Here is a 112175-nt window from a genome sequence, read left to right as displayed (position 1 = left end):
CTCCCGGGCACCGCCGAGGTGCCGGCCCGGCTGGTGCCGGCTGCCGAGGAAGTGGTCGAAACGGCGAGCGCCAAGCCTGAAGTGGCTGCGCCCGTGGAAGAAGCTGCTCCGGCTGCCGAAGAAGCAGCCCCGGAACCGGTCGAAGTCGCGTCGGCACCGGTCGAAGCGGAAAAGCCCGCGCCAGAGCCGGCCGCACCCGCCGCCAGTGAGCCGGTCGCCGAGGCCGCCGCACCGCCGCCTGCCGAAAGCACGACCGAAGCCGCCACGCCGCCTGTACGCAAGGTGGAGACGACCACGATCACGCGCGCGGACGTGCAGAAAGTGCCTGAACGCGGTCCGGTCGCGCCGACCCGTCCTTCCGACCAGCCGGTGGAGATCGTCGGCAACACGCGCGCCGCCGCCCAGGGCGAGACCCGCGTGGCGGCCCTTGATGAGACCGCTCCCAAGCCGGGCGAATGGTCGATGCAAATCGCGTCGCAGCCGTCGCCGGAGGCGGCCCGCGAGAGCTACGTCAATCTGGCCCGCCGCCACGGCGCCATCCTGAGCGGCCGCGGCGTCAACATCGTCAAGGCGGATATCGCCGGCAAGGGCACGTTCTGGCGGGTGCGGATCCCGGTCGGCACCCGCGGCGAGGCAACGAGCCTGTGCGAGCGCTACAAGTCGGCCGGCGGCAGTTGCTTCGTCGCCAGGTAGCAGCCGGCCGGAAGACGATTGCGGACCGGGTCGCGATGCGGCCCGGTTTCGCGTTTGAAAGGCCGGCCGGCCGCCGGCAGCTTGGTCAGTGCGCGGCAAGTCCTGCGAGGCTATGATCGCGCGATGAACGAATCAAAAGCGATGATCCTCGGCTGCGCCGGAACCTCCCTCTCGCCGGAGGAGGAGGCTTTCTATCGCCGCCACCGGCCCTGGGGTTTCATCCTTTTCGCGCGCAATATCGACAATGCCGAGCAGGTGCGGACCCTGGTGACGGCGTTGCGCGCCAGCGTCGACCGCGCCGGCGCGCCGGTCTTCATCGACCAGGAGGGGGGGCGTGTGCAGCGGCTGCGTCCGCCTCTGGCGCCCAACTACCCGGCCGCCGCGCTGATCGGCGCCATCTACGCCAGGGATCCCGAAGCGGGGTTGCGCGCGGCGTGGCTGATGTCGCGCCTGCATGCCTTCGATCTTGCCGGCTTCGGCATCAATGCAGACTGCCTGCCGGTCCTCGACGTGCCGGTCGAGGGCGCCCACGATGTCATCGGCCAGCGCGCCTACGCCAGGGAGCCAGGCGCGGTCGAGGCAATGGGCCGTGCGGCCGCGGCCGGGCTGATGGCCGGCGGCGTGCTGCCGGTGATGAAGCACATTCCCGGCCACGGCCGCGCCCGCGCCGACAGCCACATGGAACTGCCGATTGTCGATGCCTCGCTCGATGAGCTGCGAGCCCATGATTTTGCACCGTTCAAGGCGCTGAGCGACCTGCCGATGGCGATGACGGCGCATGTCGTCTACCGCGCCATCGATCCCGGCCACCCGTCCACCACCTCGGCGCGCGTGATCGCCGACATCATCCGCGGCGAGATCGGCTTCGACGGGCTCTTGATGAGCGACGACATTTCGATGAAAGCGCTTTCTGGGGATTTCGCCCAAAAAACCCGCGCCATTCTTGCGGCGGGCTGCGATGTGGTTCTTCACTGCAACGGCGTTTTGGACGAGATGCAGGACGTGGCCGAGGAGGCGCCGGTGCTTGCGGGCCGGGCGCTCGAGCGGGCCGACAGGGTGCTGTCGCTGCTTGCCCGTCCCGACGACAGCGATGAGGCGGGCTTGCGGGCGGAGTTCGCCGGCATGACCGACAGGGTGGCATAGGAAGAGCGGAACACGCGATTGGCAGGCGCGGAAAAAAAGGCAACGAACGGCGCGACCCCCATGGAGAAGCTGTGGGCGGAGAACGACGATGCGCGCGATCCATCCGCGCCGGCGCTGGTCGTCGACGTCGCCGGCTTCGAGGGCCCGCTCGACCTGTTGCTGCATCTGGCACGCAACCAGAAGGTCGACCTGGCGCGTATCTCGATCCTGGCGCTTGCCGAGCAATATCTGAAATTCATCGATGCGGCCCGCAAGTTGCGGCTCGAGGTTGCCGCCGACTACCTCGTCATGGCCGCCTGGCTGGCCTATCTGAAGTCACGTCTGCTCATCCCGAAGCAGGAAAGCGACGATGGCGAGAGCGGTGAGGAGCTGGCCGCGATCCTGCAGTTTCGCCTGAAGCGGCTGGAGGCTATGCGCGACGCCGCCACCCGGCTCATCAACCGCAACCGGCTCGGGCGTGACGTGATGGCGCGCGGCATGCCGGAGGCGGTGGTGCTGGAACGGCGTACCGAATTCTCGGCCTCGCTCTACGATCTCCTGGCGGCCTATGCGAGCCAGCGGCAGCGGCAGGCCGTCACCAATGTGCGCATCGCCAAGCGGGCGGTCTGGTCGCTTCAGGAGGCACGCGAGGTGCTTGCCCGTCTCGTTGGCGCGGTCCGCGACTGGACGGCACTCGACCGTTTCCTGATCGAATATCTGACCGCGCCGGAGGAGCGTGCCACCGCGCTCGCGAGTTCCTTTGCCGCGTCGCTCGAACTGGTGCGGGAAGGTGCGATCGAAATCCGGCAGGACGAACCCTTCGCCCCGCTCTACATGCGGTCGCGGCCGCGCAACCCGGCGCTCAACGAGGTGACGAATGTCTGACGCAAGTCACGCCAGCGCTTTTTCGCTGGCCCCGGATGAAGACGACCTCGCCGAGGCGGTTTCGAACGACAATCCCGCCGAACGGCTGCAACTGGTCGAGGCGATGCGCATGGCAGAGGCGATCGTGTTCGCCTCGGCCGAGCCGGTGACGGAGAAGGCGCTCGCCATGCGCATGCCGGAGGATGTGGACATTCCGGCGGTCATGGCAGAACTGCAGGCGCAGTACGAAAAGCGCGGCGTGAATCTCGTCCAGGTCGGAGAGGCATGGGCCTTCCGCACGGCCGGCGATCTTTCCTTTCTGATGAGCCGCGACGCGGTCCAGCAGAAGAAGCTGTCGCGCGCTGCGCTCGAGGTGCTCGCCATCATCGCCTATCACCAGCCGGTCACCCGCGCCGAGATCGAGGAAATCCGCGGCGTGGAGACCTCCAAGGGCACGCTCGACACGCTTATGGAGACGGGCTGGGTCCGGATGCGCGGCCGCCGCCGTACGCCCGGTCGCCCGGTCACCTACGGCACTACGATCGATTTCCTCGACCATTTCGGGCTCGCCGAACTGCGCGACCTGCCGGGCATGGACGAGTTGAAGGGCGCCGGGCTGTTGTCGGCACGCATGCCGGCCAGTTTCTCGGTGCCGGTGCCCCCGACCGATCCCGACGAACTCACCGAGGACGAGGACCCGCTGACCGACATCGACCTCGAGGAACTCGGCCTGTTGACACCCCGCGGCGGGGATGATTGACGGAAGCGTCGCTGCGTTTGGCGCCGGCGGCGCAAGCTGGTGGCGGCGGTCATATGGAACAGGCGGACAGCAAGCGGCCGGAGCCGGCTGAACGGGCAGGGCGCCTGCCCGCCGGCGTGTCCTTCGCCGCCCGACTCGCCTTCGACAATATCTGGCATTCCTTCAGCCGTACGGCCGAAACCCTGCGCGGGGTTTCGCTGACCGCTGAGCCGGGCGAGGTGCTTTGCCTGCTGGGTCCATCGGGTTCGGGCAAGACGACGCTGCTCAGGATCGCCGCCGGCATCGAGACCCAGACGCGCGGGCGGATCCTGCTCAACGACCGCGAGATCTCCGGCCCGAATGTCTTCGTTCCGCCGGAAAAGCGCTCGATCGGGCTGGTTTTCCAGGATTTCGCGCTGTTTCCGCACCTTTCCATCCTCGACAATGTGCGTTTCGGGCTGACCGCGCTGTCGCCCGCGGACGCCAGGCGCGAGGCGCTGGCCGCGATCGCCCGCGTCGGCCTCACCCACCACGCGCATTCCTTTCCGCACATCCTTTCGGGCGGCGAGCAGCAGCGCGTGGCGCTTGCCCGCGCGCTGGCGCCGCGGCCGGCGGTTCTTCTGCTCGACGAGCCGTTCTCCGGGCTCGACTCGCGGCTGAAGGACACCGTGCGCGCCGAGACGCTCGCCATCCTGCGCCAGAGCAGGGCAACCGCGATCGTGGTGACACATGATGCCGAGGAAGCGATGCGCATGGGCGACCGCATCGCGCTTCTGAAAGACGGGCGGCTGGTCCAGGTCGGGCCGGCCGAGACGCTGTTCCAGAACCCGGCCGACCTTTTCGTTGCCGGCTTCTTCTCCGAACTCAACCTGTTCGACGCGACCGCCCGCGACGGCTGGGTCGAGACGCCGCTCGGCAAGTTCCCCGCGCCGAGCTTCGCCGGTATCGCGCCGGTGACCGTCGCCATCCGCCTTGAAGGCATCGAGGCGCAGGAAAAGAATGGCGAGACCGAAGCAAGGGTGATATCCCGGCGCTTCCTGGGCGAGGCCGAGGCGCTGGAGCTTGCAGTTCCGGGCGCCGACGAGCCAGTCCGGGCACGAATAAGGCGCGGCGTGTTGCCGCCCGGCCTGCGCGACATCTGGCTTACGGTGCGAAAGTCTGATGTGCTTGTGTTTGAAAGGCAGGCGGAAAACGCCTAAATCAGAGAACGAAACGCGTTCAAAAAAGGGTTTGAAATGGGAACCTTCTCGATCTGGCACTGGCTTATCGTGCTCGTGGTCGTGCTGCTGCTGTTCGGGCGCGGCAAGATTCCGGAGCTGATGGGCGACATGGCCAAGGGCATCAAGAGCTTCAAGAAGGGCATGTCCGACGAGGACGAGGCGGCCAACGCCAAGACCGTCGAGCATCGCGACGACGAAGCGCCGAAGGAAAAGGCATCGAAGTCCTGACGAGGCGCCCGACCGGCTGGTGGTGCGCGACATTCGATCCCCGCTCGATTACGGGCTCGTAACCGAACCACTGAACGCCGTCGGCCGGAACAGATAAGCCATGTTCGACATCGGTTGGCCGGAAATGCTCGTGATCGCGATCGTGCTGATCGTGGTCGTGGGGCCGAAAGACCTGCCGCGAATGCTGCGTACATTCGGGCGGACGACGACCAAGCTGCGTTCGATGGCGGGCGACTTCCGCAAGCAGTTCGACGAGGCGCTGAAGGAGGCCGAACTCGACGACGTCAAGTCGACCATCGACAGCGCCCGCAAGCTGAACCCGACTTCGGAGATCAAGAAGGCGCTCAATCCGATGGAAAAGGCGGCCGCCGACGTGCGCGCCGGGCTTGACGACCTGATGAAGCCGCAGCCGGCGAAGACGCAGGCGCCCGACGCGCCGGCGCAGGCCACCGCACCGGCCAAGGCCGGCGCCACCGCGATGCCGGGCGAGGGGACCGCGTCCGCCGCGAAGGCGGCCGACGGAGCCGCCGCTGCTGCGTCAGGCGGCGCTTCCGCCAAGACCGCGGCCACCGGGGCGGCGTCTTCCAAGACGACCTCCGCTGCAAAGGCCGGCGGCAACGGCGCTGCCAAGGCCCCGGCCAAGGGCACGTCGAAAACGGCTGCCAAGAAGACGGCCGCGGCGAAGCCCGCCGCGTCGAAACCTGCTCCGGCGAAAAAGCCTGCCGAGAAGAAACCGGCGGCGACGAAGAAAACCGGGGCGACATCGTGAACGTTCACGACGACGATATCGACAAGTCATCGGCCCCGCTGATGGATCACCTGATCGAGTTGCGCCAGCGGCTGATGTGGTCGATCGGCGGCTTCTTCGTCGCCTTCCTGATCTGCTTCTTCTTCGCCCGCGACATCTTCAACCTTCTGGTGATCCCGTTCCAGTGGGCGACGAACTGGGCCGGGCTCGATTCCGACAAGGTCGACCTGATCTACACGGCCCCGCAGGAGTTCTTCTTCACCCAGATCAAGCTCGCCATGTTCGGCGGGCTGGTGATCGCCTTCCCGGTGATCGCCGCGCAGATCTACAAATTCGTCGCGCCGGGGCTCTACCGCAACGAGCGCCGCGCTTTCATGCCGTTCCTGATCGCCTCGCCGATCCTGTTCCTGATCGGCGGCGCGCTGGTCTATTTCTTCTTCACCCCGATGGTGATGTGGTTCTTCCTGTCGATGCAGCAGGTTGGCCCCGACACCGAGATCCAGATCTCGCTGTTGCCGCGGGTGTCGGAATATCTGGGTCTGATCATGACCCTGATCTTTTCCTTCGGGCTGGTCTTCCAGCTGCCGGTGGTGACCACGCTGATGGCCCGCGTCGAGCTCCTGACCTCGACCGGCCTTGCCGACAAGCGCAAATACGCCATCGTCTTCGCCTTCATCGTCGCCGCCATCCTCACCCCGCCCGACCCGGTGAGCCAGCTCGGCCTCGCCCTGCCGACGATCCTGCTCTACGAGGTCTCGATCTGGCTCGCCCGCATGGTCGAGAAGAAGCGCGAGGAAGAGCGCGCCGAACGCGAGAAGGCCGAGGCGGAGGAGGAAAGCGCGGCAGCGGGCGAGAAACAGGAGGACGGCGCGCCGAGCGCCTGACGGCCTGCGCCATTGTCCGGCACGCTGAATGGCCGGGCGCACTTGCTTCATTTCGGTTTGCGGTTTACCCCCTCATCCGGCCGCTCCGCGGCCACCCTCTCCCCGAGGGGAGAAGAGGCAGGCGGAGACGCTGCCGACCTCCTCTCCCCGGCGGGGAGAGGGTGGCCGAGCGAAGCGGAGGCCGGGTGAGGGGGCAATCTCCTCGCCATCGCCTATCAGGGACGTCCTCGACATGCTCGACATCAGATGGATTCGCGAAAACCCGCAGGCCCTTGCCGAGGCGCTTCAAAAGCGCGGCTGGTCGGCAGACGAGTCGCGCTCCGCGGTCGACGATCTGGTGGCGAAGGACGAGGCGCGCCGCGCGCATCTGACCGAACTGCAGCAGAAGCAGGAGCGCCGCAACGCCGCCTCCAAGGAGATCGGCAAGGCGATGGCGCAAAAGGACCTCGAGCTGGCCGAACGGCTCAAGCAGGAGGTCGCCGCGATCAAGAGTTTCGTCCAGGAGGGAGAGGCCAGGGAGCGCGAGTTCGACAAGGCGCTGAGCGATGCGCTGGCGGTGCTGCCCAATGTGCCGCTCGATGACGTGCCGGTGGGCAAGGACGAAAACGACAACGTCCAAGTCCGCCGCGTCGGCGAACCGGCGCGCGCCAGTTCGGCCAGAGAGCATTTCGAGATCGGCGAGGCGCTCGGCCTGATGGATTTCGAGCGCGCGGCCAAGCTTTCCGGCAGCCGCTTCACGGTGCTCAAGGGGCAACTGGCACGGCTCGAGCGCGCGCTCGGCCAGTTCATGCTCGACCTGCACACGACCGAGCACGGCTATCTGGAGGTGCAGCCGCCGTTGCTGGTGCGCGACGACGCATTGTTTGGCACGGGGCAGTTGCCGAAGTTCGGCGAGGACCTCTTCTTTGCTCCACACTCAGGTGCCCGTCTTGGCCTCATCCCCACCGCCGAAGTCCCGCTCACCAACCTCGTGCGCGAGGAAATCCTCGAAGCGAAGGACCTGCCGCTGCGCTTCACGGCGCTGACGCCGTGCTTCCGTTCCGAGGCCGGCTCGGCCGGCAAGGACACGCGCGGCATGCTGCGCCAGCATCAGTTCTACAAGGTCGAACTGGTGTCGATCACCGACGAGAAGAGCTCGCTGGACGAACACGAGCGCATGACGGCCTGCGCCGAGGAGGTGCTGAAGCGCCTCGGCCTGCCCTACCGCACCGTGGTCTTGTGCACCGGCGACATGGGTTTCGGCGCGCGCAAGACCTACGACATCGAGGTCTGGCTGCCCGGCCAGAACGCCTATCGCGAGATCTCGTCCTGCTCGGTCTGCGGCGACTTCCAGGCCCGCCGCATGGACGCGCGTTACCGCCCAGAGGGTGAAAAGCAGACCCGCTTCGTGCACACGCTCAACGGCTCGGGCACGGCGGTCGGCCGGGCGCTGATCGCGGTCATGGAAAACTACCAGAACGCCGACGGCTCGGTCACCATTCCTGAAGCATTGCGCCCTTACATGGGTGGCCTCGAGAGGATTGGCTGAACCGATGCGCATTCTCTTAACCAATGACGACGGCATCCATGCCGAGGGGCTCCAGGTGCTGGAGCGTATCGCGGCGACCCTGTCCGACGACATATGGGTGGTGGCGCCCGAGACCGACCAGTCCGGGTTCGCGCACTCGCTGTCGCTCTCCGAGCCGCTCCGGATGCGCAAGCTCGACGATCGCCATTACGCGCTGCGCGGCACGCCGACCGACTGCGTCATCATGGGCGTTCGGAAGATCATGCCGGAGCCGCCGGACCTCGTGCTTTCCGGCGTCAATTCGGGCGGCAACCTTGCCGACGACGTCACCTATTCCGGGACGGTCGCCGGCGCCATGGAGGGCGCCCTGGTCGGCGTCCGTTCGATCGCGCTGTCGCAGGCCTACAATTTCCGCGACGACGAGCGCATCGTGCCCTGGCATGTCGCCGAAGGGCTGGCGCCGAAGCTTCTGAAGAAGCTGGTCGCCATGGATCTGCCCGAAGGCGTCTTCCTCAACGTGAACTTCCCCAATTGCGAGCCGGAGGCGGTTCTGGGCACCCGTGTCACCGCGCAGGGCAAGCTCTTGCACGGGCTTTGGATCGACGAGCGCCGCGACGGCCGCAACTTTCCCTATTACTGGCTGCGCTTCGGCCGCCAGCCTTCCGAGGTGCGCGAGGGAAGCGATCTTGCCGCCGTGCGCGACAATTACGTCTCCGTCACGCCGCTCAAGCTCGACCTCACGGCACACGAGGTCAAGGACAGGCTGGAGAAGGCGATCGCATGAACCGGCCCGTCGACGACCGCGAAGGCTTTGCCGCCTTCCTGTTGCGCATCCGCGCCCGCGGCGTCGACGACAAGCGATTGATTTCGGCGATCGAATCGGTACCGCGACGGGGCTTCGTCTCGGGCCAGTGGCAACCGGTCGTGTGGTCCGACCGCATGATCCCGATCGAATGCGGCGAGACGCTGGAAGGCATCGACCTGCAGGCGCAGATCATCCACGCGCTCGAACTCGAGGAACATCACCGCGTGCTCGAGATCGGCACCGGGTCGGGCTATTCCGCCGCGGTGATGTCACGTCTCGCCGGCCGGGTGGTGACGGTCGACCACTACAAGACGCTGACCGCGCAGGCGCGCCACCGCTTCGAGGCACTGGGCATCGGCAATATCATTGCCCGTCAGGCCGACGCCGCGAACGGGCTTGCCGGCGAGGGGCCGTTCGACCGCATCGTGTCGTGGGCAGCCTTTGCCGCGCTTCCGCGCCAGTTTGTCGACCAGCTCTCCTCAGGCGGTATCATGATCACGCCGATCGGCGGTCCGGAGGAAGAGCAGGCGCTTGCCCGCCTGCAAAAGGTCGGCAGCCGGTTCGACCGCGCCGACATCGGCGTCGTGCGTTTCCAGCCAGTGCTTTCGGGCGTTGCCGCCGTCATCTGAACGGCCCACGCAAGTTTTTTCCACGAATCCGCCCGCAAACCGCCTGCTCTTAACGACGCAGTAAGATTAACACGCTTTAATTTTAGGCAAGTGAGGTTCCGTAACGGGTACACGCGGGTAGTGTGATGCGTATCAGTGTAATGGGTATGGCGGGGCGCGATTGCGCTCGCTGGGCGGCGATCCTGGCCGCCGGCACGTTCCTGGCGGGTTGCAGCTCCGGCGTTTCCCGCTTCGACGAAGAAATCTTCACCGGTTCCACCGACAACCAGCGCGCCATCATCGGCGATGCGCTCGACCAGCCGTTCCCCGGCGATGTCCGTCCCAAGCCGGTACCGGTCGACGGCACCTATACCGGTTCGGTCAACCGCGCCGCGGTCGAGCCGGTTCAGGTGGCCCGCGCCGATGTCCGCCGCGAGGAACTGCAGCCGGTCGCGCGCCAACCGCTGCCGGCCAAGCCGCAAGAGACGAGCCGCGCGGCGCCGCAGGCGACGCCCATGCCGGCCGACCGTGGATTGGACCGGACCGTCACCGGGACTGCTGCGCCGCGTCCGGCGCCCGCGGCCGTCGAGACCGCTGTGGCGGGTGAGGGTGGGCAGGCGGGCTGGTCGCGCGCCGGCGGCACGCAGGTGACGATCCGCGAGGGCGAGACGCTCTACAATCTGTCGCGCCGCTTCGGAGTGCCGGTCAAGGCGATCATGACCGTCAACGGCCTGACGTCGGCGAACGACCTGACCGCCGGGCAGAAGGTGGTCATTCCGACCTATGTCTATTCGCGCAAGGCGCCGGTCTCGGCGCCCGATGCCAATCCCAACGTGATGGAGGCGAAGTCGTCGCGCGGCTCGCGCTATGACGTGCCGGCCGACGAGGTGCCGCTGCCGTCGCCGACGCCGGCGCGCGATGTCGCGATCCTGCCGCAGACGCCGAAGCCCAAGGAACGCACGGCGGTCGCCGACGCGACCAATGTCGACACGGCGAAGAAGGCTGCGCCGGCGGGTGATGGCGGTCTCTACACCGTGGTTTCCGGCGACACGCTTTACGCCATCGCCAAGCGCCACGGCGTGACCACAGCAAGCCTGAAGACGGCGAACGGGCTTTCCGACGGTGTGCTGCAGATCGGCCAGAAACTGCGCATTCCGGCTGCGGGCGAGACCGTGGTCGCGACTGCCGACAACGTTGATCCGGTCAAGACTGCCTCGACGCCGCAGAAGGCCGATAGCCCGGTGAGCGCCTACACGCCACCGAGCGGCGAGACCGCCGAGGCAGGCGAATCCGCCAAGGCGATCGAGGAGACGGTGACAAAGAGCGCGGCGATCGCGCCCGAGGCGACCGGCGTGGAGCGCATGCGCTGGCCGGTGCGCGGCCGGGTAATCGCCGGCTACGGCCGCACCGCCGGCGCCAAGCCGAATGACGGCATCGATATCGCGGTTCCCGAAGGCACCTCGGTGAAGGCTGCCGAAAATGGCGTCGTCATCTATGCCGGCGACGGCCTCAAGGAGTTCGGCAACACGGTACTGGTGCGCCACGAGGACGGGCTGGTGACCGTTTACGGCCATGCCAGCGAGCTCAAGGTGGCGCGCGGCGACAAGGTGCGGCGCGGCCAGGAGATCGCGCGTTCCGGCATGAGCGGTGCTGCCGACCTGCCGAAGCTGCACTTCGAGGTCCGCAAGGACTCGGTGCCGGTCGATCCGAGCGGTTACCTCGAATAGCGCAACAAGAAAAAGAACGAAGTCAGCGGGTCACCCGCCTCCAGTCGGACCCGCCAGCTTCGCCCGTCCCCGCAAAGGGACGGGCGATTTCGTGGCGGCGGTTGCTGCTAACCGAGTTTCTGGCCGAGGCGCCCGGCGAGGTCCTGCACGAACTGCCAGGCGACGCGACCGGAGCGCGCGCCGCGCGTCGTTGCCCATTCCAGCGCCTCGGCGCGCAAGGCGTCGGCGTCGATCGTCAGCCCGTAATGGCCGACATAGCCCGAAACCATCTCCAGATAGTCGTCCTGCGAGCATTTGTGGAAGCCGAGCCAAAGGCCGAAGCGGTCCGACAGCGACACTTTCTCCTCGACCGCCTCTGACGGGTTGATCGCCGTCGAGCGCTCGTTCTCGATCATGTCGCGCGGCAACAGGTGGCGACGGTTGGAGGTGGCGTAGAAGATGACGTTCTCCGGGCGGCCCTCGACGCCGCCTTCGAGCGCGGCCTTCAGCGACTTATACGAGGTGTCGTCGTGATCGAAGGAAAGGTCGTCGCAAAAGAGGATGAAGCGGTGCGGTGCGGCCTTCACCAGGGCGAGAAGCGCCGGCAAGGTGTCGATGTCCTCGCGGTGGATCTCGATCAGCCGCAGCGCGTCGTCGCGCCCTTCGTTCACTTCGGCATGGGCGGCCTTGACCAGTGACGACTTGCCCATGCCGCGCGCGCCCCACAAAAGCACGTTGTTGGCCGGAAAGCCGTCGGCGAAGCGGTGCGTGTTGTCGACGAGGATGTCGCGCACCCGGTCGACGCCGCGGATCAGCGACAGATCGACACGGTTGACCCGCTCGACCGGTGCCAGCGTTCCCGTCTCGGCCTGCCACACGAAGCAGTCGGCGCTCGTGAAGTCGGGCGTTGGCGCCGGTGTTGGCGCCAGCCGCGACACCGCCTCGATCAGCCGGTCGAGCTTGGCGCTGAGGGTTTCGGTCGTGTCGCGAGCCATGCGGTGAATTCCATTCCCGTTTTTGGCGCTCTAGCACGCGGTTGCGGCCGGCAAAAGCGTCGCCGCGGCCCGTTGATCCGGTTGCATTGGAGGCGCTAGAGACTATATTCCGCCCACCTTGGGCCGGGGCGCTTCGCGCACGGTCCGCGTTCTCAGGAGAATTTGATGCTCGTGACACCGGCTTATGCGCAGACAGGAGGAGCGGGCGGCCCCGACATGCTGATCAGCATCCTGCCCTTCGTGCTGATCTTCGTGATCATGTATTTCCTCATCATTCGCCCGCAGCGGCAGCAGATGAAGAAGCGCCAGGAGATGCTGACGGCCATCCGCCGCGGCGATTCGGTGGTGACGGGTGGCGGCCTTCTCGGCAAGGTGACGAAGGTCATCAACGACAACGAGCTCGAGGTCGACCTCGGCGGCGGCGTCAAGGTCACCGCAGTGCGCGGCACCATCGCCGAAGTGCGCGTGAAGGGCGAGCCGGTCGCCAACCAGAACGCCAAAAAATAAACCCAAAGCGGGCGGCAAGCTGTCCTTGTCGCCCCGACGGACAGGCATATGCTCTATTTCACGCGCTGGAAGACCACTCTCATCTTGCTGGCCGTGCTCGCCGGCGTCGTGTTCGCGTTGCCGAACCTGTTCTCACCGGCGACCGTGGCCGGGCTGCCGGAGTGGATGCCTAAGCGGCAGATGACGCTGGGCCTCGACCTGCAGGGTGGCTCGCACATCCTGCTGCAGATCGAACGGCGCGACCTGATCGAGGAGCGGCTGGAGACGACGCGCGACGACGTGCGCCGCCTGCTGCGCGACGCGCGCATCGGCTATACCGGCCTTTCCGGTTCGAACCGGACGGTGCAGGTGCGCATCCGCGACACCGGCGACGTCGAGCGCGCCCGAGAGGCCCTGGCGCAACTCATCGAGCCGGTTTCGGCCGGCCTGTTCGCCGGCGGCACCATTACCGAACTGACTCTGGAGGAGCCGGAGCCCGGTCTGCTGCGCTTCACGCTGACCGAGGAAGGCATCCGCTACCGGCTTGCCTCGGCGCTGTCGCAGTCGATCGAGGTGGTCGGCCGCCGCGTCAACGAACTCGGCACTACCGAGCCGATCATCCAGCGCCAGGGCGACGACCGCATCCTGGTACAGGTGCCCGGTCTGCAGGATCCGGAGCGCCTGAAGGACATCCTCGGCCAGACTGCCAAGCTGACCTTCCAGATGGTCGACAATTCCATGCCGGTCGAGGAGGCGATCGAGGGCCGGCCGCCACCCGGAACCACGGTCCTTTATTCGACCGACGATCCGCCGGTCCCCTATCTGATCGAGAACCGGGTGATCGTGTCGGGCGAAAACCTCGTCGACGCGCAGGCTACGTTCGACCAGCGCACCAACGAGCCGGTGGTATCGTTCCGGTTCGACACCAAGGGCGCGACGCGCTTCGGCCAGACGACGCAGGAGAATGTCGGGCGGCTGTTTGCCATCATCCTCGACAACCAGGTCATTTCGGCACCGCAGATCCGCGAACCGATCCTCGGCGGCACCGGCCAGATATCCGGCAGTTTCGACGTCCAGAGCGCCAATGATCTGGCGGTGCTGCTGCGCGCCGGCGCGTTGCCGGCGACACTGACGATCATCGAGGAGCGCACCGTGGGTCCGGGCCTCGGCCAGGATTCCATCGATGCCGGCAAGATCGCCGGCGTCATCGGCGCGATCCTCGTCGTGGCCTTCATGATGGCGGCCTACGGCATGCTCGGCCTCGTCGCCAATCTGGCGCTGGTCGCCAACGTCTCCATGATCGTGGCTCTGCTCTCCGTGCTTGGCGCCACGCTGACCTTGCCGGGCATCGCCGGCATCGTGCTCACCATGGGCATGGCGGTCGATTCCAACGTGCTTATCTACGAGCGCATCCGCGAGGAGCGACGCAACGGCCGCTCGCTGATCCAGGCGATCGATACCGGCTTTGCGCGCGCCTTCGCGACCATCGTCGACGCCAACGTCACCACCCTGATCGCCGCCGTCGTGCTGTTTTATCTCGGCAGCGGGCCGGTGCGTGGTTTTGCCGTCACACTGGCCATCGGCATCGTGACGACCGTCTTTACGGCGTTCACCTTCACCCGCTGGATGCTGGCCGAATGGGTGCGCCGCCGCAAGCCGAAGGAGCTTCCGCGCTCCTTTTTGTCATTGGTCCGCCCAGGCACCAGAATCCCCTTCATGCGGATCCGGCGCATCACCTTCGCGCTGTCGGCGTTCCTGTCGGTCGCCTCGGTCGTGCTCTTCATCGCCGTCGGCATGAATTACGGCATCGACTTCAAGGGCGGCTCGCTGATCGAGGTCCAGACCAGGGACGGCTCGCCCGCAGACATCGGTGACATTCGCGGTCGGCTTTCCGGACTGAACATAGGTGACGTTCAGGTTCAGCAGTTCGGCGTCGAAAGCGATGTCCTGATCCGGGTTGCCTCGCAGGAGGCCGGCGACAACGCCGAGCAAAGCGTTGTCGTGAAGGTGCGTGGCGAACTGGAGGAGGATTTCGACATTCGCCGCATCGAGACGGTCGGCCCGACCGTCTCCGGTGAACTGGCCTCGCAAGGTACGATCGGCGTACTCGTCGCGTTCTGCCTGATCATGGTCTATGTCTGGCTGCGCTTCGAGTGGCAGTTCGCGATCGGCGCCATTATCGCGACGGTGCACGATATCGTCATTACCGTCGGCTTCTTCGTCGTCTCCGGGATAGAGTTCAACCAGTCCTCGATCGCGGCCATCCTGACCATTGTCGGCTATTCTCTCAACGATACGGTGGTGGTCTATGACCGCGTGCGCGAGGAATTGCGCCGCTACAAGAAGCTGGCGCTGCCGGAGTTGCTCAACAACGCCATCAACCTGACGCTGTCGCGCACCATGATGACATCGGTGACAACGCTGCTGGCGTTGCTGGCGCTGTTCCTGTTCGGTGGCGAGGTCATCCGCTCGTTCACCGCCGCGATGCTCTTCGGCGTCCTGTTCGGCACCTATTCGTCGATCTTCATCGCAGCGCCGATCCTGATCCTGTTCAAGCTCAGGCCTGGCGCGCTTTCGTCGGACAAGGAAGAGGAAGGCGGACAGACCCCGGCTGAACCGTCCAAGGCCTGATCGCCATGGCACTCGGCATCAACATGCGCGAGGCCCACTTCCCGGGCCGCGCGCCGATCGACGCGTACGGCAATGGCGGCTTTCGCTTCGCCGACATGTCGCATCGCGGCTCGATCCTGTGTCTGCCGTCCGGCATCCACGGCTGGCAACCCGCCGATCCTGCGAGCCTTGCCAGCGGCGACCTCCAGCGGGTTCTCGACGAGGCGGACGACATCGAGATCCTGCTGGTCGGCATGGGCCCCGAGTTGCGCCCCTTGCCGAAGGAACTGCGCGAGGCCTTCCGTGGCGCCAGTATAGCCTGCGATCCGATGTCGACGGGCGCGGCGGTGCGCACCTACAATGTGCTGCTTGCCGAGGATCGCGCCGTTGCGGCCGCGCTGATTGCCGTCGACTGAGATGGCGGACGTGTCAAGCCATGCCGCCGGGATCGTGCGCGAAGCCGATCCGGACCGTTATCTGTCCGTACTCTATGCGCCTACCGCCCACCGAGAGGCCTTGTGGGCCCTTTATGCGTTCGATGCCGAGACGGCGCGTATTCGCGACCTGATCCACGAACCGATGCCGGGCGAAATCCGCCTGCAATGGTGGCGTGATGCGATTGCTGCCGGTCAAGCAACCGGCCATCCCGTCGCCGACGCGCTAATCACGGCGGTCGCGGAGTATCGGCTGCCGGTGGCCGCCTTCGACAATATGCTCGAAGCGCGCATTTTCGACCTCTACGACGATCCGATGCCGGACAGGACGACGCTCGAAGGCTATTGCGGCGAGACCGGCTCGGCGCTGATCCAACTTGCCGCGATGGTGCTCGATGCCGACGCGGCCCGCTCGACCGCCGACCTGGCCGGGCATGCCGGTTGTGCGCAGGTAATCGCCCATCTGCTGCGCTTGCTGCCACTGCATGCGTCACGCGGGCAGTGCTATGTGCCTGCAGATATACTCGCCGCCGTTGGCAGCGACCGCGAGCAATTGCTTGCCGGCGGCGAAGGCCGGCGACGAGCCGTATCGGCGATGGTCTCGCTGGCGCGCGAACATTTGACCGCCTTCGAGAGCGGGGCGAAGAGCCTGCCGCCGCCGCTGCGTCCGGCTTTCCTGCCGATGGCGCTTGTACCAGCCCTCATCGAGGGCATCGAGGAGGCGCCGGAGGCGGGAGGGCGTACCGTTTCAACACTGCGGCGGCACTGGCTTCTTCTGCGCGGCGCCCTGCGTGGCTGGTGACGCACCTTTTACGTTTACGTCAAGAAATGCTAGACGTCAGAGCGCTCGCGGGCATCAGGCGTACTCGATGCGGGGAGGTTGCGACAAAGCCATGAGCCTCGGCGTTCTGGTCGCCATCGTCGTTGTCGGCATCGCCGCGGTGGTGCTCGCGGTCCACTGGACCGGCGGCACGCGCGATGCCGTGCTCTCCGGCGAGGCGCATGCGCGGTCGCGCTTCGCCGATGATTTTCCAGGCGAGAAGGTGCGATCGGTGCTGCTCACCAACCCCGCGACCGCCGCCTTTCTCGAGCTTGAAGGCGTTCGAACCGGCATCGTACAGGCTTTCGGCGCACATTTCCTGACCCGCATCGTCACGCCGGCCGACATCGCCAGTGTCGGCCGCGACGGCGCCGCTACCCTTGTCATAGGAACGCGCGATTTCACCTGGCGCGGCGGCCGTTTCACCTTTGCCGATGCCGAAGACGCGGACCGGGTGGCGGCGCGGCTGTCGCCCGCCAACCAGAACGAGCAACGAAAGATCGCCTGATGGACGGCTACGCCTTTCCCAAGGTCACCGAACTTGCCATTCCCTTCTTCGTCGGCGCCATCCTGCTGGAACTCTGGCTCGTGCGCACGGGCAGGGCGAAGGGCGAGTTCGAAACCCGCGATACGCTGACCAGCCTGATGATGGGCACCGGCAACGTGGTCGCCGGCATCCTGCTCGGTTTCGTCGCCTATGCCGCGCTTTCCTGGGTGTGGCAGTTCCGTGTGTTTGATTTCGGCCTGCACTGGTGGGTCTTCGTCGTTGCCTTCCTGCTCGAGGATATGCGCTATTACTGGTATCACCGCATCGCGCATCGCTGCCGCTGGGTGTGGGCCGAGCACGTCAACCATCATTCGAGCCAGCACTACAATCTGTCGACGGCGCTCAGGCAGTCATGGACCGGCACATTCACGGGCATGTTCGTGCTGCAGGCGCCGATCGTGCTTCTGGGCTTTCACCCGGCGGTAATCGCCTTCGTCTTCGGCTTCAACCTCGTCTGGCAGTTCTGGATCCACACCGAGGCGATCGGCAAGATGTGGGGCTGGTTCGAGGCGATCTTCAACACGCCCTCGCATCACCGCGTCCACCACGCCACCAATCCGCGCTATCTCGACGCCAACTATGCCGGCACGCTGATCATCTGGGACCGCATGTTCGGCACCTTCGTGGAGGAACTGGAGGCGGACCGGCCGCGCTACGGCATCGTCAAGAACCTCGGCACGTTCAATCCGCTCAAGGTTGCCTTCCACGAGTGGGCCGGCATGTTCCGCGACGCCTTCTCGCCCGGGCTGACGCTGTCTGAGCGGCTGAAATACCTGTTCATGCCGCCTGGCTGGAGCCATGACGGCTCGCGCGAGACCTCCGAAAGCCTGAAGGCCGACTATGTCCGCCGCAATCCGGCCGAGGGGGGCAAGCCGGGTCTGCCTGCCGCGCCGTCAGGCGGGGGCGCGGTGCAGCCCGCGGAGTAGAATATTGTCTCGTCTTACATTTTCGCCCGAAGAGTTCGCTCTTCTAGCCGTCGTTGTTCAGCGACTTCAGAACTTTCTGCACGCGCCCCGCAGTGAAGCCGAAGTCCAAGCTTTTCAGGCTGAGATCTATCCCTTTCTTCGGGATCTCAATTATCGCGTAGTTTCGAAGCGGTTGAGCGATGGCGATCGTGCCAGAATCAGCGAAGGGGATACGCATGACCGACCGATACCCGAAGAGATCAGTCAGTTCGCGCTGCTAGCGAACGAATGGCAGGATGGCCCTACGTCGACTTGAGCAGATCCGCGAACTCCGCTTCCTGCTTCGCCATCTTGGCCTTCACGGCCGCCATCAGGTCGGCGGCGCGCAGCATGCCGGCGTTCCAGGTCGCGACATAGTCGAGTCCGTCGGCGACCGAGTGATCGCGCGCATAGGCGAGGTTGCGCTTGATGCCGGCGATCGCCAGCGGCGACTTTTTGGCGATCTCCTGCGCCAGTTCCAGCGCGGCGTGGATGACGGCCTCGCGATAGCCGTGCACGGCCGAAACCAGCCCGTATTCGCGCGCCTCCTCGGCCGAGAAGCGTCGGCCGGTGAAGGCGAGTTCGGCTGCGACCGCCGGCGCGATCAGCTTCGGCAGGCGCTGCAGCGTGCCGACATCGGCCGCCATGCCGATGTGGATTTCCTCGATCGCGAAATAGGCATCGGTGGAGGCAAGCCGCATGTCGCAGGCCGTGATCAGGTCGACGCCGGCGCCGACGCAGGCACCGTGGACGGCGGCAATGACCGGAAAACGCGCCCGTTCGACAGCGTTGAAGGCCTCCTGCAGTTTAAGGATCGTGTCGCGCAGCGCGTGGGCAGCGCGGCCCGGCTCCTCGTCGAACAGCTTCGCGATGTCGGAAAAGGCGGAGAGATCCATGCCGCCGGTGAAGTTGCGCCCTTCGCCGGAAATCACCGCGCAGCGCACGCCTTCGTCGCGGTCGAGCGCGCTCATCAGGCGCGGCAGTTCTTCCCAGAAATCCGGCGACATGGCGTTGGCCCGCTCGGGCCGGTTCATGGCGAGATGCGCGACGGCGCCGTCGCGCTCGACGGAAAAGAAGCTGCTTTGAATTTCGCTCATGCTCGCCTGCCGCCTTGTCAGTTGTTGGGGTCCGGGAGGGCCATGTCAGGCGCAGGTTCGGCGTCGACGGTGACAAACATCTCCGGATCGCCTTTCGAATGCATGATGTCGCGCCAGACGAACCCTGTTTCGGGGTCGACCCAGTATTCGCTGCGGGTGGGCGTTCCGGTGTTATGGACCTTGTAGTCGGCTTCGTAGTGATTGACCGTTTTTCCGTTCAGGTCGACGCCGTATTCGCATGTGATGTTGGTGGCCTTTTCGGCCTGGCTGACGATGCCGGCGATAACCGTCTCCATCACTTCCGCGGATGTCGAGTTGGCAAGCGTCCAGGTCTTGCCCTTGTCGGTCGTCGTATAGACATCGCCGTTTATGAAGGAGAGGCTGACGGGAGACTTCTCGGCATCGTAGTAGAGCGAGCCCTCGGCCGTCTGCAGCGAATAGCCGCGCATTTCGTGCTCGCCGAACCTGGTCACGGACGTTCCAAACCGGTTGATCTGCTTGGTCGGTGCGTTCTTTCCGTAGGGTGCCATCAACGCGCGCACCGCCGTTTCGCACTCGGCCTGATCGGCATGGGCGGGAAAGGCGGTGGGTGCGAGGCAGCCCAAAAAAAGCGCGCACGCGCGCAAAACACGACTGTTCATCGGGGAAAACCTCCTGAGTGACTTTTTCCAGTCTTCAGGCGCGAACCGTCGCGGTCAACCCGCCTTGCCGTACTATTCCGCTGCCTGGGCGGAAGCTTCATGCCCCAGCCATTTGCGGCAGTCCGCCAATGCACGTCGCGTCGTGGCGCGTTTCCTGGCCAACGCCTTGTCCTTGCCGCGAAAACGGCCCTCGAACCCTTCCGGCTTCAGCTTCGTGCCCGGATCGAGTGGCGGGAACAGGCCGAAATTGACGTTCATGGGCTGGAAGGAGCGCTTGCCGGGCTCGTCGTCGGAGACGAGGTGTCCGCCGGTAATATGGTTCAGCAGCGCGCCGAAAGCGGTGGTTGCCGGCGGCAACGAGGGGGCATTGCCGAGCCGCTCTGCCGCCGCGAAGCGTCCGGCCAGCAGCCCGATCGCGGCCGATTCGACATAACCCTCGCAGCCGGTGATCTGGCCGGCAAAACGCAAGCCTGGCCGCGACTTCAGTTGCAGCGAGCCGTCGAGCAGCACCGGCGAGTTGATATAGGTGTTGCGGTGGAGGCCGCCGAGACGCGCGAACTCGGCGTTTTCGAGCCCGGGAATCATGCGGAAGATGCGCCCCTGCTCGCCATATTTCAGCTTCGTCTGGAAGCCGACCATGTTGTAGAGCGTGCCGAGCGCATTGTCCTGGCGCAGCTGCACCACCGCGTATGGCTTGGTTTCGGGATCGTGCTCGTTGGTCAGCCCGACCGGCTTCATCGGCCCGTGCCGCAAGGTTTCCGGCCCGCGCTCGGCCATGATCTCGATCGGCAGGCAGCCGTCGAAATAGGGCGTGCCTTCCCATTGCTTGAACTCGGTCTTGTCGCCGGCGATCAGCGCCGCGATGAAGGCCTCGTATTCGGCCTTCGACATCGGGCAGTTGATGTAGTCCTTGCCGGTGCCGCCCGGACCGACCTTGTCGTAGCGCGACTGGAACCACGCCTTTTGCATGTCGATCGTGTCGAAATGCACGATCGGGGCGATGGCATCGAAGAAGGCAAGGGCGTCGGCGCCGGTTTCGGCGCGGATGGCCTCCGCCAAGCTCGGCGCCGTCAGCGGTCCCGTGGCGATGATCGCCAAGTCCCAGCTCTCCGGTGGCAGGCCGGAGATTTCCTCGCGCACTACGCTGATCAGCGGATGCGCTTCGACTTCCCGCGTCACCGCGTCCGAAAAGCCGTCGCGGTCGACGGCGAGCGCGCCGCCAGCCGGCACCTGGTGCGCGTCGCCCGATGCCATGATCAGCGAACCGGCGAGCCGCATTTCGGCATGCAGGAGGCCGACCGCGTTGGTCTCGGCATCGTCGGAGCGGAACGAGTTGGAGCAGACCAGTTCGGCGAGACCGTCGGTCTTGTGTGCGTCGGTGCCGCGCACGCCGCGCATCTCGTGCAGGATGACGGGAACGCCGGCGGACGCGATCTGCCATGCCGCTTCCGATCCTGCGAGGCCGCCGCCGACAACATGGATGGGTTTGATGCTCATGGGAGCAGCAATTAGGCTTCCGGGCGGGCGAATGCAATCGTCCGGGTCTCGTCGGCACGGGGGCGTTAGATGGCGTTTTCGGCATTGCCCTCGCCTGGCCGTGCACCTATCCTGCGCCCCGCGAGCGGCGGAGGGACCATGCGCAGGGCTTCTATCCTTCTGTTCGGCTTTCTGGCGGGCTGCACGTCGGTGTCGAGCAACTATACGGGCGACATCACGCGGACGGAAACGACGCGTCTCTACGTCTGCCACGGCTACAATTGCAACTACAAGACGCGCCTCGACATCAACCAGCAGGATGCCGATCAGTTCGCCGAGATTTTCGCCTACGCGCCGACCTCGCCGGAAGAGGAGCGCAAGGCGGTTTCGGTGGCCGTCCAGTATTTCGAACGGCGCTCCGAGCAGGTCATCGGGATAACCGACCAGCCGAAGTCGACACTGGCCGGAACGCGCGAGCGCGGGCAGATGGACTGCATCGACGAATCCACGAACACGCGTTCACTACTGCTCTATCTCGAAAAACGCGGCCTGCTGACGCATCACAACGTCCAGGCAAACGTGTCGCGCGGTTTCTTCCTCGACGGGCGTTATCCCCATTCGACAGCAGTGCTGCGCGAACGCGGCGGCGAGAAATGGGCGGTCGATTCCTGGTATGCGCCGATGGGCGGAGCCCCCGACATCCTGCCATTGCGCGAATGGCTGCCGCGCGGCTTCCTGTCGGCCGGCGATCTGCCGGTCTAACGATCACGAAGCGGCGACGCTCGCAGCCCGGATTCTGAAAAGGCTTTCTGAAAAAGAAAACACCCGCCGGGGGAGGAGGTCCGGCGGGTGTCTTTAGGGTGGTCGGCATCCGGGAGGAGGTGGATGCCGACCTTATCCGTCAGGGCCTGGGAGGAGGTAGGCCCTGGCGAAATCCTTGAATTCGTCAGATCGAGCGGCGGGCGACGAAGGGGATGTCGCCGCGGCTGATGCCAAGGTCGTTGAGTTCGCGGTTGGACAGGCGGCTCAGCTCACTCACGGTCTCGCGGTAGCGGCGCCAGTTGCGGTAGTTGCGGATCAGGTTCATGGTCACTCTCTTTCGTATATCTTCGTTTCGGCTGTTCTCTGTGTACGAACGGAAGATAGGCGCGCCCGGTCCGATTTTGAAGCGCAGATATTGCATAGCAGCAATGCGTTTTGTGCAGCGCAGCAAAGCCTTGAAATAACGCAACGTTTGCGGACAGGAGCGACTCGAGTGCCGCCGCGTCTGGCGAAATCGTCATATCTTCCCTTTGCGGCCGCGACGGCATAGTTTGACGCCCGTGGATCGCCGAGCAGGACAGCTCCTAAAATGGCCTCTCATGCCGCCAAGGTGAACAGGGACATCGAGCGCTGGCTCGGAGCCGGCATGATCGATGCCGGGACGGCCGAGAAGCTGCGCGCCGATGTCGAGGCGCACGCGCGGCGTGGTTTTTCCTTTGGCGCGATCCTGGCGATGCTGTCTGCGCTCCTGTTCGGTGCTGCGATCCTGATTTTCGTCGCCGCCAACTGGGAGGACTTTCCGCGCCTTGCCAGGGTCGTGATGCTGTTCGCCGTGATCCTTGGCACCTATGTCGTCGGGGCGTGGCTGGTCGTCCGCGACCAGCGCGCGGCAGGCGAGGCGGCCTGGATCGTCGGCGGTGCCGCCTTCGGCGCGTCGATTGCGCTCATCGGACAGATGTACCACCTGTCGGGCGACGAGGCGGCGGCCATTCTCACCTGGTGTTTCGGCGTTGCGGCTGCGTCGCTGCTTTTGCGCTCGTCGGCGCTCAATGTCGGCGCGGTAGCGCTGGCCTGCACATGGCTCTGGATCGACAGCTGGGATTTCTGGCGTGACGAACCGCTGCCGCTGACATGGCTGGCCTTGGCGGCGGCGCTGTGGGCGTTGTCGCTATGGACGCAAAGCCGCGCGGCGCGGCATCTCATCATCCTGGCATTGGTGTTCTACGCCGTGATGGCGCATCTGCGGACCGGCCATATCGCGGTCCCGATCGGGCTTGCCATCGTCTCGACCGCTTTCCTGCTCGCGGCCGTGCACGCGGAAGCTGCGGTCGAACGCCTGTTGCGGCTGGGCGGTGGCGCTGCCGTGCATGCCCTGATCGGCTTTTCGACGGCCATGATGCTGATCCAGATCGAGTTCATGGAAGGCTGGGGTTTCATCCTTGCCGCGCTCGTCACCTTTGCCGGCAGCATTGCCGCGCTTGTTCTGGCCGGGCGTGACAGCCGTGCGCTGCGCTGGCTCGCCTATCTTCTGTTCGGGGTCGAGCTCTGCGTCGTCTACGTCAACACCGTCGGTACAATGCTTGGCACGGCGGGCTTCTTCCTGGCGGCAGGCCTGGTTCTGGCCGTGATGGCATTCGTCATCATCAGGCTCGAACGCCGGCTCGCGACGCGGCCGGCCAATGCAGGGGCGGCGACATGAAACGTCCAGTCTGGCTTTTCGCCGCCGCCGTTCTCGCCGCGCTGCTCCAGATCGGCTTCCTTGCCTGGATGATCAATGCGCGGGCCGCCATCCTGCGTGACGGGCGCGAGGTATTGCTGAAAGTCCAGCCGGTCGATCCGCGCGACCTGTTGCGCGGCGATTATGTCCGCCTCGGCTACAACATCTCGGCCTTGCCCAAGACCTTGCTCGAAACCGGGCCGGATGAGGCCGAACTGGCACGTGACGCCACGGTCTGGCTCCGGGTCCGGCGTGGCGAGGACGGGATCTTCGCGCCGGTGTCGTTGCGGCTGCGGGCCGAAGCGCCGGCGCTGGCCGAGGAAGAGGCCGACATACGAGGGCGCGTGCGCAGCGGCTGGCAGGAGATTACCGGGACGATCCTCGTCGACTACGGAATCGAACGCTTTTACCTGCCGGAAGGCGAGGGGCGTGCGATCGAGGCCGACATGCGCGAGCGCTCCTTCTTCATGATCGTCGCTGTCGGCGATGATGGCCAGGCGCAGATCAAGGCGTTCCTCGATGGCGACCAGCGGCTCTACGAGGAGCCGCTTTACTAGCCGGCGCCGAGAACGCCTCTATATGGCCCTGCAAGCTGCTGGCCACGGGCAAAAAAAGCCGCATTTTTGCGGTGTTTTTCCTTTGAAGCCATGATGGCTGATGATATAGAACGCCGCGCTTTCGGGGGCCGAGCGTCCCCGGAGCGGGTGTGGTGGAACTGGTAGACACGCAGGATTTAGGTTCCTGTGGCGCAAGCCGTGGGGGTTCAAGTCCCTCCACCCGCACCAGAAAGCCACTCCCGGCAGAAGAATCCGGCAATGCGCGCGGCGGGGGCCGACCCGCCGGTATTCGCGAAGACAAAGGTTAGACGATGCAGGTTACCGAAACGCTGAATGCAGGGCTGAAACGCGAGATCCAGGTGATCGTGCCCGCCAAGGACATGGAAGCCCGGCTTGTCGAGCGGCTCGAGGACGCCAAGTCCAAGGTGCGCATCAACGGCTTCCGTCCCGGCAAGGTGCCGCTGCAGCATCTGCGCAAGATGTACGGCAAGGCGATGATGGCCGAGGTCGTCAACGATATCCTGTCCAAGTCGACCGGTTCGATCATCTCCGACCGTGGCGAAAAGGCCGCCATGCAGCCCGAGGTCACCATGACCGAGGACGAGAAGGAAGCCGAGAAGGTGCTTTCCGGCGAGGCCGATTTCTCCTTCCAGATCGCCTACGAGGTCATCCCGCCGATCGAGGTGAAGGATGTCGCCGACATCAAGGTGACGCGCGAGATCTACGACGTTCCAGAGGCCGAGATCGAGGAACAGGCGCTGCGCGTGGCTGAATCGGCCCGCAGCTTCACCACCAAGAAGGGCAAGGCCGAGGACGGCGACCGCGTCACCATCGACTATGTCGGCAAGATCGACGGCGAGCCCTTCGAGGGCGGCGCCGACACCGGCGCCAATCTGGTGCTCGGTTCCGGCCAGTTCATCCCGGGCTTCGAAGAGCAGCTTGTCGGCGTCAAGGCCGGCGACGAGAAGGTCATCTCGGTGACCTTCCCGGCCGAGTACCAGGCGGCGCATCTGGCCGGCAAGGACGCCACCTTCGACGTCAAGGTGACCGAAGTCGCCAAGCCCGAGCCGCTCGAACTCAATGACGAAGTCGCCAAGAACCTCGGTCTGGAATCGGCCGACAAGCTGCGCGAGATCGTGAAGGGTCAGCTCGAGAACCAGTTCGGCGCGCTGACGCGCCAGAAGGTGAAGCGCCAGCTGCTCGACCAGCTCGACGCCGTCTATTCCTTCGAAGCGCCGTCCAAGCTGGTCGAGGCCGAGTTCGAGAACATCTGGAACCAGGTGACCGGTGACCTCGAGAAGGCCGGACGCAACTTCGAGGACGAAGAGACGACCGAGGAGAAGGCGCGCGCCGAGTATCAGCGCCTTGCCGAGCGCCGGGTGCGCCTTGGCCTGGTGCTTGCCGAGATCGGCGAGAAGGCCGGTGTTCAGATCACCGACGAGGAAATGCAGCGCGCGCTCTACGAGACCGTGCGGCACTATCCCGGACAGGAAAAGGAAATCTTCGAGTTCTACCGCAGCAACCCGCAGGCGCAGGCCAATCTGCGCGCGCCGCTGTTCGAGGAGAAGGTCATCGACCACTTGCTCGGCCAGGTCGACGTGACCGACAAGAAGGTCTCCAAGGACGAGCTCCTCGCCGATGACGAAGAGACCGCCGAGGCGGCGCCCAAGAAGAAGGCACCGGCCAAGAAGAAGGCTGCACCGAAGAAGGCCGCCGCCAAGGACGAGGGCAGCGACGGCGAGTAGCCGTCTTTTTCGGACACACCGATGTGAAACGGCCGCCTTTCCGGGCGGCCGTTTTCATTTGGCGGCAGATCTCAGCCGCGGATGGCGATGATCGACTTGTTCAGGCCGGCGATCTTCTCGTGCACGATCCTCCCGTCCGGAAACAGCCCCGCCATTTCCCGCGTCGACAGCAGCCGGTGGTGGTGGATGATGTCCATTGCTTCCTCCAGCGAGCCGATGCGCTGGAAGAAGCCGAGCGCGAAACGCATGATCAGCGCGGCGCGGACCCGCTTCGGCAGGTACTGAAAGCCGGCAAAGCGGAAATGCGGCTCATAGGCGAACCAGTAGTTCGGCGTCTGCACGTAATAGCGTGGCGCCAGGCGCCGCGCGTTGACCGCGAAAGTCTCCATGTTGGCCCAATCGCCGACATGTTCGATGACCGAATTGGAATGGACGAGGTCGAACTGGCGGCCGGGGAACAGCCCCGGATCGGCGGCGCTGTCCTCGACGAATTCGAACAGCCCCGCATCCGCGACCTCCTGCGGCTCCGTGTTGACCACGGTGAAGCGCAGCCGGTCGCGGTTCCCGCGGATGAAGTCGGCGCCGATCTTCCAGTAGGTCTCGGTGCCGCCGAGGTCGAGAATCTCGGCATAGCCGCGTTCGGCCAGGATGTCCTCGATCAGCCGGCGGATATGCGCGAAGCGCCGCGCCCGGAAACCGAATTCGAGGCTTTTCGCGTTGGTGTAGGGGTCGGCCCTGCGCGGACCGAGCACCTCTGCGCCGGCGACGCCGACGGTCCCCTGTATCGTCATGATGAACTCCCACTGTCACCCGGGAGCAAGGTTAATGGAAAGTTAATCCTGATGCTTAACAAATAGTATGTGTGGTTAATGAAGAAAATTTGAGACAATATTTGTGAATATTAAAACGAGCGCGGCCCAGCCTCAGCGCGCCATTAGCTGAGCCACCAGGTCGGCTACAGGACGGCTGCCGTCGACCCGCACCACCGGCACGTGCTGCGCCGCCAGCCAGGCCTCGTGCCGTGCCCGGTTGCGCCCCTCGAATGTCGGATCATCATAGCGTGATGCCCATGTCCGAAACGCCAGATGCGCCTCGTGCATGTCGCCGCCCGGCAGGATTCTCCCGCCGTGGCGGTCGAGTTCGCGCGCCTTGAGTCGTTCGATGCGGACCGGGGTAGGCGTGTCGACGAAGACGATCAGGACCGCGTGGCGGGTCAGCGCGTCACCCCAGCCGTCGAACGACCCGGTCAGGACCCACCCGTCGGTCCCTTGCCTTGCCTCGATGAGGCGGACGCGGTCGGCCGGCGGCCGTTTGGTGGTGTAAGGCGGGTCGGTCGGCATCCAGTAGAAATCGTCCACATCGAGATGCTGGACAGCGAACCGTTCAGCCAGTGCCGCCCCCAGGGTCGAGACCCCGGCGCAGGAGGCGCCGGTCAGATAGACGCGTGGGCTGGTTTTCATCTCGAAGCGACCTCGCTGGCGGGAGCGCGGTGCTAGCGACGATGCGCGTGAGGGTCAAGCGCGAGGGCTCGTGGCTGTGCGAGCGATTGGTCAAAACACATTCCGTGCTACCTCACGAGCAGGTAGGAGGATTTCACATCTTCGTACTCATAGAATCCGAGCCGACCGGGAATACATGAGATAAACGCGCTTTCACCCATGCCCACAACGGCGCCGAGCGCAGCATTCACGGGCATTGTTCGACCATCCAGGGCAGGGTCGGCGGCCAGCACATAGCAGTCGGGTGGCGCTCCCAGCTGTCGTAGCGTCGCCTCGACAGAGGCCGGGAAGGTTGCCGTGCCGACGAGATGCCGCGCGAAGGAAGGGTCCAAGCGCACAGAATGGGGCAGCAAGGCGCGGACGTCGTTCCGGCGTTTCTCGCCGCGCTCCAGCAACACTTGCATTCGGCGTCTTGTCGAACCGGACAAGAAGGTCAGAAAACCGCGTTCGTGTTCATTCATGATCCGCTTGGACCCCCGGTGGCTCGGCAAGGCCGCGTTCACTACCTCAGATCAGTTGCATGCCTTTGAGGCTGGCATGGCCGTCCTTGCCGACGATGATGTGGTCGTGCACCGAAATGCCGAGCGGCTTGGCCGATTCGATGATGAGCCGTGTCATCTCGATGTCGGCGCGCGACGGCGTCGGGTCGCCAGATGGATGGTTGTGGACCAGGATCAGCGCCGTTGCCGACAGTTCCAGCGCCCGGCGCACCACCTCGCGCGGATAGACCGGCGTGTGGTCGACAGTGCCGGTCTGCTGCACCTCGTCGGCGATCAGGGCGTTCTTCTTGTCCAGGAACAGGATGCGGAACTGCTCGCGCGGCTCGAACGCCATCGAGGTGCGGCAATAGTCGAGTACGTCGCTCCACGAGGTGAGCACCTGGCGGCCGCGGATACGGCCGCGCAGCATGCGCTCGGCGGCCGCAGCCACCAGCTTCAGATCAAAAGCGACGGTGGGGCCGACGCCGTTGACCTCCTGCAGGAGATGCAGCGGCGCACCGAGCACCTCGGCGAAGGAGCCGAAGCGCGCGATCAGGGCCTTGGCGAGAGGCTTGGTGTCGGCGCGGGGGATGGTGCGGAAGAGCAGCATTTCCAGAAGCTCGTACTCGGCCAGCGAGGCTGAGCCGCCCTCGCGCAGCCTGTCGCGCAGGCGCTGGCGATGACCCGAATAATGCGGCTTGGCCGGCCGGGCGGGTCGCTCGGCAAAAAAGCCGCGTTCGTCGTCGTCCCTGTCCGCCGTCATCCGCGCACCCGTAACCCCCGGCTCGCGCCGGCCGTCAAACGCCCCCTGGCGAATCTAGTGCAAGTTTCAAGCGGATTGAACAGGTCGCGTCAGGCGCGTGGTTGTTTTCAGCCTGAGGCGTCGGCGTGCCTCAATCGGGCAGGCCGGGCCTGTCGAGGCCGGCGGGCGAAAGCGTGAAGACCTCGCAGCCCGTCTCGGTCACGCCGATCGTGTGTTCGTACTGCGCCGACAGCGAGCGGTCGCGGGTAACCGCCGTCCAGCCGTCGGACAAGACTTTGACGTGCGGGCGGCCGAGATTGATCATCGGCTCGACCGTGAAGATCATTCCGGGCTTCATCTCCACGCCCTCGCTCGGGCTGCCATAGTGCAGGATGTTGGGCGCGTCGTGGAACAGAAGCCCGACGCCGTGGCCGCAGAAGTCACGCACGACCGAGCAGCGCTCGGCTTCCGCATAGGACTGGATCGCCGCGCCGATGGCCCCGGTGCGCGCACCGGGGCGGATCGCGGCAATCCCGCGCATCAGACTTTCGTGGGTCACCTCGAGCAGCCGCTCGGCGGCGCGCTTGATGCGGCCGACCGGGTACATGCGCGAGGAATCGCCGTGCCAGCCATCGACGATATAGGTCACGTCGACATTGACGATGTCGCCTTCGCGCAACGGCTTGGCGTCCGGGATGCCATGGCACACCACGTGATTGATCGAGGTGCAGGAGGATTTGGTGTAGCCGCGATAGTTGAGCGTTGCCGGGATCGCGTCGTGGTCCATGCCGAACTCGAAGACGAAGCGGTCGATCGCCTCCGTCGTCACACCTGGCTCGACCATGGCAGCCAGCTGGTCGAGGCAGCGCGCCGTCAGATCGCAGGCCTTGCGCATGCCGCCGAACGCCGCCTCGTCATAAAGGCGGATCTGGCCGGTGTTTTTCAGCGGCGCGGTCGCTGCTTCCTGGTAGGTGACCATGGCTCGGGCTTTCTGCGGCTTGGCGGTCGGCGCGGCCAGCAGAGATGCGCAGCCACCGCTCTGCTTTGGCATTGATAGCGGCGCGCATCAAGTGCGAAGGGCAAGCAGCACGCGTTCGCGACGGGCTGTAGAGCAGACCCGACGTTGCTGTCAGTGCGGCAGAGCGATTTTGATGTAGGAACAACTGGCACGCCCAACGGGACTCGAACCCGTGTTTCCGCCGTGAAAGGGCGGCGTCCTAGACCGCTAGACGATGGGCGCGCGGAGGAACGTGCGGCCTTATAGTCAGCTTGCCCGATACCGGCAACCCGCAATGTCGCGGCTTTCCAAGATTTTTTGCCGCCGCGGGGCAGGGGCCCTCGACCGTAACGATGGCGATGCGTCAGGCAGTTGAGAGGCCGCCCGGTCGGGCGCTCAGCGGCGACGGCGGCAGCGCCAGTTCCAGTCGCGTTCGGGGCCGACGTCGATATGCACCGACTTGGTGTGGCAATAGGTGCCCACCCCGCCGCGTCCCGGCATGGTGCGGACATAGGCGGCGAGATCCCACTTGCTGACGCCGGGGACCTGAACGTCGGCCGCCGCGCAATACATGTGCAGCGAATTGCGCGCGCCGCGCGCGCGACGGTTGCGTTCCGGACTGCGATAGCCCGAGGTCACGATCACCTTCTTGCCGAAGCGACGCTCGACCTGCTTCAGGACCCGCACCAGCGACGGTTTCAGGCAGCCGATATCGACATGATCGGTCTGCTTGATGAGGCCGTTCGGCGCCAACCGCGCCAGGCCGGCGGCCGAGGCGACCTGAACGTGTTCTTCATGGACATCGATATCGTCATCGTCGTCGAGACCGGATTTACGCGTGATCTCGAACAGCGCGTCCTGGCGCACGCCGGGCAGCGCGTCGCCGCCGACCGCCGAGCGATCGACGACCGGCCGCGACGGACCGGTCGAGGCAAGCCTCAGCACCGGTTGGGGCTTGGGCTCGCGCTTGATCACCGGGCGCCGCTCCGCCGGCTCCGAAGGGCCGTCATTTGAAAAGAGGTTGGCGAAAAAGCCGCGCTTTTGCGGAGCGGGCGCAGGCGCCGGGCCTGGGCCGTTTTCCAGGAAGGCGGTGGGCTCGGTCTCCGCCGCCCGATCGTTGGTGGCGGCACTTTCCACCGCTGCGCCGGCATCGCCTTCGCCGCTCGCTTCCGCCACTTCGGGCACCTCCGGACGTGGCTGCGGCGTGGCCAGCGCCACGGTCGTCACGCGCCCGCCGTCGGGCTGGCCACGGCCCGTCGCTTGCGTGCGCGCCGGCCGCCGGTCGCCGCGCCCGCTGTCATCGCTTCCGACCGGCTGGCGATTGGCAAAGAAGCTGGCGAAAAAGCCCGGCTTTTCGGGCGCCGGAGCGATCGCCGCCACGGGTGGCGGCGCGGTCTCGGCTGCTGTTTCGGTGTCGCCGGTCGTGGTCGTTTCCTCGTCATCCGTGCCGCCGGCTGCGACCGGCGCCTCAGCCGTCTCGTCACTGTCGGCCAGCAATATCGGCGTTCCGGGCTTGTCGGCTGGGAGATAGGCGACCTCCGCCGGCAGCAGCGGGTCCTCGTCGCCGATGACGTCCGGCGTCGGTGCGGCTGCGGCATCGACTTCGCTTTCGTCGATCGTCTCAAGGACGACGGAACTGCCGTTCGGAGAGGTGCCGGTGAAGGAGGGCGCCGTGACGTCAAGCAGCGGATTGCCGGTCGACGTGCAGGAGGCCAGCAAAAGCGCAAGAAGGATCGTGCCGGTTGCACGTCCCCTTCCGCTTGCAAGAAGCGATCCCGCTGGTTTCAACCGGTAACCCCTCGTCTCGTCCCGAACGGGACGCTGCCCTTATCGATCATCCCGGCAAAAGGGCCGTTCAAACTGTCGCCATTCCTACGAGCCCTAACGAATTCAGCCCGATGGCGCAATCTCGGCTAGGCACGAATTGGGGCGACAAGGTGTTTTTGGTCCGCAAATCACACCCCGTCGCGACCTCATCGATCACGTAAATTAACGTCCCGTTACGTGGGCCCTTGTTTCGTGATCGCCGGTCAGCCGGTCAGCCGGTCAGACCCGCACCGTCACATATTCTCCCGGCGCGTCGGCCAGAATCGGAACCTTCTCCTTCTCCGGATGCCTCGCGGCCGTTCGACGCTTGTCGAGACTTTCGATCCATTTGTGCCAGTGAGGCCACCACGAGCCGGGGTTCTCGGTCGCTGCCGCCACCCAGGCGTCGAAATCGCCGACCGGGGCGCCGCCCGTCCAGTACTGATATTTCTTCAGCGAGGGCGGGTTGACCACGCCGGCGATATGGCCGGACCCGGCCATCACATACTGCACCTCGCCACCGAAATGGCGGCAGCCGGCGAAGACCGAGCGCGCCGGCGCGATGTGGTCCTCGCGCGCGGCGAGGTTATAGACCGGAATGGCGATGTCGTTCAGCGCCACCTTCTTGCCGCGCAGCTTCAACTCGCCGCGCGATAGATTGTTCTCCATGTAGCAATTGCGCAGGTAGAATGAATGGTTGGCCGCCGCCATTCGCGTGGAATCTGAATTCCAATACAGGAGGTCGAACGGCATCGGCTCCTTGCCGCGCATGTAGTTGTTGACGACATAGGGCCAGATGAGGTCGCCGGCGCGCAGCATGTTGAAGGCCGTGGCCATCTTGGTGCCGTCGAGATAGCCCTTCTCGTTCATCGCGCGCTCGAGCGCTGCGACCTGGTCCTCGTCGACGAAGACCTTGAGATCGCCGGCATGGGTGAAGTCGACCTGCGTGGTGAAGAAGGTCACCGACTTGATACGATCGTCGCCCTCATTGGCCATCAGAGCCAGCGCGGCCGCCAGCAGCGTTCCGCCAACGCAATAGCCGATGGCATTGACGGCCTTTTCGCCGGTCGCGGCCTCGATCGTGTCGAGCGCGAACTCGACACCTTCGGCGATGTAGGCCTCCCAGTCCTTCCTGCCATGGCGCTCGTCGGGATTGACCCATGAAATCACGAACACGGTGTGGCCCTGTTCGACGGCCCAGCGAATGAACGATTTCTCCGGGTTCAAGTCGAGGATGTAGAACTTGTTGATCCAGGGCGGGCAGATCAGCAACGGCCGTTTCAGCACCTTGTCGGTGGTCGGCTGGTACTGGATGATCTCGGCCAGTTCGCTGCGGCCGACGACCTTGCCGGGCGTGGTGGCGATGTTCTTGCCGACCGCGAATTTCGAGTAGTCGGCCTGCCGCAACTTCAACTCGCCCTTGCCGGCGGCGATGTCCTCGGCCAGCATCTTCATGCCCTTGACCAGGTTCTCGCCATTGGTCGCCATCGTCTCGCGGAAGAGCTCGGGATTGGTCAGCACGAAATTCGACGGCGAGATGGCCTGGGTGATCTGGCGCACGTAGAACTGCGCCTTGTGACGTGTATGCTCGTCGAGTCCGTCGGCGTGCTCGACCAGGTCGCTCGCCCAGCGCGAGGTCACCAGATAGGCCTGCTTGAGGAAGTCGAAGAAGGCGTTCTGGCCCCATTCCGGATCCTGGAAGCGTTTGTCGCCGCGCTCCGGTTCAAAGCCGGGATCACGCCGCTCGCCGGACATCTTGCCGATCGCGTTGGACCAAACGCTCATGTAGCCGGCGAAGAGCTTGGTTTGTGCCTCCAGTGCGCGCGCAGGATCGGAGAGCCAGTACTCGGAGAGTTTCGAGAAGGTCTTGACCATGTCGGCCATGGGCTCGGCGACGCTGTCACGAACCTCGCCGCGCTCGCGCGGCGTCACCCACGCGGAGGCTGCTTTGCCAGCATTCTCGATCATGTGCGCCAGGTTGCGGGCAAACTGCTCCGGATCCTTGACCATGTATTGTTCGGCCGACGAAGCGCCGCTGGCGTTTTTTTCTTCGTCCTTCTGCCTGGACATGATTGCCGCTGCTCCTCCCTGGGGCGTTTTGTTGACACAATATCATGTGACGGCCATAGGGGTCCAACAAACCGGTGGCCGCAAAGCCAGCTATAGCGGGCGCCGCGGAAAGCAATATGTCGCAGATCGATTTTTTCGGGCCAGTCGTCGACAGTCATTTCAGTCCGGTGCTTGGCCTGATCCTTGCCGCCGGTCTGCTAGGCGGTTGCGCGAGCGTGGCGATCGAGGATGCCGTGCCTCAGAGCGCGCTTGCCACGGCATCTACGGAGACTTCCCCCGAAACCGAAACCGCCGATGAGGCGACCGCGGACGAGGCACCCGGCCAGGTTGGCGTCACGGCGCCGGTGCTGCGTGACACCGGACAGTTCCCCAATCTGAACGTTCCGCGCAAGGGCGCGGCCGAACAGCTTTCGGCCGGCGAAACGAGGGCTCGCAAGGGCGAATTGCGTCGTTCGGCAAGCAGCCAGTCACAGGCCGCGAAGGGACAGACGATCCAGGCCGCCGATGCGGAGCGGCTGCGCCGCCTCGGCGCGACACACGCCGAGGATGTGCTTAAGGAAATCGAGGGCGAGTGACGCTATCGACCGCCTGCGGGAATGGGTGTATATCGCCGCGCAAACCGCTCCTGACCTCGCCGGAACCGCCATGGAAGAGTTTCACAAGACCCGCAGGCTGCCGCCCTACGTCTTCGAACAGGTGAACCGGCTCAAGGCCAGCGCGCGCTCGCACGGCGCCGACATCATCGACCTCGGCATGGGCAATCCGGACCTGCCGACGCCCAAGGCGATCGTCGACAAGCTCTGCGACGTGGTGCGCGACCCGCGCACCCATCGCTATTCGGCATCGCGCGGCATCCCGGGCCTGCGTCGCGCTCAGGCGCGCTACTACGAGCGCCGCTTCGGTGTGAAACTCGACCCCGAGCGCCAGGTCGTGGCCACCCTCGGTTCGAAGGAGGGCTTCGCCAACATGGCGCAGGCGATCACCGCGCCCGGCGATGTGGTGCTGTGCCCGAACCCGACCTATCCGATCCACGCCTTCGGCTTCATCATGTCGGGCGGCGTCATCCGCTCGATCCCGGCTGCCCCCGACGAGACCTTCATCCCGGCGCTCGAACGCGCGGTGCGGCACTCGATCCCGCGGCCGCTGGCGTTGATCCTCAACTACCCGTCGAATCCGACCGCCTTCGTCGCCACGCTCGACTTCTACAAGGACGTCGTCGCCTTCGCGAAAAAGAACGACATCATCATCCTGTCGGATCTCGCCTATGCGGAGATCTATTTCGACGACACGCCGCCGCCCTCAGTCCTCGAAGTTCCCGGCGCCCTCGACGTGACTGTCGAATTCACCTCCATGTCGAAGACGTTTTCCATGCCCGGCTGGCGCATGGGGTTCGCGGTCGGCAATGAGCGCCTGATCGCCGCACTCGCGCGGGTGAAATCCTATCTCGACTACGGTGCCTTTACGCCGATCCAGGTCGCCGCTTCCGCGGCGCTCAACGGTGATGGCGCCGACATAGAGGAGGTTCGCTCGATCTACCATCGTCGCCGCGATGTCCTGGTCGAATCCTTCGGGCGCGCTGGCTGGGAGATACCTGCGCCCGCGGCGACCATGTTCGCGTGGGCACCGATTCCCGAGCCGTTCCGCGCCATCGGCTCGCTGGAATTCTCCAAGTTGCTGGTCGAGAAGGCCGAGGTGGCCGTCGCACCCGGCATCGGTTTCGGCGAGCATGGCGACGACTTCGTGCGCATCGCGCTGGTCGAGAACGAGCACCGCATCCGCCAAGCGGCGCGCAGCATCAAGCGCTTCCTCGCGTCAGCGACACGGTCCGGGGACCAGGATAACGTCATTCCGCTCAGTGCGCGCCGCTGAGCCGGACCACATTCTTCAGCGAAGGAAAGGCTTCCAGCCATGGGCGAAGCATTGCGTGTCGGAATTGCCGGCCTGGGTACCGTCGGCGCTTCCGTGGTCCGCGTGCTTTCCGAGAAGGCCGGGGAACTGACGCGGCAATGCGGGCGCGACATCACCGTGGCCGCCGTCTCGGCCCGGGACAAGACACGCGACCGCGGCATCACCCTTGGTGGCATCGACTGGTACGATGATCCCGTCGCGCTGGCGAAGAAGGCCGAAATTGATGTTTTCGTTGAACTGATCGGCGGCGAGGACGGTATCGCCAGGGCCTGCGTGAAGGCTGCCCTCGAGGCCGGCCGCCACGTCGTCACCGCCAACAAGGCGCTGCTTGCTGCGCACGGCGTATCGCTAGCCGAGGCGGCCGAGAAGCGGGGCGTGCTCCTGAACTACGAGGCGGCAGTCGCCGGTGGCATTCCGGTCATCAAGACCATGCGCGAGGCGATGGCCGGCAACACCATCAGCCGCGTTTTCGGCATCCTCAACGGAACCTGCAACTATATCCTGACCCGGATGGAGGAGGAGGGCATCTCGTTCGCCGACTGCCTCGCCGACGCGCAGCGGCTCGGTTATGCCGAGGCCGATCCGACTTTCGACATCGAGGGGCACGACACCGCGCACAAGCTTGCCATCCTGACCAGCCTCGCTTTCGGCACCAGGATCGCCGCCGGCGACATCTACATGGAAGGCATCTCCAACATCACCCAGGCCGATATCCGCGCCGCCGGCGAACTCGGCTATCGCATCAAGCTGCTCGGCGTGGCGCAGCGCACCGAAAGCGGCATCGAGCAGCGTGTCCATCCGACCATGGTGCCGACCGCCTCTGTCATCGCGCAGGTGCACGGCGTCACCAATGCGGTTGCGATCGAGACCGATATCCTCGGCGAACTTCTGATGTCCGGTCCCGGCGCCGGCGGCAACGCAACCGCCTCGGCCGTCATCGGCGACATCGCCGATATCGCCAAGTCGCGGCCCGGCTTCCAGCACGGGCCGGTGTTCGGCCGTCCGGCGCGCGAGCTTGCGTCCTACAAGCGCGCCCGCATGCGCGCACACGCCGGCGGCTATTTCATCCGGCTGACCGTCGTCGATCGCGCCGGTGTGTTCGCGGCGATCGCGCGCCGGATGGCCGACAACGACATCTCGCTGGAGTCGATCGTGCAGCACGCCAATGGCGACAACGGTGCCGACCGCAAGACCGTGATCCTGGTCACGCACGAAACGACCGAGGCAGCGGTGCGCAAGGCCGTCGACGGCATTACCAGGGACGGCCATTTGACCGACAAGCCACAGGTGATCCGCATCGAGCGGGCCGAATAGCCCGCCGAAATTTTTCAATCGATTGTTACAGGGCGCGGGTAGGGGAAAGCTGGGGCCGCCGCCTTGCCGGGGCCGGGCCTCTTTGACAAAAGGGGCAACCGATTTATTCGCCGCCCGTCCGGGCCCGACATCCTTCAGGACTTCTGACATGGCCAAATTCGCCTCCAATGGTCTCGATCGTATTCTCACCCTGGAACTCGTGCGCGTTACCGAGCGCGCCGCGGTGGCCGCCGCTAGGCTGCGCGGGCGCGGCGACGAAAAGGCTGCCGACCAGGTCGCCGTCGACGCCATGCGCTCCGAACTCAACCGCCTGCCAATCAACGGCACCGTGGTGATCGGCGAGGGCGAGCGCGACGAGGCGCCGATGCTTTATATCGGCGAGGAGGTCGGCACTGGCGAGGGCCCGGCCGTCGACATCGCGCTCGACCCACTCGAAGGCACGACGATCTGCGCCAAGAATCTGCCCAACTCGCTGGCCGTCATCGCGATCGCCGAAAAGGGCAGCCTGCTCTACGCGCCGGATGTCTACATGGACAAGATCGCCATCGGTCCGGGTTATCCGGCCGGCACCATCGACATCGATGCGCCGGCCGCGCAAAATCTCGAAAAGCTTGCCAAGGCCAAGGGTGTGCCGGTCGGCGAGATCACCGCTTGTATCCTCGATCGGCCGCGTCATGCCCGCCTCATCGAGGAAGTTCGGGCCACCGGCGCGGCCATTCGGCTGATCGGCGACGGTGACGTGGCCGGCGTCATCCACACCACCGACCCCGACGAGACCGGCATCGACATCTATATGGGCATCGGCGGCGCGCCCGAGGGCGTGCTGGCCGCCGCGGCGCTGCGTTGCATCGGCGGACAGATGCAGGGCCGCCTTCAACTCAACACCGACGAGAAGGTCGCCCGTGCCAAGAAGATGGGCATTGACGACCCGGAAAAGGTCTACCAGATGGACGAGATGGCGCGCGGCGACGTGCTTTTCGCCGCCACCGGCGTCACCGACGGCAATCTGCTGGCTGGCGTGAAGTTCGCGCGCGATTTCATCCAGACGCACACCATCGTCATGCGTTCCTCCTCGCGCACGGTGCGCGAGATCAAGGCACGGCACCAGGACCTGGACAAGTTCTGATCCCGTCCGCACATGCTCTTTGCGGTGGCCCATGGCCCACGCATAGGCTTGGCGCCATGATTCGCCATGATGGCCATGTCTGAGGCGCGGTTTTTTCTCGACGTGAAGCGCTCGGCGACCGGGCTCGCCTGGGTTCACCGCCTCAGCGAGCGTGCGGAAAACGATGCGCTGACGATCGCGCAAACTCACGGCGTGCCCGACATCGTGGCCCGTGTACTCGCGGGCCGCGGCATCGGTGCCGAGGCGACGCGACAGTTTCTCGACCCGACCATTCGCGATCTCTTGCCCGACCCGGCCTCGCTCACCGACATGGCGAAGGCCGCTGCACGATTGGCGGAAGCCATTCGCCGGCGCGAGCGGGTGGCGATCTTCGGCGATTACGATGTCGACGGTGCCGCCGCTTCGGCGCTCTTGAAACGCTTCCTGCGCCATTTCGGGGTAGAGACCGAAATCTACATTCCCGATCGCGTCTTCGAGGGTTACGGCCCGAACCCCGATGCTATGCGCGAACTGATCGGGCGTGGGGCTTCGCTGATCGTCACCGTCGACTGCGGCACAAACAGCTCTCCCTCGATCGACGCCGCCAACGAGGCCGGTGCCGATGTCGTCGTGCTCGATCACCACCAGGTCGGCGGCCCGCTTCCCGCCGCTATAGCCGTCGTCAATCCCAATCGCGATGATGATCTTTCTGGGCAGGGGCATCTTTGCGCGGCTGGCGTCACCTTTGTCGCGCTCGTTGCTACGGCCAAGGTCGTGCGCGACGGCGGCTGGACCGGCCCGCTGCCCGATCTTCTTTCCTTCCTCGACCTCGTCGCGCTGGCGACGGTGTGCGACGTGGTGCCGCTGGCCGGTGTCAACCGGGCCTTCGTCGTGAAGGGCCTGATCGCGGCGCGTCATCAGCAGAACCCCGGCCTTGCGGCCTTGCAGCGCGTGGCGCGCATCGGCGAGCCGACCAACACCTTCCATCTCGGTTATCTGATCGGACCGCGCATAAATGCCGGCGGCCGAATTGGTGACGCTGCCCTTGGGTCGCGGCTGCTGGCCGAGGACGATCCCGCCCGCGCCCGTGAGATCGCCGAACAACTCGACCGCCTCAACCAGGAGCGCCAGCAGATGGAACGCGCGATGCTGGACGAGGCGCGTGCGGAGGCGGAGGCCGAGCTTGCCGCGGGCAGGGGGCCTGCCGTGCTCGTCACCGCCAGCGAGAGTTGGCATCCGGGCATCGTCGGGTTGATCGCGGCACGGCTGAAGGAACAGTTCCGTCGCCCGGTCTTTGCCGTCGCGTTCAACCCAAACGGTGAGGGAACAGGCTCGGGGCGCTCGATTGCCGGTTTCGATCTCGGCCGTCTGGTGCGCGAGGCGGCGGCACGCGAACTGATCGTCAAGGGCGGCGGCCATGCGATGGCGGCAGGCATCACGGTGAAACGCGAGAGGCTCGGTGCGCTCCGGGCTTTTTTCGAGGAGCGTGCCGGCGAGGACGTCTTCCGGCTGCGCGACGAGCAGTCGGTGAAGATCGATGCAGCCCTTGCCGCCGAGGGCGCAACGCTCGAACTGCTCGACATGATCGACAAGGCAGGCCCGTATGGCGCCGGCCACGCGCAGCCGGTCTTCGCGTTGCCGCGGCACCAGCTCGCCAATGTCCGCCCGGTGGGACAGAATCACCTGCGCCTTGACCTGCGCTCGGGGGCAGGAGGGCGCCTGCAGGCGGTGGCGTTTCGCGCCGCCGAGACCGAGCTTGGGCGCTTCCTGTTCGAAAATCGCGGCCGTGCCATCCACGCAGCCGGTACGTTGTCGGCCAACTACTGGAATGGCGTGAAATCGGCGCAGTTTCGCCTGACCGACGCGGCGGCCGCCGAATAGTCTGAGAACTCACGAAGCTTGGGGCTAGCCAAGCACGGTCTGCAGGCGCTTCAACTCGTTGAGATTGGCCATGGTGGCCTCGTAGCCGAGCCGGATCGCCTCGTCGGCGCGGTGGAACTCGGTAAGCCCGATATGGCCGAGTTTCGGCTGCACGGACATATCCGGCGGGTCACCGGCAAGGCGCGCCCGCGAGATGCGGTCCTGAATGATGTTGAACGCCTCCACCATCACCCCGGTGATGCCGAGACGGGCCTCGGCGTCGCGATGATGGGTGCCGGTCACGTCGGCCTGGCGGGCCGGCTTTTCAACGACCAGTTCGCCGGCGCTGTGCTTGATCACGGCGGCGCGGCCGAAGAGGTCGTAGTGCAGGTTGACCGCCACGACCAGCGGCTGCTCATAGGCGCGGCAGACCGACACCGGCACCGGGTTAACCAGAGCGCCGTCGACCAGCACTCGCTTGTTGGCCGTCACCGGCTCGAACACGCCGGGCAGCGCGTAGGAGGCGCGCATGGCAGTGATCAGGCTCCCGCTCGACAGCCAGATTTCGTGGCCGGTGCGGATTTCCGAGGCAACGCAGACGAACGGCTTCTCGAGGTCCTCGAAGGTGACGCCGTTCATGTGTTCCTGCATGCGCGCGGTGAGCCGCATGCCGCCGAACAGGCCGGCACCGCCCAGATGCAGGTCGAGCAGGCCGAAAATGCGCCGCCGGGTCAGGCTGCGCGCGAATTCCTCGAGTTCGTCGAGCTTGCCGGCCAGGTAGCAGCCGCCGACCAGCGCGCCGATCGAGGTTCCGGCGATCATGTTGATGCGGATGCCGGCTTCGTCCAGCGCGCGCAGCACGCCGATATGGGCCCAGCCGCGCGCCGCGCCGCCGCCGAGCGCCAGCGCGATACCCGTCTTGCGTTCCGGCTGAGGTTCGGGCGCGTCAACGTCCGGGGGAACCGACTGGTTGTCCCGCTGATCCTGCCTGGTCCGAAGCGATGCCCACTCGAGCATCTTCATCTCCCAATGCGTCCCTGTGCTTCACCATAGACCATATGGGTATCGAAACCATGAATCCGTGGTTCAGCCCACATTCAGGCCGAGTTCTTCGGCCCGTAGACGGTTTCCGGATCGAAACGTGGCACGCTGCCGTCGGTCGTGAGGCTCGCGACGCCGTCCAGCATTTCCACGACCCGGTAGAAGCATGAACGCCGTCCGGTGTGACAGGTTGCGTCGCGGCCTGCGACATTCACACTCAGCCATACCGCGTCCTGGTCGCAGTCGGTCCTCATCTCGACGACATGCTGCAGGTTGCCGGAGGTTTCACCCTTCTTCCAGATGGCGCCGCGCGAGCGCGACCAGTAGTGCGCCACGCCGCTCTCGAGCGTCAGCGCCAGCGCTTCGGCATTCATATGCGCTACCATCAACAGGGTGCTGTCGGCCGCATCCGTGACCACTGCGGTCACCAGTCCGTTGGCGTCGAAGCGCGGCGAAAATACCGCCCCTTCTTCTAGGTCGTCCTTGGAAGCGGAGGGGGCGGGGAAGTCGGTCGGAGACATGCCGGTCTTTCGTCTGGTGGGAACCGGCGGGAACTCAACCCCTGGTGCCGGCCCGAAGCAGGGTCATGAAGCGCATCTGCTCCTCCACATGGTCCTTGAAGGCGCCGGTGAAGGTCGAGGTCAGCGTGGTTGCTCCATGCTTGCGGATACCGCGCATGGCCATGCACATGTGCTCGGCTTCGATCATGACCGCGACGCCGCGCGGATTGAGCGTATCCTGGATCGACCCGGCGATCTGCGCCGTCATCGCCTCCTGCGTCTGCAGGCGCTGGGCGAAGATGTCGACCACACGCGCGAGCTTCGACAAGCCGACGACCTTGCCGTCGGGAAGGTAGCCGATATGCGCCTTGCCGATGATCGGCACCATGTGGTGTTCGCAATGCGAATGGAAATGGATGTCGCGCTCCACGACCATGTCGTCGAAGCCGGCGACCTCCTCGAAGGTACGTCCGAGTTCTTCGGCCGGGTCGCGCTCGTAGCCCGAAAACATCTCGCGATAGGCCTTGGCGACGCGCTCCGGCGTATCGATCAGCCCTTCGCGGTCGGGATTTTCGCCGATCCAGCGCAAGAGCGTGCGCACGGCGTTCTCGGCCTCGGCCTTGCTCGGTCTTTCGCCCGGGCCGGTCTGCTGCTGGTTGATGAACGGCTTCAAAATGGCGTCCATGAAAAGCGTCTCCCGTAGTTCCTCTCTGAGGAGGAACGAGTTGAACGGACCACGGCCTTTTCAGGGATTGCAGGAACGGATTTCCGAAACTTGCCCGAAAACGGCATCGTGTTTTCCGACGCGACGGCGCACATGCCTTGCTGCGTCGGTAACCCAAGCATTATATATGAGCGCATACAACAAAGGGAAGGCGGCAATCCGAAACGGATTGTCACACTCCCGACAACGGCGCGAAAAATAATGATCGACGACGTCTACAATGCGAAAATTCTCGGTTTTGCCGGCAATATCCCGCGCATCGGTCGCCTGCCGGAACCCGACGCCTCCGCGCGTGCGCATAGCAAGCTTTGCGGCTCAACGGTCCTCGTCGACCTCAAGATGGAAGACGGTGTCGTCACTGACTTCGCGCACGAGGTGAAGGCGTGTGCACTCGGCCAGGCCTCTTCGTCGATCATGGCGCAACACGTCGTTGGCGCCGGGGCTGACGAGTTGCGCGCGGTCCGCGAAGCGATGCGCCGCATGCTGAAGGAAAACGGAGCGCCGCCTGAAGGCCGCTTCAGCGATCTCAAGTACCTGGAGCCGGTGCGCGACTACAAGGCGCGCCATGCCTCCACCATGCTGACCTTCGACGCCGTCGTCGACGCCATTGCGCAGATCGAGAAAAAGCGCGCCGAAGAGGCGGCCTAGGGAGGGGCCATGCGTCCTTCGGAAGCTCTTGCCAGGCACCGTGACGAGGCACTGGCCATTATCGCCAAGTACCCCGTGGCCAATCCGCGCCTTTTCGGCTCGACGGCACGCGGCGAGGACCGGCCCGGCAGCGACCGTCAGGATCGAATCTGACCGGCGCGCGATGTAATGGACGACACCGGCGGTCGCTGGCACCGTTGCTGGAGAATATCGTCGCCTGAGGCAATCGCCTTGCCCGATTCTTGGACGGCGTTTCGCGGGACGAATTTGTTGTCGACGAGCTGCGGCAAGCAGGCGCTTGCAAATGCGTGGAGGCGATTGGCGAGGCAGCCGGTGAGATTTTACGGCGCTTTCGAGGCTTCGCAATCGCTTATCCAGAGCTCGAACTCGCTGCCGCCTACCGGACGCGAAATCGCTTGTCTCATGGCTATGATACCTTTGACCGGCAAACCCTCTGGGATACGTACTACGTGCCGCGTTTGGTAGCCGATATCGGGCAGCTTTTGACCGACAGCCATGGCTGAGCGGTCCCGCAACTACAGGGGTCCGTGGCCGAGGACGCCGGGCCGCCTTCTCGGCACCGCCGCTGTGCGGCTTTATCAACTCACTCTGTCCGGCTTCATCGGCAATACTTGCCGCCATTTGCCCACCTGTTCGGAATATGCCTATGAGGCGATCGCCCGCCACGGGCTGTGGGCGGGAGTGTGGCTCGGACTGTTCCGTGTCATGCGTTGCGGGCCCGGCGGCACCCACGGCATCGACAACGTTCCGCCTCGGCTGGCGCCGGAGCTGCGCTGGTGGGCCCCGTGGCGCTATCGCGGGGTCGGTCGGGGGCGGCACGCGTCCTGCTGATGGCCCCTGCCGGGGGGCGCCGGCGATCGACTATCTGGCCAGCGACGCGCAGTCCGCGCCATTGCCAACTTCCACTTGTCCCACGCGCGTTCCGCTGGCAACTTGCGAATCGCAAGTCCTGACAATGGAGAGGGAGGCCGCAAATGGCTCACAAGTTCGAAATCTACAAGGACAAGAGGGGCGAATATCGCGTCCGCTTCAAATACAACAGCGAGATCATGTTCTCCACCGAAGGCTACACTTCCAAGGCCAGTGCCGAGAACGCGATCGAGTCGATCAAGAAGAACGGCCCGAAAGCCCCGGTCGAGGACAACAGCTAGCGCTGCCCGGCGGGAACTAAGCCCCGCACCGACGTTCGATTTCTGATTTTGGCTGCGGCGTCGTTCTGCGGCCTTTACGCGTGCCGGCGTGGCGCATATGTAGCGTGCCTGCCGGCGGCACGGTTGCCGGCATTCCGAGAACACACCACCCGCGCTCGTTTGCGGGACTGGATAGGAGAATGTCATGCCCCACGTTTCCCTGAAATTTCCTGATGGCTCGCAGCGAGAATACGACGCCGCGATGACCGGTGCCGAACTTGCCGCATCGATCTCCAAATCGCTCGCAAAGAAGGCAGTCGCCTATGCCGTCGACGGCCAGGTCCGCGATCTTGCCGATCCGCTCGGCGGCTCCGGCGCAGTTGAGATCGTCACCCGTGACGACCCCCGCGCCCTCGAGCTGATCCGCCACGACGCCGCGCACGTATTGGCCGAAGCGGTGCAGGAGCTCTGGCCCGGCACCCAGGTCACCATCGGACCGGTGATCGACAACGGGTTCTATTACGACTTCGCGCGCAACGAGCCCTTCACGCCGGACGATTTCCCCGTCATCGAGAAGAAGATGCGCGAGATCATCCAGCGTAACCGTCCCTTCACCAAGGAGGTCTGGGACAGGGAGAAAGCGAAGAAGGTCTTTCGCGACAAGGGCGAGAGCTACAAGGTCGAGCTGATCGACGCGATCCCCGACGATCAGGAACTCAAGATCTATTTCCAGGGCGACTGGTTCGATCTCTGCCGCGGGCCGCACATGGCATCGACCGGCCAGATCGGCAACGCCTTCAAACTGATGAAGGTGGCCGGCGCCTATTGGCGCGGCGATGCCAACAACCCGATGCTGACCCGCATCTATGGCACGGCCTGGGCCGATCAGGCACAGCTGGACCGCTACCTTCATATGCTCGAGGAAGCCGAAAAGCGCGACCATCGCCGCCTCGGCCGCGAGATGGACCTGTTCCATTTCCAGGAAGAGGGGCCGGGCGTCGTCTTCTGGCATTCCAAGGGCTGGAAGATGTTCCAGAACCTTGTCGGCTACATGCGCCGCCGCCTCGACCAGGAAGGCTACGAGGAGGTCAACGCGCCGCAGGTGCTCGACAAGGGCCTGTGGGAGACCTCCGGCCATTGGGGCTGGTATCGCGAGAACATGTTCAAGGTTCAGGTTGCCGGCGACGAGGCCGAGGACGACCGTGTCTTCGCCCTGAAGCCTATGAATTGTCCGGGCCATGTGCAGATCTTCAAGCATGGCCTGAAGTCTTACCGCGATCTGCCGATACGGCTTGCCGAATTCGGCAATGTCCATCGCTACGAGCCATCGGGCGCCCTGCACGGGCTGATGCGGGTCCGTGGCTTTACGCAGGACGATGCCCACATCTTCTGCACCGAGAACCAGCTGGCCGCCGAGTGCCTGAAGATCAATGACCTGATCCTGTCGACCTATGCCGATTTCGGCTTCGAGGAGATTACCGTCTTCTTCTCCACCAGGCCGGAAAAGCGCGTCGGCTCCGACGCGCTTTGGGATCACGCCGAGGAGATCATGGGCGGTGTTCTGAAGCAGATACAGCAATCCGACAGCCGCATCCGCACGGAGATCAACCCCGGCGACGGCGCCTTCTACGGCCCCAAATTCGACTACGTCCTGAAAGACGCGATCGGCCGCGAATGGCAATGCGGCACAACCCAGGTCGACTTCAACCTGCCCGAGCGCTTCGGAGCCTTCTATATCGGGGCCGATTCGGAAAAGAAGCAGCCGGTGATGGTGCATCGCGCGATTTGCGGTTCGATGGAGCGGTTTCTCGGCATCCTGATCGAGAATTATGCCGGCCATGTGCCGTTGTGGTTTGCGCCACTGCAGGTGGTGGTCGCCACCATCACTTCCGATGCCGACGACTATGCGCTCGACGTGACGCGACGGCTCAAGGCGGCAGGTCTCCTGGCCGAGGCCGATCTGCGCAACGAGAAGATCAACTACAAGGTGCGCGAGCACAGTCTCGCCAAGGTTCCGGTGATCCTGGTCTGCGGCAAGCGGGAGGCGGAGGAGGGGACCGTCAACATGCGCCGCCTGGGCTCGCGTGACCAGCAGTCGATGGCGCTGGGCGACGCCATTCTTGGGCTTTCGGCGGAAGCCATGCCGCCCGACCTGCGCCGTGCCAAGGCAGCGGCCGCTTGAAGCGAGGAAGGCCGCGGCGTAAACCCCACCGCGGCCTTCATCAACGCGTCATGAAAGATGGGCATAGGCTCGCTCCATGCTGGTGCGAATCCGCCGAAAGCCGATCGCCTTTCCGGAACTCTCCTACGCGAACCCCGACCAGGCGCGCCTCAAGCGCTGGGTGATCCGCTCCGTGGAGGGGTTTTCCGGCCGCGAACGCTATGCCGCGCTCTACGGCATCTGGCGTCACGACATCGTGCCGTCGGGCGAGCGGATCTTCGGCCGCATGCTGGATTTGATCGGTGTCGGTGTCGAGCGCCACGGCATTTGGCCGCCGGCGCTTCCCGACAATGTGCCGCTCGTGATCGTCGCCAATCATCCATTCGGGATCGGAGACGGCGTCGCGGTCCTGTCGCTGGCGGAAGAACTCGGACGCCCGTTCAAGGTGATGATCAATTCCGAGCTTCTCAAGGTGCCGGAGATCAATCCCTACGCGCTGCCGGTTGACTTCTCCGAGACCAAGGAGGCGCTGAAGCGCAACCTGGAAACGCGCCACGAGGCGCTGCGCCTGTTGCGCGAAGGGGTCACTATCGTCATCTTCCCCGCCGGCGGCGTGGCGACGGCTCCGAAAGGGTACGGCAAGGCCGAGGATCTCCCTTGGAAGATCTTCGCCGCGCGCCTCGTGCAGGATGCGCGTGCCACGGTCGTGCCTGTGCATTTCAGCGGCCAGTGCGGGCCGCTTTTCCATCTCGTCAGCCGCCACATGGATCTTGCGACCGACCGGCGGCCGCTCGCCCGGCTCGTCGGCAACATTTCGCTCACCCTGCGCACATCATTGCTGATTCGCGAATTCGCACGCCTTTCCGGCAAGACGATCGCGGTCCGCATCGGTGAGCCGCTGGCGTGGTCGCAGATGGCAGCGATCAGCGACCGCAAGCAATTGCTGGCGTTTCTTTACCGCTCGGTCTTCGCCCTGGCACCGGCAAATCCGGCGCGTGGCTGGCCACGGCGCGCCAGCCAGCACATGCACTGACGGTCCGAGCAAGCAGGACGTACGACGGGTCCGACGGTCAGTCGATTACGTCGGCGTCCGCCCCCTCGGCGGGTATCTCGATGAGGTCCTTGGTCGTGAGCACCTCGACGTCGCCGTTCTGGCCGGCGACAACGGTGAAGTCGTGCTCGTAGTTGCGCTCGCGGTTGCGCGCGATAGCGGTGTAGTCGCCCTCCGCCAGCACCATCGAGGCGAAGGCGCCGACATTCTCGCGCACCAGATCGCCCGACCCGGTCAGGATCGACCACTGGGTGTCGGCGATACCTTCGCCATTGGGCTCTCGGACCAGCTTGAGCGTCAGCTGCGCTGCCCGGTGTTCCACCGTTGCCTCGGTCAGCCGGCCGGCCTCGACCCGGATATCGGCGCGGATCACCGCGTTGACCGAGCCGTAGTGGGAAACGACATGATAGGTGCCGGCATTGAGCCGGACGACCGTGTTCGGGCTGACATCGGGAATGATCAGCGCGCGGTCGCCATCCGGGTCTTCCGCGGCCTCGTAAATGGAAAAGCGCAGCTTTCCCGGCGGGATCGGTTTGCCGCCCGACAAGACCGCATCGAGCTTCAGGCCACCGGCCTCGAGGATGAAGGTTTCGGTCTGCCCCGCTCCGTCGACGGAGATACGCTTGGTCGCGCCGGCCCGCCCGAAGGCGGCGTGCACCAGATAGCTGCCGGGTTCCAGGGTGAAGGCACTGGTGCCGCCCTGTGCCTGGGCTACCAAGGGCAGCTTGCCGTCCGGGCCGGGCTCGGGCTTGAACACGCGCCACACCATGCCGCGCGACACGTCGGGCGCCTCGGCAACCAGCTTCGCTGCCAAGGTGACCTGGCCGCCGAAGCCACCGGCAAGAGGCTGGTCCGATGTCGGTGGCGCATAGCCGGTGAGGCCGGGCAGGCTCAGTTTCAGGCTGGGATCGGCCAATTCCTGTGCTGCGGCGGCAAGTACCCCTGCCAGCAACACGCTGGCGATCACGACAAATCGCTTGAACAGTGCGGATACCCCTTCTTGCTTCCCTTGCCATCAAACCCATGCGAATGGCAATTTCAAGGCCGCACCTCGGGTCCGGCGCTGCGCCGGTCCTCCCTCAGGGCCGCATCCGGCCGCAAACGACCGACAAGGAAGATGAGCCCTTGAGTTCGCCGATCATCGACCATCTGTTGACGCGCAAATCTCCCCCCATTGCCGAACTTGCCGAACCGGGGCCGACCGATGCCGAGATCGGTACCATGCTTGCCGCCGCGACAAGGGTTCCCGACCATGGCCGCCTGGCGCCGTGGCGTTTCATCCTTTACCGCGGCGACGCCCGCCAAAACATCGGCGAGTTGCTGGCCGCGCTCGCCGAAGAACGCGAGGGACCGCTGACCGAGGCGCGCCGCGAACAGGAACGCACCCGCTTCTCGCGGGCGCCGCTCGTCATCGGGGTCGTCTCGGCGCCGAAGCCCAACCCGAAGATTCCGCAATGGGAGATGCTGCTTTCGGGCGGCATGGCGGCGATGAACCTGATCCACGCCGCGCACGCGCTTGGCTATGGCGCCAACATGATCACCAACTGGTATTCCGACACCGCAAAGGGGCGCGAAATTCTCGGCCTGGCGCCGGAGGAGCGCGTGGTCGGCTTTGTTCATATCGGACGTCATTCCGGCGACGTCGCCGAGCGCCCGCGCCCCGACCCCGCTGCGTTGCTGTCGGAGTATCGCGGACCGTGGCGGGAGAACAGCTGATGTTCTATCAGCCTGAGGACGGGCACGGCCTGCCGCATGACCCCTTCAAGGCCATCGTGGCGCCGCGGCCGATCGGCTGGATATCGAGCCGCAATGCGGCCGGCGAACTCAACCTTGCGCCGTATTCGTTTTTCAACGCGATCTCCACACATCCGCATCTGGTGCTGTTTTCCTCGGAGGGCGCCAAGGACAGCGCCACCTTCGCCGGCGAGACGGGCGAGTTCGTCGCCAACCTTGCCACCCGAGCGCTTGCCGAAAAGATGAACGCAAGCGCCGTCGACGCGCCGCGCGGCACCAGCGAGTTTGGCTACGCAGGGCTGACGTCGGCGCCGTCGCGCATCGTCTCCGTGCCGCGCGTGGCCGAGGCGCCGGCGGCTCTGGAATGCAAGGTCACCGAGATCATCCAGCCCAAGGGCCTGGCAGGGCGTCCGGGTGGAGTCCATGTCGTTTTCGGCGAGGTGGTCGGCGTCCATATCGACGATGCCTTCCTCACCGATGGTCTGTTCGACATCGTCAAGGCCGGCACGATCGCCCGCCTCGGTTACATGGACTACGCGCAGGTGCTGGAAACCTTTGCGATGCGCCGGCCGAGGTGGCAGGACTGACCGCCCCTGCGCTGGGGTTGGCACCCGCAACAGGATCGCCTGGATGGTTCTCAGCTGAGAGTGATCCCGCTCGCGCGCGCCAGTAGCCGTTCGGCGCGGCGCAAATGCGGGCGGTCATACATCTTGCCGCCGATGCCGACCACGCCGGGATTGCCGGATTGAGCGAAGGCGTCGGCGATGGCACGCGCCTCCGCCACGGCCTCCGCGGAGGGGGTGAACGCCTTGTTGATCACCGGCACCTGGGCCGGGTGTATCGCCATCTTGCCGGTGAAACCGTCGCGCTCGGCTTCGATGCATTCGGCCTTCAGGGCCTCCATGTCGCGGAAATCCACAAAAACGGTGTCGATCGCGTCCGTCTGGCAGGAAGCGGCAGTCAGCAGCGTCATCGAGCGCGCCAGCCGGAAGACGTCGGTAAAGCGCCCGGTCTCGTCGCGCGCGGCCCGTGCCCCCAGGTCGGCCGAGAGATCCTCCGCGCCCCAGGTGATCCCGGCCAACCTCGGCAGGTCGGCATTGTAGGTGGCGGCGGCGAGCAGTCCGGCAGCCGTCTCGGTGACCAGAGGGATGATGCGGAGAGCGCCATCGTCGATCCCCGCTTCAGCCTCGTGCACGCGCAACCGGGTGGCCAGACGCAAGACGTCGCCGCCACCGGCCGCCTTTGGCAGCATGATGCCGTCCGGCCGCGCTGCGACCACGGAGGCGAGATCGTCGTCGGTCAGCCCCGTTGTGAAGTCGTTCACCCTTACATAGAAGCGCTGCGCGTCGGAACGAGAGGCCTCGGCAAGGAACTCGGCCGCAATCCGCCGCGCGGTTTCCTTGGCGGCGAGGGCAACCGAATCCTCCAGATCGACGATGAGAACGTCGGCGCCGGAACCGAGACCCTTCGTCAGCTTCTTTTCCGAATCGCCCGGAACGAAGAGCAGCGAGCGCATCAGGCGGTGCTCTTCTTCAGCATCATCGCCTGGCGCACACAGCGCGCTACCAAGACCCCGTCCTGGTTGAAGGCGCGGTGTTCGAACTCCACGATGCCGCGATCCGGCTTGGATCTTGATTCGCGCACCGAAACGATCTCGGTCTCGACCCGCACGGTATCGCCGTGGAAAAGCGGATGCGGGAACACGGTCTCCTTCATGCCGAGGTTGCCGATCGTCGTGCCCAGCGTCGTATCGTGCACCGAAATGCCGATCATCAGGCCGAGCGTGAACAGCGAATTGACCAGCGGCTTGCCCCATTCGCTCTTCGCCGCGAAGTCGAAGTCGATATGGAGCGGCTGCGGATTGAGCGTCATCACCGAAAACAGCATGTTGTCGCTTTCGGTAATGGTCTTGGTCAGCGGGTGGCGGATCACCTCGCCGGGCCGGAACTCATCAAGATAAAGCCCTGCCATCGACACCCTCCTCTTGCCGGCATGGTGTCTGATAGGAGCCTGATGGGCGCGCCGCAAGCGTTCATGTGGTTGCTTGCCGGTTAACAGGCATGGTGAACCGTTCGTAAACCAATTGACCCTACGGTCGTCGCATCGGTGGGGCGCGACAGACACGGATGATCGTTCATCACTTCCTCAAATGGATCGAAACGGCGCGGGTCGCCGAGCGCGCGGCGGCTGCCAACGCGCTTGCCCGCGCCTATATCGTCTCGCCGCTGGAGTTTGAGGATCGGTGCGCGGCAGAGGCTGCGCTGACGATGCTGCTCGACGATCCATCGCCGAAGGTACGTCTGGCCATGGCCGAGGCGCTGGCTCTCAGCCCGCGCGCACCGCAGCAGATCGTTTCGGCGCTTGCCGCCGACCAGCCCGAGGTCGCAGCACCGGTACTGGCGCTGTCGCCGGTCCTGACGGACGCGGATCTCATCGATCTGGTAGCCGCCGCCGGCGATGCCTCGCAAGCGCTGATCGCGGCCCGCGCCGCCGTTTCCATGTCGCTGTCGGCGGCGATCGCCGAAGTCGGTTGCGAAAAGGCTTGCGTGTCACTGCTGAAAAATTCCGGTGCCGGCATCGCGTCCTTCAGCTTCCGCCGCATTGCCGAACGTTTCGGCCATGTCGCTCTCGTTCGTGAAGCGCTCGTCGCGCACCCGCAACTGCCCCCGCAAACACGACACGAACTTCTGCTCAAGCTTGGTGAGGCTTTCCGGGACGCACCGCTGGTGCTGGCGCTGATCGGCCGCTCGCGAGCCGAACGGCTGACGCGCGAGGCTTGCACGCGCGCCTCCCTGACCCTGATCGAAAGCGTGCGCACCGGCGAACACGCGGCGCTGGTGGAGCATCTGCGCCTGCGCGGCGACCTGACCACGGCCTTCCTGGTGCGAGTGGTCGCGTACGGCAAGATTGATTTCCTCGGTGCCGCGCTGGTCGCGCTCTCCGGGCAGTCTGAAATCCGCGTGCGTTCGCTGCTTGCCGGCGGGCGCGACGGGGCGCTCTGCGCGCTCTTCCGGGCCGCGAAACTCCCTGCGGGCCTTCATGGCACCATTCTTTCCGCCTTGCGTATCTGGCGCGAGGTCGCCAACGGCAAGCGTGTCGCTGGCGCCCAGGAAGTGTCTTTCCTGATGCTGCGCGGGCTGCAGGACAAGAACGGCATTGCGGCCGACCCGGTCGACTGCACCGGGCTCGCCAACCTCCTGAAATCGATCCATCTCGACGTGCTGCGCGACAACGCCCGCGGTCATGCCATGGCGATCGCGGCGGCCTGACGGCTGCCGGAGCGCTTTAGCGGCCTCCGGAAAAAAGTACGAACGGCGCCCAGGCCGAGGGGTCCGCATGACCTGGAAGCTGTGGTGAGCGGATCATCTCGACCATCGCCTGCTGCAGCGCCCGCGCCGGGCTTTCCGAGGGGTTTTCCCGCAACCATTTGATCGCGCTGACGGTAAGGGCAGGGGCGGCGTCGTCCCGCACCGGCCAGTGCGAGACAAGGATCGAGCGCGCACCGGCAAACAGAAAGGCGCGAGCCAGCCCGGAATAGCCGCCGGAGTCCGGATCGCCATCCGAAGCCGCCGTATTGCATGCCGAAAGCAAGAGCCAGTCGGCGTCGATCTTGAGCGTCGCGGCCTCGGACGCGGTGAGGAAACCGTCATCCTCCGCGGTGCTCCCGGTCCGCGTGAACGCCAGCCCGGGCTCGCTGTCGGCGCCGAGATCGCCCGCCAGCAGGCCATGGGTGGCAAATGCGACGACGCCGTGCCCGGTGAGGTCGGCGCCACGCACGGCCGCTTCCGTCGCCGCCTCGCCAAGGCGGATATCGCGTGCCTCGGAGGGGAAGATCGACGCGATCGCCTCGATCTCGCGGCGCGTGCCGGGCAAGGGCGCGAGTTCCGACAGGATGGCAGCTCTGCCAGCGCGGGTTGTCGCGTTCTCGCTGGCGTTGCCGGCAAAGGCGGGGTCGCCGAAGCCGACGAAACCCGTGCCGGGCGTGGGTGCTTTTGCCGTGTCACGCAGCCGCAGCATGGCAAGCGACGGCAAGACCGTTACCGCGTTGCGCAAGGCGAGCCATTGCGTGCGTCTGCTTGCACTCTCGCCTTCCTGAGCCGGCAGATCGGTGACGAGCACCGAAAGCGGCAAGGCGGCCAACGGCCCGTTGACGACGACCTGAAGCTCCTTGTCGCCAATTGCGTCGTCCAGTCCGGAAAACAGTTTTCGGTAGAGAGCATGGGCGGCCGTATGATCGAAACCGGTTCTGTCCTTCACGCTATTCAGCGCCTTTACGCTGCGTGCGCCGCCAGTCGGGTCGAGGCCGGCGCGCAGGGCGCGCACGCGCTGCGTCATTTCCGCTCTGCCGAGGTCGGCGCGGTGCCAGTAGAGCCTTTCGTTGTCGACGAGGAACACGTCGGTGAACGCGTCGGCGGTGTGGATAAGCATGGCCGCCTCGGTCGGCCGCAGCAGCTGGCGTATGTCATACCAGCTGATCGGATCGGAACGGTAGCGCGCCCTGAAGTCCGGGAAGTCTTCCATGATCCGTTGCTGCACGTCAGCGAGTTCGGCAAGGTCGTCGTCTACCGCGTGATTGCTGCTGTCGAGCAACGTAAGCCGCGCCCGCAAAATGCGCTCCGAAAGCTGGTCGCGGTGGCGGATCAACTCGCCGAGCCTGCTGTCGCCGGCCGCCAACCGGAAGGAAACCTGTGTTGCTGTCGTCTCGGCGCCGCCTTCGATAAGCTGCTGGGCCATCTCGAATGCCGTGCCGCCGCCTTCGATCGCGGCGGACAGGATCGCATAGTCGGGATTGTTGCCGACCGCCTCGCGGGCTTCCTTTGCAGCGCGGCGAGCAGCTTGCCAGAGCCTGGCGCTCAGCGGCTCATAGAGTCGCTCGCGCAGCGGACCGTAGCGGAAAAGATCTCCCGAAAGGTTCGGCAGTTGTTGCGAGGAAAGCAGGGTCGGCAGGCGATAAGGCACGTTGTAGGGCAGGGCGAAATTCATCGCCATCTCACTGCTGCAGACCCTCATCGCGCTGGTCATTACGCAGGCATCGAGGACGGCGCGCTGGCCGAAATATTCCAGTCCGGGCAATGATGGAGCGCCGGCTGTCTTGAAGGCGGCAAGGGCCTCAGCGACGGCGTCCGCGTCCGACGTTTCGGTGGCCACGAGCAGGTCGAACAACCCGCGCAGCGAGGCGAGAATCGCGTCGGCCCTCGGGGTGCCGAAGGCCAGCTTCGCCGTGCCCTCGGCCTTGCCGGGGTGGCTTTCCAGTCGATCCTCGAACGCCTTTCTCACCAGCCGGGCCTGTACCACGTGTCCCTCGTCGATGAGCAGGTAGGCGCGGCGGAAATCGATCCGCGCCCGCAACAGCCAGTCGTGTGGTCGCTTCTCATCCACAGTCCTTGCCGCGATCGCAAGCCGATCAAGCGCAGCGCCGCTGCGATCGGAGAGGAAGTCATGCAGCGACCAGGCGATCAGGTGTTCGACCTGGTAGTCCACGAGTTCGAACCCCCTGGCGGCGGCTTCGCTGGCGTAGAAGCGCTCGGCCCGGCCGAGGAAGCCCAACTGGGTTTCGGCCGCCGCCAGCCGCGCTTCGGCGAGCGCCCTGTCGAGGCCCTCGACGTCGCCGTCATTGTCGTTGCGGACGAATTCGGCGAGGCGTGTCTGCGCAATCACCGGAGCGCCCGCAGCCAGCGCCAGCCGCGCCAGCATGCTTCTTAGGTAGCGGCCCTGCGGCCCGGCGACGATCTCGGCACAGCTCTCGAGAAAGAGCGCGCCGGTGAGTACGCGTTCGGCGGCGTCAAACTCCGCAGCCAAGATCAGCACGCTGGCGAGGTCGCGCCGCGATGCCTCTTCCTCGACGCAAGCGAGTACACCACCCGAATTGCCGGCGGCGGCGAGCTTGCGTTCGGTTCCGGCGGTCAGCAGGAACTGCTCGGCGCTTTCTGAAAAGGCCAGCATCCCGTCGTAAAGTCCGAGATGGCCGTAGCCGCGCGCCAGGGCGATGAGCCCCGAAAGCTCGGCTCGCGGCTGCAGGTCCGGATTGTTGGGCAGCGCAACCGCCAGCCGCTGCATGGCGGCGACGATCTGGGGTTCGATGTTGGAGATGACCGCCTGGGTGAGGCGGGCGGTGGCGCCGTCGAGTGCCGCGCTCGTGCGCGCGGTGCCGCTCGTGGTGCGCAATGCATCTGCCTCTTCATAGGCCCCGCGCGCGGCCTCGGTCCGGCCGGCTTCCAGCAGCGTGTTGGCGCGGGCCTCCAGCGTCGACGCGTGGCGATCCTCTTGGCCGTCAACCTGGGCGATGGCCTCGGCTGCGGTCGCAAACAGGTCTCCTGCGCGCGCCAGCCGTCCTTTGATCCGCGCGATCGAGGCCGCCGATGCGGCCAGAACATAGCGGTTGACATGGTCCGCTTCGTCCAGCGCGCTCCGCGCCTGATCGAGGAGCCGGAGCGCCCGATCGACATCGGCCTCCGTGCCTTGCGCGAGATCGCGGGCCTGCGTGATGGCCTCGACCGTTGCCGGAGCAACGCTCTGCGCGTTTGCCACGCAGGCCCAGCCAAGCGTCAGCGCGACGGCAATTCCAGCCAGACGTTTCAGGCATTCCATAGGCAAAGGTTAGTCGTTTTCCCGTTCAGAGAAAGTCGTGATACATCTAGGTCATCTTGCCGGAAAATGCGGCAGCCACCGGGCGAGGCAACGTAGAGAAGTCCGCAAGATGCGTTCCAGTGTCTGGAACGCCCTTCCTGCAACGCATCAACAGATGGTTGCAAGCATCACCGAAGGTTTAGCAATCAGGTGGTGCTTGACCTGGCTCAAATATCGAGATCGCGGGCAAACTCTGCCCGCTCCTGGATGAACCGGAAGCGCGCTTCCGGCTTTGTGCCCATCAACGCACTGACGGTCGAGGTGGTTGCTTCGGGATCGTCGAGCACGTCGACCCTGAGCAAGGTCCGTTTCCTCGGGTCCATGGTGGTTTCCTTGAGCTGCGCCGCCATCATCTCGCCCAGACCCTTGAACCGGCTTACCTCGATCTTGGCGCGCCCGGTGAATTCGTTCGCCAGCAATTCGTCCTTGTGGGCGTCATCGCGCGCATAGGCGACCTTGCCGCCCTGGCTGATGCGATAAAGCGGCGGCACCGCCATGAAGAGATGGCCGCCGCGGATCAGTTCCGGCATCTCCTGGTAAAAGAAGGTGATCAGGAGGGAGGCAATATGGGCGCCGTCGACGTCGGCGTCGGTCATGATGATCACACGCTCGTAGCGAAGATCGTCCTCGCGGTATTTCGAGCGCGTGCCGCAACCGAGCGCCTGGATCAGGTCGGCAATCTGCTGGTTGCCGGTCAGCTTCTCATGGCCGGCGCTGGCGACGTTCAGGATCTTGCCGCGCAGCGGCAGCACAGCCTGCAATTGCCGGTCGCGCGCCTGTTTTGCGGAGCCTCCGGCCGAGTCACCCTCGACGATGAAGATTTCGGCGCCCGCCGCCGCGTTCTGCGAACAGTCCGCGAGCTTGCCCGGCAGGCGCAGCTTCCTGACCGCGCTCTTGCGGCTAACCTCCTTCTCCTGGCGCCGGCGCACGCGTTCGTCGGCGCGCGCAATCACCCAGTCGAGAAGCTTGGTCGCTTCCTGGGGATTGTCGGCCAGCCAGTGGTCGAAACTGTCGCGCACCGCGGCGTCGACAATCTTCTGAGCCTCGACAGTCGCCAGCCGGTCCTTGGTCTGGCCGACGAATTCCGGCTCGCGGATGAAGACCGACAGCATGCCCGCCGCCGACACCATGACGTCCTCGGAGGTGATGATGGAGGCGCGCTTGTTGCCGATCAGCTCGGCATGGGCACGCAGGCCCCGCATCAGCGCGCCGCGGAACCCGGCCTCGTGGGTGCCTCCCTCGGCCGTCGGGATCGTGTTGCAGTAGGAATTGACGAAGCCGTCGCCGCCATACCAGGTGACGGCCCATTCGACCGAGCCGTGGCCACCCTGGCGTTCGCTTTTGCCGGCGAACATCTCCCGGGTGACCTGGAACTCGCTGCCAAGCGAAGCGGTGAGATAGTCCTTGAGCCCGCCCGGGAAATGGAACACGGCCTTGTCCGGCGTCTGATCCTTGCCGGTGATCAGTTCCGGCGCGCAAGACCAGCGGATTTCGACACCGCCGAACAGATAGGCCTTCGAGCGCGCCATCCGGTAGATGCGCGCCGGCTCGAAATGCGCGCCCTTGCCGAAAATGTCAGCGTCGGGGTGAAACCGCACCCGGGTGCCACGCCGGTTGTGCACCTCGCCGAGCTTTTCCAGCGGTCCCAGCGGCTTGCCGCGCGCGAAGCGCTGCCGATAGAGCTGGCGCCCGCGCGCTACCTCTACCTCAAGCGAATCCGACAGCGCGTTGACCACCGAGACGCCTACGCCGTGGAGGCCGCCGGACGTCTCGTAAACCTTGGAATCGAACTTGCCGCCGGCGTGCAGCGTGGTCATGATCACTTCCAGCGCCGACTTGGTCTTGAACTTCGGATGCGGGTCGACCGGGATGCCGCGACCATTGTCGGTGACGGTCAGATAGCCGTCGGCGCCCAGTTCGACCTCAATGAAGGTCGCGTGGCCAGCGACCGCTTCGTCCATGGAATTGTCGATCACCTCGGCAAAGAGGTGATGCAGCGCCTTCTCGTCGGTGCCGCCGATATACATGCCGGGCCGCCGCCGTACCGGCTCCAGCCCCTCCAGAACCTCGATGTCGGCGGCACTGTAGGCTTCGCTGCCATCTTTTGGCGGCGCGAGCGGCCGTTCGGCAGGCGCCTTGCGTGGCGCCGGCGCGGCATCCGGCGCCGGCCGTGGCGTGCCTTTGTCGAGCGTTGCGAAAAGGTCGTTGCTGTCGTCCATGGGTACCTGGATTGTCCGGTCTGCGAATCACTTTCGATACTGCCACGAAACCGGCCGGCCTTGATATCAGGCCCTGTCGGGTCGAGGGTCGGGAAACGTCAATTCTGCACATTCAGGCTAACGCGCGGCTAACCAGTTGCGCGATTTGCGCGGCAATTTAACGACCGCACTGGTCCTTTTTTCAGCTTTGTCGCGCAGGCTTGCTCCTTGATCGAACGAACTGGGCGATCTGCGGGGCTTTTTTTGTGAGAAGCAAGATCATCACCATGATCGGCATTGCGGCCGTGTTCGGCGCAATTGCGATCTTCGCTGCCGACTACTGGCTCAAGAGTGCCGCCAGCGCGCGCACGGCCGAGGTCGAGGTCGCGATTCCGGCTCCGCGCATCGCGTTCGGTACCATCGTGGTGGCGCAGAAGCCGCTGCGCTACGGCGCGGATCTCGATCGCGATGCGCTTGCCGAAATCAGCTGGCCGGAAAAGGCGCTGCCTGCAGGCGCGTTCGCGAGCATCGATGGGCTGCTGGCACAGGGCGGGCGAGTGGTGCTTTCGCCGATCGAGCCCAACGAGCCTGTTCTGGCCTCCAAGCTCTCGGGCCCGGATGGCCGCGCGACTCTCTCCAATCTGCTTTCGCCCGGCATGCGCGCCGTCACCATCAAGACCGACGAGATCGCGGGGGTCGGAGGTTTCGTGACGCCCGGCGACCGCGTCGACATCATGCTGACCCGCAATGCCGGCCAGATCGCCGAGGTGGCGCGTGCCGCCGAAGGCGCGTCCGGTTCGACGGTGACCAGCGAGATCGTGCTCGAAAACGTCAAGGTTCTGACCGTGGGGCAGGGTGCCGACGAGCGCCAGACAAGTCCCCAGGTGGTCAATTCGGTCACTGTCGAGGTGACGGTCGACGGCGCCCAGAAGATCGCACTGGCCCGCACGGTCGGCTCGCTGTCGCTCTCGTTGCGTTCGGCGGGCGAGGCCAGGACGACCGAAGCCGGCGTGATGACCATCTCGGCTTTCGGCGGTTCGGTCGCCGAACGCATTTCGCAGGCGGTGGAACGCATGACCGCCGAGGAAGGGCCGCAGTTCAAGACGGTGATCGTCACGCGCGGGCTCGAGGCGCAGAGCTATAAGGTGATTGCGCCCGAGGAGTGATCGAAGGGGAGCCGGTTGTCCGGCGAGGGGAACTGAGATGTCTGATCGCGGGGTGATCAAAACGAGGCGCTTGCGCGCCGCAGCGGGGCGTTTCCTGCTGGCGCTTTGCTTGTCCGCGGTGCCATTTTTGGGATCGGCCGAGGCCAATGGCGACAGTACCAGCCGCGTCGTGCAGATTTCCGCCTCACGGCCGGCGACGGTCAAGGTCGCGCGCGGCAAGCCGCAGACCATCCGCACCGACACACCGTTCTACGAAATCGTCATCGGTGATCCCGAGATCGCCAACGTCAACCCGCTCACCGACCGTTCCTTCTACGTGCTCGGCCACAAGCTCGGCACCACCGGCATCGCGCTCTTCAACGAGGCGAAGCAACTGGTCGGCACCGTCGACATCGAGGTCACGCTCGACACCAACCGGCTTGCCACGACCATCCGCCAGGCGGTGCCGGGCGCCAAGATCAAGGTCGAGAGCGCCAATGGCCGGCTCGTGCTGTCGGGCGAGGCAGAGGACGCCGTGGCAGCCGACAAGGCGCAGCGTATCGCCAGCCGCTTTTCCGACGGCGAGGAGATCATCAATTCGGTCGACATCACCTCTTCGCAGCAGGTGCAGTTGAACGTCCGCTTCATCGAGATCAACCGCCAGATCGGCCAGGAACTCGGGACCGCCCTGGGCGTCAGCTATGTCGGCGCGGGCGGCGGCGTCTCGTTCAACTCCAATCCGAACTCGTCGTCCAACACGCCGGCTGGCCGCATTATCGCCGGACTGGTCTCCGGAGGCTTCTCCGTCGACTTGGCCATTCGTGCACTGGAAGACAAGGGCGTAGCCCGGCGTCTGGCCGAACCGAACCTGATTGCCCGCTCGGGCGAAAAGGCGAGCTTCCTGGCCGGTGGCGAGTTCCCGATCCCGGTTGCCCAGGACGAGGACAAGATCGTCGTCGAATACAAGAAATACGGTGTCGGGCTCGACTTCACGCCTCAGGTGCTCGCCGATGGGCTGGTCAGCCTGGAGATCGAGCCGGAAGTCTCCTCGATCGATACCTCGGCTTCCTATCAGATCGGCGACATCGCCATCCCGGGCTTCATTGTGCGCCGCGCCCACACTTCCGTCGACCTGAAGAGCGGGCAGAGCTTCATGATCGCCGGCCTGCTGCAGACCCAGAACGACGTCACGACGCAGAACGTGCCTGGCCTGTCGCGGCTGCCGGTGCTGGGCAAGCTGTTCTCCTCGAAGGCCTACCAGCGTCGCGAGACCGACCTCGTGATCATTGTTACGCCGTACCTGGTGAAGCCGATCGACCCGTCGAAGAAGCCGGTCGCGGCTACCGACAAGACCGCACCGGCGAGCCCGGTCGACTATTTCCTCGGCGATCAGGAGGAGGCGCGTCTTGTCGATGGCCGCCGCGCGCAGGCGGCCGCCCGGGTCGGCGGCGTCCAGTCCGCCGCCGTAGCCTCCGGTCCCGGCCACTTCCTGGAGCTTGCAGAATGAAGCCGATCTCTCCTTTGCGCTCCGCGTTTGCCGGCGCGGGCGTGGCGATAGCGCTGCTGCTTTCAGGCTGCGCCAATGACGATTTTCTGCGCATCGAGGGCGTGACCACAGGAGCCGGTGACGCCGCTGCCTCCAATTCGGTGATGCAGATGGTCGATCCGTGGCAGCGCGGGGTCGAAGACACCGATTTGCGCGTGCCGGCGGAGCGGCCTGTTGTGACGTCGGCGACGAACGCCGACAAACCGGACAACTAGGACCGCAAGGAATGGCTACCGAGACATCCGCAAAAAGCATCGTCCTGGTTTCGACCGACCGCGACTTCGTCAAGGAAACGCGCTCGGCGTTTGCGTCCTCGGATGCGATCGAGCTCAAGGTGGTCGAAAAGAACGTCGCCGACCTGCATGGCGAGGTGATCCAGGCGGAACCGGGCGCGGTGGTCGTCGATCTCGACGCGACGAAGCTGGCCGAACTCGAGGCCCTGCAAAGGCTCGTGCGGCGGCTCGACGGCGGCGCGCCGGTGCTTGTCGTCTCCGCCAGTTTCGATGCTGCTGCCGCGCGCATCCTGGTCCAGCTCAAGGTAGCCGACTTCCTGGTCAAGCCTGTGACCACGGCCGACCTCGTCCGTTCGTGCATCCGAGCGCTGAAAGGTCCTGGCCGGGACGAACAGTCCGAAGCCCAGATCCACACCTTCGTGCCGGCCGCCGGCGGCGTCGGCAACACCACGCTGGCGATCCAGACCGCCTTTCAACTGCATGATACTGGGGGTGGCGCCTCGACCTGCGTCGTCGATCTCAATCTCCAGCAGGGCGCCTGCGCAGAATATCTCGATCTGGAACCGCGCTTCGATATTTCCGAAATCGAGAACCAGCCCGAGCGCCTCGACCGCCAGCTTCTGGAGGTCATGCTCTCGCAGCATGAAAGCGGCCTCAGCGTGCTGGCCGCGCCGGCGCGGCCGACAGAGATGCGCACTTTCGACACCGACGTCGTGGTGCGCATGCTCGACCTCGTTTCGGCCTATTTCGACAACGTCGTCATCGACATGCCGCGGACCTGGTTCCCCTGGACGGAGACCGTGCTGCTCGGTTCCAACAAGATCTACATCGTCACCGAGATGACGGTGCCCTGCCTGCGCAACACCCAGCGCCTGATCCAGGCGTTCGCGCAGGCCGCCGGCCGCGAGGTCAGTCCGAGCGTGATCGTCAACCGTTTCGAGGCGCGCCGCTTCGAGGGTGGCGTCAAGCAGAATGATGTCGAGGAACTGCTCGGCGAGCATTTTGCGGGTGGCATCGCCAACAACTACAAGCTGGTCCGCGAAGCTGTCGATCGTGGCGTGCCGCTGCATCAGATCGACGCCGAAGCCAACGTCCTGAAAGACCTGCGTCGTATCGTGTTCCCGGCAGAAGCCGGCGCCGGCCCGGTGGCGAGTTCGCGATCGCTGTTTGCCTTCGGACGCCGCCTGTTGAGGCGGGCCGGGTAGGGGGCGCCGATGTCGAGCCGCTTCACCCTGCTGCGCAATCGCGGCGCCGCGCCGCAGCCCACCGCCGAGGCGGCGCCCGAACGTGCCGTGGCGGTAACGATTCCGTCCGCGCACAAATCCCAGAAGGCACCGGCCAAGCCGGACAACGATGCCACGTCCAAAACCTCCAACCGCGTGGTTGACGCCCGCGTGCGGCTTCACCGCATGCTGATCGAGGAGATCAACCTCGTCGCGCTGGAAAAGCTGCCGCGCGAGGAGATGCACCGCCAAGTGCATGAATTCGTCTCCGAAAAGACCCGCGAGGAACGGCTTGCCATCAATGTCGCCGAACTCGAGGACCTGGTCAGCGACATCGTCGACGAGATGGTCGGTCTCGGACCTCTGGAGCCGCTGCTGAAGGACCCGAGCATCAACGACATCCTGATCAACGGCCATGAGAACTGTTTCGTCGAGCGTCATGGCAAGCTCGAGCAGATCCACGTCCCGTTCAAGGACGAGGCGCATCTGCTGCGCGTGATCAGCAAGATCGTCGCCGCCGTCGGCCGCCGCGTCGATGAAAGCCAGCCCATGGTCGACGCGCGCATGCTCGACGGTTCGCGCTTCAACGCCGCGATCCGCCCGGTCGGCGTCGACGGGCCGCTGGTCTCGATCCGAAAATTCTCCAAGAACAAGCTCGGGCTGCACAAGCTGGTCGAATTCGGCGCCATCACCCAGCCGATGGCAGAGGTTCTGGCGGCTGCCGTTCATGCCCGCAAGACGACCATCATCTCGGGCGGTACCGGCACCGGCAAGACGACGATGCTCAATGCGCTTTCGGCCTTCATCCCGGAGGACGAGCGCCTGATCACCATCGAGGACGCTGCCGAACTGCAACTGCAGCAGCCGCATGTGGCGCGCATGGAGACGCGTCCCGCCAATATCGAGGGCCATGGCGAAATCCGCCAGCGCGACCTGGTCAAGAACGCGCTCAGAATGCGCCCCGACCGCGTGATCTTGGGCGAGTGCCGCGGCGAGGAGGCCTTCGACATGCTGCAGGCGATGAACACCGGCCACGAAGGCTCCATGGCCACCATCCACGCCAACACGCCGCGCGACGCCATCGGCCGTCTGGAGCAGATGCTGGGCATGACCGGCATGCCGATGACAGTCTCCTCGATCCGCAGCCAGATCGCCTCTGCCCTCGATCTGATCGTCCAGCTCACCCGGTTGTCGGACGGCAAGCGCAAGGTCACCAGCGTTGCCGAGGTCACGGGCATGGAAGGCGACGTCATCCAGATGCAGGAGATTTTCCGCTACGTGCGCACCGGCACCGAGGGTGACGGCACCATCATCGGCCATTTCGAGGCGACCGGGATCAGGCCGCGCTTCCTCGGCGATCTCCGGGCCATGGGCATCGAGTTTCCGGGTCACTATTTCGAGCCCGGCCGGCCGCAGGAATAGGCGGCGCGGCGATGCTCGAGGCCATCAGCCCGCTTCACGTCATCTATGCCACGGCGGCGCTTTGCGCCATCATGGTCGCGGAGGCGGTCTACCTTCTCGTCGCGGGACGCAAGGACCGGCGCAGCACGATCAATCGCCGCATGCGCCTGCACCAGTCGAAACTCACCCAGGAGCAGGTGCTGATCCAGCTGCGCAAGGAGCGCGGCGACGGCGGGCGCGGCTCCGTCTTGTCGCTGGCCCGGCTGCGTGATCTGCGCACCCAGTCCGGGCTGACGATGCCGCTGCCGCAATTCCTGGCCGTCACCACCGGCGCAGCGATCCTGGCCGGCATCGTCGCCGGCTGGTTCGGGCTGCCGCTGCGCTTCGCGCTCCTGGCAATGCTTCCGACCGCGATCGGCTTCCCGGTCTTCGTGCTGCGCTATCTGCGCAAGAAGCGGTTGAAGAAATTCGCGGTCCAGTTGCCGGAGGCGCTGGAACTGATCACCCGCAGCCTCAAGGCCGGCCATCCGGTGCCGGTCGCCATCGCCATGGTGGCGCGCGAGATGCCCGATCCCATCGGCACCGAGTTCGGAATGATTGCCGACGAGGTCACCTACGGGTCCGATCTGGTGACGGCGCTCAACGACATGTACCGCCGCGTCGGTCACGAGGATCTGCCGCTCTTCGTCACGGCGGTGTCGATCCAGTCGACCACCGGCGGCAATCTGCGCGAGATCCTCGACGGGCTCGCCAACGTCATTCGCGACCGCGGCAAGCTGCGCCGCAAGGTGCGCTCGATCTCCACCGAGGGCCGCATGTCGGCCTATATCCTCAGCGCCTTGCCGGTCCTGCTGGCGCTCGCCATGACCGTGGTGGCGCCGGACATGTATGGCGAGAGCATGGACGAGCCGCTCACCTGGTACCTGATCGGCGGCACGGTCGGCTGGCTGCTGCTCGGCAACGCGGTGATGTTCAAGATGGCGAGCTTCCGCTTCTGATGGATACGCTCACAACGATATTCGCCGCGCTCGACGCCAGGGTCACGGCCGCCATTTTTCTGCTCCTGGTTGGGGGCGGCGTACTCGCCTATCCGGTGTTGGCCGGCAGCGGTCAAAAGGGTGACGTCAAGCGGCGGCTGAAGGTTCCTTCGCCGGGTGTCAAAGAGCCGGCAGCGGCGCAGCCGGCCAAAGCGCGCAACGCCACGCAGGAAAAGGTCGTCAAGTCCGCACAGGACTTCTACGCGCGAAGCGATCCCGACAATGTCGCCCGGCTCAGGATGAGGCTCATTCGCGCCGGTTATCTCGACCCGCGCGCCGTCGGCATCTTCTTCCTTGCCCGTTTTGTCGCCATGGTGGCTGGCGGCGTTGCCGGCATGATCCTTGGCGCAACGCTGTTCGCCGAGGCGTCCGGCGCGACCCGCTGGCTGACGGTGCTGGCCCTGGCCGCCGCCGGTTACAACGCTCCCGGCTTCGCGCTCAGCCGCCAGATGGCGACGCGCATGCGCGAATACCGCGACGGCTTCCCCGACTTCATGGATTTGATGATTGTCTGCTCCGACGCCGGCATGAGCATGGAGGCGGGCATAGAGCGGGTCTCGCGCGAACTGATGCAGACCTATCCGGCGCTGGGGCAGAACCTGCATCTGGTCTCGATCGAGTTGAGGGCCGGCCGCAGCATGGACGACGCGCTGAAGTCGCTTGCCGAGCGTCTCGGCCTGGAAGAGGTTCGTTCATTCGCCACCTTGCTGCAGCAGTCGAAGGAGCTCGGCACCAGCCTCTCCGGCGCGCTCAGGGTGTTTTCGGACGACATGCGCCACAAGCGCATGTCGCTCGCCGAGGAAAAGGCGCACGCCCTGCCGGCCAAGATGTCGATCCCGGTCACGGTCTGCATCCTGCCGGTCGTCATCATGGTCGCCATCATCCCTCTGATCGTGAAGTTCTCCACCGGCGAATAGCAGCGCGGTTAACGCCCGGTGAAACGGGTGCGCCGCTTTCTAGCCGCTCGCCGAACGCCGGCTTAATGTCTCTGCGCTACCCTCCATTCTGCTTGGGTAACACTCTCATGGCGGGGAACGGGACAATGGTTGACAGGGCAGGACTGGCCGCCGCATCGCTGGCACTTTTCGCCCTTGCCGGCTGCAGCAGCACCACGGACGGCATCGACACGGTCAAGACCACTTCCGTCAGCACCGACGCCGGTTATGGCGGCGCCGGCGACATCAGCGCCGCCGACCTCGATGCGGGCCGCGACCATTTCCGCCAGGCCAATTACGGTCTCGCCGAGAGGCATTTCCGCAAGGCGGTCGAGTTGCGTGCCTCCAATGCCGAGGCCTGGATGGGCCTTGCCGCGGCCTATGACCAGCTCGGCCGGTTCGACTTCGCCGACCGCGCCTACGAACAGCTCGTCAAGCTTGCCGGCCGCCAGCCGCGCATCGTGTCCAACATGGGCTATTCGCAGTATCTGCGCGGCAACGAGAAGAAGGCGCTGAAACTGCTCGAGGAAGCCCGGCGCGCCATGCCGGGCGACAAGGTCGTCGAGGCCAACATCCAGCTCGTCAGGGCCGGCTGACATTCCCACAGCCTTCCTTCTGCTCACGCTTCATCATCGCCACGCCCGCGAAACGCGTCTGGCTTTTGACAAGGGGAAGACGGGCGGCCGTCCGGTCGCTCATCTGGTAGTTACGTGCGACCTCGCGGCCGCCCGCCCGGCGTGCTTGCCCGGATGTGCAGGTGCGCGTTGCCGCCCTTTCGAGGCGGCACTCGCAAAGCCGGTGGCCTCGCGACCGGAACTCTGTCGGCCCCGCACCTCACCCTGGGGCCCGGACCTGGGGGCTCATCGCCCAGCAACACCACCGTAGTGCTGCCGGTCCGGCGCCGGACGCCGCCCGGAGGCTCGGTGCGCATCCGTTTCCCGCGCGGCGATCGAGGGGGATGATACGAGAGGGTGGCGAGGGCGTGGATAGAAAGGAAGTTTGCGAATAGGGAATAGTGAACAGGAACAGGCAGTTGTGTGGCGGGGCGGGCGCGGCCTGTCCCGCAGGTAGTTCCGTTGAAGGGGGCGATCTCGCCCACCCGGACTCGGCTAGCGCAAATGCCGGCCGCCGCGCCGCCCGGGTCTCAATCCCGCGGAATCGGAGGGGGCGGAGACTTCGGATGTGTGTGGTCGAGGCGTTGCGGACGGAAGCGCGACGCCGACCTCCACGAGGCGCCAGCCATCTTCTCCCAGAAGATGGTCCGCAGTGGCCGGATCGAGATGCGGCTGATTGTCTGGGACCAGAACGGCGCGCATGTAACGACCTGTTTCACGGATCCGGACGTGATGGCCGGGGTAGTCGGCCTCAAGCCGTTCGCGCAAACGGATGGCGGTGCTGCTGAGGCCACCATTGTCGAGGGCCCGCGGGGCGCCGTCGATGAGTTCCGCCAGAGCGGTACGGCTGTTGGCAAGGCCATCGGCCAAGATCGACACTGAGATGATACCAGCCGCGACCGCATCCGCCCACCAGAAACCCCAGGCAATGCCGACGAGGCCAGCCATTCCGGCAAGCCCGGTCCGCCAGTCGGCCGCGTTCATTGCGGCGTCGGTATGCAGGATCTTGTCGTTGGTGATTACCGCCAGCGGCTTCTTCATCTGACCGAGGATGACCGGCGGCACGACCGAGTAGGCCATCGCCGCCATCATCACCCAGCCGAGCCAGATGTCGTAGCCAAACATGCTGACGCTTCCTATGGTGGGTCTGGCAGCCCGCAGCAGCGTATCCGCCGCCTCGTATACAAGCAGGCCGCCGACTGCGGTGAGGGTAAGCGCCGAAGCGAAGAAGGCGAGCGAGCCAACGCGATGAAATCCGTAGGGGAAACGGTTGTCGGGACGCCACCGCTCGATCCGTGCCGAGACCAGGAACAGGACAGCGGGCACCATGCTGAGCAAGTCCTCGATCCATGCCGACTTCATCGTCTGGCTGGCACCGGCAGCCAGACCCATCGCCAGCACGATCGTGAGAAGGAAAAACAGGCTCCACCACTCCAGCCTTCGCGCCTTTGCCAGCGCCTTTGTCACATGCTCAGGCAAGGGACGATCATTCACGGCGTTCACCGATGACGCGGTTCACGATACGCAAGAAAGCGTTTTCCCCCTGGCGAACTGCGAAGACCGTTGCCACGGTCTCGCTGCCGCGGGATAAAGTACCGACGGGTTTCGTCAGTCCCATCCTGTCGGCGAAAGGTGTATCCTCCGGCAGGCGGCCGGCGACGATATGAACCGCGCCGCGATCGAGCATCTCGACAAGTTCGTGGGCGTTACCGTCTACGATCCGGACGGAAGCCGATAGGCTATCAGCGACCCGCCGCAGAATATTTCCTTCCTCGGCGCTGATTGGCGCGCCGGTAACGTGTCCGACCACCAACTGACCGTCGCGAACGCGCTGCGAGGTGCGTTCCGGATCGCGCGGCAGGTCGCAGGCGGCAAGGCCGAGCAGAGCAGTAGCGACGAGGAGGGCTCGAACCGTCATTGGCGACTTCCGTGGACACGCGGAAAACGCTCGCTTCGATGTCCGGTTCCCCCATTTCTCGACGATCGCCAGCTCCCTTGCTTGTCCTGTCGCTCTTGCACGGCCGGCGCGAATCCTGTCTCTGGCTGCGATGCAGTTTTCGCCGCAACAGGATGACGCGCTGAAGGCGGTTTCGCGCTGGCTCAAGGCCGGCCAGCCGCAGATATTCCGCCTGTTCGGCTATGCCGGCACCGGCAAGACGACACTGGCGCGGCATTTCGCCGAGCATGTCGATGGCGGCGTGCAGTTCGCCGCCTTTACCGGCAAGGCGGCGCAGGTGCTGCGCTCCAAGGGCGCCACCAATGCCCGCACCATCCACTCGCTGATCTACCGGCCGCGCGGCGAGGAAGCGGTCGAGGACGAGGCGACCGGCAAGACCTCGATCAACCCGACCTTTTCGCTCAACCGGCAAAGCCCGGTGGCGCGCGCCAGGCTGGTGGTCATCGACGAATGCTCGATGGTCGACGAGGCGCTCGGCCGCGACCTGATGTCTTTCGGAACGCCGATCCTGGTGCTCGGCGACCCGGCGCAGCTGCCGCCGATTTCCGGCGGCGGCTTCTTCACCGAGCACGAGCCGGATTTCCTTTTGACGGAGATCCACCGGCAGGCGCGCGACAACCCGATCATTCGGCTGGCGCTCGACGTGCGCGAGGGGCGCGAGTTCATGAAGGGTGATTTCGGCACGGCGCAGGTGATCGGGCGCGAGGAGGTCGACCAGGAACTGGTGCTTGATGCCGATCAGGTGCTGGTCGGCATCAACCGCACGCGGCGGCGCTACAACCAGCGCCTGCGCGAGCTGAAGGACTTTGACGGGCTGTTCCCGCAGTCGGGCGACAAGCTGGTGTGTCTTCGCAACGACCCGGCCAAGGGGCTTCTGAACGGCTCGCTGTGGAAGGTGATGACGGCCTCGAAGGAGACGGTGAAACCGGGCATCAATCTGCTTGTATCGCCGGAAGAGGACGATCCCGACCGCGGCGTGGCCAAGATCAAGCTTCTGAAGGCGGCGTTCGAGGACCCGGATGCCGATATCCCGTGGTCGACCAAGAAGCGCTACGACGATTTCGACTATGGCTACGCGCTGACCGTGCACAAGGCCCAGGGCTCGCAGTGGGACAATGTGGTGCTGTTCGACGAAAGTTTCGCCTTCCGCGACACGCGCCAGCGCTGGCTCTATACGGCGATAACGCGGGCGGCGGAGCGCCTGACGGTGGTGCGGTAGGGCAAGATTCCCAGGCGGCCGTCACTCGTTGACGATCGGCACCTCGGGATGAAAGGCGTGGGCCACGAAGGCGAAAGTCACGTCATGTGCAACCGCCTGACCGTCCTTCGTGACCTCGACGGTGCCCACATTGCGGCCTTCGGCGATCTCCGTTGCGTCGAGCGCCGAAGCGACGCCATCGACATAGGAGATCTCGTAGCCGCGTGCGACATGGCCGCCGTTTCGGACCTTCTCGAGGCTGACGATGATCGGTTCGCCGCCGGTGCGGACCACGACGACACGCTCCATGGCGAGAATGTTTGACGGGTAGTCGCCGCGATAGAGGAACGGCGCGGCTCTCTGGTCGTAGCCGGCATAGGGATTGCGGCCATAGGGCCGCATCTTCGGATCGTTGGGGACCAGCACCGGCGCTTCGGGATGTTCCTCGCGGAAGGCCCTGAAGGAAACGATGCGCGAGGGGATCAACTTCAGGCTTTTGCCCGTCAACGCGCCGACGATCGCTTCGCCGGTGAATTGCTGCCACCAGCTTTCCGTCTGGCGGTCATACATGACGAGGTCGGAATTGCGCAGCTTGCCGGTGGTGCCGAAGTCGAGCGTGCGACCGTCGACCCGGCGGTCGAAAACGATGGCCGCGTTGCAGAGCGGGCAGTAGGTGACGGCGACCGGGACGCCGCCGATGACGTCGTTGGCGATCTCGTGCCAGGTCAGGACCTGCAGCGGGTAGGCGCGAACCTTGCCACCGACGGCCAGCCGAATGACCGGCTCGCGGTCGGCCACCGTGCCGATCCCGCGCGCCGGTGCGAATTGCGGGTCATCGATGGAGGGAATGCCGTCGCGCGGCGGCCCGCCGGAAAGGATTTCGCCGAAATCGACCAGCGTTCGCGAAAAGTCGGTCTTCCAGCCCTCGCGCATCCAGCGCTCGGCATCTGCGAACGCGTTGCCGACGATGAATAAGAGGGCGGCGAGGGTGACCAGCGTGCGGGCGAGCAATCGCTTCTCCAACCTGTCACAGTGCGCGGCAATCTTCGGCCACGCATGCGATCACGGTCAAATCACCTCGGCGTTGGCAGACCGGGCAGAGCTGTCTAGCCGGCGCGCGACGCGCCGAGCCATTTCCACGCCGCTTCTTCCTCGTCAGCCTCGAAATGCTTCATCTCGAGCGAGAAGAACGGCTTGAAGAAGCCGATCACCGGCCGCATCCAGCCCGGGCCGCCAATGACGGCGTATTTGCGGATGTGCTTGAGCGCGTGAGTCTTGCCGACCATGGTCGATTCCTTGAAGGCCGCGCTCCAGTCGAAGCCCTCGTAGTCGTGGATGACGACCAGAAGGTCGATCTTGTCGTGGACGGCATAGGCGCCTTCCAGCAGGCCATACATGTTCTCGATGTCGGGGGCGGTGATGTGCCCGGTGATCTCGAACGCGTAGGCGTCAGGGCGATCTGTTTCGATGCGCTTGATGTTTGGAGGGTTCTCGTTGACAAGCATTGCTGGTCCTCGCATCTGCCGCGGTCTGTCCATTCCGTGAACGGTTTCTGGTCCTGTCCGTTCCCGACCACGCCACTATACATCACCCGGCCGACAACAGGCGCAACAGGTCGAAGCCATGCCCGCGAAGCTCTCCGTCAACCTCAACGCCATCGCCATGCTCAGGAACCGGCGCGATCTGCCGTGGCCGAGCGTGACCGGACTGGGCCGCATCGCGCTTGCCGCCGGCGCCGGCGGGCTGACGGTGCACCCGCGGCCGGACCAGCGCCATATCCGCTTCACCGACGTGCCGGAAATCCGGGCGCTGATCGATGACGAATTTCCCGACCGGGAGTTCAACATCGAAGGTTATCCCACGCAGGATTTCCTCGACCTCGTGCAGCGGGCCGAGCCGGAGCAGGTGACGCTGGTGCCGGACGATCCCGAACAGCCGACATCGGATCATGGCTGGGATTTCGTGGCCAATGCCGACATCCTGCGGGCGATCGTGGCGCGGCTGAAGAAGAACGGCGCGCGTGTGTCGCTGTTCTGCGACCCGGACGCTTCGGAGGTGCAGATCGCGGCCGCAAAGTCGACAGGTGCTGACCGGGTGGAGTTTTACACCGGGCCTTATGGCGCCTGCCACGACGATTCAGCAAAAGCGGCGAAAGAGCTGGAAAAGCTTGAAAAAACCGCGCTGCTTGCCCATCGGGCGGGGCTCGGCGTCAATGCCGGCCACGACCTGACAGTCGCCAACCTGCCGGGCCTGGCCCGCGCCATCCCGCACCTGCTCGAGGTGTCGATCGGCCACGGTCTGACGGCCGACGCGCTCGAACATGGCATGGCCGGGAGCGTGCGACGCTTCATTGCGGCCTGCCAGGGATGATGCAAGCGCGCCGGTCGCGCGACTGAGTCAGATATTATTAGGATTTTAGCGATTAGATCGCCGGCAACGCACGGGGTCTCGTCATTCGTACCGTCGCCACCATATTGCTTCTGACAGTGCTCGCCGGCTGCGGGTCCACCCAGCCGCGCGGCATCAACAATGTCTGCGCCGTCTTCGACCAGAAGGACGGCTGGTTCGGCAGCTGGTACAGCGCAGCCAAGAGCACTGAACGCGAATATGGCGTGCCGGCGTCGATCCTGATGGCGACCATCCGCATCGAATCCGGTTTCGATTCCGACGCCCGACCGCCGCGCGAGAAGCTGCTCGGCGTCATTCCGTGGAAACGCAAGTCGACCGCCTATGGCTATTCGCAGGCGCTTGACGGCACCTGGCAGGGCTACAAGCGCGAAACCGGGCGCTGGCGGGCGAGCCGGACCGATTTCGCCGACGCGATCCAGTTTGTCGGCTGGTACCACTACAACAGCCACCGCAAGAACGGCATCGCGCTCAACGACGCCTACAACCTCTACCTCGCCTATTATGCGGGGCAGGCGGGCTATGCGCGCGGCGTGTGGCGCGGCAATGCCGGCATGCAGAACTCCGCCCGCAAGGCCGCGACGATGGCCAACGATTACGCCAGCCAGATGCGGCAATGCGGGCGGTAGCGTAGCCTACGCTTTCCCGGCGAGCGCGGCCTCGTGGCTCGTGAAAAAGCCTTCGATCGCCGATGGCCTGACGCCGGTCAGCTTCTCGATATCGTCGGTGACGAGGTCGATGCCGCCTTCGCGCGTATTGGTCTCGAAGGACACCAGCATCGGGACATAGGCTTCAGGGACGCCGGCTGCCTTCATGCCGCCGGCGAGCTGATCATCGCTCACATGGACGACCTGCAGCGCTTTGCCCAGCGCCCTCGACGCGCGCGCGGCGATCTCGTCGGTGGTCAGCGCCTCGGGGCCGGTGAGCGTGTAGATGACGCTTTCCGCTTCCTCGGAGGCAAGCGCGGCCGCGATCGCGGCGGCGATGTCTTCACGTGCGGCGTGCGCCACCCGACCCTGGCCGGCGGAGGTGTACCACTGGCCGGAGGCAACGGCCTGCGGCAGGCTCATCAAGAGGTTTTCCTGATACCAGCCGTTGCGGAAGAGGGTGTAGGGCAGGCCGGTCGCCTTGATTGCCTCCTCGGTGCCGTGGTGCTCGGGCGCAAAGATGACGCTGTTGCCCGGCTCGGGATTGGGCATCGACGTGTAGGCGAGGCGCTTCGCGCCCGCCTTGACCGCGGCTTCCACCGCCGCCGTGTGCTGCGCAAGACGCTGGCCGACATCGGCCCCGGAAATGATCAGGATCTTTTCCGCGCCCGCGAAGGCTTCGACAAGTCCCGGTCCATCATTGAAGTCGCCGGCGCGGACCGTGACGCCCCTGGCGGCGAGGTCGGCAAGCCTGGAAGGGTCACGGGTAACCGCTATGATATTGTCTGGCGCGACGCCTTGCGAGGCGAGCAGGTGGCGAAGGACGGCGCCGCCGAGCTGGCCCGAGGCGCCCGTGACGAGGATGGTTGCGGTCATTCGGACACTTCCTTCTTTGTGCGTGTCGGGAGAATGGCTGGTCTCAAAAAGAGACTAACGCTAGATCGGGAATTGACCGACGACTGTAAAGAAGGCAGTTTTTCGGGACCTGGTTACGCGGAAGGAACCAACATGGATGCCCGGCCCTCCAGCCTGAAAGGCAAGCTCGCGGTCTACCGCGCGACCTCCAATGGCGCGAGCCTGCAGAACTGTCCGGTGCGCAACGTGGTGCAGAACATCTTCAGCCGCTGGTCGTCGCTGCTGATGATGGCGCTGGCGGAAAAGTCCTACCGCTTCGGCGAACTGCGCCGCCTCGTTCCTGACATCTCGCAGCGCATGCTGACCCAGACGCTACGCGACCTGCAGCGCGACGGCTACGTCCACCGCGAGGTATTTCCGACCAAGCCGCCCAGCGTCGAATACAGCCTCACAGACCTTGGCCGCTCGATGTTCGGTTCGCTGCGGCATCTGCTCGACTGGGCCGAGACGAATGCCGAGGTGGTGAAAGCCGCGCGGGCGCGCTTCGATGCTGACGTAGCCTGACCGTTGCGCCAGCTCGAGATCGCCGTCGCGGGAGCGGGGCCGGCGGGGCTGGCCGCGGCTTTGGTCCTGCGCCGGGCCGGGCACAAGGTGACGATTTTCGAGCGTTTCGAGCAGGCGCAGCCGCTCGGCTCCGGGCTGATGCTGCAGCCAACCGGGCTGACGGTGCTGTCCGGACTCGGGCTTCTGGAGGCGATATTGGCGCGCGGCAGCCGCATCGACCGGCTCTATGGCGCCGATGCGCGCTCCGGGCGCACCGTTCTCGACGTTCGCTATGACCGTGCCCGCTTCGGGCTCGGTATTCATCGCGCCGCACTGTTCGACGTGCTCCACGACGCCGTGCAGGCGGCTGGAATCGCGGTCGAGACCGGAACCGAGATCGAGGCGCTGGAGGAAGGCGACCGGCCGCGACTGATATGCACCGACGGGCGCCGGCTCGGGCCGTTCGACCTCGTGGTCGACGCCAGCGGGGCCCGCTCACGGCTCAAACGCTTCGCACGCGACCCGTCGGAGCCGAAGCCTCTCGCCTATGGCGCTCTATGGGCGTCGCTGTCGTGGAAACCGGACGGGTTCGATCCGCATGCGCTGGTGCAACGCTACGACAGGGCAAGCGTGATGATCGGCGTGATGCCGATCGGGCGGCAGTCGGCGGGAAATCGCGAACAGGCGGCTTTCTTCTGGAGCCTCAAGCCGGAGGCGGTCGAGGCCCTACACGCGGCGGGGCTCGACGTCTGGAAGGAGCGCGTCGCCGACTACTGGCCGCAGACCGAGGCCTATCTGGACCAGATCGAAAGCTTCGACCAGCTGACGCTGGCGCGCTACGGCCATCATACGCTGAAAACGCCGGCCGGCCGCGGATTGGCGGTGATCGGCGATGCCGCGCATTCGACCAGCCCGCAGCTGGGGCAGGGCGCCAACATGGCGCTCCTCGACGCGGCGGCGCTGGCCCGGGCGCTGGAAAGCCATGAAGAGCTGCCCGACGCGCTCGCCGCCTATTGCCGCATGCGGCGCTGGCATGTGCGTCTCTTCCAGCTGCTGTCGTGGGCCTTCACACCGTTCTACCAGTCGGATTCGGCACTGCTGCCTTTCATTCGCGACCGGCTGGTGGCGACGGTGGCGAAAGTCCCGCCAGCACCGCATCTTCTCGCCGGCATGGTGTCGGGCACGCTTGTCGATCCGTTCGGGCCACTGGGCATGGTGGAGGGCGACTGGCAGCTTCCTCCACTGCGGCCCGTGGAACAGTCGGTGGCGGCGAAGCGCTGAGAAATCCTGCCCGCGCGGCCTTGCATCCGCCGACAGTATGCGGCATGTAGCCGAACCGTAACGTACGGTACGGAACGGAACGGGCAAGCGGTATTGGGCGTGCAAGCCGAAAACATCGCCAGCGAGGAGAGCTGGACACAGCGACAGGGCGAGGTGCTCGACGCGGTGCTGGCGCTGCTGGTGGAAGGGCGTGACGCGCTGACCATGAGCGCGGTGGCGCGGCGGGCGAGCTGCTCCAAGGAAACGCTCTACAAATGGTTCGGCGACCGCGACGGCCTGCTGACCGCGACGGTGCGATGGCAGGCCGCCAAGGTGAGGGCGGGCAATTACGATCGCCAGCATCTCGACGCGGCGGCGCTGACCGAGAGCCTGGAAGCCTTCGCGGCCAACTGGCTGACGGTGATCTCATCGAAGACCTCGATCGCTCTCAACCGGGTCGCGGTCTCGCATGCCGGCTCGGGCAGAAGCAATCTCGGACGTATCGTGCTGGCCAATGGCCGCTTTGCGATCGGCGAGCGGCTGAAGCCGCTGCTGGAGGCGGGCCGGGCGACCGGACTGCTGGCGTTTGACGACACCGAGACGGCGTTCCGAACCTTTTTCGGTCTCGTGGGCCGAGACGTGCAGATCAGGCTGCTGCTCGGCGACTGCCTGCAGCCGACGGCGGCTGACATCAGGGCGGACGCGGAGCGGGCCGTGCGGCAGTTCCTCGTCCTCTACGGAAACACGAACAACCCCGACCACAACGCATAAGCCAAGGAAGGAAATCCGATGCGTGTCTATTACGATCGCGACGCCGATCTCAATCTCATCAAGGGCAAGAAGGTCGCCATCATCGGCTACGGGTCGCAGGGGCGGGCGCATGCGCTCAACCTGAAGGATTCCGGCGTCAAGGAGATCGCCGTCGGCCTCAAGCAGGGTTCGGCGACGGCCAAGAAGGTCGAGGCCGACGGTCTCAAGGTGATGACGGTGGCCGAGGCGGCGAAATGGGCCGACCTGATGATGATGGCGACGCCCGACGAATTGCAGGCCGACATCTACAGAGACGAAATCGCGCCCAATATCCGCGACGGCGCGGCGATCGCCTTCGCGCACGGCCTCAACGTGCATTTCGGCCTGATCGAGCCCAAGGACACGATCGACGTGCTGATGGTGGCGCCCAAGGGCCCGGGCCACACGGTGCGCGGTGAATACCAGAAGGGCGGCGGCGTGCCGTGCCTGGTGGCCGTCCATCAGGACCCGTCCGGCAACGCGCTCGATCTTGGCCTGTCCTATGCCTGCGGCGTCGGCGGCGGTCGCTCCGGCATCATCGAGACCAATTTCCGCGAGGAGTGCGAGACCGACCTGTTCGGCGAGCAGGTGGTTTTGTGCGGCGGCCTGGTCGAGCTGATCCGGGCCGGTTTCGAGACGCTTGTCGAGGCGGGCTACGCGCCGGAAATGGCCTATTTCGAATGCTTGCACGAGGTGAAGCTGATCGTCGACCTGATCTATGAGGGCGGCATCGCCAACATGAACTACTCGATCTCCAACACCGCCGAGTGGGGCGAATATGTCTCCGGACCGCGCATCATCACTGCCGAGACCAAGGCCGAAATGAAGCGCATCCTCAAGGACATCCAGACCGGCAAGTTCACCTCGGAATGGATGCAGGAATATCGTTCGGGCGCAGCCCGCTTCAAGGGTATCCGCCGGGTCAACGACTCGCACCAGATCGAGGAGGTCGGCGAGAAGCTGCGCGGCATGATGCCGTGGATCGCCAAGAACAAGCTGGTGGACAAGGCGAAGAACTAGGAAGTCCGCTTCAATTCTACCCTGCCGGCGATCTGACGCGACTCTCCTGCGCTTCCGGTGCTCACGTACCAAAAGTACGCTCCGCTCCGGTTCTCGGATTGCCGCGCCATCTCATCCGGCAGGGCGAATTGTCACCGGACTTCCGGCGATCCACGTTCGTCGACTTGGGCGTCCCGACGCCTTCTGCGTTGCGGGCGCGCGGGTGATCGCCAGGGATAGGCTGGTCGCCGAGCCGCCTATTCGGCCGCGCGAGGATCCAGCAGCGCGCTCAATATTTGAGCGGTGACTTTGTCCCGCGACACGGCGCCGACATATTGGCCTCTGAAATCGACCAATATCACCGATTCAAGATTGTTTTCCCTTATGCGCCTGAACATGGTCACAGCGGGCTCACTGTATTCGACCCAGACCTTGTTGCCTTCGCGCTCGGCGCGGACCACCGGATTTCGCATCAATGTGAACAGGTTGGTCTCCTTCAGCCGGGACAGGATCTCATCGTCTGAAAGGACGTTCTCTCTTTCGTTGAGCGGTATGGCGGCTCTGTCCAGCGGAAGACGCAAAAGGTCGAGAAAATACGAAGCCTCAAAGAAGCCGACAGGCTCGCGGTTGCCGTTGGTGACAAGCAGGCCCTGAAAGCCGCCGCTGAGCAGCGATTGATATATCGACGTGGCGATGATTTGCGTCTTCCGGAGCCGGCCGCCGTCGGGAAGCTCGTTCCAGGCTTCGCCATCAATCGCGATGACCCGCTGAGCGCGCTGGAAAAAGGCCTCGGCTTCCAAGTCGTTGCCGAGAGCTTCGGTGCCGACAATGTCCCCATGCTCGATGAGCTGGTCCTCCAGCTGGATCGACGAGATCTGTTTCAGCTTCACCGAGAAACCGCCGCCGGTCAGCTCTGAAACGGAGCCGCTCAGCACCAGATAGAATGCGATAATCGCGAACGATGCAGCGGCGAGGGTTGGCGTTATGTTGACCCCGCGCGAGGCAATGGCGAACGAGAGCAAAAGGCATGCCGCAAACAGCAATGATGCTGCTGTAAAGGCCGACAGTTCGATGGACACGACTTCACCTCCCTCCAATATGCCGCCGTATTGCGCAGCGGATGGCGATGCCCGCTTTTGCTAGAGTTCTTCCGCCTCGAAAGGGCCGCCGACGTCGATCACCTTGAGGCGCACGGTGTGCGGCTTGCCGGCGATTTCGACCGTGACGGTGTCGGGAATGAGATCCCCGGCGTCGAGCTTGCCGGCTTCGACCTTGTGGCTGACATAGACGGCGACGCCGAGCTCGCCGCGGTCGGGCAGCTTGCGCACGCCGGCTCCGACCACGTTCTGCTTGGCCATCAGCTCGTCGTGGAAGCGTTCGAGCGCAGCGCGGGCGACTTGTTCTTCGTCCATTGGCATTGACCCGCCGGTCAGAGGTCGAGTTCGATGTCGAGGGCATCGAACACGTTTTCGATCTTGTTGAACAGGCTGGACGATGGCGACCCGGCGAAATGGAGGCCGACGGCGTTGTCGTATTCGCTGAGAACGATCGAGCCGCTGTCGCCGCCGGCGGTATAGCGCGTGCACAGCACCTGGTCGCGGAAGCGGACCGGCACCTTGTCGTAGCGGTCGTCGGGATTGGCCGGGTTCTGGTACGAGATCACCGGGCGCGCATCGAGGTCGAGGATCTCGCCCCAGGTGTGATCGGTGGTGCGCCCGACCTTGTGCACCTTCATGCCGCGCCTCAGCCGGGTGGACACCCCTTGCGGCGCGACCTCGAGGATACGCAGTTCGCGGCGGGTGTCGGCTTCGGACAAGAGGATGCGGGCGATCGCGGCGTCGACGACATTGGGAGCGCCGGTTTCGGCGTAGTCGAACGGAACGAAATCGCTGAGCTGGGCGACGATGTCGTCAGGTTGCGCGCCACCGTCATAGGCGCCGGGCTGGATGATGACGTCGCCGACGGTCGCCAGGCCTGACCAGGCGAGCACGTGGGAGTTGGAAAGCACATAGCGCTCCGGCCCGCCATCGCGCTTGCGAACGACGCAGCCGAAGGTGCCGACATTGACCCGCAGGTGGCCGAGACCGCAGCCGGGCATGATCGGGCGGGCGCGGGAGGTGTAGGTTTCGGGCTCGATGCGGCCGATCTCGACGACGTCGGTGACCACGTCGCCGACCGCAGGAATGTGCATCACCTTGGGGACCGGCGCGGCGAGCGCCGCCTCGGGCAGCTTCCGTTCGACATAGACGCGCAGGGCCAGGGTTTCGAGCTTGCGGCCCTCGGTGATCTTTTCGCCGAGGCCGATCGCCTGCACCGATTCGCTGTCGAGCCAGGGCCTGACCTCGTCGCGGGTCTGCAGGCTTTCGGCGGCGAATTCCTCCGGGCCGATGGTCCGCATGATCTGTGCACGAGGCACCGCGGCGCGGGGGCCCTCGGTGACCACGTCCAGCGCGTAACGCAAGAGTTTTTCGGATTGCGACATCGTCCGTCCTCCCGGTCTGTTGCGGGCAGGATAGGACTGGCCGCCACGCGAAACCGTGAAACGGATCACAAATCGCAGGTTGCAGAAACGGTTGCCGGAGACGGCGCGTTCCAGGCGTCAACCAGCGGTTCGCCTAGTTCCAGGGCACAAGACCGAGCAGCCTTTCGCCGAGCGGCGTCAGGCGCGCGGTCTCGGCATTGTGCTTCTCCCATTCGCGCGGGTCGCCGGGAAAGGCGTCGCGCCGCGGGTGATCGCGCTCGCGCCAGAGCCGGATGCGTTCCCGACGCTCGGCCTCATTGTCCCAGTCGGCGGGCTGCATGGACACATATTGCGCCATGCGCACCCGGTCGGTCGAATGGTTGGGGCGAACGCCGTGCGCGAGCAGCGAGTTGAAGATCAGAAGGTCGCCGGCATCCATCTCGACATTCACGACGTCGAGCCCGGTGATGTCGGGATGCATCGGATCGCGGTCTTCGGGTTGTGTCTTCACCCATTCGTCGAAATTCTCGAACAGTTCCGGCACGCACTGGAATCCGCCGACATCGCCGTCCTGCTTCTTCAGGCTCAGCACGCCCTGGACGCCGATCGGCAGAGGCCTGAGGGAGGTATCGGCGTCCCAGTGGATGAAGCCGTTCGGGTTGCCCCTGGTCTTGCGCGGCGGGTTGAGGTTGGCCCGGTCGATGGTGACCCAGAGGTCTTCGCGGTCCCAGATGTCGACAAAGGCGTCGTAGATGCGCGGTTCCATGCGGTTGTCCCAGAGATACTGGTGATTGTAGATCTCCAGCATTCCGGTGTTGTTCAACTCCGTCATCTTGTGCTCGCGCCGCTGGGGCGCATGCCAGGTGGCCGGATTGGCGGGATCCTTCTCGTCGAAGCGCCACAGCAGATCGACGAGGCGCTCGACATTCGCCTGCGGCGCGGCGTTGCGGACGATGACGTAACCCTTGGCCGTCCAGTGCTGCCAGTCCTCTTCCGAGAGAACCCGCAGGGGCAACGTCTTTTCGATGTCCTTGAGCTGCGTCGTCACCTTCGAGGTGGAAGGATGGGTATCGCGCTCGATCGTTTCCTGCATGGCGTCCTCCCTGCTTTCGCAACCGTCAATTGCCGATGGGCAAGACTATCGCAGGGCGGGCCGGCGATGTTGCACTCGAATGGCACATTTCGGTACTATTCTTGCGAAATGGCGAGGAAAGAGCGCCTGATGAGGCCATTTCTGGAAAAGTTGCCGGTCATCCCCGACGCCTCATGGAGCTGGCTCGACCGCCGCCTCGACGAGGGACTGCCGTTCGAGTGGCACCATCATCCCGAGTTCGAGCTTACCCTGACGATGAATTCGCGCGGCCAGCGCTTCATCGGCGACCATGTCGGGGAATATGGCGACGGCGACCTGGTGCTGATCGGCCCGAACCTGCCGCACACCTGGGCGTCGCGCGAGAGGATCGATGCGGCCAGGCCGCACCACGCTCTGGTGATGTGGTTCAGCCGCGAATGGGTCTCGGACCTGAGCGGCAGGTTCGCCGAGTTCGGCGCGGTCGCCGAACTGGCCGAGCGCGCCGCCGCCGGACTGGCATTTTCGGCGGACGTTGCAGGGCGTGTCCGGCCGAGAGTGCGTGCGCTGTTCAAGGCGCAACCGGCCGAACGTTTCCTGCTTCTGGTCCGCGTGCTGCTGATGCTCGGCGAGGACGGCGCGGCTCAACGGCTGTCGCAGACCGCGCCGCCGCGCGAGGACGAGCGGGATGACCGGGATGACCGGGAAAGGATCGACCGGGTGTTGCTGCACATCCATACGCATTACGCAGCGGGCATCCGCAACGATCGCCTCGCAGAACTGGCGGCGCTGAGCCCCTCGGGCCTGCACCGCATGTTCCGCAAGCATGCGCGGACCAGCATTTCCGATTATGTGATGCGGCTGAGGGTCGGGGACGCTTGTGCGCGGCTTTCGGGGAGCGGGCAGGCGATCGGCCATATCGCCGACGCCGTCGGCTACAACTCTCTCGCCAATTTCAATCGCCAGTTCAAGGCGCTACGCGGCATGACGCCACGGCAATACCGGGCGATGTTCGCCGAAGGCCGGCCGTAGCGACCTCTTTGTCAGACCTGTTCGCGATGTCGGTACGGGCCAGACCTGTGCCGATCTGGCACGCTTTGCGCTGGCACGGAATTCGCATCGTGGCCCGGGCGAGAGCGAGGAGACTCGACATGATGCCCATTACCAGGAAATCGATCGCCATCGACGGGCGCATCTTCGCCGACCGCCGCACCGAACTGCGTCACAGGGTGCTTAAGGGCGGCAGGCTGAGCTTCAACAACGGCTACGGCGCGTCGGAGTGTCAGGTGAAGAACCTTTCCGAACACGGCGCCAAGCTTGCCTTCGGCGACACCACGGGTGTGCCGCGGCGGTTCACGCTCGCCATCGTCGGCGAGCCCGGTTCGCACCAGGCGGAGGTCTGCTGGCGGGGGATCGGCGAGATCGGCGTTCGCTTCAACTAGAAAAAGAACTTGCGGGCGCCCGGCTGGCCGGCCGGTTGCGTGGGGTCGGCCGGTCAGCCGTAGCTATCCAGGAGAGCTCAAAAGAATGCGCCGCCCGAGGGCGGGCGGCGCGGCCGTCACGATTGTTGCCGGGACGGTTCAGTAAAATGGCGAAATGCACTGCTTGCGCGGCCCGTGATACGGCTTGAACGAGTTGTCCCAAAGCCGATAGGACCGGTAGCGGTCAAAACACCACTGGATGTGCGATTCCGACAAGCCGGCCGAGCGGCGATAGCGGTGGCGCGGCTCCACGTGGCGGTAGCGGCGCACATAGTAGGGATCGCTGTAGCGGATGATCGGCACGTGCAGGTGAATGCGCGGGCCGCGATGCCGGAAAACCCTGCGATGTTTGCGATAGACGTGGCGATTGAACTCGCGGTGCGGACGGAAATGGTGCCGCTTCCAGCCACGATGACCGCGCCACACCTTGCGGCCGTGGTAGCGGTTGATCGCGGTCGGGCAGTCTGTCGAGCCGCCCGCGCAGTTCATGTAGCCGGCATCGACGTTGTGACGCCACTGGCGCTCGCCCGCCGAAGCGGTCGAGGAGCCTGCCGCGAGCGCGCCGAGCACCAATGCCGCACACCAGGCGAGGACTGGGATTCGAAACATTTTTTTGAGCCTCCTTGCGCGAACGCCTCGCCGGACCGTCGGACCGGAAGGCGAAAGCAAATGTCGAGCGTAGTTACCGGAACATGAACTAGGGATGAACGGGAGGAAATCAACTGCCAAACGACGAGGATACGCTGGTACAACCCGCGCGTGCCTTGTCTCCGGTGCCGGGAGAGGGCAAAGATCGCGGCCATGTCGCTTCGCCTCGCCAGCTTCAATGTCGAGAACCTGATGAACAGGTTCGATTTTTCCGGCTACCGCAACGAGTTGTGGCAGGACCGGTCACTGGCGCTCTACGATATCAAGGACGAGGCCGAATATCGCGAGGTCGAGCGCGCGCGGGCGATCGCGCAGACCGACGACACGCGGCAGCTCTCGGCACTGGCGATCGCCGACACCGAGGCCGACGTCTTGTGCCTGCAGGAGGTCGACAACATCGAAGCGCTGAAGGCCTTCGAATATGGCTACCTGTTCAAGATGGTCGGCCATGGCTACCGCTACAAATACATGACCCCGGGAAATGACAGCCGCGGCATCGACGTGGCGGTAATGCTACGCCCGGAAACGCGTCACGGAGAGCCGATCGAATTCGTGAGCATGACCAGCCATGCGCATGTCACCTTCGAGGATTTCGGCCTTTATGACGACGGGCTGGGGGAACTGGGCATCGAGCCTTACGCGCGGATCTTTCGCCGCGACTGCCTCGAGCTCGACCTGGCAATCGGCGGGCGGCCGTTCACCGTCTACACGGTTCACTTCAAGTCCATGGGCAGCCCGCGCAACGGGCTTTCCGGCCGCGACGCCAGCATGCCGGTGCGCATGGCCGAGGCGCGCGCGGTGCGCCGTATCATCGAGGAACGGTTCGGGGTGGAGAAGGCGCCCGAGGCGCGATGGGCGATCTGCGGCGACTTCAACGACTATCAGGAGCGCATCATCATCACCGGTGATCGCCACAGCGGCTACGGCTTCACCCCCGCGCGCGAGGCAGTGTCATCGCTCGACGTCCTGACCGGCGACGGCTTCGCGGTGAACGTCGCCGAACGCCGGCCCGAAATGGACCGCTGGACGCTCTACCATACGCGCGGACCCGAGGAGCGGCATCTGTGCCAGCTCGACTACATATTATTGTCGCGCGCGCTGGCGGAAGAAAACGGCGCGGCGGTGCCCGACATCATCCGTGCCGGCCAGCCCTACCGGACGCTTTTCCCGCCGGAACAGGCCGTCGAGCGCTACCCGCGCATCGGCTGGGACCGGCCGAAATCCTCCGATCATTGTCCGATCGCGATCACGCTCGACCTGATCTGAGCGACCGGATGGACATAGCCTTCAACATGACGCCCGGCCGGATCCACGCGCTCTCCGAGGTGGAGTTGCGGATCGACGACGCGCCGCCGGCCTATGAGGAAGAACATCGCGCGGATATCGCCCGCAACTGGGAGGAGGAGCGGCTTCACAAACCGGCGCTCTTCGACGGGCGAATGTTGATGTTTTCGCGCCTGGCCGTTTCGGACGGCAGACTTGAGGGGCTTTGCCATCCCGTGCGCTACTCGACCTATCTGCATTGGCGGCGCCACGGGCGCGGCGCCTTGCGGCACTGTTACGCCAACGCCATCCTGGTGACGCGCGACAACGCGCTGGTAGCGATCGAGATGGCGGCGCACACGCTCAGCGCCGGCAGCGTCTATTTCGCCTCAGGTTCATTCGAGGCCGAGGATGCCGTCGACGGGCGCCTCGACCTCGAGGCCAACATGGCGCGCGAGGTGGGCGAGGAGATCGGCCTCGATCTCTCCGGATTGGAGCGCGAGAGCGGCTATGCCGCTTTGGCGCTCGACAGCGGGACAGCGGTGGCCCGGCGATTTCGGCTCGACCTGACGGCGGCGGAGGCCGACGCCGCCATTCGGCGTTTCCTGTCTAGCGAGCGCGAGCCGGAGATCGCGCGCCCGGTGATCATCCGGGAAGGGGAGCCCAGGCCGGCGCGGCTTGCGGCGCAGATGCCGCAGCTGATCGACTGGCATTTTGCCAGCCCTTTCGAGCCGGTCGGCTGAGAACACGCCGGACTCGACAGGCGGTTGGGCGTTCCGGAAATGGCAGGCCGCCGGCGCGAAACCGGCGGCCTGGGTCGTTGCCGACCTCGTTCGAGAGCTACTTGCTCTGCCCGATGGCGAAGCAGGGATAATAGGTTTCCTCGTCGACCGCGGCGGCCGCGCACTGGTCGAGGATCGCGAGCTCGTCTTCCTCATTGTAGAGCAAGTAAGGGTCGACCAGCATACGCCCGGTCAGATCGCGCGAATTGCCGAAACGGTCGATCTGGCCCTCCACTTCCGGGCTGAGCTCGAGCAGCGCACGGCGCAACGCGTCGCCCTTGAGGAAGTTGTCGGGAAGCTGGTCGAACGGACCATCGAAGAAGGTATTCAGCGAGGTTTCGTAGGCACGTACGCCGACGAGCAGCCAGCGATCGTAATAGCGATCCTTGTACCAGGCGAAGCCGGTCCTCAGGCCAATCTTGATCTGGCTGGACGCGCCCGACTGGAAATAGTCCTCCGATGGAACGTTTTCGTCGAGGACATAGGCGAACATCTTCGCGTCCTGGTTCCACATCAGGAACATCTGCACGCCGGATTCGTCGAAGACCGGGCCGAGATAGGTCTCGCTCTTGCCGACCATCGACGGCGGCGGTTCGACGCCGCGCAAGTCGTTGAGCTTGAAGGTGACGGTCCGCTCGCCGCGGGTGACGGCATAGATGAGCTCGTCCTTCTTCTCGACGGTCACACCGTGCTCGGTCGAATAGGCGCGATGTTCCGACACCTTCTGTTCGGTGAACGGGTTGTTTTCGCTGAAATAGGCGAAGTGGATGATGCCCCGGTCACGGTCGGCGGTGTCGAGGCGGAAATTGCCGGCGTAAGGCACGGCTCCGTGCAGGAACTTGAAGTAGTAGTAGTTCTCGGTCGGGTAGACGGTGACCTCGTCGCCAAGCTGGGCGAAGACGTAGTCGAACACGGCGTCGATATCGGTGATGTCGACCGAAGGCGTGCGAGTGACCTGCTCGACATAGCTCTCGTTGGTGGTGATGGCGTTGTCGGCCGATCGCGCTGACGTCGCGTTGCCGATAGCGACCGCGGCGATGGTGGCGAGGAAAAGGCGGGCGAGCGGCTTTCGCCGCGGCAGGATGGTTGCCGGCTTCATGGCGTGCTCCATTCTGATCGTTGGGGCCTGCACGGGAGCCGGCTGTGGCTCCCGTGCGGTCGCTGGGGCGGTCAGAGCTTCGGCAGGATTGCCGGAGGCTTCTCGGTCAACGAGCCCTTCTTCAGATGCGACTGCAGCTTGTTGTGCGGTGTCACCGAGCCGGTCTTGTTGTGCGACTGCGCCTTGTTGTGCGGCTTGATGGAGCCGGACTTGTTGTGTGACTGGGCCTTGTTGTGGGGCTTGATGGAGCCGATCTTGTTGTGAGATTCGGCCTTGTTGTGCGGCTTAATGGAGCCGGACTTGTTGTGCGACTGCAGCTTGTTGTGCGGCGAGCCCGTCTTCAGGTGTGACTGCACTTTCTTGTGCGGTGAACCCGTCTTGAGATGCGACTGCGTCTTGTTGTGGGGCGAGCCGGTCTTCAGGTGTGACTGCGCCTTGTTGTGGGGCGAGCCGGTCTTGAGATGCGACTGCAGCTTGTTGTGCGGCGAGCCGGTCTTCAAGTGGGACTGCGCCTTGTTGTGGGGCGAGCCGGTCTTCAAGTGGGACTGCGCCTTGTTGTGGGGCGAGCCGGTCTTCAGATGCGACTGCAGCTTGTTGTGCGGCGAGCCGGTCTTCAAGTGGGACTGCGCCTTGTTGTGGGGCGAGCCGGTCTTCAGATGCGACTGCAGCTTGTTGTGCGGCGAGCCCGTCTTCAGGTGGGACTGCGCCTTGTTGTGGGGCGAGCCCGTCTTGAGATGCGACTGCGCCTTGTTGTGCGGCGAACCGGTCTTGAGGTGTGACTGCAGCTTGTTGTGGGGCGAGCCGGTCTTCAGATGTGACTGCAGCTTGTTGTGGGGCGAGCCGGTCTTGAGGTGTGACTGCGCCTTGTTGTGCGGCGAGCCGGTCTTGAGATGCGACTGCAGCTTGTTGTGCGGCGAGCCGGTCTTGAGATGCGACTGCAGCTTGTTGTGCGGCGAGCCGGTCTTCAGATGCGACTGCAGCTTGTTGTGCGGCGAGCCGGTCTTCAGATGCGACTGCAGCTTGTTGTGCGGCGAGCCGGTCTTGAGGTGCGACTGCGCCTTGTTGTGCGGCGAACCCGTCTTCAGATGCGACTGCAGCTTGTTGTGCGGCGAGCCGGTCTTGAGGTGCGACTGCAGCTTGTTGTGCGGCGAGCCCGTCTTCAGATGCGACTGCAGCTTGTTGTGCGGCGAGCCGGTCTTGAGGTGCGACTGCGCCTTGTTGTGCGGCGAACCCGTCTTCAGATGCGACTGCAGCTTGTTGTGCGGCGAGCCGGTCTTGAGATGCGACTGCAGCTTGTTGTGCGGCGAGCCCGTCTTCAGATGCGACTGCAGCTTGTTGTGCGGCGAACCCGTCTTCAGATGCGACTGCAGCTTGTTGTGCGGCGAGCCCGTCTTCAGGTGCGACTGCGCCTTGTTGTGCGGCGAGCCGGTCTTGAGATGCGACTTCCACTTGGAGTGGATCGGCGTCGGTTCGCCGGTCTCGACATCGTGGCAATCCAGATCATTTGAGCTGTCGAGATCGCCGATGATGCCAACCATGCCCGGGTAGAGCAGGGCGAGCGTCTCGTCGTCGAGTTCTCCGGTCGGATCAAGCCCGTTGTCGGCCTGCAACTGCTCTATGGCAGCCTGGGTCTGAGGTCCGAAGATGCCGTCGATCGGACCCGGATCGTAGCCGTAAAGCGTCAGCGCGATCTGGATCGGGCGGGCATCGACGGAACCGTCCTCGGCATAGAGCCACTGGATGCCGATGCAGTTGGTCAGCAGATCCGAGCCGTAGCCGTCCGGGATGGACAGGGTCAGCGCGAATTCGATCGATTCGCCGACGCCGAGCGTCACCTCCGGATTGTAGCACTGAATGCCGGAGCCGAGATCGAAGCAGTTCCAGCCGGTGCCGATCACGTCGACCAGCGGGGCCGCTTCGGGTTCGACCACGTCCCAGAGATAGACGGGACCGGAGAAGTCGGCCGGGCCGTTGTTGGTCAGGGTGATGGTGAAGTTGCAATCCGTGCCTGGCAGGCACTCCTCGGCACCGGTCTTGTCGATGTCCAGATCATAGCCCTGCGGTTGTGGCGCGGGCGGTTCGTCGGGCGCCGGAGCGCCGGGGCCACCGCGGACGATCTCGACGTCGCCGATCTTGGTAGCGTCGTGCTTGAGCGCTTCCACCGCCAGCGGATTGCCGTTCTCGTCGACGTTGATGTCGAGATCGATCATGTAGGACGCGAGCAGGGCGTCGGCAGGGTAGGGTTCACCGGTTGCCGGGTAAGCGCCGAGCGCCGTCTCGGGAAGGACTTCGTCCAACGCCTCGACCGGCGTGCCCTGGATACCATGCGCTTCGCCGATATCGGTCCGCTCGCCGCTCGCCGGCTCGGTGCAGGGACCGTCGGGCGAGCACAGCGAATCGCCGGAAAGCCAGACGCTGCCATAGGGGCGTTCAGGATCGATGGCGCCGTTGGTGTCGTAGCCGAAGCCGAAATCGACGCCGCCGGCGGCGTTGGCGCGGATATGCGGCGCTCCGATCGTCTTGCGATCGTTGAAGCCGACATCGTAGCGGCCGAGCGGCACCCAGAAGCCATCCTCGACCAGCGTGTACTGGATCACGCGGGCAGCATGCGGGTGAGCGAAGGGCTGCGGCTGGTCAAGGCCGAGATTGCGCACGCCGCCGCGTTCCCCGACGAGCATGACGCCGCCTTCCGAAACGGCGATGTCGGGCACGGAGCGCGGGGTGGCGTCGTCGCCGCCGAACTCCGGCAGGACGATCTCGCGACGGACGTCGGCTGTGTCGAAGCCGCCGTTCTCGTCGAGGCCGACGGACCAGACCGTGTTCTGCGCGTCCTCGCTGCCGGCTTCCCAATCGGGATTGCCCATGCCGTCGCCGCCGGCGACCGCATAATAAAGGCGCGTTTCGTTGGTCAGCGGATTGGTGAAGACCGCCAGGCCGAAGACGCGGCGGCGGAAATCGGCATAATTCCAGCACGAAGGCGTGGCGGCGAAGCTGGCGTCCGCGCCGCCGGCGTCCTTGCAGTCGTCGATGGCGGCCGTTGAGGCCGGGTCGAAGGCGATCTGCGCCAGCGTGGAATTCTCGCCGGTGATGGCGTCGAGGAAGGCCGCGCGGCCGTCAACGCCGTGGTCGAAGCGATCGATCTCGGTGCCGTCGAGTGACAGGCGGTGGACCATGCCGGTCTCCAGATCGGAGACGAAGAGTTGGCCATGCGCCTTGTCGAACGCGACGTTGCCGAGGCCGGCGCCGGTGTTTTCGCGGCCGTCGAGCGTGATGGTTGTCAGGAGTTCGGGCGCGAAGCCGTTGTCGCCCTTCAACACATAGACCCCACCGGGGCCCCCGTCGCCAAACTGGCCTGGCAGCCAGTCGGTGTTGTCGGGGTCGCGATGGAGGCCGAACTGCGAGGTCGCGGTCAGATAGACGTTCGCCGGGGCGCCGTCGTCGATGGCGATGCCGAAGACCTGGCCAACGTCACCGGCCGTCACCTGCAGGTGCTGAGGCTCGTCGATCCAGTGGCGGCCGTCGGCAGCGTAGCCGGGGCTGCGCACATCGACGGCGCTGGCGACCACGCCGGTCTCGTCAATCAGCGTCAGGCGGGTGCCGTCGGCCAAGGTGATTTCGGTGGTGCCGGAAAAGCGCGTGGCGAAAGCTTCGCCAGGCGACAGGGTTTCCTGCGCAAAGGCGGGCACGAGCGCGGTGCTGCCGAGCAGCAATGCGGTCGCGATCGCGAGGGGTTTGCTGGAACGCCTTGCGGGTCGGCGCGGATACGAAAACGAAAAAGCGGTGGCAGCCATGGATGCTCCTCCTCCTGGCAGGCTATCGGTCCCTTTCTTATCGGGCCTAGCTAGGTCCGCTTGCCCACCGGGTAAATGAAGCAATTCACATCCCTGTGAGGCGGAAATCTAGGCACGAATTGTTGTCAGGGTAAAGCGTTTCGCCGTTTTTCTTCCCGCATGGTCTCCTTTTGTGTGCGGGAAGTTTCCGAAAGGTTTCAACCTTGCGGCGACAAGAAGTTGCTTTGGTCACCTGTCACAAGCAACATCGACAATTGGGCGTGAACCGAAGCTGAACGGGCCGGTCGGCCGGCGTTCAGCCAAGGTTGTCGAGGTCGCGACGCTGCTCGTGCATGCGCAGATGGACCCGATAGTCGCGGTCGAAGCGCTGCCTTGCCGCGGGGTTGGGCTGGCGGGCGCTGCCGCCCTGCTGCATGGCAGTGCAGGCCGCCACGAGGCCCGGATGAAGGCCGGCCGCTGAGGCGGCGACCATGGCGGTGCCGAGCAGAACGGCGTCGTCGGCCGCGGGTTCGACGACCGTGCAGCCGGTCGCATCGGCATAAAGCTCCATCAGGAGCGGGTTCCTGGTGTGGCCGCCGGTCACATGCAAGGTGTCGATCACGTAGCCGTTGGCGTTGAGCGTTTCGAGGATGTGGCGCAGGCCGAGCGCGATCCCGACCGCGGTGCGCCAGTAGAGCCGGCACAGGCTGTCGAAGGAGGCGTCGAGCGTCAGGCCGCTGATGACGCCGACAGCGTGCGGGTCGGCGAGCGGCGAGCGGTTGCCGTGGAAATCGGGCAGGACGTGGAGGCGCGGGGCGAGATCGTCGCCTTCGGCCGCACGCAGCTCGGCAACGCGCGCGCAGATGCGGGCGTGCATGGCGCGGTCGGGTTCGCCGCCGGCGCCGTGCCAGCGGATGATATGGTCGAGCAGGGCCCCGGTCGCCGACTGGCCGCCTTCGTTCAGCCAGCAATCGGGAAGGGCCGCGCCGAGATACGGTCCCCAGACGCCATGGCAAGGACGCGGCGCGGTCGACAGCGCCATGACGCAGCTCGACGTGCCGGCGATCAGCGCAAGATGGCGCTCGATCTCGGCCCGGTCGCCCGCGAAGGCGGCCAGAACGCCGAGCGCGCCGGCATGAGCGTCGATCAGCCCGGCGCCGACACGGCATGTGGTGGCGAGGCCAAGCTCGGATGCCGCCTGTGGCGTCAGCGGGCCGAGATCGGCGCCGATCGGGCTGGCGCGCTCGGGCAGGGCCCCGCGCTCGGGCATGTCGGCGATGCCGACGCTTTCGAGGAAATCGCGCTGCCAGCCGGGTTCCTCGTGGGCGAGGAAGGTCCATTTGCAAGTGAGCGTGCATTGCGAGCGGGCGAGGCTGCCGGAGGACTTCCAGGTCAGGAAATCGGCGAGGTCGAAGAAATGCCCGGCGGCCTGCCAGGTTTGCGGCAGATGGCGCTTCAGCCACATCAGCTTCGGCGCCTGCATTTCCGGCGACATGACGCCGCCGATGAAGTCGAGCACCCGGTGGCCGCCGGCGGTCACTTCGTCGGCCTCGTCGAGTGCGCGATGGTCGAGCCACACGATCGTGTCCCAGCGGCGTTCCCCGGAGGTCGAGACAGTGAGTTGCCCGCCTTCGGGTTCGCGCACGACCAGCGAGCAGGTGGCGTCGAAGCTGATGCCGGCAATCGCTTCGGGATCGACGCCGGCTGCCGAAACGGCGCCGCGCACGGCGGCGCAGACTGCCTGCCAGATGTCTTCGGAATCGTGTTCGGCATGGTCCGGCGCCGGCCGGTTCATGGCAATCGGATGTTCCTCGCGGCCGAGAAGCGTTCCGTCGGAGCCAAAAACACCGGCGCGTGCGCTGCCGGTGCCGACGTCGACCGCAACGACAAGGCCGCTCATCGGTACTCCTTCCGCCGGGCCAGAACGCCTGCGACCAGCCGCGGCAGCTGCGCCATATCGGCGAAGACCGCGTCCGCGCGGCTTGCCGCCACGGCGGCGCGATGGTCATCGCGCCGGGCATGGGTGGCTCCGGTGAAGGCCAGCACGGGCATTGCCGCGCGGCGCGCAGCCTCGATTCCGGCCGGGCTGTCCTCGACCACGACACAGTCGCCCGGCACCGCACCCATGCGGCGGGCGGCGTGAAGGAAAAGATCCGGCGCCGGCTTTCCGTTCTCGACCATGGTCGCGCTGAAGATATGGGGCTCGAAACGGGGCAGCAAGCCCGTCACGCCGAGCGCCAGCCGGATGCGTTCGGGCTGACCGGAGGAGGCGACACAGAAGGGGACTTCGAGCCGGTCGAGGGCCTGGGCGATGCCGACAACCGGCTCGAGTTCAGCGCGGAAACGGGCATAGAGCCGGGCGCGGATCAGCTCCAGCGTTCCGACGTCGACCACCAGCCCGAATTCGTCGCGCAGGATGTCGCAGGTGGTGGCAAGGCTGATGCCGAGAAAGCGACGATAGGCGAACTCCTCGCTGAGCGTCAGTCCGGCCTCGCCGATGACGTCGAGCAGGACGGCGATCGAAATCGGCTCGCTGTCGACGAGCACGCCGTCGCAGTCGAAGATCACCAGCCCCTGTCGGGCTCCATCAGCCATGAGGTTCCCCAGCCCTGGCGTTCGAGCCTTACCAGCACGTATAGCCGCCATCGGCAAGCACGATGGCACCGGTCATCAGGCTGGCGGCATCGGAGGCGAGGAAATGCACCACCGAGGCGATTTCGTGCGGCTGGCCGACACGTCCCATCGGCGTCATCTCAAGCCAGGTGGCATACATGTCCGGATTTTCCTCGATGCCGAAGGCGGTGAGCGGTGTCTCGATATAGGTGGGAGCGACCGCGTTGACACGCACGCCGCGACGGCCCCACTCGGCGGCAAGCGATTTCGTCAGGTGGTGTACGGCGGCCTTGGAGGCGTTGTAGAAGGACTGCGGCTGCGGCTTGTTGACGATGAAGCCGGACATGGAGCCGATATTGACGATGGCACCCTGGCCGCGGTCGAGCATCGGGCGGCCGAAGGCGCGGCAGCACCAGAAGACGCCGTCGAGATTAACGTCCATGTGGAAGCGCCAGTGCTCGTCGCTGGTCTCCTCGGCGGGTACGTCGCTTTTGGCGACGCCGGCATTGTTGACGAGGATATCGACCCGGCCCAGACGGTCGACGATGCCGGTGGCGGCTTCGTCGACGGCGGCCGAACGGGTGACGTCAAGGGTCAGCCCCTCGGCCTCGATGCCGAGCGCCCGGAGGTCGGCGACGCAGGCCTCGTGGCGCTCCGGCATCAGTTCGGCGACAACGACACGCGCGCCGGCCTCGCCGAGGGCGCGGGCGCAGGCGGCGCCGATGCCCTGGCCTCCGCCGGTGACGACCGCGACCCGCCCGTCGAGCCTCAGTTTGTCGAGATACATTGCGTTCAGCCTTTCCCAGACGCCGCGGCGGCGCTGAAGCCCGTGGCGCAATCTTTGTTCAAGTCAGTGCGAAGGGTCGCTCTTCGGTGCCCGCCGCTGGTCTTGCCTGTCGGCCGGATCATCGAATGGCGAGGCCTTTCGCATCAAAACGGTGAACCTTGGACGGATCGGGCGTGAGATAGATGGTCTCGCCGTGGCGGACGCCGAACTCGCCGTCGGCGCGCGCGGTGAGCAAGCCGAGCGTGTCGGAATGGACATGCAGGAAGGTGTCGGCGCCGAGATGCTCGGCCACGCCGACTGTCCCCTTCCACGCGCCTTCGCTGGTGGAGAGCGCCAGATGCTCGGGACGCACGCCAATGGTCTCGGCACCGTGTTTTCCGGCCTCGGCGCCGTCAATCAGGTTCATTCGCGGCGAGCCGATGAAGCCAGCGACGAACAGATTGCGCGGCGCGCGGTAAAGCTCGAGCGGCGAGCCGACCTGCTCGATGTTGCCTGCGTTGAGCACCACGATCTTGTCGGCCATGGTCATGGCCTCGACCTGGTCGTGGGTGACGTAGATCATCGTGGTGGCCAGCTGGTGGTGGAGTTCGCTGATCTCCAGCCGCATGGTGCCGCGCAGGGCGGCATCGAGGTTGGACAGCGGTTCGTCGAACAGGAACGCCTTGGGCTGGCGCACGATGGCGCGGCCGATGGCGACGCGCTGGCGCTGGCCGCCGGACAACTGGCCGGGCCGGCGGTCGAGATAGTCGGTCAGGTTGAGCACCCGAGCCGCGTCCTCGACCTTGCGGTCGATGGTCTCGCGGTCTTCGCCGGCCATCTTCAACGGGAAGGCGATGTTCCTGCGCACGCTCATATGCGGGTAGAGCGCGTAGGACTGAAAGACCATGGCAAGGCCGCGCTTGGCTGGCGGCAGGGTGGTCGCGTCGACGCCGTCGATCTCGATGACGCCGGAGGTCACATCCTCCAGCCCGGCGATCAGGCGCAGCAGGGTCGACTTGCCGCAGCCCGAGGGGCCGACGAAGACGACGAACTCGCCGTCATTGATGTCGAGGTCGAGCGGGGGAATGACCTCGACGTCGCCGAAGCTCTTGACCACCTGCTTGAGTTGAATGGCGCCCATCGTCGCCTCCTCCTATTTCACCGCGCCGAAGGTCAGGCCGCGGACGAGTTGCTTCTGGCTGAACCAGCCAAGAATCAGGATCGGCGCGATGGCCATGGTCGAGGCTGCCGAGAGCTTAGCGTAGAACAGGCCCTCGGGGCTCGAATAGGAGGCGATGAACGCGGTCAGCGGACCGGCCTGGGCGGCCGTGAGGTTCAGGGTCCAGAAGGCTTCGTTCCAGGCCAGGATGAAGTTGAGCAGGACGGTCGAGGCAATGCCCGGCACCGCCATCGGCGTCAGCACATACAGGATCTCGTCGCGCAGGGAGGCGCCGTCCATGCGGGCCGCCTCGAGGATCTCGCCGGGGATTTCCCGGAAATAGGTGTAGAGCATCCAGACGATGATCGGCAGGTTGATCAGCATCATCACGATGACGAGGCCGATCCGGGTGTCGAGCAGGCCGAGCTGGATGAAGAGCAGATAGATCGGATAAAGCACGCCGACGGCCGGCAGCATCTTGGTCGACAGCATCCACAGAAGGATGTCCTTGGTGCGCTTGGAAGGCACGAACGCCATCGACCAGGCCGCCGGCACGGCGACGATGATGCCGAGCAAGGTCGAGCCGCCGGCGATGATGACCGAGTTCCACAGGAAGCGCATATAGTTGGAGCGCTCCTGCACCACCGCGTAGTTCTCCAGCGTCCAGTCGAAGAACAGGAACAGCGGCGGGTCATTGATCGCCTGCGCCTCGGTCTTGAAGCTGGTCAGGATCGTCCACAGGATCGGGAAGAAGATCAAAAGGCCGATCGCCCAGGCGGCGGCGGTGGTGAACGCCTTGCGGCGGGGTGTGACGGCTCGGGCCATGGTTCCCTCCTCAGGCGTCCAGGTTCTTGCCGACGATCCGCATCAGGAAGATCGCGACGATGTTGGCAAGGATGATGGCATAGACGCCGCCGGCGGAGCCGAGGCCGACATTCTGGCTTTCGAGTACGCGCTGGAAGATCAGATAGGTCAGCGTGCGGGTTCCGAACGAGCCCTGGGTGGTCACGAAGATTTCCGCAAAGACCGACAGCAGGAAGATCGTCTGGATCAGGATGACGATGGTGATGGCGCGCGACAGATGCGGCAGGATGATGTGGCCGAAGCGCGACAGCGGCGGCGCGCCGTCCATTTCGGCCGCCTCCAGCTGCTCGCTGTCGAGCGACTGGATCGCGGTGAGCAGGATCAGCGTCGCGAAGGGCAGCCACTGCCACGAGACGATCAGGATGATGGAGAATATCGACGCGTCGCTCAGCCATTCGACCGGCTGCGCCCCAAAGAACTTCCACAAATGCGCCAGGAGGCCGTTGACCGGGTCCATGAACATGTTCTTCCAGACCAGCGCCGATACGGTCGGCATGACGAAGAACGGCGCGATCACCAGGATGCGGACGATGCCCTGGCCCCAGAACGGCTGGTCGAGCAGCATGGCAAGCAGCACGCCGAGGACGACGGTAATGAGCAGGACCCCGCCAACGATGACGAGGGTGGTCTGGACGCTGGGCCAGAACGAACTGGAGGTCACGAAGCGGACGTAGTTCTCGAAGCCGATCCAGCCCAGATCACCGCCGCGCAGCGGCAGATAGCGCTTGAACGAGAAATAAAGGGTCATGGTCAGCGGGACGAGCATCCAGCCGAGCAGCAGGATGACGGCGGGAGCCATCATGATGCGGGCGGCGGAGCGGGAGTGTTGCGTAGCCATGACAGGTTCCCTTCGTCTCGTGCGCGGCAGGCACGGGAGACGACGATAGCGCCAAACCTTGAGGGGCGGGCAAAGGGCGGAGGGCAGATCTCGTCTGCCCTCCGCAGTTCAGGGAGGATCAGTAGCCGGCGGCTTCCATCTCGTCGGCGGTCAGCGCCTGCGCCTTGGCAAGCGCCTCCTCGGCGGTCTGCTGACCGGCAAGTGCGGCCGAAAACTCCTGGCCGACCTGTGTCGCGATGCCGGCGAATTCGGGGATCGCCGCGAACTGGACACCCACATAAGGCACCGGATCGACCGTCGGATTGTTCGGGTCGGCCGACAGGATGCTTTCAAGCGTCATCCTGGCGAACGGAATGTCCTTGTAGTTGGGGTTCTCGTAAAGCGAGGTGCGCGCGCCGGGCGGCACGTTGGCCCAGCCCTCCTTGGAGGCCACGAGCTCGATATATTCCTTGGAGGTGGCCCACTGCACGAACTCCTTGGCGGCGGCTTCCTTCTGGGTGCCCGCCGGGATCGCCAGCGCCCAGGCCCAGAGCCAGTTGCCGCGCTTGCCGAGCCCGGTATCGGGCGCGAGCGCGAAACCGACCTTGTCGGCGACGGTGGAGTCGTCCGGATTGGTTACGAAGGAGGCCGCGACGGTGGCGTCGATCCACATGCCGCACTTGCCCTGCTGGAACAGCGACAGGTTCTCGTTGAAGCCATTGGTGGAGGCTCCGGGAGGCCCGGCGTCGTTCATCAGGTCGAGATAGAAGGTCAGCGTCTCCTTCCACTGCGGCGAATCGAATTGCGGCTTCCACTCCTCGTCAAACCAGCGCGCGCCGAAGGAGTTGGCGGTGGCGGTCAGGAAGGCCATGTTCTCGCCCCAGCCGGCCTTGCCGCGCAGGCAGATGCCGTAGACTTCGTTGTCCCTGTCGGTCATCTTGCGCGCCGCGTCGGCTACGAACTCCCAAGTGGGGGCGTCGGGCATTTCCAGACCGGCCTTTTCCATAAGGTCGGTGCGATACATGATCATCGAGGATTCGCCGTAGAACGGTGCGGCATAGAGCGTGCCGTCGACGGACAGGCCGCCGCGCATCGCCGGCAGGATGTCGTCGATGTCGTATTCGGCCGGCATATCGTCGAGCGAAACCAGCCAGCCCTGCCGGCCCCAGATCGGCGTCTCGTACATGCCGATCGTCATGATGTCGAACTGGCCACCCTTGGTGGCGATGTCCTGTGTGACGCGCTGGCGCAGCACGTTCTCCTCGAGCGTGACCCACTCGACCTCGTGGCCAGTCTTGGCCGTGAAGTCGTCGGTCAGCCCCTGCATGCGGATCATGTCGCCATTGTTGACGGTGGCGATGGTCAGCGTTTCGGCGTGCGCGGCGAGCGCAAGCACGCTTGCCGAGCACAGGCCGAGCGCGATCGAGCGTAATCTCATCGAATTCCTCCCTTGGTAGATGAGCAATTGCTTTCGTGATGAGCAATTATTCATTTGGCGACGCAGATGTCAACGCCCGATCGATGCTGCGATGCAGCATCTGCGTTCGGCACAAGCAGGATGGTGGCCGTCAGTCGCGCAGCAGGGCGGCGGCGGTGCGCTCGTCGGTGACGAGGCCGTTGACGAGGCGACGGGTGAGGGCGGCACGGATACCGGGCAGCTTGCGCTCGCCCATGGCGGCGGCGATCACCTGGCTGGTTTCGCGCGAGGGGATCGGGGCGCTGGCGACGCGCTCATTGGTGATGCCCTCGATCAGGCGGCCGGCGCTGTCGAAGGCCCAGCCGACGATCTCGCCGACGGCGCCGGCCTTGCGCAGGGCGCGCAGTTCGTCTTCGGAGACAAAGCCGTCGACGAAGAGCGGCGCCTCGGGGCTGAGGTCGCCGATGCCGACGAAAGTCACGTCGGCGCGGGCGGCAAGCTCCAGCGTGGCGCGGATCATCGGCTGGCGGTGCAGCATCTCGCGCTCCTCGGGCGAGGAGGCGATGACGGGCAGCGGCATCGGGAAGCTGCGGGCCTTGGCTCGGTCGGCCATGGTGAAGATGACGTTGTAGAAGGCGGCGGAGCCGTCGGGCGCGATGTTGCCGGTCAGCGAGACAACCTTGTGATGCGGGCAATCCATGGCCGGCAACTGCTCGATCGCCGCCTTCAGCGTGCGGCCGGTGCCGATCGCCATGACTGCCGGCTCGGGCGCGCGCAAGCGCCTTTCGATCTCGGCCGCGGTCGCTTCGGCGACGCCGATCGTGGTCGAGGCGGACTCGGGATCGCTCGGCACGACCTCGACGAGATCGAGCGCGAAGCGGTCCCGGAGCCTTTCGGCAAGGTCGAGGCAGTCGGCGATCGGGTGGTCGATGCGGACCCGCACCAGCCCTTCCTGCATCGCCAGCGAGACAAGGCGCTGCGCGGTCTGGCGCGAGACGCCGAGCTTGGCTGCGATCTGGTCCTGGGTGTTGCCGGCGACGTAATATAGCCAGCCCGCGCGGGCGGCGTCGTCAAGTCGGCTGGTCGTGTCTGCCTGGCGGCTCATCTTCCCACCCCGCTGCTGCGCCGTTTTATGCCGGCGCCTAGGTCACGAGACGCGCGGAAGCCTCTCGCGCGTCTTGTGGCTGAAGGGACAAAGGATAACCGCCAATCGATGAACGGCAAGTCAACAATTGCTATCGACGTGGGCGGAAGCTCGCTTGCCCGATACAGAATGCGATCCAACCCGGCGGCGAGTGAAGCGGAGCGGGACGGGGAGTTGGTGGGTGATGTAGGGATCGAACCTACGACCCGCTGATTAAGAGTCAGCTGCTCTACCAACTGAGCTAATCACCCACGGAGCCCGGCGGCGTCGGCCGCGAGCGTGCGGCTCTATAGCCGCTCGACCCGGCTCATGCAAGCCTCTCGGTCGAAAGAAAACGGTCATGCGGGGCTCGGTGGCGCCGGCGCTCAAACATGGTGACGGCAGATCACGCCAATGCGCCGAGGGGATCTGCAAAGGCTTGTCTGCCACGCCAAGTCGCCGCGGCCGGTCACGCGAAAAGGCGGCCCTCGGCGACCTTGACCGCATGACCGCCGATACGCATGGCGGAAGGCTTGCCGGCGGCCATGTCGATCTCGAGCCGGATCGCGGAAGGCCGACCCATCTCGATGCCCTGTTCGATCCAGTGGCGGCCAGGGCCGTCGACCGGTGCGTCGAAGGCGACGATGGCGCCGGCGAAGGCTGCGGCCGCCGAGCCGGTCGCCGGGTCTTCGGGGATGCCGTCATGCGGGGCGAACATGCGGGCGTGGAAGGCGTTCTCCTCGTTCTCCGTCTCCCGGCAATAGACATAGGCGCTGGCGATGATGGCGCCGGCTGGGGGCGCGACGTCGAGCCAGAGATCGGCATTGACCCTGGCGCGGGCGGCGGCGTCGAGGCCCGCGACGGGCACGCAGACATAGGGCACGCCGGCGGTCCAGGCGGAAGGGCGGTGGTTCTCGAAGCCGATGTCGGCGGCGTCGAGGCCGAGGGCGGCGGCGATCAGCTCCGGCTCGGCGGCGAGGCTGATGCGCTCGGGCAGGCGCGGCAGGTCGAACTCGGCGAAGGTCGGCGCGCCTTCCCCTTCGCTGACGGCGCAGCGCACGATGCCGATCTTCTCCTCAAGGACCAGAATGGCGTTGCCGGCGGTCCTTTCCCTGCCGGCGCCACGCTCGAACAGCGCCACCGCGGTGCCGACGGTCGGGTGCCCGGCAAATGGCAGTTCGCTCTTCGGCGTGAAGATGCGCACGGCGGCGGTGTGGGCAGGATTTTCCGGGGCGGCGAGAAAGACGGTCTCCGACAGGTTGAACTCGGCGGCGATGCGCTGCATCGCCTGCCCGTCGAGGCCGTCGGCGTCGTGGACGATCGCCAGCGGGTTGCCGGCCAGCGCCCGGTCGGTGAAGACGTCGTAGACCTCGTATCGTCTGCCTTGCATATGCCTCTCCCTCGTGGCGATCCGCATCTGTCGAGCCAGATGAATGATGAGGCGCTGCGCTGGCAAGCCCGGCATTGTGCCGGGCGCAATATCGTTCAGGCGGCCCGGTGCCGGTGACGACGTACAAGCGGCCGGGCACGGGATGGCAGGACACGCACGCGTGTTGGCGAGTTGACCGAAATGGGCGAAACTCGGCCGGTCGCGTTTGCGTTGAAAGAGTTGGCCGGCCGGGCCGACGCGACATCTTGCGGAACAAAGCCTTTGCTGCCGGGATTGACCTTCATGCAGGACCATATTTCGCATCCGGACTTTTACGGCAGCTTGCCCCTGCAAACCGGGTTCGAGGAACTGGCCGACGGCTCGGCCTATCGTCCGTTGCCGGACGACTGGTTCGTCGGAACAGCCGATCTCGTCGGCTCGACCAGGCTGATTGCGGAAGGCCGCTACAAGGTGGTCAACACCGTCGGCGCAGCGGTGATCTCGGCGCAGATCAATGCCGCCGGCGGCGAGAGGTTCCCGTTCGTTTTCGGCGGCGACGGCGCCAGCTTTGCGCTGCCGAGCGCGCACCAGGAGCGCGCCCGCGATGCGCTGGCGCGGGTCATCGGCTGGGCGCGGTCGGAGTTCGGCATCGAAATGCGCGGCGCGATCGTGCCGCTGGCCGAGATCCGGGCGGCCGGGCACGATGTGTTCGTAGCGCGGCACCGGCCGTCGCCCGGCGTCGACTATGCCATGTTTTCGGGCGGAGGTGTGGCCTGGGCCGAGCGCGAGATGAAGGCCGGGCGGTTCCGGATCGAGGCGGCGCCCGAGGGCGCGTGGCCGAATCTCGAGGGGCTCTCCTGTCGCTGGACACCGATGCGGGCGCGAAACGGAACCATCCTGTCGCTGCTGGCGATCCCGCGGCCCGACGCCGACCCGGGCGCCGTGGCCAAGGTGATGCGTGATGTCGTGGCCCTGACCAGCGGGCTTGAACGTGGCGGCCACCCGGTGCCGGCAGTCGGGCCGGGCTACGAATGGCCGCCGATCGGGTTGGCGCTGGAGGCGCACGCGACGCGGGCCGGGGGCTCGCTGCTCTGGCGCAAGCTGCAGCTCGTCGGCGAGACCCTGTTCGCGTGGTTCCTGTTCCGGACCGGCATTTCCGTCGGCGGCTTCGATCCGAAGCATTATGTCGAGACGACGAGCGCCAATGCAGACTTCAGAAAATTCGACGACGGGCTGAAGATGACGCTCGACTGCGATGCCGAGACCCGAGAGCGGCTGGAGGCGAAGCTCCGACAGGCGGCCGAAGCCGGCCTGCTCAGCTACGGGCTTTACGAGCAGGACGAGGCGATCATGACCTGCATCGTGCCGTCGGTGACCAGCGACGACCACGTGCATTTCGTCGACGGTGCCGCCGGCGGCTACACCACGGCGGCGATGGCGATCAAGGGCGGGACAGCGTAGACCCGACCGTCCCCTCCGCTCCTGCCAAGCCCTCGATACGCTCGGCGACCATCTCCTGCATCCGCCACAGATGACGGTCGTGCAGGCCGAGCTCTTCCAGGTGCTCGACCGTGTTGCGCAGATATTCGGCCATGGTGCCCCAGAAGCCGACGGCGACCGCCAAGCGGTCGGCGATTTCCTCGGTCGACAGGCCGCCGACATAACCCGGATAGTTGCGCGCGCAGACAAAGGCGATGGCGCGCAAGGGGCCATCCTGGGTGATGACCGAGACCCAGCGCGGCGTGATCGGCGGCTCGCGCTCGAGCAGGGTGACGAGGTCGGGATCGAGCCGTTCGGCCTCGATCTTCAACGCCACGCCCTTGCAGCTTCCGCCACGGTCGAGCGACAGCATCAGGCCCGGCTGCTCGGGGTTGCCGCGGTAGCGGGTGTCCCAGCCGAGGCAGAATTCGCGATGCCAGCCGCGAACGAGCCCGACGCGCCGGCCGGAAAATTCGATCGGCGAACGCCAGATGAGCGAGCCGAAGGCGAACACCCACAATGGCTCGCCGGGGCAGAGTTCGGCGCGGATCGCGCGTGCGGTGCTCGTGAACCAGTCCTTCGGCACCAGCTTCTGGCGCTCCATCGGGCCGGGATCGTCGATTGCGCGATGAACACGCGCCACGTGCTGGCGGGTGAGGCGCATGGTTCGGCCGCGTTGCCCTCGGCTGTTTCTGGCGGTCATCGGAGTTTGAAACGAAAATGTCGCGATCCCTTGCAGGCAAGGTGCAACGGCCGGGATCGCTTTGCAATCGGCCTCAGGCCTTGTGCCGCCGCGAAACCGTGTCGGGGCGGCCTGGCAGGGCAAGCCGTGTCTTCTGGCCGGTGCGCTCGGCCACCACCTTGCCTGCGGCGACGACGCACAAGCGCTCGGCGCGCAGCCGCAACGCCTCGACAGGATCGCCGGCGTCGAGGATGACGAGGCTCGCCTTGTTGCCGACCGCGAGCCCGTAATCGCCAAGGCCCATGATCGCGGCGCTCTCGGTCGTCACCATATCGAAACATCGCCGCATCTCGTCCGGGTGCGACATCTGGGCGACATGCAGGCCCATGAAGGCGACGTCGAGCATGTCGGCGGTGCCGAGCGAATACCAGGGGTCGAGCACGCAGTCCTGGCCGAAGCCGACGCGGATACCATAGGCCAGCATCTCCTTGACCCGGGTCAGCCCGCGCCGCTTGGGAAAGGTGTCGTGGCGGCCCTGCAGCATGATGTTGATGAGCGGATTGGGGATCGCGGCGACCTGCGCCTCGGCCATCAGTGGCAGGAGCTTGGAGACGTAATAATTGTCCATCGAATGCATGGAGGTGAGGTGGGAGCCGGCGACACGGCCGCTAAGCCCGAGGCGTCGGGTTTCGTAGGCAAGCTGCTCGATGTGGCGCGAGAGCGGATCGTCGGTTTCGTCGCAATGCATGTCGACCATCAGCCCGCGCTCGGCGGCGATCTCGCAGAGATCGGTGACGGAGCGGGTGCCGTCGGACATGGTCCGTTCGAAATGTGGGATGCCGCCGACAATCTCGACGCCCATGTCGAGCGCGCGGATGGTGTTTTCGCGAGCGTTGGCCGAGCGGTAGAGGCCGTCCTGCGGGAAGGCGACCAGTTGCAGATCGATGAAGGGCGCGACCTCTTTCCTGACCTCCAGCAGCGCCTCGACGGCGAGCAGCCGGTCGTCGCAGACATCGACGTGGGAGCGGATGGCGAGCAGGCCCATCGACACTGCCCAGTCGCAATAGGCAAGCGCGCGCTGCTTGACCGCCTCGTGGGTCAGGAGCGGCTTCAGTTCGCCCCAGAGCGCGATGCCTTCCAGAAGCGTGCCGGAGGCGTTGATGCGCGGGATGCCGTAGGAAAGCGTGGCGTCCATGTGGAAATGCGGATCGACGAAGGGCGGCGAGACGAGGTTGCCGGTCGCATCGACCTCACGCGCAGCCTTCGCATCGATGCGAGGCTCGATGGCGGCGATACGATAGCCGGCAATCCCGATGTCGCGCACGGCGCCGCCGGGCAGGGTGCCGCCGCGGACGATCAGGTCGAAGCTCATCTCTCGCCTTTCTGGTAGGGGATCATCAGGGCCTTGGGATAGGTCGCGCGGCGTGCGACCAGGATCAGCGCCAGGATCGACAGCACATAGGGCAGCATCAGGAAAAGCTGGTAGGGGATGACGCCGCCGGTGACCTGCTGCAGGCGCACCTGGTAGGCGTCGAAGGCGGCAAAGAGCACAGCACCGAGCAGCGCCTTGCCGGGCCGCCAGGAGCCGAACACGACAAGCGCGATGCAGATCCAGCCGCGGCCATTGACCATCTCGAAAAAGAACGAGTTGAAGGCCGACATGGTAAGGAAGGCGCCGCCGATGGCGATCAGCGCGCTGCCGGCCATGACCGCGCCGATGCGCGTTGCGGTGACGCTGATGCCCTGGGCCTCGACGGCGGCAGGGTTCTCGCCGGCGGCGCGCAGCGCGAGGCCGAGCGGGGTGCGGTAGAGCGTCCAGGCGACGACGGCGACGGTCACGTAGGCCAGGTAGGTGAAGGGCGTCTGGGCGAAAAGCGCGGGTCCGACGACGGGGATGTCGGAAAGTACCGGGATCGCCAGCGGCTGGAACGGCTCGATCTTGGGCGGCGAGGTGACCTCGGGCAATGCCAGACGGTAGGTGAAATAGGTCAGCGAGGTGGCGAGCAGCGTGATGCCGATGCCGACGACGTGTTGCGACAGGCCGAGCGGCACGGTCAACGTGGCGTGAAGCAGGCCGAAGGCGGCGCCGGTCATCGCGGCGACGACGACCCCGGCCCAGAGATCGCCGCCGGAATAGACGGTGAACCAGCCGGCGAAGGCGCCGGCGACCATGATGCCCTCGATACCGAGATTGAGCACGCCGGCGCGCTCGCAGATCAGTTCGCCCATGGTGGCGAAGATCAGCGGCGAGGCGATGCGGATCGCGGCGACCCAGAAGGAGGCGGTGAAGAGGATTTCGACGGCTTCGATCATGCCTCTTCACCTCCACCTGATACGGTAGCGGGTCAGCATGATCGCCGTGACCATGGTCAGGAGCGCGGTCGCCGTCATGACATTGGCGATGTAGCTCGGGACTTCCGCGGTGCGGCTCATGGCGTCGGCGCCGACGAAGATGCCGGCGACGAAGATTGCGGCGGCGACCACGCCGAGCGGGTTGAGCATGGCCAACATGGCGACCACGATGCCGGTGTAGCCGAAGCCCGGAGAGAGATCGAGGGTGAGGTTGCCCTTCAGCCCGGAGACTTCCGAGAAGCCGGCAAGGGCCGCGAGCCCGCCCGACAGGAGCGCGGTCTTGGCCAGGACCGTGTTGACGGGAATGCCGGCGAAGCGCGCTGCCTCGGGATTGTGGCCGACGGCGCGCATCTCGTAACCGAGCGCGGTCTTCGTCATGACAACCCAGACGATCAGTGCCGAGACGATGGCGATGACGAAGCCGTAGTGGAGGCGCTTGCCCTGGACGATGCGCGGCAGCTTCGCTTCGGCAATGACCCGTTCCGACTGCGGCCAGCCGAGGCCCATCGGATCCTTGAGGACGCCTTCGAGCAGCATCGAGACGACAAGCAGCATGATGAAGTTGAGAAGCAAGGTGGTGACGACCTCGTCGACGCCGAGGCGGGTCTTCAAGAGCGCCGGCCCGAGCAGGAGCAAGGCACCGGCAGTCATCGCCGCGATCATGATCAGGGGGATGAGCAGGAAGGCGGGCAGCGGCAGCGCACCGGTGCCGAGCACCACCGTCAGCACGGCGCCGGCATAAAGCTGCGCCTCGGCGCCGATGTTCCAGAGCTTGGCGCGGAAGGCGACAGCGACGGCGAGCCCGGTGAAGATCAGCGGTGTGGCGCGTGTCAGCGTCTCCAGCAGCGCGAATTGCGAACCGGCCGCACCCCTGGCGACCAGCGTGAAGACGGACAGTGGCGAGGCGCCGGCGGCCAGCACCAGCAAGCCGGCGATCGCCAGCGTGACGAGGATGGCGCCGGCGGGGTAGGCCAGCGTCACGGCCAGCGAGGGCGCGGGTTTGGGTTCGAGCCGCATCTAGTGCCCCGCAAGCGGAAGGGATCGCGTCGCCTTCCCGATCACGCCGCTGCCTCCAGCCCATGCCCGGCCATCAGTTCGGCGATCTCGCGCACGGAGCGTTCACCCCGTGCCGAGGATGCGGACAGGCGGCCCTTGAACATCACCAGGATGCGATCGGAGAGCGTCAGGATCTCGTCGAGGTCTTCCGAAACGAGCAGGATCGCGGCGCCGCGGGCGCGCGCCTCGAGCAGCCGGCCGTGGACATAGGAAATGGCGCCGACGTCGAGGCCGCGCGTCGGCTGGTTGGCGAGGATGATCTTCGGGTCCGGGTCGAGTGCGCGGCCGAGAATCAGCTTCTGCATGTTGCCGCCCGAAAGCAGCCGGACGCGCGCCTCGGGCGAGGGGCATTTGACGTCGTAATCGGCAATCAGTGTTTCGGCGAAATTGCGCGCCGCGTTCCAGTCGAGGAAACCGCGGCGCGAAAAACGCGGCGAGCGGTAGCGCTCGGCAATGACGTTTTCGGTCACACTCATGTCGCCGATGGTGCCGACGGCGTGGCGATCTTCGGGAATGCGTGCGATCCCTGCGGCGAGGGCTCTTGACGGCGACCATTCTGTGACAGGCGTGTCGGCGACTTCGAGGCTGCCGGAACGCGGCCGTTCGAGACCCGAAAGGATGGCGGCGAGCGCGGTCTGGCCGTTGCCCGAGACGCCGGCCAGGCCGACAATCTCGCCGCCGCGCAATTCAAGGGAGACGTCGTGGAGCCCGACCGGGCCGGACACCGTTGGCGCGGAAACGCGGTCGAGGCGCAGCAACACGGGCCCGGGTGAGGCAGCAGCGATGGCCGGCGGGCTGATCTCCTGCCCGACCATGAGCGCGGCCAGCTCCTGGCGCGTGGTTGCGGCGGTCTTCCGCTCCCCTGCGACGCGGCCGGAGCGCAGCACCATGACGCGGTCGCTGATCGCCAGCACTTCGTTGAGCTTGTGCGAGATGAAGATGACCGAGAGCCCGGAGGCGACCAGTTTCCTCAGCGTGGCGAAGAGGGCGTCGGTCTCGATCGGCGTCAGTACCGCGGTCGGCTCATCGAGGATGAGGACCTTCGCCTCGCGGTAGAGCGCCTTCAGGATCTCGACGCGCTGGCGCTCGCCGACCGTGAGTTGCACCACCGTTTGCGCTGGATCGATGGCGAGGCCGAATTCGGAAGCGAGGGCGTTGACGCGCTCGATCGCGCGCCGCCGGTCGAAACGCGGTGACCATGCCGGCTGGGTGCCAAGCGCGATGTTTTCCAGGACCGTCATGTTGTCGGCGAGCGTGAAGTGCTGATGCACCATGCCGACACCCGCTTCGAGGGCGGCGCGCGGGTCGCCCGGCGGCAGCGGTTGGCCAAAGGCTTCGACCGTGCCCTCGTCGGCGACATAGTGGCCGAAAAGGATGTTCATCAGCGTCGTCTTGCCGGCGCCGTTCTCGCCGAGCAGGGCCACCACCTCGCCGCGCTTCAGTTCGAGCGAAATCGAATCGTTGGCGACCAGCGTGCCGAAACGCTTGGTGATGGAGGAGAGGCGCAGGGCGGGCGTGGCTTCGGTCATGGCGAGACGGCGATTGGCCATCCCTTCTCGCCGCGCATGGCGAGAAGGTGGCGCGAAGGGGCGGATGAGGGGCGGTACCGGCCGGGCAGGATCGATGCGGTCCACCCGCCTTGCCGGTATCCTCTCCCCGCGGGCGGGGAGAGGAAGTCTCTCATCAGCTCGACTTGGGCTCCTCGTCGTTGATCTCGACCGTGAAGGAGCCGTCCTTGATCGCCTTTTCCTTCTCGGAGACCATCGCCATGATGTCGTCCGGAACCTTGCCCTCGAAGGTGCCGAGCGGGGCGAGCGAGCAGCCGCCATGCTTCATGAAGGAGTAGATGCCGTAGTCGTCGGCCTTGAAGCTGCCGCCCTTGACCTGGGCTATGGCGTGATCGAGCGTCGGCTCGAAATGCCACAGCGCCGACGCGACGACGGTCTCGGGGTAGTCGGCCTGGGTGTCGATGACATTGCCGATGGCGAGCAGGCCGCGCTCCTGGGCGGCGTCGGAGACGCCGAAACGCTCGGCATACATGACGTCGGCGCCGGCATCGATCTGCGCGAACGCGGTTTCCTTGGCCTTGGGCGGGTCGAACCATGAGCCGATGAAGGCGACCTGGAACTTGATGTCGGGCGCAACTTCGCGTGCACCGGCCATGAACGCATGCATCAGCCGGTTGACCTCGGGGATCGGGAAGCCGCCGACCATGCCGATATTCCTGGACTTGGTCATCGCGCCGGCGATGATGCCGGAGAGGTAGGACGCGTCCTGGATGTAGTTGTCGAAGACCGCGAAGTTCGGATGCGCCTCGTCGGGCTTGAAGCTGGAGCCCATCAGGAAGGCGGTGTCGGGATAGTCGTCGGCGACGGTGCGCGAGGCGTCCTCGACCCCGAACACCTCGCCGATGACAAGCTTGTGGCCGGCCTCGCAATATTCGCGCATGACGCGCTCATAGTCGCTGTTGGAGACGTTCTCGGAAAAGACGTATTCGATGTCGCCGCGGTCCTTGGCGATGTTGGCGGCCTTGTGGATGCGGCTCACCCACTGCTGCTCGACCGGCACGGTGTAGATCGCCGCGACCTTGATCGGTTCCTGCGCAAAAAGCCTGCCGGGGAAGGCAGCGGTTCCGGCAAGGGCGGCACCTGCGCCGACGGCCTGCAATACGGCGCGGCGGGAAATGGCAGAAAATTGTGACGAATGGAGACGTTTCGACATGGGTTCACCTCTGGTTCCGACAGACTCCGAGGACGTTGCCCGCCCCGATTTTTTATCATTTGGTCAAGCGTAGGACAAAACGCGGCAAGCCGCAATCGGCGTAGAGGTGGCAGGGTGGTCGACCGATTCGGGTCTCGCCGATGCGCGGAAATTCTCCGACGCTTGCGCAGGACAATCGCAAGGGGGCCAATTGCGCGGGAGGCGTGCACCCGTCGATGGTCACAATCGAAAAATTGATGGCCATGCAACCAATTCGGCCGTTGGTGGGCAAATCTTTACCCGTTGTTAGCCAAGCTCTCCAACAGTGGCGGGCGATCGGACCGATCGGGGACGGGCCTTAAGGCCAATGGGCGACGGCCGCCGAGAGGCGGGAAGGGGGCATTCTGATGCATTTGCGCAAGGCGATCGTGGCGCTCGCCGTGGCCGTGCTGGCGGCACCGGCCGCGTTGGCGTCGGCGGACCTGAAGAAGGATTTTTCGCGGCCGAAGGAGGTCCCCTTTCCGGCCGAAAATCCATACACGCCGGAAAAGGCCGCACTCGGCAAGGCGCTCTATTTCGACCCACGGCTTTCCGGTCCGCAGAACATGAACTGCGCGTCGTGCCACAATCCCTCCTTCGGCTGGGAGGTGCCGGTGAAGACCCCTGTGGGCGCGCAGAACGTGGCGCTGGCCCGCCAGGCGCCCACGGTGCTCAACACGGCCTGGCGCCACGTCTTTTTCTGGGACGGGCGCGCCGCGACAGCCGAAGAGCAGGCCAAGGGGCCGATCGAGGCGCCAGCCGAAATGGATCTGCCGCTTCCCGACGCCGTCGCGCGGCTGGAAGCGATCCCGGCTTATGACGAGTGGTTCGAAAAGGTGTTTCCGGGCGAGGGCGTGACCCCCGACACCATCGTCGCGGCCATCGCCACTTTCGAGCGCACGGTAGTCGCAAGTTATGCGCCGTTCGACGCCTGGGTCGACGGTGACGAGAAGGCGATCTCGGACAGCGCCAAGCGCGGCTTCGAGGTGTTCACCGGCAAGGGCAAATGCGCCACCTGCCATGTCGGCTGGGATTTCACCGACAATCTTTTCCACGACATCGGCACCACCAAATACGATGCCGGGCGCGGCCGGATCGATTTCGACGATCCGCACGCGCTCTATGCGTTCAAGACGCCGTCGCTGCGCGATACCGGCCAGAGGGCGCCCTACATGCATTCGGGCGAGTTCCCGACGTTGCGCTCGGTGATCGAGCATTATGTCGAGGGCGGTTTCGACCGGCCTTCGCGCTCGCCGCTGATGGGGCCCGTCGACCTTTCCGCCCAGGATATTGACGACCTGATCGAGTTCCTCAACGCACTTACCGGCGCCAAGCAGGTCGTGACCCTGCCGGTGCTTCCCAACTGAGGACCCGTCCCATGCCCATCCTTTCACGCATGCTCATCGGCTTCGGGATCATCATCGCGCTGGGCGTCGTCCAGAGTGCACTGACCGGCGCGTCGGTGCGTTCGCTGTCGCGGCAGATCGAACACGCGGCGGCGGAGCCGGTCGCGCAGGTCGATTCGGCACGTTCGGCCTGGGACGCGTTCGGCGAGGCGCGGACGCATGTGGCCAGCGTCATCGAAGGCATCCGTTATCGCTCCAGTGCGGAGGAACTGGAGATCTTCAACGCGCTGGCGGCCCGTATTGACGAGGAACTGGTCCGCTTCACCGCGACCTCGCTGTCGCCTGAAACGGCGGAGATGGCCGAGACCACGACGGCGACGATCGCCGAGTGGAAACGCAACGCGCTGATCCTGCTGGGAGAAAAGCCGGCGACGGCGATCCCGGCGCCGCACGTCATGGACCGCTATGCCGACGAGATTCGCGTCGGGCTGGAAGGACTGGTCGCGGCGGCCCTGGCGAGCGCGCAGAAATCGCGCCAGGACATCAATGCCCTTGCGCAGGCAACGCAGTGGCGCACCATCGCGATGTCGATCGGCGTCGCGCTGCTGGGCCTGCTGATTGCCGTACCGCTGGCGCTGTCGCTGACGCGGCCGCTGGGAAGGCTGCAGGCCCGCATGCTGTCGATGATCGACGGTGATGTCGAAACCGCGATCGCCGACCAGAAGCGGCGCGACGAGATCGGCCGCATCGCGCAGGCGCTGGGCTATTTCCGCGAGCGGCTGGTCGAGCGCAACCGCCTCGAGGAAGAGGCGGCCGATGCCGGCCGGCTCAACGAGCAGAAGCTGCGCGACACAGAAGACGCGTTCACCGCCGCGGGCCGCGAGCAATCGACCATCGTCGAGGAACTCGGCCGCGCGATCGACGCCGTGGCGCAGGGCGACCTGACCGTGCGCATCACGGCGGAGGTCGGCGCGGCCTACGAGAAGCTCAAGAGCGACTTCAACGCCGCCATCGCCAGTCTCGAGGCGATCGTCGGCACCGTGTCGACGACAACGGAGGACATCCGCGTCGGCGTCGACGAGATTTCCCACGCGGCGGGTGACCTGTCGCAGCGCACCGAGCGACAGGCAGCCGACCTTGCCGAAACGACAGGTGCCCTCGACGGGGTGCTGTCGACCGTTGAAAAGACGTCCGACGGGGTCAAGCGCGTGCGGCAGGCCGTGACGGCGGCCGACACCGAGGCGAATGCGAGCGAAGAGATCGTACGCAAGGCCGTCGAGGCGATGGGGCGCATCGACAAGTCTTCGGATTCCATCAGCCAGATCATCGGGGTGATCGACGAGATCGCCTTCCAGACCAATCTTCTCGCACTCAACGCCAGCGTGGAGGCGGCGCGCGCGGGCGAGGCCGGCCGCGGCTTTGCTGTGGTTGCGCAGGAGGTGCGCTCGCTGGCGCAACACTCCGCGTCGGCGGCGAGCGAGATCAAGACGCTGATCTCAAGCGCGCGGCCGGAGGTCCAGCAAGGTGTCGAACTGGTGTCGGAGGCCGGCGAGGCCTTGTCGCGCATCGGCAAGCAGGTTTCGGCCATCAATGGCGTCGTGGCGGAGATGGCCGAAAGCGCGGTCGAGCAGGCGACGTCGATCCGCGAGATCAGCCAGTCGGTCGGGCAGATCGATCAGGTGACGCAGCAGAATGCAGCCATGGTCGAGGAATCGACCGCCGCGACCTATTCGCTGAAGAGCAAGACCGAGGAGCTTGCCGGCAAGCTCGGTCAGTTCCGCATCACCGGCGCCAAGAAGGAACAGGTGCGCCGCGCCGCCTGATCAGCGACGATCATCGCCAGCGTCGGAAGCACTTTCCAGCCGCCCGGCGCGCCTGGCGAGCTTTTGTGCAAGCGCCGGACCGACACCGGGCCGGCTCCATGGACACACCGCAATGCAGATCGCGCAGCCATGCGTCTGGTTGAAAAACGGCAGGCATTTGTCGAAGTCGACATACCATTTCCTGTCGCCGCGCACCGTCTGCTTTTCGTGAAAGATCGCCTCGGGCGGGCAGGCATCCTCGCAGATACGGCAATTGGCGCAGAAGTCGTCGACGCCGACGGCGCGGGCCGGCGTCGTCGCGAACGGGGCATCAGTCAGGACGGCGGACAGCCGGAACGACGAGCCGAACTCCGGGTTGATGATCGAACCGTGCTTGCCGAGTTCGCCGAAGCCGCAGGCGATCGCTGGCGGGATCAGTGCCACGCTGCCGGTCATCGGGCCCGTCACCGGTTCGGCATCCCAGCCTTCGCTGCGCAGCCAGGCAGCCATGTGCAGGGCGGTGGCGGCCGCGCGGCCGTACTGGCGCACCACCTCAGCGCCGGCGCTCGGCTTCGGCGCGGTCGCGATCCGGTCATAGTCGTGCTGGACGCCGACGACGACGATGCGCGTGAAGGGGACCTCGTGGCCTTCAAACACCCATTCGGGCCGCATTTCGGTGACGCCTGTCATGTCGCAAGCTCCCTCGTCGACGAAGCGCGACAGAAGGGCGGTCCACGCTTCCGGGGAGCGGGAAACAGGAGTGTCGGCCAGCGTCGGCAAAGCCACGTTGGTGACACGCGCCCGCTCGGCGCGGGCCTGCGTGAGCTCGGGGTTCTGCGGATCAACGGAATAGAACCAGCGCTGCAGCCGGCCATGGGGAATGTCATCGGGATTGGGCGCCCAGTAGACCATACGCGGGCGGCGCGGTGTCTCGTCGCCAAGCCCGTTGATTGCATTGCCCGAGATACCGGGATCGAGTTCTCGCTGCGCGGGATCCGGCGAGAACGGGCGATAAGGGTTGGGCTTCGGCATCGGACAAGCCTAGCGCGCGGCTGAAGCCGCGTCCACGCGGTCGAGCGCGGCCTATGCGGTGCGGCGGCGCTCTCCGTAGCTGGCCACGAAACGGCGCAGACGCTCCGTCGCCTCGCGCAGGACCTCCTCGCTCTGGCACAGGCTGATGCGGACATGGCCGCTGGCAGCCTCGCCGAAACTCAGGCCCGGCATGACCGCAACGCGTTCGCTCTCAAGGAAGCGCCAGGCAAAACGCTCGCAATCGAGGTCGATGCCGGAGATGTCGAGCATCACATACATGCCGCCTTCGGAGCCGCGCACCGTGATGCCTTCGATGCCGCGCACGGCTTCGAGGAAGGCGCGGCGGCGCGTTGCATAGCGCTCGGCGATTTCGTCGATACCCCAGGCATTGTCGAGGGCCTGGATGGCGGCGCGGCTGACGAAATCGTTAAGGCCATAGGTGGTGACGAGATTGAGACTGACCAGCCGCGCGATGAGGTCGGCCGGGCCGGTGAGCCAGCCGATGCGCCAGCCGGTCATGCCGTGGCTCTTGGACATGGAATTGACCACCAGAGTTCGTTCGGCCATGCCCGGGAGGGCGCGGGGCGACAGATGCGTCTTGCCGCCGGGCAGGGTCCAGTAAACCTCG

108 protein-coding genes, 3 tRNA genes and 1 pseudogene (2 of these 112 running past the window's edge) are annotated in these 112175 nt (G+C 65.4%); 60 read left to right on the top strand and 52 right to left on the bottom strand.

Features of this window, described 5'->3' with window-relative positions:
* The 12 genes from FQ775_RS09700 to FQ775_RS09645 form a co-directional block, all read left to right on the top strand.
* Positions 1 to 693 carry the 3' portion of an SPOR domain-containing protein gene (locus FQ775_RS09700; RefSeq protein ID WP_146297874.1) on the top strand. It extends 2670 nt beyond the left edge of the window, so 693 of the gene's 3363 nt are visible here — the last part of the coding sequence; the start codon falls outside the window, past its left edge; its stop codon occupies positions 691 to 693.
* 123 nt (positions 694 to 816) lie between these two features.
* Positions 817 to 1836, top strand: a complete 1020-nt coding sequence (gene nagZ, locus FQ775_RS09695) for a beta-N-acetylhexosaminidase (protein ID WP_146297873.1) — start codon at positions 817 to 819, stop codon at positions 1834 to 1836.
* Positions 1837 to 1896: 60 nt separating this feature from the next.
* The gene (locus FQ775_RS09690; protein ID WP_146297872.1) at positions 1897 to 2700 is read left to right on the top strand and encodes a segregation and condensation protein A; all 804 of its coding nucleotides are present in this window, start codon (positions 1897 to 1899) and stop codon (positions 2698 to 2700) included.
* The gene (gene scpB / locus FQ775_RS09685; protein WP_146297871.1) at positions 2693 to 3439 is read left to right on the top strand and encodes an SMC-Scp complex subunit ScpB; all 747 of its coding nucleotides are present in this window, start codon (positions 2693 to 2695) and stop codon (positions 3437 to 3439) included. The genes FQ775_RS09690 and scpB overlap by 8 nt, the downstream gene beginning before the upstream one ends.
* Positions 3440 to 3492: 53 nt before the next feature.
* Entirely contained in the window at positions 3493 to 4617 is a 1125-nt protein-coding gene (locus tag FQ775_RS09680; protein WP_146297870.1) for an ABC transporter ATP-binding protein, read from the top strand.
* Positions 4618 to 4653: 36 nt separating this feature from the next.
* Positions 4654 to 4866, top strand: coding sequence for a twin-arginine translocase TatA/TatE family subunit (locus tag FQ775_RS09675; RefSeq protein WP_146297869.1), 213 nt, complete (start codon positions 4654 to 4656; stop codon positions 4864 to 4866).
* 100 nt (positions 4867 to 4966) lie between these two features.
* Positions 4967 to 5635 carry a Sec-independent protein translocase protein TatB gene (gene tatB, locus FQ775_RS09670; RefSeq protein WP_146297868.1) on the top strand — a complete coding sequence of 223 codons (669 nt, stop codon included), beginning with the start codon at positions 4967 to 4969 and terminating at the stop codon, positions 5633 to 5635.
* Entirely contained in the window at positions 5632 to 6498 is an 867-nt protein-coding gene (gene tatC / locus FQ775_RS09665) for a twin-arginine translocase subunit TatC (RefSeq protein ID WP_167812881.1), read from the top strand. Before tatB ends, tatC begins: the two co-directional genes overlap by 4 nt.
* Before the next feature lie 232 nt (positions 6499 to 6730).
* Positions 6731 to 8026 (top strand): serine--tRNA ligase, encoded by a 1296-nt coding sequence (gene serS, locus FQ775_RS09660; protein ID WP_146297867.1) that lies wholly within the window; start codon positions 6731 to 6733, stop codon positions 8024 to 8026.
* A 4-nt stretch (positions 8027 to 8030) separates the two neighbouring features.
* Complete coding sequence (surE, locus tag FQ775_RS09655) at positions 8031 to 8789, top strand: 5'/3'-nucleotidase SurE (protein WP_146297866.1); 759 nt, start codon at positions 8031 to 8033, stop codon at positions 8787 to 8789.
* Complete coding sequence (locus tag FQ775_RS09650; protein WP_146297865.1) at positions 8786 to 9439, top strand: protein-L-isoaspartate(D-aspartate) O-methyltransferase; 654 nt, start codon at positions 8786 to 8788, stop codon at positions 9437 to 9439. Before surE ends, FQ775_RS09650 begins: the two co-directional genes overlap by 4 nt.
* Before the next feature lie 125 nt (positions 9440 to 9564).
* Entirely contained in the window at positions 9565 to 11145 is a 1581-nt protein-coding gene (locus tag FQ775_RS09645) for a peptidoglycan DD-metalloendopeptidase family protein (RefSeq protein WP_146297864.1), read from the top strand.
* A gap of 107 nt (positions 11146 to 11252) precedes the next feature.
* On the opposite strand, the gene FQ775_RS09640 is transcribed toward FQ775_RS09645, so the two are convergent.
* Positions 11253 to 12119: an ATP-binding protein gene (locus tag FQ775_RS09640; protein ID WP_146297863.1), complete on the bottom strand. Its 867-nt coding sequence runs from the start codon at positions 12117 to 12119 to the stop codon at positions 11253 to 11255.
* A gap of 165 nt (positions 12120 to 12284) precedes the next feature.
* Here FQ775_RS09640 and yajC point away from each other — a divergent pair, with 165 nt between their 5' ends.
* From yajC to FQ775_RS09610, 6 genes are all read left to right on the top strand, one after another.
* Entirely contained in the window at positions 12285 to 12626 is a 342-nt protein-coding gene (yajC, locus tag FQ775_RS09635; protein WP_146297862.1) for a preprotein translocase subunit YajC, read from the top strand.
* 48 nt (positions 12627 to 12674) lie between these two features.
* On the top strand, positions 12675 to 15236 hold the full coding sequence (secDF, locus tag FQ775_RS09630; protein WP_146297861.1) for a protein translocase subunit SecDF: 2562 nt from the start codon (positions 12675 to 12677) through the stop codon (positions 15234 to 15236).
* Between the two features lie 5 nt (positions 15237 to 15241).
* Positions 15242 to 15631 (top strand): Mth938-like domain-containing protein, encoded by a 390-nt coding sequence (locus tag FQ775_RS09625; RefSeq protein WP_146297860.1) that lies wholly within the window; start codon positions 15242 to 15244, stop codon positions 15629 to 15631.
* Position 15632: 1 nt separating this feature from the next.
* Positions 15633 to 16451, top strand: a complete 819-nt coding sequence (locus tag FQ775_RS09620; protein WP_146297859.1) for a phytoene/squalene synthase family protein — start codon at positions 15633 to 15635, stop codon at positions 16449 to 16451.
* Positions 16452 to 16542: 91 nt separating this feature from the next.
* Positions 16543 to 16977, top strand: coding sequence for a hypothetical protein (locus FQ775_RS09615; RefSeq protein ID WP_146297858.1), 435 nt, complete (start codon positions 16543 to 16545; stop codon positions 16975 to 16977).
* The gene (locus FQ775_RS09610) at positions 16977 to 17942 is read left to right on the top strand and encodes a sterol desaturase family protein (RefSeq protein WP_206064859.1); all 966 of its coding nucleotides are present in this window, start codon (positions 16977 to 16979) and stop codon (positions 17940 to 17942) included. The genes FQ775_RS09615 and FQ775_RS09610 overlap by 1 nt, the downstream gene beginning before the upstream one ends.
* A gap of 43 nt (positions 17943 to 17985) precedes the next feature.
* Here FQ775_RS09610 and FQ775_RS09605 read toward each other — a convergent pair whose 3' ends face one another.
* From FQ775_RS09605 to trmFO, 4 genes are all read right to left on the bottom strand, one after another.
* Positions 17986 to 18159, bottom strand: coding sequence for a hypothetical protein (locus FQ775_RS09605; RefSeq protein WP_167812879.1), 174 nt, complete (start codon positions 18157 to 18159; stop codon positions 17986 to 17988).
* Between the two features lie 64 nt (positions 18160 to 18223).
* Positions 18224 to 19057, bottom strand: a complete 834-nt coding sequence (locus tag FQ775_RS09600; RefSeq protein ID WP_146297856.1) for a crotonase/enoyl-CoA hydratase family protein — start codon at positions 19055 to 19057, stop codon at positions 18224 to 18226.
* Positions 19058 to 19074: 17 nt separating this feature from the next.
* Positions 19075 to 19587 (bottom strand): hypothetical protein, encoded by a 513-nt coding sequence (locus FQ775_RS09595; RefSeq protein ID WP_146297855.1) that lies wholly within the window; start codon positions 19585 to 19587, stop codon positions 19075 to 19077.
* A 183-nt stretch (positions 19588 to 19770) separates the two neighbouring features.
* Complete coding sequence (gene trmFO / locus FQ775_RS09590; protein ID WP_146297854.1) at positions 19771 to 21195, bottom strand: methylenetetrahydrofolate--tRNA-(uracil(54)-C(5))-methyltransferase (FADH(2)-oxidizing) TrmFO; 1425 nt, start codon at positions 21193 to 21195, stop codon at positions 19771 to 19773.
* Between the two features lie 138 nt (positions 21196 to 21333).
* On the opposite strand from trmFO, the gene FQ775_RS09585 reads away from it, so the two are divergent.
* Complete coding sequence (locus FQ775_RS09585) at positions 21334 to 21936, top strand: hypothetical protein (protein ID WP_146297853.1); 603 nt, start codon at positions 21334 to 21336, stop codon at positions 21934 to 21936.
* 184 nt (positions 21937 to 22120) lie between these two features.
* On the opposite strand, the gene FQ775_RS09580 is transcribed toward FQ775_RS09585, so the two are convergent.
* Positions 22121 to 22261, bottom strand: a complete 141-nt coding sequence (locus FQ775_RS09580) for a DUF1127 domain-containing protein (protein WP_146297852.1) — start codon at positions 22259 to 22261, stop codon at positions 22121 to 22123.
* Positions 22262 to 22525: 264 nt separating this feature from the next.
* Here FQ775_RS09580 and FQ775_RS09575 point away from each other — a divergent pair, with 264 nt between their 5' ends.
* The 4 genes from FQ775_RS09575 to tig all read left to right on the top strand — a co-directional run bounded on the left by FQ775_RS09575 (position 22526) and on the right by tig (position 25955).
* Positions 22526 to 23635 (top strand): DUF2157 domain-containing protein, encoded by a 1110-nt coding sequence (locus FQ775_RS09575; RefSeq protein ID WP_146297851.1) that lies wholly within the window; start codon positions 22526 to 22528, stop codon positions 23633 to 23635.
* Positions 23632 to 24210: a GDYXXLXY domain-containing protein gene (locus FQ775_RS09570; protein WP_146297850.1), complete on the top strand. Its 579-nt coding sequence runs from the start codon at positions 23632 to 23634 to the stop codon at positions 24208 to 24210. The genes FQ775_RS09575 and FQ775_RS09570 overlap by 4 nt, the downstream gene beginning before the upstream one ends.
* Positions 24211 to 24353: 143 nt before the next feature.
* Positions 24354 to 24438: transfer RNA gene (locus tag FQ775_RS09565), tRNA-Leu, on the top strand.
* An 83-nt stretch (positions 24439 to 24521) separates the two neighbouring features.
* Complete coding sequence (tig, locus tag FQ775_RS09560) at positions 24522 to 25955, top strand: trigger factor (protein ID WP_146297849.1); 1434 nt, start codon at positions 24522 to 24524, stop codon at positions 25953 to 25955.
* Between the two features lie 71 nt (positions 25956 to 26026).
* Here the strand turns inward: tig and FQ775_RS09555 are convergent, their stop codons facing one another.
* The 8 genes from FQ775_RS09555 to FQ775_RS09520 form a co-directional block, all read right to left on the bottom strand.
* Complete coding sequence (locus tag FQ775_RS09555) at positions 26027 to 26746, bottom strand: class I SAM-dependent methyltransferase (protein ID WP_146297848.1); 720 nt, start codon at positions 26744 to 26746, stop codon at positions 26027 to 26029.
* A gap of 132 nt (positions 26747 to 26878) precedes the next feature.
* A complete protein-coding gene (locus tag FQ775_RS09550; protein WP_146297847.1) occupies positions 26879 to 27415 on the bottom strand; it encodes a P-loop NTPase family protein in 537 nt (178 codons plus the stop codon).
* A gap of 107 nt (positions 27416 to 27522) precedes the next feature.
* Complete coding sequence (locus FQ775_RS09545; protein WP_146297846.1) at positions 27523 to 27915, bottom strand: hypothetical protein; 393 nt, start codon at positions 27913 to 27915, stop codon at positions 27523 to 27525.
* A 46-nt stretch (positions 27916 to 27961) separates the two neighbouring features.
* Positions 27962 to 28696, bottom strand: coding sequence for a RadC family protein (radC, locus tag FQ775_RS09540; RefSeq protein ID WP_146297845.1), 735 nt, complete (start codon positions 28694 to 28696; stop codon positions 27962 to 27964).
* A 130-nt stretch (positions 28697 to 28826) separates the two neighbouring features.
* A complete protein-coding gene (gene map, locus FQ775_RS09535) occupies positions 28827 to 29654 on the bottom strand; it encodes a type I methionyl aminopeptidase (RefSeq protein WP_146301798.1) in 828 nt (275 codons plus the stop codon).
* A 185-nt stretch (positions 29655 to 29839) separates the two neighbouring features.
* Positions 29840 to 29915: transfer RNA gene (locus tag FQ775_RS09530), tRNA-Glu, on the bottom strand.
* A gap of 153 nt (positions 29916 to 30068) precedes the next feature.
* Positions 30069 to 31460: a YcbK family protein gene (locus FQ775_RS09525; RefSeq protein ID WP_246730316.1), complete on the bottom strand. Its 1392-nt coding sequence runs from the start codon at positions 31458 to 31460 to the stop codon at positions 30069 to 30071.
* 258 nt (positions 31461 to 31718) lie between these two features.
* Positions 31719 to 33548: a PHA/PHB synthase family protein gene (locus tag FQ775_RS09520; RefSeq protein WP_146297844.1), complete on the bottom strand. Its 1830-nt coding sequence runs from the start codon at positions 33546 to 33548 to the stop codon at positions 31719 to 31721.
* A gap of 116 nt (positions 33549 to 33664) precedes the next feature.
* Here FQ775_RS09520 and FQ775_RS09515 point away from each other — a divergent pair, with 116 nt between their 5' ends.
* The 5 genes from FQ775_RS09515 (at position 33665) to recJ (ending at position 39756) form a co-directional block, all read left to right on the top strand.
* Complete coding sequence (locus tag FQ775_RS09515) at positions 33665 to 34123, top strand: hypothetical protein (protein WP_146297843.1); 459 nt, start codon at positions 33665 to 33667, stop codon at positions 34121 to 34123.
* A gap of 70 nt (positions 34124 to 34193) precedes the next feature.
* The gene (locus FQ775_RS09510; RefSeq protein ID WP_146297842.1) at positions 34194 to 35417 is read left to right on the top strand and encodes an LL-diaminopimelate aminotransferase; all 1224 of its coding nucleotides are present in this window, start codon (positions 34194 to 34196) and stop codon (positions 35415 to 35417) included.
* 39 nt (positions 35418 to 35456) lie between these two features.
* Complete coding sequence (locus tag FQ775_RS09505; protein ID WP_146297841.1) at positions 35457 to 36770, top strand: homoserine dehydrogenase; 1314 nt, start codon at positions 35457 to 35459, stop codon at positions 36768 to 36770.
* Positions 36771 to 36918: 148 nt separating this feature from the next.
* Positions 36919 to 37896: a class II fructose-bisphosphatase gene (glpX, locus tag FQ775_RS09500; RefSeq protein WP_146297840.1), complete on the top strand. Its 978-nt coding sequence runs from the start codon at positions 36919 to 36921 to the stop codon at positions 37894 to 37896.
* A gap of 75 nt (positions 37897 to 37971) precedes the next feature.
* Positions 37972 to 39756, top strand: a complete 1785-nt coding sequence (gene recJ / locus FQ775_RS09495) for a single-stranded-DNA-specific exonuclease RecJ (RefSeq protein WP_146301796.1) — start codon at positions 37972 to 37974, stop codon at positions 39754 to 39756.
* 24 nt (positions 39757 to 39780) lie between these two features.
* Here recJ and FQ775_RS09490 read toward each other — a convergent pair whose 3' ends face one another.
* From FQ775_RS09490 to folE, 3 genes are all read right to left on the bottom strand, one after another.
* Positions 39781 to 40752, bottom strand: coding sequence for a patatin family protein (locus FQ775_RS09490; RefSeq protein ID WP_146297839.1), 972 nt, complete (start codon positions 40750 to 40752; stop codon positions 39781 to 39783).
* 80 nt (positions 40753 to 40832) lie between these two features.
* On the bottom strand, positions 40833 to 41297 hold the full coding sequence (gene hisI, locus FQ775_RS09485; RefSeq protein WP_146297838.1) for a phosphoribosyl-AMP cyclohydrolase: 465 nt from the start codon (positions 41295 to 41297) through the stop codon (positions 40833 to 40835).
* A gap of 34 nt (positions 41298 to 41331) precedes the next feature.
* Positions 41332 to 41961, bottom strand: a complete 630-nt coding sequence (gene folE / locus FQ775_RS09480) for a GTP cyclohydrolase I FolE (protein WP_146297837.1) — start codon at positions 41959 to 41961, stop codon at positions 41332 to 41334.
* Positions 41962 to 42201: 240 nt separating this feature from the next.
* Here folE and FQ775_RS09475 point away from each other — a divergent pair, with 240 nt between their 5' ends.
* The 7 genes and pseudogenes from FQ775_RS09475 (at position 42202) to FQ775_RS09445 (ending at position 46993) form a co-directional block, all read left to right on the top strand.
* Entirely contained in the window at positions 42202 to 42648 is a 447-nt protein-coding gene (locus FQ775_RS09475; RefSeq protein ID WP_146301795.1) for an iron-sulfur cluster assembly scaffold protein, read from the top strand.
* A 9-nt stretch (positions 42649 to 42657) separates the two neighbouring features.
* Positions 42658 to 42801 (top strand): nucleotidyltransferase family protein, encoded by a 144-nt coding sequence (locus FQ775_RS09470; protein WP_206064858.1) that lies wholly within the window; start codon positions 42658 to 42660, stop codon positions 42799 to 42801.
* An 86-nt stretch (positions 42802 to 42887) separates the two neighbouring features.
* A pseudogene (locus FQ775_RS09465) lies at positions 42888 to 43172 on the top strand (HepT-like ribonuclease domain-containing protein); the annotation flags it as partial.
* Positions 43165 to 43500, top strand: coding sequence for a membrane protein insertion efficiency factor YidD (gene yidD, locus FQ775_RS09460; protein ID WP_146297835.1), 336 nt, complete (start codon positions 43165 to 43167; stop codon positions 43498 to 43500). The pseudogene FQ775_RS09465 and the gene yidD, both read left to right, overlap by 8 nt.
* A 143-nt stretch (positions 43501 to 43643) precedes the next feature.
* On the top strand, positions 43644 to 43820 hold the full coding sequence (locus FQ775_RS09455) for a YegP family protein (RefSeq protein ID WP_146297834.1): 177 nt from the start codon (positions 43644 to 43646) through the stop codon (positions 43818 to 43820).
* A gap of 184 nt (positions 43821 to 44004) precedes the next feature.
* Positions 44005 to 45981: a threonine--tRNA ligase gene (gene thrS, locus FQ775_RS09450; protein WP_146297833.1), complete on the top strand. Its 1977-nt coding sequence runs from the start codon at positions 44005 to 44007 to the stop codon at positions 45979 to 45981.
* A gap of 79 nt (positions 45982 to 46060) precedes the next feature.
* A complete protein-coding gene (locus tag FQ775_RS09445; protein ID WP_432420067.1) occupies positions 46061 to 46993 on the top strand; it encodes a lysophospholipid acyltransferase family protein in 933 nt (310 codons plus the stop codon).
* A gap of 37 nt (positions 46994 to 47030) precedes the next feature.
* On the opposite strand, the gene FQ775_RS09440 is transcribed toward FQ775_RS09445, so the two are convergent.
* Positions 47031 to 47978 (bottom strand): RgsD C-terminal domain-containing protein, encoded by a 948-nt coding sequence (locus FQ775_RS09440; protein ID WP_246730315.1) that lies wholly within the window; start codon positions 47976 to 47978, stop codon positions 47031 to 47033.
* Positions 47979 to 48136: 158 nt separating this feature from the next.
* Here FQ775_RS09440 and FQ775_RS09435 point away from each other — a divergent pair, with 158 nt between their 5' ends.
* Positions 48137 to 48727, top strand: coding sequence for a nitroreductase family protein (locus FQ775_RS09435; protein ID WP_146297830.1), 591 nt, complete (start codon positions 48137 to 48139; stop codon positions 48725 to 48727).
* Positions 48727 to 49332, top strand: coding sequence for a flavin reductase family protein (locus tag FQ775_RS09430; RefSeq protein ID WP_146297829.1), 606 nt, complete (start codon positions 48727 to 48729; stop codon positions 49330 to 49332). The genes FQ775_RS09435 and FQ775_RS09430 overlap by 1 nt, the downstream gene beginning before the upstream one ends.
* A gap of 50 nt (positions 49333 to 49382) precedes the next feature.
* Here the strand turns inward: FQ775_RS09430 and FQ775_RS09425 are convergent, their stop codons facing one another.
* Positions 49383 to 50261: an HpcH/HpaI aldolase/citrate lyase family protein gene (locus tag FQ775_RS09425; RefSeq protein ID WP_146297828.1), complete on the bottom strand. Its 879-nt coding sequence runs from the start codon at positions 50259 to 50261 to the stop codon at positions 49383 to 49385.
* Positions 50261 to 50716 carry a MaoC family dehydratase gene (locus FQ775_RS09420; RefSeq protein WP_146297827.1) on the bottom strand — a complete coding sequence of 152 codons (456 nt, stop codon included), beginning with the start codon at positions 50714 to 50716 and terminating at the stop codon, positions 50261 to 50263. The genes FQ775_RS09425 and FQ775_RS09420 overlap by 1 nt, the downstream gene beginning before the upstream one ends.
* A 155-nt stretch (positions 50717 to 50871) precedes the next feature.
* Here FQ775_RS09420 and FQ775_RS09415 point away from each other — a divergent pair, with 155 nt between their 5' ends.
* Complete coding sequence (locus FQ775_RS09415) at positions 50872 to 52014, top strand: DUF2336 domain-containing protein (protein ID WP_146297826.1); 1143 nt, start codon at positions 50872 to 50874, stop codon at positions 52012 to 52014.
* Between the two features lie 16 nt (positions 52015 to 52030).
* On the opposite strand, the gene FQ775_RS09410 is transcribed toward FQ775_RS09415, so the two are convergent.
* Complete coding sequence (locus FQ775_RS09410; protein WP_246730363.1) at positions 52031 to 55333, bottom strand: CHAT domain-containing protein; 3303 nt, start codon at positions 55331 to 55333, stop codon at positions 52031 to 52033.
* 206 nt (positions 55334 to 55539) lie between these two features.
* Positions 55540 to 57591 carry a DNA topoisomerase IV subunit B gene (gene parE / locus FQ775_RS09405; RefSeq protein ID WP_146297824.1) on the bottom strand — a complete coding sequence of 684 codons (2052 nt, stop codon included), beginning with the start codon at positions 57589 to 57591 and terminating at the stop codon, positions 55540 to 55542.
* 245 nt (positions 57592 to 57836) lie between these two features.
* Here parE and cpaB point away from each other — a divergent pair, with 245 nt between their 5' ends.
* The 8 genes from cpaB (at position 57837) to FQ775_RS09365 (ending at position 65686) form a co-directional block, all read left to right on the top strand.
* Positions 57837 to 58736, top strand: coding sequence for a Flp pilus assembly protein CpaB (gene cpaB, locus FQ775_RS09400; protein WP_246730314.1), 900 nt, complete (start codon positions 57837 to 57839; stop codon positions 58734 to 58736).
* A gap of 70 nt (positions 58737 to 58806) precedes the next feature.
* Complete coding sequence (locus tag FQ775_RS09395) at positions 58807 to 60222, top strand: type II and III secretion system protein family protein (RefSeq protein ID WP_432420066.1); 1416 nt, start codon at positions 58807 to 58809, stop codon at positions 60220 to 60222.
* A complete protein-coding gene (locus FQ775_RS09390) occupies positions 60219 to 60476 on the top strand; it encodes a hypothetical protein (RefSeq protein WP_146297822.1) in 258 nt (85 codons plus the stop codon). Before FQ775_RS09395 ends, FQ775_RS09390 begins: the two co-directional genes overlap by 4 nt.
* Before the next feature lie 11 nt (positions 60477 to 60487).
* Entirely contained in the window at positions 60488 to 61699 is a 1212-nt protein-coding gene (locus tag FQ775_RS09385) for a CpaE/TadZ family protein (protein WP_146297821.1), read from the top strand.
* Between the two features lie 9 nt (positions 61700 to 61708).
* Positions 61709 to 63139, top strand: coding sequence for a TadA family conjugal transfer-associated ATPase (locus FQ775_RS09380; protein ID WP_146297820.1), 1431 nt, complete (start codon positions 61709 to 61711; stop codon positions 63137 to 63139).
* 11 nt (positions 63140 to 63150) lie between these two features.
* Positions 63151 to 64116, top strand: coding sequence for a type II secretion system F family protein (locus FQ775_RS09375; protein WP_146297819.1), 966 nt, complete (start codon positions 63151 to 63153; stop codon positions 64114 to 64116).
* Positions 64116 to 65072, top strand: coding sequence for a type II secretion system F family protein (locus tag FQ775_RS09370; RefSeq protein WP_146297818.1), 957 nt, complete (start codon positions 64116 to 64118; stop codon positions 65070 to 65072). The genes FQ775_RS09375 and FQ775_RS09370 overlap by 1 nt, the downstream gene beginning before the upstream one ends.
* 125 nt (positions 65073 to 65197) lie before the next feature.
* Positions 65198 to 65686, top strand: coding sequence for a tetratricopeptide repeat protein (locus tag FQ775_RS09365; RefSeq protein WP_146297817.1), 489 nt, complete (start codon positions 65198 to 65200; stop codon positions 65684 to 65686).
* A gap of 513 nt (positions 65687 to 66199) precedes the next feature.
* Here FQ775_RS09365 and FQ775_RS09360 read toward each other — a convergent pair.
* Both FQ775_RS09360 and FQ775_RS09355 read right to left on the bottom strand, forming a co-directional pair.
* The gene (locus FQ775_RS09360; RefSeq protein WP_206064857.1) at positions 66200 to 67198 is read right to left on the bottom strand and encodes a cation efflux transmembrane domain-containing protein; all 999 of its coding nucleotides are present in this window, start codon (positions 67196 to 67198) and stop codon (positions 66200 to 66202) included.
* A complete protein-coding gene (locus FQ775_RS09355; protein ID WP_146300218.1) occupies positions 67191 to 67622 on the bottom strand; it encodes a transglycosylase SLT domain-containing protein in 432 nt (143 codons plus the stop codon). The genes FQ775_RS09360 and FQ775_RS09355 overlap by 8 nt, the downstream gene beginning before the upstream one ends.
* 130 nt (positions 67623 to 67752) lie before the next feature.
* On the opposite strand from FQ775_RS09355, the gene FQ775_RS09350 reads away from it, so the two are divergent.
* Positions 67753 to 68880, top strand: a complete 1128-nt coding sequence (locus FQ775_RS09350; RefSeq protein ID WP_146300217.1) for an ATP-dependent DNA helicase — start codon at positions 67753 to 67755, stop codon at positions 68878 to 68880.
* A gap of 21 nt (positions 68881 to 68901) precedes the next feature.
* On the opposite strand, the gene FQ775_RS09345 is transcribed toward FQ775_RS09350, so the two are convergent.
* Both FQ775_RS09345 and FQ775_RS09340 read right to left on the bottom strand, forming a co-directional pair.
* Positions 68902 to 69870, bottom strand: a complete 969-nt coding sequence (locus FQ775_RS09345) for a DUF3179 domain-containing protein (RefSeq protein ID WP_246730313.1) — start codon at positions 69868 to 69870, stop codon at positions 68902 to 68904.
* Positions 69871 to 69965: 95 nt separating this feature from the next.
* A complete protein-coding gene (locus tag FQ775_RS09340) occupies positions 69966 to 70364 on the bottom strand; it encodes a SpoIIAA family protein (RefSeq protein ID WP_146300216.1) in 399 nt (132 codons plus the stop codon).
* Positions 70365 to 70482: 118 nt separating this feature from the next.
* Here FQ775_RS09340 and FQ775_RS09335 point away from each other — a divergent pair, with 118 nt between their 5' ends.
* Positions 70483 to 71229 carry a pyridoxine 5'-phosphate synthase gene (locus FQ775_RS09335; RefSeq protein WP_146300215.1) on the top strand — a complete coding sequence of 249 codons (747 nt, stop codon included), beginning with the start codon at positions 70483 to 70485 and terminating at the stop codon, positions 71227 to 71229.
* 83 nt (positions 71230 to 71312) lie between these two features.
* Entirely contained in the window at positions 71313 to 71894 is a 582-nt protein-coding gene (locus FQ775_RS09330; RefSeq protein WP_146300214.1) for a transglycosylase SLT domain-containing protein, read from the top strand.
* Between the two features lie 6 nt (positions 71895 to 71900).
* On the opposite strand, the gene FQ775_RS09325 is transcribed toward FQ775_RS09330, so the two are convergent.
* Positions 71901 to 72788, bottom strand: coding sequence for an SDR family oxidoreductase (locus FQ775_RS09325; protein ID WP_146300213.1), 888 nt, complete (start codon positions 72786 to 72788; stop codon positions 71901 to 71903).
* A 132-nt stretch (positions 72789 to 72920) separates the two neighbouring features.
* On the opposite strand from FQ775_RS09325, the gene FQ775_RS09320 reads away from it, so the two are divergent.
* The 4 genes from FQ775_RS09320 to ilvC all read left to right on the top strand — a co-directional run bounded on the left by FQ775_RS09320 (position 72921) and on the right by ilvC (position 76379).
* Positions 72921 to 73331 carry a winged helix-turn-helix transcriptional regulator gene (locus tag FQ775_RS09320; protein ID WP_146300212.1) on the top strand — a complete coding sequence of 137 codons (411 nt, stop codon included), beginning with the start codon at positions 72921 to 72923 and terminating at the stop codon, positions 73329 to 73331.
* Positions 73332 to 73334: 3 nt separating this feature from the next.
* Positions 73335 to 74591: an FAD-dependent oxidoreductase gene (locus FQ775_RS09315; protein WP_146300211.1), complete on the top strand. Its 1257-nt coding sequence runs from the start codon at positions 73335 to 73337 to the stop codon at positions 74589 to 74591.
* Between the two features lie 99 nt (positions 74592 to 74690).
* Complete coding sequence (locus tag FQ775_RS09310) at positions 74691 to 75341, top strand: TetR/AcrR family transcriptional regulator C-terminal domain-containing protein (RefSeq protein WP_167812877.1); 651 nt, start codon at positions 74691 to 74693, stop codon at positions 75339 to 75341.
* An 18-nt stretch (positions 75342 to 75359) separates the two neighbouring features.
* Complete coding sequence (gene ilvC, locus FQ775_RS09305) at positions 75360 to 76379, top strand: ketol-acid reductoisomerase (RefSeq protein WP_146300209.1); 1020 nt, start codon at positions 75360 to 75362, stop codon at positions 76377 to 76379.
* 236 nt (positions 76380 to 76615) lie between these two features.
* On the opposite strand, the gene FQ775_RS09300 is transcribed toward ilvC, so the two are convergent.
* The 4 genes from FQ775_RS09300 to FQ775_RS09285 form a co-directional block, all read right to left on the bottom strand.
* Positions 76616 to 77437, bottom strand: a complete 822-nt coding sequence (locus tag FQ775_RS09300) for a hypothetical protein (RefSeq protein ID WP_146300208.1) — start codon at positions 77435 to 77437, stop codon at positions 76616 to 76618.
* Positions 77438 to 77497: 60 nt separating this feature from the next.
* Complete coding sequence (locus tag FQ775_RS09295) at positions 77498 to 77770, bottom strand: hypothetical protein (protein ID WP_146300207.1); 273 nt, start codon at positions 77768 to 77770, stop codon at positions 77498 to 77500.
* Between the two features lie 17 nt (positions 77771 to 77787).
* On the bottom strand, positions 77788 to 78840 hold the full coding sequence (locus FQ775_RS09290) for a chymotrypsin family serine protease (protein ID WP_146300206.1): 1053 nt from the start codon (positions 78838 to 78840) through the stop codon (positions 77788 to 77790).
* A gap of 133 nt (positions 78841 to 78973) precedes the next feature.
* Positions 78974 to 79912 (bottom strand): phytanoyl-CoA dioxygenase family protein, encoded by a 939-nt coding sequence (locus FQ775_RS09285; RefSeq protein WP_146300205.1) that lies wholly within the window; start codon positions 79910 to 79912, stop codon positions 78974 to 78976.
* A gap of 129 nt (positions 79913 to 80041) precedes the next feature.
* Between FQ775_RS09285 and FQ775_RS09280 the strand changes: the two genes are divergently transcribed.
* Both FQ775_RS09280 and FQ775_RS09275 read left to right on the top strand, forming a co-directional pair.
* Complete coding sequence (locus FQ775_RS09280) at positions 80042 to 80920, top strand: AraC family transcriptional regulator (RefSeq protein WP_146300204.1); 879 nt, start codon at positions 80042 to 80044, stop codon at positions 80918 to 80920.
* 119 nt (positions 80921 to 81039) lie between these two features.
* Positions 81040 to 81330 carry a PilZ domain-containing protein gene (locus FQ775_RS09275; RefSeq protein WP_246730312.1) on the top strand — a complete coding sequence of 97 codons (291 nt, stop codon included), beginning with the start codon at positions 81040 to 81042 and terminating at the stop codon, positions 81328 to 81330.
* A gap of 138 nt (positions 81331 to 81468) precedes the next feature.
* Here the strand turns inward: FQ775_RS09275 and FQ775_RS09270 are convergent, their stop codons facing one another.
* Positions 81469 to 81978 carry a BA14K family protein gene (locus FQ775_RS09270; protein WP_146300203.1) on the bottom strand — a complete coding sequence of 170 codons (510 nt, stop codon included), beginning with the start codon at positions 81976 to 81978 and terminating at the stop codon, positions 81469 to 81471.
* 192 nt (positions 81979 to 82170) lie between these two features.
* Here FQ775_RS09270 and FQ775_RS09265 point away from each other — a divergent pair, with 192 nt between their 5' ends.
* On the top strand, positions 82171 to 83283 hold the full coding sequence (locus FQ775_RS09265; RefSeq protein ID WP_146300202.1) for an endonuclease/exonuclease/phosphatase family protein: 1113 nt from the start codon (positions 82171 to 82173) through the stop codon (positions 83281 to 83283).
* A gap of 8 nt (positions 83284 to 83291) precedes the next feature.
* The gene (locus FQ775_RS09260) at positions 83292 to 84023 is read left to right on the top strand and encodes a hypothetical protein (protein ID WP_146300201.1); all 732 of its coding nucleotides are present in this window, start codon (positions 83292 to 83294) and stop codon (positions 84021 to 84023) included.
* A 97-nt stretch (positions 84024 to 84120) separates the two neighbouring features.
* On the opposite strand, the gene FQ775_RS09255 is transcribed toward FQ775_RS09260, so the two are convergent.
* The 12 genes from FQ775_RS09255 to FQ775_RS09200 all read right to left on the bottom strand — a co-directional run bounded on the left by FQ775_RS09255 (position 84121) and on the right by FQ775_RS09200 (position 99080).
* A complete protein-coding gene (locus tag FQ775_RS09255) occupies positions 84121 to 85161 on the bottom strand; it encodes a hypothetical protein (RefSeq protein WP_146300200.1) in 1041 nt (346 codons plus the stop codon).
* 71 nt (positions 85162 to 85232) lie between these two features.
* A complete protein-coding gene (locus FQ775_RS23775; RefSeq protein WP_206064856.1) occupies positions 85233 to 88952 on the bottom strand; it encodes a peptidoglycan-binding protein in 3720 nt (1239 codons plus the stop codon).
* 295 nt (positions 88953 to 89247) lie between these two features.
* Positions 89248 to 90831, bottom strand: a complete 1584-nt coding sequence (locus tag FQ775_RS09245) for an FGGY-family carbohydrate kinase (protein ID WP_146301618.1) — start codon at positions 90829 to 90831, stop codon at positions 89248 to 89250.
* Positions 90828 to 91526, bottom strand: coding sequence for an HAD family hydrolase (locus tag FQ775_RS09240; RefSeq protein ID WP_146301617.1), 699 nt, complete (start codon positions 91524 to 91526; stop codon positions 90828 to 90830). Before FQ775_RS09240 ends, FQ775_RS09245 begins: the two co-directional genes overlap by 4 nt.
* Positions 91527 to 91554: 28 nt before the next feature.
* On the bottom strand, positions 91555 to 92331 hold the full coding sequence (locus FQ775_RS09235) for an SDR family NAD(P)-dependent oxidoreductase (protein WP_146301616.1): 777 nt from the start codon (positions 92329 to 92331) through the stop codon (positions 91555 to 91557).
* A gap of 118 nt (positions 92332 to 92449) precedes the next feature.
* Entirely contained in the window at positions 92450 to 93451 is a 1002-nt protein-coding gene (locus tag FQ775_RS09230; protein WP_146301615.1) for an ABC transporter ATP-binding protein, read from the bottom strand.
* A gap of 12 nt (positions 93452 to 93463) precedes the next feature.
* The gene (locus tag FQ775_RS09225; RefSeq protein ID WP_146301614.1) at positions 93464 to 94294 is read right to left on the bottom strand and encodes a carbohydrate ABC transporter permease; all 831 of its coding nucleotides are present in this window, start codon (positions 94292 to 94294) and stop codon (positions 93464 to 93466) included.
* 10 nt (positions 94295 to 94304) lie between these two features.
* Entirely contained in the window at positions 94305 to 95171 is an 867-nt protein-coding gene (locus FQ775_RS09220; RefSeq protein ID WP_146301613.1) for a carbohydrate ABC transporter permease, read from the bottom strand.
* A gap of 118 nt (positions 95172 to 95289) precedes the next feature.
* Positions 95290 to 96588, bottom strand: coding sequence for an ABC transporter substrate-binding protein (locus FQ775_RS09215; protein WP_146301612.1), 1299 nt, complete (start codon positions 96586 to 96588; stop codon positions 95290 to 95292).
* 130 nt (positions 96589 to 96718) lie between these two features.
* Positions 96719 to 97672: a sugar-binding transcriptional regulator gene (locus FQ775_RS09210; protein ID WP_146301611.1), complete on the bottom strand. Its 954-nt coding sequence runs from the start codon at positions 97670 to 97672 to the stop codon at positions 96719 to 96721.
* A 214-nt stretch (positions 97673 to 97886) separates the two neighbouring features.
* Positions 97887 to 97962 (bottom strand) — tRNA-Lys (locus FQ775_RS09205).
* Positions 97963 to 98159: 197 nt separating this feature from the next.
* The gene (locus FQ775_RS09200; RefSeq protein WP_146301610.1) at positions 98160 to 99080 is read right to left on the bottom strand and encodes a PhzF family phenazine biosynthesis protein; all 921 of its coding nucleotides are present in this window, start codon (positions 99078 to 99080) and stop codon (positions 98160 to 98162) included.
* Positions 99081 to 99362: 282 nt separating this feature from the next.
* On the opposite strand from FQ775_RS09200, the gene FQ775_RS09195 reads away from it, so the two are divergent.
* The gene (locus FQ775_RS09195; protein WP_146301609.1) at positions 99363 to 100520 is read left to right on the top strand and encodes a DUF3095 domain-containing protein; all 1158 of its coding nucleotides are present in this window, start codon (positions 99363 to 99365) and stop codon (positions 100518 to 100520) included.
* On the opposite strand, the gene FQ775_RS09190 is transcribed toward FQ775_RS09195, so the two are convergent.
* The 6 genes from FQ775_RS09190 to FQ775_RS09165 all read right to left on the bottom strand — a co-directional run bounded on the left by FQ775_RS09190 (position 100501) and on the right by FQ775_RS09165 (position 107349).
* Positions 100501 to 101202 (bottom strand): gamma-glutamylcyclotransferase, encoded by a 702-nt coding sequence (locus FQ775_RS09190; protein WP_167812874.1) that lies wholly within the window; start codon positions 101200 to 101202, stop codon positions 100501 to 100503. The genes FQ775_RS09195 and FQ775_RS09190 overlap by 20 nt on opposite strands.
* 112 nt (positions 101203 to 101314) lie before the next feature.
* Entirely contained in the window at positions 101315 to 102592 is a 1278-nt protein-coding gene (locus FQ775_RS09185; RefSeq protein ID WP_146301607.1) for an amidohydrolase family protein, read from the bottom strand.
* On the bottom strand, positions 102589 to 103533 hold the full coding sequence (locus tag FQ775_RS09180) for an ABC transporter permease (protein ID WP_206064855.1): 945 nt from the start codon (positions 103531 to 103533) through the stop codon (positions 102589 to 102591). The genes FQ775_RS09185 and FQ775_RS09180 overlap by 4 nt, the downstream gene beginning before the upstream one ends.
* Before the next feature lie 6 nt (positions 103534 to 103539).
* Complete coding sequence (locus FQ775_RS09175) at positions 103540 to 104589, bottom strand: ABC transporter permease (protein WP_146301606.1); 1050 nt, start codon at positions 104587 to 104589, stop codon at positions 103540 to 103542.
* A 41-nt stretch (positions 104590 to 104630) separates the two neighbouring features.
* Positions 104631 to 106178, bottom strand: coding sequence for an ABC transporter ATP-binding protein (locus FQ775_RS09170; protein ID WP_246730311.1), 1548 nt, complete (start codon positions 106176 to 106178; stop codon positions 104631 to 104633).
* Positions 106179 to 106311: 133 nt separating this feature from the next.
* The gene (locus FQ775_RS09165) at positions 106312 to 107349 is read right to left on the bottom strand and encodes a BMP family protein (protein WP_146301605.1); all 1038 of its coding nucleotides are present in this window, start codon (positions 107347 to 107349) and stop codon (positions 106312 to 106314) included.
* A gap of 386 nt (positions 107350 to 107735) precedes the next feature.
* Here FQ775_RS09165 and FQ775_RS09160 point away from each other — a divergent pair, with 386 nt between their 5' ends.
* On the top strand, positions 107736 to 108734 hold the full coding sequence (locus FQ775_RS09160) for a cytochrome-c peroxidase (RefSeq protein WP_146301604.1): 999 nt from the start codon (positions 107736 to 107738) through the stop codon (positions 108732 to 108734).
* 11 nt (positions 108735 to 108745) lie between these two features.
* A complete protein-coding gene (locus FQ775_RS09155; protein WP_146301603.1) occupies positions 108746 to 110536 on the top strand; it encodes a methyl-accepting chemotaxis protein in 1791 nt (596 codons plus the stop codon).
* On the opposite strand, the gene FQ775_RS09150 is transcribed toward FQ775_RS09155, so the two are convergent.
* Positions 110537 to 111547, bottom strand: a complete 1011-nt coding sequence (locus FQ775_RS09150) for a 4Fe-4S dicluster domain-containing protein (protein ID WP_146301602.1) — start codon at positions 111545 to 111547, stop codon at positions 110537 to 110539.
* Between the two features lie 51 nt (positions 111548 to 111598).
* On the bottom strand, positions 111599 to 112175 hold the end of the coding sequence (locus tag FQ775_RS09145; protein WP_146301601.1) for a pyridoxal phosphate-dependent aminotransferase. 614 nt of this gene lie beyond the right edge of the window; 577 of the gene's 1191 nt are visible here — the last part of the coding sequence; the start codon falls outside the window, past its right edge — the gene reads right to left on this strand; its stop codon occupies positions 111599 to 111601.

Source organism: Nitratireductor mangrovi (assembly GCF_007922615.2).
In the GTDB taxonomy this organism is placed as follows: Bacteria; Pseudomonadota; Alphaproteobacteria; order Rhizobiales; family Rhizobiaceae; genus Mangrovimarina; species Mangrovimarina mangrovi.
The sequence above is the reverse complement of the archived record's forward strand: the minus strand, read 5'-3'. Positions and strand labels throughout refer to the sequence as shown.

Excerpts from the sequence above, each read along its gene's own strand:
- nagZ (WP_146297873.1), top strand. The coding sequence starts at position 817 with ATGAACGAATCAAAAGCGATGATCCTCGGCTGCGCCGGAACCTCCCTC.
- FQ775_RS09690 (WP_146297872.1), top strand. The coding sequence starts at position 1,897 with ATGGAGAAGCTGTGGGCGGAGAACGACGATGCGCGCGATCCATCCGCG.
- scpB (WP_146297871.1), top strand. The coding sequence starts at position 2,693 with ATGTCTGACGCAAGTCACGCCAGCGCTTTTTCGCTGGCCCCGGATGAA.
- FQ775_RS09680 (WP_146297870.1), top strand. The coding sequence starts at position 3,493 with ATGGAACAGGCGGACAGCAAGCGGCCGGAGCCGGCTGAACGGGCAGGG.
- FQ775_RS09675 (WP_146297869.1), top strand. The coding sequence starts at position 4,654 with ATGGGAACCTTCTCGATCTGGCACTGGCTTATCGTGCTCGTGGTCGTG.
- tatB (WP_146297868.1), top strand. The coding sequence starts at position 4,967 with ATGTTCGACATCGGTTGGCCGGAAATGCTCGTGATCGCGATCGTGCTG.
- serS (WP_146297867.1), top strand. The coding sequence starts at position 6,731 with ATGCTCGACATCAGATGGATTCGCGAAAACCCGCAGGCCCTTGCCGAG.
- surE (WP_146297866.1), top strand. The coding sequence starts at position 8,031 with ATGCGCATTCTCTTAACCAATGACGACGGCATCCATGCCGAGGGGCTC.
- FQ775_RS09650 (WP_146297865.1), top strand. The coding sequence starts at position 8,786 with ATGAACCGGCCCGTCGACGACCGCGAAGGCTTTGCCGCCTTCCTGTTG.
- FQ775_RS09645 (WP_146297864.1), top strand. The coding sequence starts at position 9,565 with ATGCGTATCAGTGTAATGGGTATGGCGGGGCGCGATTGCGCTCGCTGG.
- FQ775_RS09640 (WP_146297863.1), bottom strand. The coding sequence starts at position 12,119 with ATGGCTCGCGACACGACCGAAACCCTCAGCGCCAAGCTCGACCGGCTG.
- yajC (WP_146297862.1), top strand. The coding sequence starts at position 12,285 with ATGCTCGTGACACCGGCTTATGCGCAGACAGGAGGAGCGGGCGGCCCC.
- secDF (WP_146297861.1), top strand. The coding sequence starts at position 12,675 with ATGCTCTATTTCACGCGCTGGAAGACCACTCTCATCTTGCTGGCCGTG.
- FQ775_RS09625 (WP_146297860.1), top strand. The coding sequence starts at position 15,242 with ATGGCACTCGGCATCAACATGCGCGAGGCCCACTTCCCGGGCCGCGCG.
- FQ775_RS09620 (WP_146297859.1), top strand. The coding sequence starts at position 15,633 with ATGGCGGACGTGTCAAGCCATGCCGCCGGGATCGTGCGCGAAGCCGAT.
- FQ775_RS09615 (WP_146297858.1), top strand. The coding sequence starts at position 16,543 with ATGAGCCTCGGCGTTCTGGTCGCCATCGTCGTTGTCGGCATCGCCGCG.
- FQ775_RS09610 (WP_206064859.1), top strand. The coding sequence starts at position 16,977 with ATGGACGGCTACGCCTTTCCCAAGGTCACCGAACTTGCCATTCCCTTC.
- FQ775_RS09605 (WP_167812879.1), bottom strand. The coding sequence starts at position 18,159 with ATGCGTATCCCCTTCGCTGATTCTGGCACGATCGCCATCGCTCAACCG.
- FQ775_RS09600 (WP_146297856.1), bottom strand. The coding sequence starts at position 19,057 with ATGAGCGAAATTCAAAGCAGCTTCTTTTCCGTCGAGCGCGACGGCGCC.
- FQ775_RS09595 (WP_146297855.1), bottom strand. The coding sequence starts at position 19,587 with ATGGCACCCTACGGAAAGAACGCACCGACCAAGCAGATCAACCGGTTT.
- trmFO (WP_146297854.1), bottom strand. The coding sequence starts at position 21,195 with ATGAGCATCAAACCCATCCATGTTGTCGGCGGCGGCCTCGCAGGATCG.
- FQ775_RS09585 (WP_146297853.1), top strand. The coding sequence starts at position 21,334 with ATGCGCAGGGCTTCTATCCTTCTGTTCGGCTTTCTGGCGGGCTGCACG.
- FQ775_RS09580 (WP_146297852.1), bottom strand. The coding sequence starts at position 22,261 with ATGAACCTGATCCGCAACTACCGCAACTGGCGCCGCTACCGCGAGACC.
- FQ775_RS09575 (WP_146297851.1), top strand. The coding sequence starts at position 22,526 with ATGGCCTCTCATGCCGCCAAGGTGAACAGGGACATCGAGCGCTGGCTC.
- FQ775_RS09570 (WP_146297850.1), top strand. The coding sequence starts at position 23,632 with ATGAAACGTCCAGTCTGGCTTTTCGCCGCCGCCGTTCTCGCCGCGCTG.
- tig (WP_146297849.1), top strand. The coding sequence starts at position 24,522 with ATGCAGGTTACCGAAACGCTGAATGCAGGGCTGAAACGCGAGATCCAG.
- FQ775_RS09555 (WP_146297848.1), bottom strand. The coding sequence starts at position 26,746 with ATGACGATACAGGGGACCGTCGGCGTCGCCGGCGCAGAGGTGCTCGGT.
- FQ775_RS09550 (WP_146297847.1), bottom strand. The coding sequence starts at position 27,415 with ATGAAAACCAGCCCACGCGTCTATCTGACCGGCGCCTCCTGCGCCGGG.
- FQ775_RS09545 (WP_146297846.1), bottom strand. The coding sequence starts at position 27,915 with ATGAATGAACACGAACGCGGTTTTCTGACCTTCTTGTCCGGTTCGACA.
- radC (WP_146297845.1), bottom strand. The coding sequence starts at position 28,696 with ATGACGGCGGACAGGGACGACGACGAACGCGGCTTTTTTGCCGAGCGA.
- map (WP_146301798.1), bottom strand. The coding sequence starts at position 29,654 with ATGGTCACCTACCAGGAAGCAGCGACCGCGCCGCTGAAAAACACCGGC.
- FQ775_RS09520 (WP_146297844.1), bottom strand. The coding sequence starts at position 33,548 with ATGTCCAGGCAGAAGGACGAAGAAAAAAACGCCAGCGGCGCTTCGTCG.
- FQ775_RS09515 (WP_146297843.1), top strand. The coding sequence starts at position 33,665 with ATGTCGCAGATCGATTTTTTCGGGCCAGTCGTCGACAGTCATTTCAGT.
- FQ775_RS09510 (WP_146297842.1), top strand. The coding sequence starts at position 34,194 with ATGGAAGAGTTTCACAAGACCCGCAGGCTGCCGCCCTACGTCTTCGAA.
- FQ775_RS09505 (WP_146297841.1), top strand. The coding sequence starts at position 35,457 with ATGGGCGAAGCATTGCGTGTCGGAATTGCCGGCCTGGGTACCGTCGGC.
- glpX (WP_146297840.1), top strand. The coding sequence starts at position 36,919 with ATGGCCAAATTCGCCTCCAATGGTCTCGATCGTATTCTCACCCTGGAA.
- recJ (WP_146301796.1), top strand. The coding sequence starts at position 37,972 with ATGTCTGAGGCGCGGTTTTTTCTCGACGTGAAGCGCTCGGCGACCGGG.
- FQ775_RS09490 (WP_146297839.1), bottom strand. The coding sequence starts at position 40,752 with ATGCTCGAGTGGGCATCGCTTCGGACCAGGCAGGATCAGCGGGACAAC.
- hisI (WP_146297838.1), bottom strand. The coding sequence starts at position 41,297 with ATGTCTCCGACCGACTTCCCCGCCCCCTCCGCTTCCAAGGACGACCTA.
- folE (WP_146297837.1), bottom strand. The coding sequence starts at position 41,961 with ATGGACGCCATTTTGAAGCCGTTCATCAACCAGCAGCAGACCGGCCCG.
- FQ775_RS09475 (WP_146301795.1), top strand. The coding sequence starts at position 42,202 with ATGATCGACGACGTCTACAATGCGAAAATTCTCGGTTTTGCCGGCAAT.
- FQ775_RS09470 (WP_206064858.1), top strand. The coding sequence starts at position 42,658 with ATGCGTCCTTCGGAAGCTCTTGCCAGGCACCGTGACGAGGCACTGGCC.
- yidD (WP_146297835.1), top strand. The coding sequence starts at position 43,165 with ATGGCTGAGCGGTCCCGCAACTACAGGGGTCCGTGGCCGAGGACGCCG.
- FQ775_RS09455 (WP_146297834.1), top strand. The coding sequence starts at position 43,644 with ATGGCTCACAAGTTCGAAATCTACAAGGACAAGAGGGGCGAATATCGC.
- thrS (WP_146297833.1), top strand. The coding sequence starts at position 44,005 with ATGCCCCACGTTTCCCTGAAATTTCCTGATGGCTCGCAGCGAGAATAC.
- FQ775_RS09430 (WP_146297829.1), top strand. The coding sequence starts at position 48,727 with ATGTTCTATCAGCCTGAGGACGGGCACGGCCTGCCGCATGACCCCTTC.
- FQ775_RS09425 (WP_146297828.1), bottom strand. The coding sequence starts at position 50,261 with ATGCGCTCGCTGCTCTTCGTTCCGGGCGATTCGGAAAAGAAGCTGACG.
- FQ775_RS09420 (WP_146297827.1), bottom strand. The coding sequence starts at position 50,716 with ATGGCAGGGCTTTATCTTGATGAGTTCCGGCCCGGCGAGGTGATCCGC.
- FQ775_RS09415 (WP_146297826.1), top strand. The coding sequence starts at position 50,872 with ATGATCGTTCATCACTTCCTCAAATGGATCGAAACGGCGCGGGTCGCC.
- FQ775_RS09410 (WP_246730363.1), bottom strand. The coding sequence starts at position 55,333 with ATGGAATGCCTGAAACGTCTGGCTGGAATTGCCGTCGCGCTGACGCTT.
- parE (WP_146297824.1), bottom strand. The coding sequence starts at position 57,591 with ATGGACGACAGCAACGACCTTTTCGCAACGCTCGACAAAGGCACGCCA.
- FQ775_RS09390 (WP_146297822.1), top strand. The coding sequence starts at position 60,219 with ATGAAGCCGATCTCTCCTTTGCGCTCCGCGTTTGCCGGCGCGGGCGTG.
- FQ775_RS09385 (WP_146297821.1), top strand. The coding sequence starts at position 60,488 with ATGGCTACCGAGACATCCGCAAAAAGCATCGTCCTGGTTTCGACCGAC.
- FQ775_RS09380 (WP_146297820.1), top strand. The coding sequence starts at position 61,709 with ATGTCGAGCCGCTTCACCCTGCTGCGCAATCGCGGCGCCGCGCCGCAG.
- FQ775_RS09375 (WP_146297819.1), top strand. The coding sequence starts at position 63,151 with ATGCTCGAGGCCATCAGCCCGCTTCACGTCATCTATGCCACGGCGGCG.
- FQ775_RS09370 (WP_146297818.1), top strand. The coding sequence starts at position 64,116 with ATGGATACGCTCACAACGATATTCGCCGCGCTCGACGCCAGGGTCACG.
- FQ775_RS09365 (WP_146297817.1), top strand. The coding sequence starts at position 65,198 with ATGGTTGACAGGGCAGGACTGGCCGCCGCATCGCTGGCACTTTTCGCC.
- FQ775_RS09355 (WP_146300218.1), bottom strand. The coding sequence starts at position 67,622 with ATGACGGTTCGAGCCCTCCTCGTCGCTACTGCTCTGCTCGGCCTTGCC.
- FQ775_RS09350 (WP_146300217.1), top strand. The coding sequence starts at position 67,753 with ATGCAGTTTTCGCCGCAACAGGATGACGCGCTGAAGGCGGTTTCGCGC.
- FQ775_RS09340 (WP_146300216.1), bottom strand. The coding sequence starts at position 70,364 with ATGCTTGTCAACGAGAACCCTCCAAACATCAAGCGCATCGAAACAGAT.
- FQ775_RS09335 (WP_146300215.1), top strand. The coding sequence starts at position 70,483 with ATGCCCGCGAAGCTCTCCGTCAACCTCAACGCCATCGCCATGCTCAGG.
- FQ775_RS09325 (WP_146300213.1), bottom strand. The coding sequence starts at position 72,788 with ATGACCGCAACCATCCTCGTCACGGGCGCCTCGGGCCAGCTCGGCGGC.
- FQ775_RS09320 (WP_146300212.1), top strand. The coding sequence starts at position 72,921 with ATGGATGCCCGGCCCTCCAGCCTGAAAGGCAAGCTCGCGGTCTACCGC.
- ilvC (WP_146300209.1), top strand. The coding sequence starts at position 75,360 with ATGCGTGTCTATTACGATCGCGACGCCGATCTCAATCTCATCAAGGGC.
- FQ775_RS09295 (WP_146300207.1), bottom strand. The coding sequence starts at position 77,770 with ATGGACGAAGAACAAGTCGCCCGCGCTGCGCTCGAACGCTTCCACGAC.
- FQ775_RS09290 (WP_146300206.1), bottom strand. The coding sequence starts at position 78,840 with ATGTCGCAATCCGAAAAACTCTTGCGTTACGCGCTGGACGTGGTCACC.
- FQ775_RS09285 (WP_146300205.1), bottom strand. The coding sequence starts at position 79,912 with ATGCAGGAAACGATCGAGCGCGATACCCATCCTTCCACCTCGAAGGTG.
- FQ775_RS09280 (WP_146300204.1), top strand. The coding sequence starts at position 80,042 with ATGAGGCCATTTCTGGAAAAGTTGCCGGTCATCCCCGACGCCTCATGG.
- FQ775_RS09275 (WP_246730312.1), top strand. The coding sequence starts at position 81,040 with ATGATGCCCATTACCAGGAAATCGATCGCCATCGACGGGCGCATCTTC.
- FQ775_RS09270 (WP_146300203.1), bottom strand. The coding sequence starts at position 81,978 with ATGTTTCGAATCCCAGTCCTCGCCTGGTGTGCGGCATTGGTGCTCGGC.
- FQ775_RS09265 (WP_146300202.1), top strand. The coding sequence starts at position 82,171 with ATGTCGCTTCGCCTCGCCAGCTTCAATGTCGAGAACCTGATGAACAGG.
- FQ775_RS09260 (WP_146300201.1), top strand. The coding sequence starts at position 83,292 with ATGGACATAGCCTTCAACATGACGCCCGGCCGGATCCACGCGCTCTCC.
- FQ775_RS09255 (WP_146300200.1), bottom strand. The coding sequence starts at position 85,161 with ATGAAGCCGGCAACCATCCTGCCGCGGCGAAAGCCGCTCGCCCGCCTT.
- FQ775_RS23775 (WP_206064856.1), bottom strand. The coding sequence starts at position 88,952 with ATGGCTGCCACCGCTTTTTCGTTTTCGTATCCGCGCCGACCCGCAAGG.
- FQ775_RS09245 (WP_146301618.1), bottom strand. The coding sequence starts at position 90,831 with ATGAGCGGCCTTGTCGTTGCGGTCGACGTCGGCACCGGCAGCGCACGC.
- FQ775_RS09240 (WP_146301617.1), bottom strand. The coding sequence starts at position 91,526 with ATGGCTGATGGAGCCCGACAGGGGCTGGTGATCTTCGACTGCGACGGC.
- FQ775_RS09235 (WP_146301616.1), bottom strand. The coding sequence starts at position 92,331 with ATGTATCTCGACAAACTGAGGCTCGACGGGCGGGTCGCGGTCGTCACC.
- FQ775_RS09230 (WP_146301615.1), bottom strand. The coding sequence starts at position 93,451 with ATGGGCGCCATTCAACTCAAGCAGGTGGTCAAGAGCTTCGGCGACGTC.
- FQ775_RS09225 (WP_146301614.1), bottom strand. The coding sequence starts at position 94,294 with ATGGCCCGAGCCGTCACACCCCGCCGCAAGGCGTTCACCACCGCCGCC.
- FQ775_RS09220 (WP_146301613.1), bottom strand. The coding sequence starts at position 95,171 with ATGGCTACGCAACACTCCCGCTCCGCCGCCCGCATCATGATGGCTCCC.
- FQ775_RS09215 (WP_146301612.1), bottom strand. The coding sequence starts at position 96,588 with ATGAGATTACGCTCGATCGCGCTCGGCCTGTGCTCGGCAAGCGTGCTT.
- FQ775_RS09210 (WP_146301611.1), bottom strand. The coding sequence starts at position 97,672 with ATGAGCCGCCAGGCAGACACGACCAGCCGACTTGACGACGCCGCCCGC.
- FQ775_RS09200 (WP_146301610.1), bottom strand. The coding sequence starts at position 99,080 with ATGCAAGGCAGACGATACGAGGTCTACGACGTCTTCACCGACCGGGCG.
- FQ775_RS09195 (WP_146301609.1), top strand. The coding sequence starts at position 99,363 with ATGCAGGACCATATTTCGCATCCGGACTTTTACGGCAGCTTGCCCCTG.
- FQ775_RS09190 (WP_167812874.1), bottom strand. The coding sequence starts at position 101,202 with ATGCGCCTCACCCGCCAGCACGTGGCGCGTGTTCATCGCGCAATCGAC.
- FQ775_RS09185 (WP_146301607.1), bottom strand. The coding sequence starts at position 102,592 with ATGAGCTTCGACCTGATCGTCCGCGGCGGCACCCTGCCCGGCGGCGCC.
- FQ775_RS09180 (WP_206064855.1), bottom strand. The coding sequence starts at position 103,533 with ATGATCGAAGCCGTCGAAATCCTCTTCACCGCCTCCTTCTGGGTCGCC.
- FQ775_RS09175 (WP_146301606.1), bottom strand. The coding sequence starts at position 104,589 with ATGCGGCTCGAACCCAAACCCGCGCCCTCGCTGGCCGTGACGCTGGCC.
- FQ775_RS09170 (WP_246730311.1), bottom strand. The coding sequence starts at position 106,178 with ATGGCCAATCGCCGTCTCGCCATGACCGAAGCCACGCCCGCCCTGCGC.
- FQ775_RS09165 (WP_146301605.1), bottom strand. The coding sequence starts at position 107,349 with ATGTCGAAACGTCTCCATTCGTCACAATTTTCTGCCATTTCCCGCCGC.
- FQ775_RS09160 (WP_146301604.1), top strand. The coding sequence starts at position 107,736 with ATGCATTTGCGCAAGGCGATCGTGGCGCTCGCCGTGGCCGTGCTGGCG.
- FQ775_RS09155 (WP_146301603.1), top strand. The coding sequence starts at position 108,746 with ATGCCCATCCTTTCACGCATGCTCATCGGCTTCGGGATCATCATCGCG.
- FQ775_RS09150 (WP_146301602.1), bottom strand. The coding sequence starts at position 111,547 with ATGCCGAAGCCCAACCCTTATCGCCCGTTCTCGCCGGATCCCGCGCAG.